Genomic DNA, 115343 nt, shown 5'->3' with positions numbered 1-115343 from the left:
GGCCTCCTGGGCGGCCAGTGCCGCCGCCGACTCGGCCCGTCGCGCGGCCATCGCCAACTCGAAGTCGACCCGGACCTCCTCGCGCACGGCCGCCGCCCGCTCGTCGAGCTCACGCCGGCGCCGCTCGGCCTCCCGCGTCTCGGCCAGGATCCGCTCACCGGCCTCCCGCATCGACCTCCGGTGCTCGGCCTCCGCCTGCCGCCGCTGCGCGTCGAGCTCGGCGACGAGCCGTTCCGACCGCTCGCGCGCCCGCGTCGCGGCCCGTTCCGCGGTGGCCCAGTGGTTCTCGGCGACGGCCCGCGCCCGCGCGGTGATCTCGGCCGCCTCCTCGTGCGCGAGCTCCGCCATGCGCCGCAACCGCTCGGTGAGCGCGTCCGGTTCGATCGGCGTGCGGGAGATCCGGTCGACGTGCTCCCGCAGCACGCGGATCTCCGCGCGGGCGGTCTCGAGTTGGCGGGCGAGGTCGTCGGCCCGGGCCTCGGCCGCGTCGCGATCCACCGCCAGCACGCGGAGTTCGGCTTCGACGCCCTCGACGTAGCGCCGCACGTGGCCGCGGTCGTACCCGCGCCACACGACGTCGAAGTCCGCCCGCAACGGCACCAGGTCTCCGTCCACCGCCACCACCGCTGCACCTCTCCCGTGATCGACGTCATGTTCGCGGCGGTGGGTGTTGCGCACCGCCCACGATCTTTGTTAGCACTCTCGGTCGAAGAGTGCCAACAGTGGTCCGCCTGCCGCCTCGGAGGTCGACTTGAGCAACCTGTCTTCCACCGCAACGCTTTCCCACCAGGCCGTCCGCGACCGGTTGCGCGTCGCGCTCGTCGCCCCACCGTACTTCGACGTGCCGCCCAAGGCCTACGGCGGCGTGGAGGCCGTCGTCGCCGATCTCGCCGACTCGCTCGTCGCCCGCGGTCACTCGGTGACCCTGCTCGGCGCGGGGCGACCCGGCACCAGGGCCCGGTTCGTCCCCGTCTGGGACCGCACGATCCCCGAACGCCTCGGCGAGCCGTTCCCCGAAGTCGTGCACGCGGCGGCGGTCCGCCGCGAGATCGCACGGCTCGCCGCCGCCGAGGGCCTGGACGTCGTGCACGACCACACCCTCGCCGGTCCGCTCAACGCGCCCGCGTTCGCCGCGATGGGCCTGCCGACCGTGGCCACCGTCCACGGCCCCGTCGACGCGGACCTGCGCCGCTACTACCGGGAACTGGGCGAGGACGTCGGTCTCGTCGCGATCAGCGACCGGCAGCGCGTGCTCGCGCCGGAGCTGAACTGGGTCGCCACCGTGCACAACGCGCTGCGCCTGCGCGACTGGCCGTTCCGCTCCCGGAAAGAGGACTACGCGTTGTTCCTCGGGCGCTTCCACCCGGACAAGGCGCCGCACCTGGCGCTGGAGGCCGCCCACGCCGCCGGTGTGCCGCTCGTCCTGGCGGGCAAGTGCGCCGAGCCGATCGAGAAGGAGTACTTCGAGGCCGAGGTCCGCCCCCGGCTGACCGAGCGCGACCACGTCTTCGGCGTCGCCGATGCGACCGAAAAGCGCAACCTCCTCTCCGCCGCGCGGTGTCTTCTGTTCCCGATCCGTTGGGAAGAGCCGTTCGGCATGGTGATGATCGAGGCGATGGCCTGCGGGACGCCGGTGGTGGCGCTGCGGGCGGGCGCGGTGCCGGAGGTGGTGGTGGACGGCGTGACCGGGTTGGTCCGGGACGATCCCGAGGAACTGGTGGCCGCGCTGCGCGACGTGCGCGACCTGGACCCGGCCGCCTGCCGGGCGCACGTCGCCGCGCGCTTCGACGTCGACGGCCTCGGCGCGGGCTACGAGGCCGCCTACCGGGCGGCGCTCGACACCGACGGCTCGCTCACCGCTCTGCGCCGCGACTACGCCGCGCTGGACAACGCGCTTGACCGGGTCTACCAGCGCAACACCGACGGCGGGCCCGCCCTGCACGCCTCGGGGGACCGCGCGTGACGGCCGACCTGCCACCGGAACCGCTCAACGCGGGCGAGCCGGCGTTCACCGGCGACGTCGGCGGCACCACGACGTTGGTCGAGGGCAGCACCTTCTGCCTCTCGACGGGCACCGGCGACATCGAGCCCGGCACGCCGCACGGCCTGTTCTTCCGCGACGCGCGCGTGGTGTCGCGCTGGCAGCTCCGGCTGGACGGCCGCACGCCGCACCCGCTGTCCGTCTCGCACCCGGAGGCGTTCGCCGCGCGGTTCGCGCTGCGCCGCCCACCCGCCGCCGGCCTCGCCGACAGCACCCTGCTGCTGGTGCGCGAACGGCTGGTCGGCGACGGGATGCGCGAGACGATCACGGTCGACAACCTGGGCCGGGAAGCCACCGCCGTGCGGCTGGAGCTGCACGTGGACGCCGACTTCGCCGACCTGTTCGCGGTCAAGGAGGGCCGGGTCGCGCACGGCGGTTCCGACACCACCGCCGCCGGGTCGGAACTCGTGCTGCGCGACCGCAAGGACGGCTCGCGCGGGGTGTCGGTCACCGCCACCGCCGAGCCCGTGGTGGTGCCGGGCGCGTTGAGCTGGCACGTGGTCGTGCCCGCCGGCGGCCGGTGGTCCACGGAGGTGGCCGTGCAGCCGACCGTGTCCGGCCGGCCGGTGCAGCCCCAGTTCCACCGCGGCGAGCGGATCGAGGCCAGCGGGCCCGCGCGCAAGATCCGGGCGTGGCGCGCGGCCAGCACGCTGGTCACCGCGAGCGACCCGGTGTTGACGGGGGTGTTGCGCCGCACGGAGAGCGACCTCGGCGCGCTCCAGATCCACGACCCGACGCGCGACGGCCGACCGTTCGTCGCCGCCGGCGCGCCCTGGTTCATGACCCTGTTCGGCCGCGACAGCCTGCTGACCGCGTGGATGGCGCTGCCGCTGGACGTCGGCCTGGCGCTGGGCACATTGCAGACCCTGGCCGAGACGCAGGGCAAGGTGGTCGACCCGCTGACCGAGGAGGAGCCCGGCCGCATCCTGCACGAGCTGCGGCTGGGTCCGGACAGCACGGCGGTGCTGGGCGGCAACCACTACTACGGCACGGTCGACGCCACGCCGCTGTTCGTGATGCTGCTGGCCGAGGTCTGGCGGTGGGGCGCGGACCCCGACGTGGTGCGCTCCCTGCTGCCCGCCGCCGACGCCGCGCTCGCGTGGGTCGACCGGTACGGCGACCGCGACGGCGACGGGTTCGTGGAGTACCGCCGGGCCACCGACCGGGGCCTGGCCAACCAGGGCTGGAAGGACAGCTTCGACGGCGTCAACGACGCCTCCGGCCGACCCGCCATCCCGGCGATCGCGCTGTGCGAGGTCCAGGGTTACGCGTACGCGGCGTTCCGGGCGCGGGCGGAGCTGGCCGAGGGGTTCGGCGACGAGGTCACCGCCGCCCGCCTGCGCCACCGCGCCGACGAGCTGCGCCACCGGTTCGCCGAGGCGTTCTGGCTGCCGGACCGGGGCTGGTACGCCATCGCGCTCGACGGCCGCAAGCAGCCCGTCGACGCGCTGACCAGCAACGTCGCCCACTGCCTGTGGTCGGGCATCGCGACCGACGAGCACGCGGCCGCGGTGATCCGGCGGCTGGCCGAGCCCGACATGGACACCGGCTACGGCCTGCGCACGCTCGCGTCCTCGATGGGCGCCTACAACCCGATGAGCTACCACAACGGTTCGGTCTGGCCGCACGACACGGCCATCGCGGTGGCCGGGCTGCTGCGCTACGCCCACCTGCCCGGCGCGGTCGACCTCGCCCACCGCCTGGCCGACGGCCTGCTGGACGCCGCCGCCGCGTTCGGCGGACGCCTGCCCGAGCTGTACTGCGGCTTCTCCCGCGACGACTTCAGCCCACCCGTGCCCTACCCGACGTCGTGCTCGCCGCAGGCGTGGGCCAGCGCGTCACCGCTGCTGCTGGTCCGCTCCTGCCTGGGCCTGGAGCCCCACGTGCCGAACAGGACGTTGACCACCGATCCGCACCTGCCACCGCGCTGGGGCGAGCTGACCCTGACCGACCTCAGGCTGGGCGACGAGACCGCGCACATCAGCGCGACCGGCGAGAAGGCCGCCGTCTCCGGCCTGTCAGCCGACTGGACCACCTGACCCGGCGCCGAGCCTGCCCCGCAGGTCGGCGATCTCGGCGCGCGCCGCGGCCAGCGCGTCCTCCAGCTCCAAGATGCGCGTGGTCGCGGCGAGCGAGTGGCCCTGGTCGAACAGCGCCCGCACCCGCTGCGCGAGTTCGAGCTGCCTGCGGCTGTAGCGGCGGTGCCCGGCCGCGGAGCGGTGCGGTCGCACCAGCTCGGCGGTGTCCAGGCTGCGCAGGAACGCCTGCCGCACGCCGAGCAGGTCGGCCGCCTGACCGATCGAGTAGGCCGGGAAGTCGACGTCGTCGAGTTCGTGCAGGGCCACGTCGGCTCCCTCCGCCACCGGGTACTTGACACTACCTACAGCGGTGGCTATAAGAAAGGTATATCGGTCAGTGACCAGGTGAACGCGGCCCGGGAGTGATCGACGTGATCGGCACGAGTGGCGTGTGGACCACCGGCTTCGCCGACGTGGTCCTGGCGGATCGGCAGTGGCTCGACGCCGAGTTCGCCGCGATCATCGCCGCCAACTTCCACGGCTCCACCGAGCACCGCCCCCGGTCCACCGCGCGGCTACCGTCCACCGACCCCGACCGGCCGGGTTCTCCCGCGGTCCATCCGCCCCACCGGGTCGACCCGCGCGAGCGATCCCCACCGCCGCGTCAGCGGTCCCTCCGCCACCCCACCTCTCGACAGTGACTGTTCGAACAGCGATCCGTGATCGATCCGAGGAGGTGATCCGGAGTGGGAGCGGGGGTCTTCACGGTGCTCGCACCACCGGTTTCCCGGGCGCGGTTGCCCGGCCCGCGCCTCGTGGCGCGATTCGCCGGGCGCCACGGGTTTGAGTCCCCCGATGGTGTGTGAATCCCCTGCTGAACGTCGCATCCGTCCGCCCGCTGCGACGCTGGTCGCAGCGGGCGGCGCCCTGCCCGCGCCGTTGTGCCCGCGCCGTTGTGGAGGATCACCGTGACCGAGAAGCCGTGGAACGACGTGCCCGATCAGCTGCGCACCGTCGAGCCCGAGCCCGACACCGGGATCATCGACGAGGAGGCCGCCGTCGGCCGGGCGAACGCCCCCGAGCCGCCGGAGGTGCCCGAGGCCGACCCGGCCGACGTCGCCGACCAGAACCGCGTCGTGCCGCTGCCCGACGACGGGCCGGAGGACGCCTGGTAGCTCACGCGGCCCCGGCTATCGCCTCGACCAACCGCGTGCCGTCCAGCAGCACGCGGTCGTTGTGGTCGGCCCCCGTGACCTCGACGGACCGCCCCCGTGCCGCCGCCGCCACCGCTCGGCTCTGCTCGGGCGGGACGATCGAGTCCGCCGTGCTGTAGACGACGGTGACCGGCGCGTCCACCCGCGCCACGAGCCGTTCGGTCGGGAACTCGTCCAGCAGCAGCCACCGGACCGGCAGGAACGGGTAGTGGCGCGCGCCGACCGAGGCGAGGTCCGTGAACGGCGACCGCAGCACCAACCCGGCCGGCGGGTGCTCGACCGCCAACTCCGCCACCACCGCCGACCCCAGGCTCTCGCCGAAGTAGATCAACCGGTCGGCCGGCACACCGGCGTCGCGGACCAGGTGCTCCCGGGCCGCGCGCACGTCCAGCGCCAGCCCGGCCTCCGTCGGATCGCCGGGGTTGCCGCCGTAACCCCGGTAGTCGATCAACAACACCGACAGCCCGCGCGCCGTCAACGCCCGGGCGAGCGGCAGGCGCAGCCGGCGGTTGCCCGCGTTGCCTGGCGCGACCAACACCGTCGCCCGCGCCGACTCCACGGGGAAGTGCCAAGCCGCCAACCCCAACCCGTCCGCCGTGGTCAACGTGACGTCCCGCCCGCCGTCCAACACCTCACCCGCACTCGGCAACGGCCCACCGGTCGGCAGGTAGATGAGCTTGCGCTGGAACGCGAACGCGCCACCGAACACCACGGTCACGATGATGGCCACCACCGCCACCACCGACAACACCCGCCTGCGCATCACCCCATCATCCGGGCCCGCGCGCCGCACGTTCCGCCGACAGGGCCGGCTATCGCCTACGTGGTCGACGTCGGAGCGGACGTGGTCGACGTGGTCGAGGTGGTGGGATCGGGGCGTTGGGTGAGCGTCGGCGTCGGCACCGGGTTCGCGGTGGACGTGACCAACGGCTGCGGCTCGTCCTGGGTGGTGACGCCGCACCCCGTGACCAGCGCCGACACGACCAGCGCCGACGCCGCCAGCAAGATCGTCACGACCTTCGTCCTCCCGCCCTCCGTCTTCCCGCCCTCCGTCTTCCCGCCCTCCGTCTTCCCGACCTTCATCCTCCGGCCTCCGGCAGCTCCACCACGAACCGGGCTCCGCCACCCGGCCGGTCCTCCACCCGCACCGTGCCACCGTGCCGCTGCACGTGCTGCGCGACCAGCGCCAACCCGAGCCCGCTCCCCGTGTCCGCGCCACGACGCCCGGCCCGCGCGCCCCGGTCGAAGCGGTCGAAGATGCGGTCGCGCAGTTCGGGCGGCACCCCGGGCCCGGCGTCGTCCACCTCGATCCGCGCCTTGCCGTCCCGCGCGAACACCCCGATCCGCACCACACCGCCCGCGTGCCGCTCGGCGTTGTCGAGCAGGTTGTCCACGGCGCGGTCCAGCCGGCGGCGGTCGCCGAGCACCCGCGGCGGCGGCGACCCGGTGTCCACCTCGACCGGACCACCCGGACGTGCCGCGACGACGTTGGCCACCAGCGTCGCCAGGTCGATCGTCTCCGACGTCGGGTCCTCGGCGCCCTGGTCGGCCCGGGAGATCTCCAGCAGGTCCACCACCATCCGCGCGAACCGGTCCACTTCGGACGTCAGCAGGTCGAGCGCCTTGCCCGCCGTGCCCGGCACTTCCACGCGGCGTCGGCGCAGGACCTCGGCGGCGTTGACCATGGTCGTCAACGGCGACCGCAACTCGTGGCTGACATCGCCCGCGAACCGCGCGTCCCGCCGCACCCGCTGCTCGAGCGCCTCGGCCGTCGCGTTGAACGTGGCGGCCAACGACGTCAGGTCGGGGTCGGTCTGGGTGGGCAACCGCGCCCCCAGGTCACCGCACGCGATCCGGGAGGCGGCCTTGGTCAGCTCGGTCAACGGCCGCAGCGCCCGCCGACTGGCCCACGAGCCCAGCGCCACCCCCAGCAAGCCGCTGACCACGGTGACCGCCACGAGCAGGGCGCTGAGGAAGCGGAACGTGCGGTCCAACTGCACCAGCGGCGCCAACTCGACGTAGGCCCCGTCGGTCGACTCGATGGGCAACGTCACCGCCAGCACCGGGATGCCGTCCACCACGAGCCGCTGCGCGGCGGGCGTGCCCTCCCTGCCCAGGTCGACCAGCCTCCGGGGCAACGCCCGCGCGTCCACCTGCCGCCCGCTGGTCAGCACCTGGCCGTCGTGGAACAGCAGCACGGTCGAGTCGGGCCCCGTGGTCAGCCCGGTCAACAACCCGGTCAACCCGTCCGAGCCACTGCTCAACGCCGCGTCGACCAACCTCACGTTCACCTCGGCCTGCCGCACCGCGCTCTGCTCCCGCTGGCGCAACATGTAGCCGGCCGTGAGATTCCAAACCGCCACCGCCACCGCACTGGTCAACAACACCGACCCGAGCCCCATGACCAACGCGACCCGCCACCGCAACGAGAACCGACGCATCAGCCCTCACTCCCGCCCGCCCACAACGCCCCCGCCGCGCACCCACCGGACGCACCACACCCCACCCGCCCACAACGGACCCGCAGCATCCCCACCGAGGCCCGATTTGACATGGGTTCGGGTGCCATAGGCTGGTCGAAGCCGGGCAGGCTTGGCGGACGCTTTTCCCGCCAGGCCTGCCCGGCTTTGGCCTGCCTGGGGTGCCCGTAAGGGCCCCATGTCAAATCGAGCCGGACTGAAATCGTCGATCCGAGCCAGCCTCAACCACCGCACCTGCACCAGATTGCCGGACACCGGACCACCCCGCCGGGGATCGCAAGCTGATCGCAAGGTTCGACGCGGGCGTTTCCGAGCCACCGCCTCCCGCACCACCACAAGAATCCCGGGTTGCCCCACCCCGCCCCACCACCCCGCCCCACCACCCGCACCACCACCCCGCACCACACCCGACGAGGAAGTCGATCCCCGCACTGTGACCGCCATCCCCGGTGACCACCACGTGTCCGCGCTCGTCCTGATCTGCGACCACTGCGGACGTGTGCACAACCGGCCCGATGAGGCCGCCACCAGATGGCCGGCGCTCTGGGCACAGGCCGTCGCCGCGGGCTGGCACGGCCTGGACCGCCCGGTCGGCCCTCACTTCTGCTTCCGCTGCACCGACTGACGGGCCACTCCCTCCCACCTCGCCCGGCCGCTCCCTCGCCACCGCTCCCTCCCCACCGCGGCCTCACCGCACCCCAGGCGACCTCCACCCCATCACCGCCCGCCTACGGCCCTCCTCCGCCCAACCCCGGATACAGTACGGGGGTAGGGTGCGCGCCTGGCCCCTCCGTGGGTGACGCCAGTCACCCCACCTGACGTCCGAGTTGACTCAGGTACCCCCCAGGGGTATGAATATCCCTGACGGGCACGCAACAGGTGACCGAAGGGAGTGGACATGCGGGGTTACACCTCCGGCAAGGACGACGTCCTCAAGCGCTTGCGCCGGGTCGAGGGGCAGGTCCGCGGGCTGCAGCGGATGGTCGAGGACGACGAGTACTGCATCGACGTCCTGACCCAGATCGCCGCGGCGACCAAGGCGCTCCAGGCGGTCTCCCTCGGTCTGCTCGACGAGCACCTGAAGCACTGCGTAGCGGACGCCCTCACCCAGGGTGGCGAGAACGCCGACGCCAAGGTCCGCGAGGCGAGCGACGCGATCGCCCGCCTGGTGCGTTCCTAGCGGCTGCGCACGCCACCCGAGTCACACCGGATCAACGAACCAGGAGCACCCGATGGCCGAGTCCACTTTCACCGTCACCGGCATGACCTGCGGCCACTGCGTCGCCTCCGTGACCGAAGAGGTCACCAAGATCGACGGCGTGACCGGCGTGAACGTCGACCTGCCGACGGGCGCGGTCAAGGTGACCAGCGCCGCCCCGGTCGCCGAGGCGGACGTCCGCGCGGCCGTCGAGGAAGCGGGCTACGCCCTCGCGGGCTGACCCACGACCACCCCGATCAATCCCGACCAGGACCTGATCACGGCACAGCAGCCGAACCCCGGAGCCCGTCGGACGTGACGGGCTCCACCAGTCTCGAGGACTGACCAATGAACACAGCAGCGAAGCTCTCCGCCTACGGTGCGGTACTCGCCCTGGTCGCCGGTGGCGCCTGGGCGGCCGGTAGCGCTGTCGGTCCCTTCGCCGTCGAAGCCGCTCCGAGCGGCCACGACGACACGTCCGGTGCTGAGGGCGCCGGCCACGGGGACGACCACAGCGGCACCGTCGCGGAGACCGCGCGCAACGACCAGCCCGCGGGGCTGGCGTCGTCCAGGGGCGGTTACACCCTCACGCCCACCGACACGACGCTGACCACGGGAACCGACTCCTTCTCCTTCCGCATCCTCGGCCCCGACGGCGCGGCGGTCACCGCCTACGACGTCGAGCACGACAAGCGGATGCACCTCATCGCCGTCCGCCGCGACACCTCCAACTTCCGGCACGTCCACCCCGAGATGGCGCCTGACGGCACGTGGACCGTGCCGCTGGACCTGCCCGACGCCGGCAGCTACCGCGTGTTCGCCGACTTCAAGCCCACCGGTGGCGAAGGGGTCACGCTCGGTGTCGACGTCAACGCGGCGGGTGCGTTCGAACCGCGCGCCCACGAGCCGTCGCGCGTCGCCGAGGTCGACGGCTACCAGGTCCGCCTCGACGGCGACCTCGTGCCCGGCAAGGCCTCGCCGGTGCGGCTGACCGTGAGCAAGGACGGCGTGCCGGTCACCGACCTGCAGCCCTACCTGGCGGCGTACGGTCACCTGGTGGCGTTGCGCGAGGGCGACCTGGCCTACCTCCACGTGCACCCCGAGGGCGCTCCCGGTGACGGCAGGACACCCGCCGGCCCGGAGATCGCATTCGTCGCCGAGGTGCCGTCGGCCGGTGGCTACCGGCTGTTCCTGGACTTCCAGCACGACGGCGTCGTGCGCACGGCCGAGTTCACCGTGGGCACCGACGGCGCCCACGCCGAAGGGGCGGAGGAGGAGCACGGCCATGGCTGACACCCGGATCGAACTGGCGATCACCGGCATGACCTGCGCCTCGTGCGCGGCCCGGATCGAGCGCAAGCTGAACAAGCTCGACGGCGTGACCGCGACGGTGAACTACGCGACCGAGAAGGCGCGCGTCACGTTCCCCGCCGACCTCGACCCCCGGACCCTGGTCGAGCAGGTCGAGGCAGCCGGCTACCAAGCCGCCCTGCCCCCGCCCACCCCCTCGACCGACACCCCGGACACCCCCAACGACCCGACCGCCAACGACCCGACCGCCGTGCTCCGGCAGCGGCTGCTCGTGTCCGCGGTCCTCTCCGTCCCGGTGATCCTGCTCGCCATGGTCCCGGCGCTGCAGTTCACCTACTGGCAGTGGATCTCCCTCACGCTGGCGGCGCCGGTGCTGGTCTGGGGCGCGTGGCCGTTCCACCGCGCCGCGTGGGCGAACCTGCGCCACGGCGCGGCCACCATGGACACGCTGATCTCGATGGGCACGATCGCGGCGTTCGCCTGGTCGTTGTACGCGCTGCTGTTCGGCACCGCGGGCACGCCCGGCATGACACACCCGTTCGAGCTGACGATCTCGCGCACCGACGGCGCCGGCGCGATCTACCTGGAGGTCGCGGCCGGGGTGACGACGTTCATCCTGGCGGGCCGCTACTTCGAGGCCCGGTCGAAGCGCCGTGCCGGCGCCGCCCTCCGCGCGTTGCTCGAACTCGGCGCGAAGGACGTCGCCGTGCTCCGCGACGGGCGCGAGGTCCGCGTCCCGATCGGCGAGCTCGCGGTCGGCGACCGGTTCGTGGTCCGGCCGGGGGAGAAGATCGCCACCGACGGCGTGGTGGCCGAGGGCAGTTCGGCGGTCGACGCGAGCATGCTGACCGGCGAGTCGGTGCCGGTCGAGGTCGGTCCCGGTGACGCGGTGGTCGGCGCGACCGTCAACGCGGGTGGTCGGCTGGTGGTCCGCGCCACGCGGATCGGCAGCGACACCCAGCTGGCGCAGATGGCCAAGCTGGTCGAGGACGCGCAGAACGGCAAGGCGCAGGCGCAACGGCTCGCCGACCGGATCTCGGCGATCTTCGTGCCCGTCGTGATCGCCCTCTCGGTCGGCACCCTGGCGTTCTGGCTCGGCGCGGGCGGTGGCGTGTCGGGCGCGTTCACGGCGGCCGTCGCGGTGCTGATCATCGCGTGCCCGTGCGCCTTGGGCCTGGCCACGCCGACCGCGCTGCTGGTCGGCACCGGGCGCGGCGCGCAGCTGGGCATCCTGATCAAGGGGCCGGAGGTGCTGGAGTCGACCCGGCGCGTCGACACCGTGGTGCTGGACAAGACCGGCACCGTCACCACCGGGCGGATGAGCCTGGTGTCGGTGCACACCGCCCCCGGCGTCGACGAGGACGAGGTGCTGCGGCTGGCCGGTGCGCTGGAGCACGCCTCCGAGCACCCGATCGCCAAGGCCGTCGCGGCCGGTGCCCTCGAGCGGACGGGCGAGCTGCCCGAGGTCGAGGGCTTCCAGAACCTCGAAGGACTGGGCGTGCAGGGCGTGGTCGACGGGCACGCGCTGATCGTGGGGCGTGAGCGCCTGCTGGCCGAGTGGAGCGTCCACCTGGACGGTCCGCTGGCCGAGGCCAAGCGTGCGGCGGAGGAGAAGGGGCGCACCGCGGTCCTGGTGGCGTGGGACGGCGAGGCGCGAGCGGTCCTGGTCGTGTCGGACACCGTGAAGCCCACGTCCGTCGAAGCGGTCCGCCAGTTCCGCGCGCTCGGCCTGACCCCGGTGCTGCTGACCGGTGACAACGAGGCGGCGGCCCGCGCGGTCGCGGCCGAGGTCGGGATCACCGAGGTCATCGCCGAGGTGCTGCCGAAGGACAAGGTGGACGTGGTCGCCCGGCTCCAGGGCGAGGGCAAGGTCGTGGCGATGGTCGGTGACGGCGTGAACGACGCCGCCGCCCTCGCGAAGGCCGACCTCGGCCTGGCCATGGGCACCGGCACCGACGCCGCGATCGAGGCGAGCGACCTGACGCTCGTGCGGGGTGACCTGCGTGCGGCGGCGGACGCGATCCGGCTGTCCCGGCGGACCCTCGCCACGATCAAGGGCAACCTGTTCTGGGCGTTCGCGTACAACGTCGCCGCGCTGCCGCTGGCGGCGGCCGGGCTGCTCAACCCGATGATCGCGGGTGCCGCGATGGCGTTCTCGTCGGTGTTCGTGGTGTCGAACAGCCTGCGGCTGCGCGGGTTCCGCAGCACCGCGACCACCGACTCGCGGCCGAGCCGTTCGGCGGAGTCGGCGCAGGACAAGGTGCCCGCCGCCGTCTGACCGCGCCGCACCGTGGCCCGGAGCCGAACGTGGCTCCGGCCCACTTCACGTGCACCTGAGGGTTGAACTCGAGGGCCTGAGCGTTCGACACGCAGGATCTGAGCGTTCGACACGCGGGGCTTGAACGTTCGACACACGGGTCAGTGCGGGGGTCGCCAGAGCGGGCGCAGGAGCGGGCCGCCCTCGGGGAGGGCGATCGGGGCCCCGGACGGGGTGAAGCCGTGCCGGGCGTAGAGCGCGGCGCTGCGCGCAGTGCTCGCCTCCAGGTACACCGGTTGGCGCTCGGCGTCGGCGCGGCTGAGGCGGTGGCGCAGGATGGCGCTGCCCACGCCGAGCCCCCGGCTCTCCGGCACCACCGCCATCGACGCCAGGTACAGGTGCGGCACGTCGGGGTGGGGGAGCGCGACCGCCGCCGCCATCCGCCGCAACGCCGGGTTCGCCCGGGCCTGTTCCGCCAAGGCGTCCGCCTGCCGCCGCAAGGGTTCGGCCGACTCCACCGCCATCCACGTGGACACGCCGACGACCACCCCGTCACGTTCGGCGACCACCACCTCCTGTTCGGTCAACGCGCGGGCCAGCCACTCGCGGAACAGCTCGGTGAAGTCGTGGCCGGTCATCGCCCACGCGGTCACCGCCTCGTCCGCGCACGCGGCCGCGAACACGGGGGCGATCCGGTCCAGCTCATCGACATCGGCGATTCTTTGTACGCTGTACACAAGAACAGTGTTTCCCAACGCCCAAGCATGTTCGACGGTATACGTCACACAACAGCAGCGTGACGAAAAGGAGGTCGACCGTGCGTTGCGCGCACTGCGGCACCGAACTCGCGCCGCCCACCCGGGGCCGACCGCGGCGGTACTGCGGCCGGGCCTGCCAGGCACGGGCCTACCGCGCGCGCAAGGACGGCGCGCACCCTCGACGGTCCTTTGTGGACAAAGTGCCCGCAGTGCCGCTCGACCGCGACCTGGTGGTCCGCACCGCCATCCAGCTCGCCGACGCCGAAGGGCTCGCCACCGTCTCGATGCGACTCGTCGCCGCCCGGCTCGGCACCTCCACGATGTCCTTGTACCACCACGTGTCCGGCAAGGACGACCTCGTCACGGCCATGGTCGACACCGTCCTCGCCGAGCACCGCCCACCCCCGCCCGACGCGACCGGCTGGCGCGCCCTGCTCGAACACGAGGCCCGCGAGGAGTGGGCGCTCTACCAACGGCACCCGTGGTCGCTGACCGCCCTCGCCACCACCCGCCCGCCACTGGGCCGCTCGCTCCTGGAGACCGTGGACCGCTTCCTCTCCGCCCTCGCCCTCGACCACCGCACCGCGCTCCCGGTGTACCTGCTGGTGAGCGGGTACGTGCAGGGCACAGCCCTGATGGCGGTGGCCGAGTTCGAGGCGGCCCGGGACACCGGCGTCAGCTCGCGCAGCTGGTGGCAGGCCCGGCTCGGCCGCCTCGGGGGCGTGGTCGGCTCGAACCGCTACCCCTGGCTCACCGAACTGGCCGCCGCCGACCCGCCGACCACCGCCGACCTGGACGGCTGGTTCGACTTCGGCCTGCACCGGGTCCTGGACGGCATCGCCGTCTTCCTCGAACCCGACGACCCCAACGCCCTCAACGAACCCGACAACACCCACGAGCCCCACAAACTCGACAACACCCACGAACCCCACAACACCGGACCCAACCCCCACGAACCCGGCTCACGCATGCCCGATCGCCGAGGTTGACTCACGCACGACCAACCGGCACGGCTGCCGGATCACCCCCGACGGCCGCCTCCCGTCCAACGCGTCGAACAGGTACCGCGCCGCCGTCGTGCCCAACCGCTCCAAGTCCAGGTCCACGGTCGTCAACGGCGGCCGGCAGTCGGCGGCGAAGTCCTCCCAGTTGTCGTAGCCGACGATCGCCACGTCCTCCGGTATCCGCTTCCCCAAGCGGGACAACGTGTCCGCGACCCCCGTCGCGATCTGGTCGTTGCCGCAGAACACCGCGTCCACCTCGGGATCGGTGGCCAGCAGCATCCGGGCCGCGTGCCGTCCCCAGCGCTGCGACCACTCGCCGTACAGCGGCGCGCCGCCCGCCAGCCCCAACCCGTGCTCGGCGAGCACCCGGTGCAACGCGGTCACGCGGTCACGGGCCGCGCGATACGTCTGCGGCCCGGTGATGTGGCCGATCCGCTTGCGCTGCAACGACACCAGGTGCTCCACCGCCAGGCGCGCGCCGCCCTCGTCGTCGGCGATCACCGACAGGTCGTCCGGGTCGCTGGACTCGCAGTAGACGTACACGACCGGCACCGGGATGTCGCGGGTCAGCGACGGCCGGATGTCGTTGTCGTCGCCCAGGATGATGAACCCGTCGACCTGCCTGGCCAGCAGCGTGCTGATGTAGTGCCGGCGCCGGATCGCGTCACCGCGCGCGTCGCACAGCAGCACCGACATCTGCTCGTTGGCCAACGCGTTCTCCACCCCCAGCAGGATCGGGATGGCGAACCGGCCGCCGAGCTCGTCGGTGAGCAGGCCGATGGTGCGCGTCCGCCCCGAGATCAACCCGCGCGCCAGGGCGTTGGGCTGGAACGACAACTCGGCGGCGGCCCGCAGCACGCGCTCGCGGGTGGCGGGCGCGACCTCGTCCCTGGCGTTGATGGCCTTGGACGCGGTGGAGATCGAGACGCCGGCCAGCCGCGCCACGTCGCTGAGGGTCACCGCGTCGGACCGCCGTCTGCCCATCGAAAGCCTTTCGAAAAGTTTGTCGAACGCCGAATCGATTGTAGGCGCTCTTCACGACCATGAACCGCCATCGTGGACGACGTTTCCGAGACACCACAAGGACGATTGCCGAAAAGGTTTTCGGCTGCCAGAGTGCTGGACGAGCACACCGGACCGCGGGAGGTTGGGATGCCAGTGACGTCGCCGGACACCACTGCCGTCGGGGGACGTCCCGTCGTGCCGTCGCGGGGGAAGCTGCGCCCGCTCGGCCAGGACGAGGTCCGCATCACCGGCGGTTTCTGGCGGGCCCGCCAGGACGTCAACGCCACCGCCACCATCCCGCACGCCCGGTCGTGGATGGACCGGCTCGGCTGGACCGGCAACTTCGCGGGCCCCGACGCCGGCTCCGCCACCCGCCGCGGCCGGGAGTTCACCGACTCCGAGGTCTACAAGCTGCTGGAGGCGATGTCCTGGGAGGTCGGCCGCACGGGTGCGCCCGGCGCCCTCGACGCGCAGATCACCGAGCTGACCGGCGCGATCGCGGCGGCCCAGGCGGCGGACGGCTACCTGCACACCGCGTTCGGCCGCCCGGGCCAACCCGCCCGGTACAGCGACATGCTGTGGGGCCACGAGCTCTACTGCACCGGGCACCTGCTGCAAGCCGCCGTCGCGCGGGCCCGCACCCGCGGCGGTGACGACGACCCGCTCCTGGCCGTGGCCCGCCGCGCCGCCGACCACGTCTGCGAGGCGTTCGGACCCGACGGCACGCCCGGCGTCTGCGGCCACCCCGAGATCGAGCTGGGCCTCGTGGAGCTGGCCCGCCTCACCGGCGAGCAGCGCTACCTGGACCAAGCCGCCCTCTTCGTCGAACGCCGCGGCCACCGGACGTTGCCGCGCCACCACTTCGGCTGGTCGTACTTCAGCGACGACCGGCCCGTCCGGCAGGCGGAAGTCCTGCACGGCCACGCCGTGCGCGCGCTCTACCTGGCCGCCGGCGCGGTGGACGTCGCGGTCGAGACGGGCGACGACGAGCTGCTCCAGAGCGTCGCCGCCCAGTTCGACCGCACGTTGGCCCGGCGCACGTACCTCACCGGCGGCATGGGCTCGCGGCACGCCGACGAGGCGTTCGGCGACGACTTCGTGCTGCCGTCGGACCGCGCGTACTCCGAGACGTGCGCCGGGGTGGCCGCGATCATGCTGGCCTGGCGGCTGCTGCTGGCCACCGGCGACGGTCGCTACGACGAGGTGATCGAGCGGATCCTCTACAACGTCGTCGCGACCGCGATCGGCGACGACGGCCGGTCCTTCTTCTACGCGCACACCCTGCACCAGCGCACGCCCACCGCCGCGTTGGCGCGGGACGAGGAGCAGTTGGGGTTCGGCGGCGGGCCGCGGGCGCCGTGGTTCGAGGTGTCGTGCTGCCTGCCGAACGCGGCACGCCTGCTGGCCGGGCTCTCGTGCTACCTCGTCACGGCCGACGACACGGGCGTGCGGCTGCACCAGTACGTCGACGCCGAGGTCTCCACCCGGCTCGACGACGGCCGCGAGGTGGGCTTGCAGGTGCGCACCGGTCTCCCCGACGAGGGCGCGGTGGCCGTGCGCGTGACCAAGACCGACGACCAGCCGTGGTCGATCACCCTGCGGGTGCCGCGGTGGGCGGTGGGCGCGGAGCTCGTCACCACCCACGGGCGGCGGCAGGTGCCGGTGGGCGACATCGTGGTGTACCGGTCGTTCGCGGTCGGCGAGGAGATCCGGCTGGAGCTGCCGACCCGGCCCCGCTTCACCGCGCCGGACCCGAGGATCGACGCGACGCGCGGCTGCGTGGCCGTGGAACGCGGGCCGCTGGTGTACTGCGCCGAGTCCGACGGCGACGCCGACCTCGACGCGCTGCGCGTGGACGACACCGTGCCGCCGGTCGACGCGGAGGCGGGCGTCGAGGTCCAGGCCCGGTTCGACGCGCCGCGCCCGGACGCGTGGCCCTACGGACCGCCGGAGCCGACCGACGGCGCCACCGGGCCGACCACCCCGCTGACCCTCGTGCCGTACCACCGCTGGGCGCGCGGCGGCCCTTCGACCATGCGGGTCTGGCTGCCCAGGACCTGACCGACCCGGGACCCGACCGCCGCAGACCCGACCGACGCAGGACCCCGACCGACGCAGGACCCCGACCGACGCAGGACCCCGACCGACCACCACCTGATGACCCACCCGGACCGTGCTCAAAGGAGAGACCGGTGAAAACCAGAGGGCTTCGCATTGCCTCCGCCGTGGCGGCGGGTGTGCTGGTGCTGGCCGCGTGCGGCGACCAGCGGGCCGAGGGCCCGGCGGGCGCGGACGACGGCGCGGTGCTGACGCTGTGGACCCGCGCGGCGACCGAATCAGTCTCCAAGGCCTACGCCGACGCCTACAACGCCACCCACCGCAACAAGGTGGAGGTGACCGCCTACCCGAACGAGGAGTACCCGGCCAAGCTCGCGTCGGCGGCGGGCGCGAAGTCGCTGCCCGACCTGTTCGCGGCCGACGTGGTGTTCGCGCCCCAGTACGCCTCGCAGGGCCTGTGGGCCGACGTCACCGAGCGGCTCGCCGCGCTGCCCGTGAAGGACCGGCTCGCGCCGTCGCACCTGAAGGCCGGCACGTGGGAAGGCGCGAACTTCGCGTTGCCGCACACGATCGACCTGTCCGTGCTGCTGTACAACAAAGACCTCTACGCCAAGGCGGGCCTCGACCCGGAGCAGCCGCCGCGCACCCTGCGCGAGTTCGCCGACCACGCCCGCAAGGTCGACCAGCTCGGCGGTGACGTCAACGGCACGTACTTCGGCGGCAACTGCGGCGGGTGCGTCGAGTTCACGCTGTGGCCGTCGGTCTGGGCGGCGAACGGCGACGTGCTCGACCCCGAGGGTGAGGAGGCGAGGGTCGACTCGCCGGAGATGGCCGACGTGTTCGCCCTCTACCGCGAGCTGTACGAGCAGGGCGTGGCCGCGCCCGCGTCGAAGGACGAGGCCGGTCCCACCTGGCTCGGCGCGTTGCAGAGCGGGAACGTCGGCATCGCGCCGGCGCCGTCGGTCTGGCTGGACGCGCTGGAGCAGAAGGGCCTGAAGCTGGGCGTGGCCCCGATCAGCGGGCTCGCCGGCGGCGAGTCGACCTTCGTCGGCGGTGACGCGCTCGGCATCGGCGCGACCTCGGAGAAGGCCGAGCAGGCGTGGGACTTCCTGTCCTGGACCACGTCCGACGAGGCGCAGGTCGAGGTCGTCGCCAAGAACAAGGGCGTGCCGACCCGCACCGACCTGGCGGAGAACAAGTACTCCTCGGCCGACCCGCGCACCGTGCTGGTCAACGGCCTGGTGGCCAAGGGCCGCACGCCGTACGCGCGCAACTTCAACGTCTCGTTCAACGACCCGCAGAGCCCGTGGCTGCAAACCGTCCGGGGCGCGCTGTTCGGTGACGCGGGCACGGCGCTGGCCGACGGCAACACCGCCATCACCAAGTCGCTCCAGCAGGGCTGAGCAGCCACCGGAGGCTCGGATGTCCACGACGACGACGTCGAACCCGGCAACGACGGCCGCACCGGGCGCGCGCGCACCCCGACCGCGTTCGGAGTCGCGACCGGCGCGGAGGGGCCGTCGGCTGCGCGCGCTCGTCGGGGCCGCGTACGCCGCGCCGACCGCCGTGGTGGTGGGGCTGTTCTTCCTGGTGCCGTTGGCGCTCGTGGTCTGGATGTCCCTGCACCGCTGGCCCTTGCTGGGCAAGGCGAAGTTCAACGCGCCGGCCAACTACAGCGGCATCGGCGAGGACGAGCTGCTCCGCTCCGCGGCCTGGTTCACGGTCAAGTACACGGTGGTCATCACGGTGCTGCTGTTCGTGGTCGCGTTCGGGCTGGCGCTGCTGGTGCAGCACCGGAGGCCGGGCGTCGGCTTCTTCCGCACCGCGTTCTTCCTGCCGACGGCGGTCGGGTTCGCCAGCGCGTCCCTGCTGTTCCTCGGCCTGCTCAGCGACGAGATCGGGCCGGTGACCGACCTGCTGTCGTGGCTCGGGCTGGTCGACGGGTACGTGTCGTGGACCAGCGGCAGCCCGGGCTCGGCGCTCGGGTCCGCGGTGCTGCTGGTGCTCTGGCGGTTCGCCGGGTTCACCATGCTGATCCTGCTGACCGGGCTGCACGCGATCCCGCCGGACGTCTACGAGGCCGCCCGGGTGGACGGCGCGAACCGGTGGCAGACGTTCCGGCGGATCACGGTGCCGCTGATGCGGCCCACGATCGCGCTGGTGCTCACCCTGATGACGACCGGTTCGCTGCTCGCGTTCGACCAGTTCTGGATCCTCACCCGCGGCGGGCCGGACAACAGCACCACCTCGCTGGTGATGGTGATCTACCGGGAGGCGTTCATCCGGCTCGACCTCGGCTCGGCCGCGGGCATCTCGGTGGTGCTGCTGGTCGTGCTCGTGGTGTTCAACGCCATCCAGTTCCGCGTGCTGCGCCGGAGGTCGTCGTGAAGACCACCGCGGGCAACCGCCGGGGCTACTACGTCACCGGCACGGCGCTGGCGATCCTGTTCCTCTTCCCGCTGGTGTGGGCCGGGTTCGCGTCCGTGCGCACGGACACCGGGTTCGGGCTGGAGAACTACGCCCGGCTGTTCACCTCCGCCAACGGCGTGCGGCTGGAGCACGTGCTCAACAGCGTGGTCGTCAGCGCGCTCACGGTGGGCGGCACGCTGTTCACCGCCACCCTCGGCGGCTACGCGTTCGGCCGGTTCCGGTTCCCCGGCCGCGACGCGCTGTTCCTGCTCACGCTGGCGATCCTGATGGTGCCGTACGCGACGATCCTCATCGCCCTGTACGTGCTGCTGGGGTGGCTGGGGCTGGAGGACTCGCTGGTCGGGCTGAGCCTGGTGCTCATCACGTTCCAGCTGCCGTTCTCGGTGTTCCTGATGCGCAACTCGTTCGAGGCCGTGCCGCTGGAGCTGGAGGAGTCGGCCCGGGTCGACGGCTGCACCAGCGCCGGCACCCTCGTGCGGATCATGCTGCCCGCCGTGCGGCCGGGCCTGGTGACCGTCGGCCTGTTCGCGTTCCTGACCTCGTGGAGCGAGTTCTTCGCGCCGCTGATCCTGCTCAACTCCACCGACAAGTTCACCACCACCCTCGCCGTGGTCAACATGCGGACCGCGAGCCACGGGTCGATCGACTACGCCGCCCTCGAAGCGGGGGTGGTGTTCATGGCAGTTCCCTGCCTCGTGCTCTTCGCCGCCATGCAACGCAGCTACGTCCGCGGGTTCACCTCAGGCGCCGTCAAGGGCTGACCCCGCTGTCCGATGCTGCTTCGTCCGGCAATCGGAAGGAAGATGATCGTGTCACGATCATGGATGAGAACGGTGCTCGGCGCGGTGGTCCTCGCGCTGGCGGTGAGCGGCGCGGGCGTCGCGCAGGCCGAGCAGGCGCGTGACGTCACGGCCGCCGCCAACCCGGCGACGTGGAGCCCGCCGTCGAACCTGGTGACCCCGCTGAACCAGGTGTGGTCGCACCAGGAGAGCACGTACGGCAACCTGTACGGGTTCCGCAACTACGGCTGGGACCAGGTCTTCGTCAACGGCGGCTACCTGAACTTCTGCGTGCGGTGGGACTCGTCGGCGCCGGTGAGCGCGTCGCTGCGCGACCGCATCCACGCCAAGCTCGCCGAGCAGTACAAGACGTGGACGGACCTGATGGTGGGGCACAACAACTGGCCCTACGCGCAGGTGCCCGTCAAGGTCGTCGGCTGGGCCGTGCGCGACCGCAGCACGTTGCAGTGGAGCGACAACTCGGTCGACATCTACGTCAACAACATCCGGGAGAACGCGCCGCAGTGCGCCGAGCAGTGCGGCCGGTTCTTCGTCCGCGACGGCCAGTACCGCAACTGCCCCGGCGGGGTGCCCCGGCACTACGACCAGTCGTTGTGGCTGACCGCCGGCATGGGCGGCGGCGCGGGCGGCGACTGGGGCCAGCGGATGGGCAGCGAGTACTTCGTCAACAACCTCGGCAGCACGGACGTGACGATCCTGCTGCACGAGATCGGGCACACGTTCGGTCTGGACGACTTCTACGACTGGACGCCCACCGGCGTGTCGAGCTTCATCATGAAGGCCGGCAGCGCCCGGAACATCACCGAGTTCGACGCGTGGATGTTCCGCGACTGGTGGCGGCACCTGAAGAGCCGCTACGGCCGCTGAGCGACGCCGGCGCCCCCGCGGCCCTGCACCCCGGGGGCGCCGGCCCTCCTCCCCACCGCGAGTCCTGTGCCACCACGTCACGGAAGGTGACGCGCATGTCCATGCCCACTCCATCACGTCGTGCCGTGCTGCGAGCGGGCGCGGTGGTCGCCTCGGCCACCGCCCTGCCCGCCCTGAGCAGCACCGCCGCCGCCGCCGACCCGGTCGCCTCCGCCGCGAGACCGGACACGGGCGCGTCGGCGCACGCGTTCCCGCTCGGCGCGGTGACGCTGCTGGCCGGACCGTTCCAGACCAACACCTCCCGCACCCACGCCTACCTCAAGTTCCTCGACGCCGACCGGCTGCTGCACACCTTCCGCCTCAACGTCGGCCTGCCGTCGTCGGCCGTCCCCTGTGGAGGGTGGGAGTCGCCGACCACCGAGCTGCGCGGCCACTCCACCGGTCACGTGCTGACCGCGCTGGCCCAGGCGTACGCGAGCACCGGCGACACCGCGTTCCGCACCAAGGGCGACTACCTGGTCGCCCAGCTCGCCACCTGCCAGGACCGGGCTCAGGCCGCCGGGTTCAACACCGGCTACCTGTCCGCGTTCCCGGAGAGCTTCATCGACCGCGTGGAAGCACGCCAGCAGGTCTGGGCGCCCTACTACACCCTGCACAAGATCCTGGCGGGCCTGCTGGACATGCACCTGCTGGCGGGCAACGCCCAGGCGCTCACCGTGCTGACCCGCATGGCGGCGTGGGTCGGCCGGCGCAACGGCCGGCTGACCCTGGCGCAGCGGCAGAACATGCTCAAGACCGAGTTCGGCGGCATGAACGAGGTGCTGACCAACCTCTACCAGCTCACCGGCGACCCGGCGCACCTCACCGCCGCGCAGTACTTCGACCACGCCGAGATCTTCGACCCGCTGGCGAACAACGTCGACGCGCTCAACGGCTACCACGCCAACACCCAGATCCCCAAGGCGGTCGGCGCGATCCGCGAGTACCACGCCACCGGCCTGACCCGGTACCGCGACATCGCGACCAACTTCTGGAACATCGTGGTGGGCACGCACACCTACGCCATCGGCGGCAACTCCAACGGCGAGTACTTCAAGGCGCCCGGCCGGATCGCGTCGGAGCTGTCGGACCACACGTGCGAGTGCTGCAACACCTACAACATGCTCAAGCTGACCCGCCAGCTGTTCCGCACCGACCCGAGGGCCCACTACTTCGACTTCCACGAGAAGGCCCTCTACAACCACCTGCTCGGCGGGCAGGACCCGGCGTCCGCGCACGGCCACCACAGCTACTACGTGCCGCTGCGGCCCGGCGGCCGGCGCACGTACAGCAACGACTACCAGGACTTCACCTGCTGCCACGGCACCGGGATGGAGACCAACACCAAGCACTCCGACAGCATCTACTTCCACGCCGGCAACACCCTGTACGTCAACCTGTTCATCGCCTCCACGCTCACCTGGCCGGGCCGGGGGATCACCGTGCGGCAGGACACCTCGTTCCCCGAGTCGCCGTCCACCCGCCTCACCGTCACCGGGTCCGGCCCGATCGACCTGCGCGTGCGCATCCCGTCCTGGGCCGCCGGCGCCCAGCTCAAGCTCAACGGCGCGGTGCAGGACGTGCCGACCGTGCCGGGCACGTACGCCCGCCTGGACCGGACGTGGAGCAGCGGTGACGTGGTGGACCTCAGCCTGCCGATGGCGCTGACCCGGGAGCCGGCGCCGGACAACCCGGCCGTGCAGGCGGTCGAGCACGGACCGATCGTGCTCGCGGGCGGCTACGGCACGACCGACCTGACGTCGATGCCGACGCTCCAGCCCGGGACCCTGCGGGCCACGACCACCCCGCTGCGCTACACGGCGACGGCGAGCACGGGCCAGGTGACGCTGCTGCCGTTCTACCAGGCCCACGGCCAGCGCTACACGGTCTACTGGAACGTCACCGACACGCCCGCGCCGCCGCCGTTCATCGCGCACTACCCGTTCGACGAGGCGGCGGGCTCGGTGGCGGCCGACGCCACCGGCAACGGCCGGACCGCCACCCTCGCCGGCGGCGCGCGGTGGACCACCGGGCGCACCGGCTCGGCGGTCGACCTCGGCGGGGCGGGAGAGCACGTGCTGCTGCCGGCCGGCCTGCTGGCGGGCGCCACGGCGTTCAGCGTGGCCACCTGGGTGTGGCTGGGCGCCGTGACCACGTGGGCGCGGGTGTTCGACTTCGGCGCGGGCACCAGCACCTACCTGTTCCTGACCCCGCGCGGCGGCTCGGCCGGCGGCGCCCGGTTCGCCATCACCACCGGCGGCGCGAGCGCCGAGCAGCGCATCGACGCGCCGTCACCCCTTGCCCGCCGGCGCGTGGACGCACGTCGCCGTGACGCAGGCGGGCAACCTGGGCGTGCTCTACGTCAACGGCGTCGAGGCGGCCCGCAACACGGCGCTGACCGTGCGGCCGTCCGCGCTCGGCAGCACCACGCAGAACTGGATCGGGCGCTCCCAGTACGCGGGCGACCCCTACCTGGACGGCGCCGTGGACGGCTTCCGGGTCCACGGCCGCGCCCTCACCGCCGCCGAAGTGGCCGACCTGCACGCGACCGGCCGCTAGCCACCACCCCCCACCGTTAGGACTCACCCATGCGCACCCGACATCGGGCGGTGAAGCTGGGCGCGGCACTCGCGCTCGTCGCCTCCGCCGCCGTCGCACCGGCCGCGTCCGCGGCCAACCCGATCATCACCAGCGTCTACACCGCCGACCCCGCGCCACTGGTCGTCGGCAACACCTTGTACGTCTACGCGGGCCGCGACGAAGCGCCCACCGGCACCAACAACTTCGTCATGCGCGAGTGGCGGGTGCTCTCCTCGACCGATGCCGCCACCTGGACCGACCACGGGGCGAAGGCGAACATCGGCACCTTCCCGTGGGCGGGCGCGGACGCCTGGGCCAGTGAGGTCGAGGCGAAGAACGGCAAGTACTACTGGTACACCTCCGTCAACGGCAACGGCGCGGGGTGGATGGACATCGGCGTCGCGGTCGGCGACAACCCGCTCGGGCCGTTCCGCGACGCCAAGGGCGGTCCGCTGATCAGCGACGGCACGCCCAACTCGTCCGGGCTGAACATCGACCCGACGGTGTTCACCGACGACGACGGCCAGTCCTACATCTACTGGGGCGGCTACTGGGGCGCGCGGGCGGCGAAGCTCAAGCCCAACATGATCGAGCTGGACGGCGCGGTGGTCACGCCGCAGGGCCTGGCGAACTTCTGGGAAGCGCCCTGGATGTTCAAGCGCAACGGCCTCTACTACCTGATGTACGCGGCCAACGACACCAACGGCTGCGTCACCGACTCCAACTACGCCTGCCAGCGCTACGCCACGGCCACCAGCCCGCTGGGGCCGTGGACGCACCGCGGCGTCGTGCTCGACCGGGTCTCCTCGACCACGAACCACGCGGGCGTGGTGCAGTTCAACGGGCAGTGGTACATCGTCTACCACAACGCCAACGCGCCCGGCGGCGGCAACTTCCGCCGGTCCGTCGCGGTGGACCTGCTGCACTTCAACGCCGACGGCACGATGCGCAAGGTCACCCAGACCACGACCGGTCCGCCGCCGAACCCCGGCGCCGACCCCGGCACGGGCACGAACCTGGCCACCTCGGCGACCGCGTCCACCTCGCACGTCTCGGCGTGGGAGTCACTGGCCGCGCTCAACAACGGCGGCACGCCCGCGAGCTCCGCGGACCGCTCGAACCTCGCCTACGGCAACTGGCCCGAGCGCGGCACGCAGTGGGTCGAGTACCAGTGGCCGACCAGCCGCTCGATCAACAAGGTGGCCACGTACTGGTTCGACGACGACCAGGGCATCGACCTGCCCGCGTCGTGCAAGGTCCAGTACTGGAACGGCAGCGCGTACGTCGACGTGCCCGGCCAGTCCGCGTGCGGCGTGGCGGGCAACGCGTTCAACACCACCACGTTCACCGCCGTGAACACCACGCGGCTGCGGTTGTCGATCACCTCGAAGCCCGACTTCTCGACGGGGGTGTTGGAATGGCAAGCCTTCCAGGCGTGACCCGACGGCTGGCGACCGCGGTGGTGCTCGGCGCGCTCCTCGCGCCGGTCCCCAGCGCCTCCGCCGCCCAGACCATCGGCTACCCGACGTTCAACGGACCTTCGATCCCCGCGCCGCCGGTCGGCTACAGCACCGGCAGCACGATGAAGGCCATCTACGACGCCGAGAGCGGCGGCACGGACTTCTGGATGGACCGCCTGCTCGCCCGCCCGGGCAACGACCCGGCGGGCCCGTGGCTGATGACCCGCGGTCGCGGCGCGTTCATGTACACCCACAACCCGGCCGTGATCGGCTTCGGCGGCAACGCTGCGTACTGGGACAACATCAGCAGCCAGAACGCCTACGCCGTCACCGTGGGCTCGGGGACGCTGACCGAGCAGGTGTCGAGCCGGTGGCAGGCCCCGAGCCACTGGAAGGGCGTCTACACCGGCACGGGCGTGCGGGTCGAGGTGGCGAAGTTCATCACGCACAACAACGTCGCCGTGACCAACCTGACCGTCACGAACACCGGCTCGGCGTCCGCCACCCTGCCGCTGCGCGTCACCTCGCCGTACGCGACCACGGTCAGCGGCGCGGAGCTGACCGGCTCGCGGCAGGTGAAGAACAACCTCACCACCATCCGGCCGCGGTTGTCCGGCGACGGGTTCACCGCCGCGAGCGGCGTGCTGACCAGGTCCGTCACGTTGGGCGCCGGCCAGTCGACCACCACCAAGGTCGTGATGGGCTTCGTCACCGACGAGATCCCCGAGTCGCTGACCGAGTACAACGCCTACCGCGGCCACTCGCCGTCGGTCGCGTTGGCCACCCACGTGCGCGACTACAACCGCTGGTGGGCCGACCACATCCCCTACATCGACGTGCCCGACCCGGCGATCAAGAAGATCGTCTACTACCGCTGGTGGCTGATGCGCTTCAACCACCTCGACGTGGACATCCCTGGCCAGGACTTCCAGTTCCCGGTCTCGATCGAGGGCGTCACCGGCTACAACAACGCGATCGCGCTGACCCAGCCGATGCACATCGACGACCTGAAGTACCTGCGCGACCCGGTCTACTCGTACGGTCCGTGGCTGTCGGTCGGCCAGTCGTCCAAGGGCGGCCGGTTCATGGACAACCCCGGCGACCCGGAGAACTGGTCCAACTCCTACACCCAGTACATCTCCGAGGCGGCGTGGCGCAGCTACCAGATCCACGGCGGCCAGCCCGCCATCGCGGGCAACCTGGCCAAGTACGCCGAAGGTGACGTGAAGGGCCAACTGGCCACGTTCGACACCAACAACAACGGCGTCATCGAGTACGACTGGGGCGCCATGACCGGCAACGACGCCGACGCGGTGTCGTTCGACTGGCGCGCGGGCAACCTCGACCGGGCCGAGACGGCGTACGTGTGGAGCGGCGCGTCGGCCGCGCGGCAGGCGTACGCGCTGATCGGCGACACGGCGAAGGCGAGCGAGATGCAGGCGCTGGCCGACCGGATCCGCAACGGCGTGGTGACCACGCTGTGGAACCCGTCGCGGCAGCTGCTGGAGCACAAGCACGTGGCCACGAACGCCCACGTGCCGTGGAAGGAGATCAACAACTACTACCCGTTCTCGGTCGGCCTGATGCCGAACACCGACCAGTACAAGCAGGCGCTTCGGCTGTTCGCGGACCCGGCCGAGTACCCGGTGTTCCCGTTCTACACGGCCAACCAGCGCGACAAGGCCGAGGCGGCGCAGGCGGGCCACCCCGGTTCGAACAACTTCTCCACCATCAACTCCACGGTCCAGTTCCGGCTGTACTCCTCGGTGCTGCGCAACTACCCGAACCAGTGGATGACCGCCGAGGACTACAAGAAGCTGCTCTACTGGAACACCTGGGCGCAGTACGTCGGCGGCAACACGCAGTGGCCCGACGCCAACGAGTTCTGGGCGAACTGGAACGCGGGCGCCAAGACCATCGACTACCGCTCGTGGATCCACCACAACATCCTGGGCAGCAGCAACTGGACCGTGGTGGAGGACGTGGCCGGGCTGCGCCCGCGCACGGACAGCCGGATCGAGCTGTCGCCGATCAACATCGGCTGGTCGCACTTCGCGGTCAACAACCTGCGCTACCGCAACATGGACCTGAGCGTGGTGTGGGACGACCCGGCCGACGGCGTCACCCGCTACAACGGCGTGCCGCAGGGCTACTCGGTCTACCTCAACGGCACGCGCGCGTTCACCGTCGACCGGCTGACCCGGGTGCTCTACAACCCGGCGAGCGGCGAGGTCACGTTCCCGTCCGGTGCCGGCACGGTGAACCACAGCGTGCCGGTCAGCGGGTTGCAGGCGCCGCAGAGCGTGGCGCACGGCAGCGCGCGGATGGTCGACGTGTTCGCCAAGGCGGGCGTCGACCTGACCTCGACCACGCCGAACCTGGCGCAGGGCGCGGGCGTCACGGCGTCCTACACCGCGTCCGGCACGTCGGTCGGGGCGGCGGTGGACGGGTTCCCGACCAACGAGCCGCTGTGGGGCACGTCGGGATCGCCGAACGGCACCGACCACTACGAGATCGACTTCCGGCAGCAGCGGACGGTCGACGAGGTGCGGCTGCACTTCCGCGACGACCGGGCGGGCAACCGGTACCGCGCGCCGTCGTCGTACGCGGTCCAGTACTGGAACGGCTCGGCGTGGGTCGCCGCGGCGGCGCAGAGCAAGACGCCGACGACGCCGAAGGCCAACTACAACCGGGTCCGGTTCACGCCGGTGTCCACGCAGCGGATCCGGGTCCAGGTGACGCACGCGTCCGGGTTCAAGACCGGGTTGACCGAGGTGAAGGCCTACAACCGGGGTGGCGGCACGGATCCGCAACCCCCGCCGAACCTGGCCGGGTCCGCCACGCCGTCGGCCTCGTACACCTCGCCGTGGGAGTCGGTGGCCGCGATCAACGACGGCGTCGACCCGCCGTCGTCCAACGACACCGTCAACCCGCGGTGGGGCACCTGGCCCAACACCGGCGAGCAGTGGGCCGAGCTGACGTGGACCTCGGCGCAGTCGGTGCGCTCGGCGCGGGTGTACTTCTTCGACGACAACGGGGGAGTGCGCGTGCCGGCGTCGTGGAAGGTGCAGCACTGGAACGGGTCGGCCTACGTCGACGTGGCCGGTGCGAGCGGGTACCCGGTGGCGACGGACGCCTACCAGGAGGTGACGTTCACGCCGGTGAGCACGACGCGGTTGCGGGTCGTGCTCCAGAGCGGGACGGACTCGGTCGGGCTGCTGGAGGTGAAGGCCTTCGGGTGACCGGACGGGTGTGAAGAGGGGGACCGGTCGCGCCGCCGGTCCCCCTTTCCACGCGGCGGTGTCAGCAGCCGCCGCAGTTGTAGTAGGTAACGTCCCAGTGGTTGCTCTCCAGGAAGTAGACGTTCCCGGAGCCGGAGCGCCACTTGTTGCCACCGATGTAGGCGAAGGTGCCGCGGATGTAGTTGCCGAGGCACGTGGAGAGGCTGTAGTCGAGCTTGTAGCCGTTCCAGTGGCTGTAGGTGCCGCTGGCGTGCCCGGTCTCGGTGCCGCCGGTGATGTTCAGCGCGCAGCCGGTGGCCCGCTTGAGGGTCTCGGCGCCCTGCACCGTCGTCAGGTTGATCTGCGAGAACGACGTGCAGGTCGGGTTGTTGCGGTCGCTGCACCCGCCGCTGGAGGACCACGTGATGCCGGCGGCGCGGAAGCGGGCCGCGGCCTCGGCGTGGGTCAGCTTCGTGACCAGGGCGGTGACCGGGGTGTCGGCGGCGGGGGAGAAGACGGTGTCCTGGACGGCCTCGGCGGGCGCGGCCGAGGCCGTCGTCGCGCCGGTGAGGGCGAGCAGTGCCGTGGCGGCGGCCACGACGGCGGCGCGGAAGCGACCGGTACGCATGGGGGACTGTCCTTTCGACGGGCAGCCCTCGCCGAGGCCGGGATGGCGGGGAACGGCGTGAGGGCTGCGGCAGGGGTCGTCGGACAGCCAGCTTAAGTGCCGGCAACTTACCGCACAGCAGCCAAGTGGGAGATTTTCTGACCAAACGAACCGTGGTATGGCGGCCGAGTCGTGCGCACGGGCTTGATTGCCGGAAACCGGCAATAAACGGGGTCTCGGAGCGGCCGGGGTGCGACATTGTTCCCGTACGCCTCGTCGATCACCATTGATGCAGGTCAGGGGAAGTCGGGGGACAAGGGATCCGGGGGGATCGGGGGGAAGGGGATCGGGGGGACAGGGGGAAACGGGGGAACGGTTCCACGCCGGTTGGGGAGCGGGCGGGAACCGGTCGGCACACCGGAGCACGGGCAGACCACGCCCGTGCTCCGGTGTGCTTTCCGCCGGCGGTTCGAACCTCGCGGGGTCGGCGGTAATCGGCCGGCGCGATCGGGGCGTCCGCTCTACGGTGGGCCGCGGCAGGTGATCGAGCCTTGAGGAGGAATGAGATGCGGCGACTCGACGGTGTGCTCCGTCCCGGTGCCCCTTCCCACACCCTCGAGGACCGTCATTCCCACTCGAACCCTCAACCTGGGCGTGCTCGCGCACGTCGACGCCGGTAAGACCAGCCTCACCGAGCGGCTGCTGTTCGACCACGGGACGATCCCGCGGCTGGGCAGCGTCGACGGCGGTGACACGCAGACCGACAGCGGCGAGCTGGAACGCCGCCGCGGCATCACCATCCGCTCCGCCGTCGCGTGGTTCAGGCTGGGCGATCCCGTGCTGGGCGACCTCCAGGTGAACCTGGTCGACACGCCCGGGCACCCCGACTTCATCGCCGAGGTCGAACGCGCCCTGTCCGTGCTCGACGGCGCGGTGCTGGTGATCTCGGCGGTCGAGGGCGTGCAGGCGCAGACCAGGGTGCTGATGCGCTCGCTGCGGCGGCTGCGCCTGCCGACGCTGCTCTTCGTCAACAAGATCGACCGGATGGGCGCGCGGCACGACGACCTGCTCGCCGAGATCCGCCGCAGGCTCACGCCCGCCGTGCTGCCGATGGTGCGGGTCGAGCGGCTCGGCACGCGTGACGCGGCCGTCGTCGCCCGCCCGTCCGTCGACGGCGCGTTCCCGGCGGAGGCGGCCGAACTCCTGGCCGACCACGACCTGCCGCTGCTGGGCCGGGTGCTCGACGGCGACGTGCCCGACGACGTGTCCGGGCCGCTGCGGGACCAGACGTGCCGGGGGCTGGTGCACCCGGTGTACTTCGGCTCGGCGGTGTCCGGCGCCGGCACGGCCGAACTGGCCGACGGCGTGCGGCGGTTCCTCGCGCCACGCCCGGCGCCGTCCGACGACCTGCGCGGCACGGTGTTCGCCGTCGAACGCACCGGCAAGGGCGAGAAGGTCGCCTACCTGCGGCTGTTCTCCGGCACGCTGCACGGCCGGCAGCAGGTGGCGTTCCGGCGGCGGGACGCCTCGGGCGCGGTGGAGGAGTACCGGGGGCGCGTCGCCGGGCTGGAGGTCGTCGGCGGCGGGTCAGGTCCGCTGACCGCGGGCGACATCGGCAGGCTGCGGGGTCTGCCGCGGGTGCGCGTCGGCGACCGGTTGGGCGCGGACGACGACGGGCCGAGGGCGCACTTCTCGCCGCCGATCCTGGAGTCGGTCGTCCGGCCCGAGCACCCCGACCGCGCGGCCGCACTGCACGCCGCGCTCACCAGGCTGGCCGACGAGGACCCGCTCATCCGGACCCGGACGGCCGGGGGCGGCGCGACGTCCGTGCTGCTCTACGGGGCCGTGCAGCGGGAGGTGATCGCGGAGCGGTTGCAGCGCGAGTTCGGCATCGTCGCGGTGTTCGAGCCGGTCCGGCCGGTGTACTTCGAACGGCCGGTGGGCCGGGGCGAGTCCGTGCACGAGTTCTCCCCGCGCGGACCGAACGACTTCTGGCAGACGGTGGGCGTGCGCGTCGAGCCGTTGCCGCCGGGCACCGGCAACACCTTCACCAGGCAGGCGCAGCTCGGCCTGCTGCCCAAGGCCTACCACCGGGCGATCGAGGAGGCGGTGACGTCGACGCTCCAACAGGGCCTGCACGGCTGGGAGGTGACCGACTGCGCGGTGACGATCACCCACGTCGGGTACCGGGCGCCGAGCACGGTCGCCGCCGACTTCCGCCACCTGACGCCCATCGTGGTGCTGCGGGCGTTGCGGCAGGCGGGCAGCGCGGTCCACGAGCCGGGCTACACGGTCGAGGTGGAGGTGCCGGACGACGCGCTCAGCGCCGTGACCGGTCTCCTGCTCTCGCTCGGCGCGGACCTCGGCCCGGCCGCGGAGTCCGGCTCGTCGTGGCTCGTGCCGGGCGACATCCCGGCCCGGTCGCTGCACGACCTCGCCGCCGCCCTGCCGGGCCTGACCCGCGGCGAGGGGAGCATCTGGCACGAGCCGGGGCCCGCCCGCCGCGTCCGCGGCCCGGCGCCGACCAGGGCCAGGACGGACGGCAACCCGCTCGACCACGACGAGTACCTGCGGTTCCTGTCCAACCGGAACCTGGTCGACCGGTGACCCCGTGACTACCCCACCGGGCGAGCCGTCAGCCCGATCCCGGCCGCGGTCGGGTCACCGTCAAGCAGGGCGGCCATGACGGGCCAGCTCCGCCAAACGCACGTCGTCCGCCGGCCGCGTCGCCGTCCACCCGGGTTTTGACAGGTACTTGTCAAACTGCCAGATTGTCCGATGTGACCGCACTGTCCGATCCGGGCCGGGAGTTCACGGACCTCCTGGCCGAGGTGTCCCGGGTGCACGGCCTGCTCCTCGCCGCCGGTGACGGGCTGGCCGGGCCCGCGGGCCTGACCGGCGCCCGGTGGCAGGTGCTCGCCGTGGTGGACCACGGGCCGCGCACGATCGCGGACGTGGCCCGGGCGATGGGGCTGACCAGGCAGGCCGTGCGGCAGACGGCGACCGGCCTGGTCCGCGCGGGCCTGGCCGAGTTCCGGGACAACGTGCGCGACCGCCGGGCCAGGCTGCTGGCGCCCACCCCGCGCGGCCGGACGGCCCTGCGCGAGGTCGAGCTCCGACAGGCGGAGTGGGCGAACGACCTGGCCGCCCGCCTCCCCGCCACCGGACTGCGGGCCGTCACCGGGACGCTGCGCCACCTCGGTGAGGTGTTGCAGGGCCGATGACCGTTGCTCGGCACCGGGATGCGGGCCGGCACGCGGTGAGGGTCGGCTAGGTCAGGAACATCGAGCCCGCGAAGGCCCGCACCATCGCCTCCGGGTCGCGATCGGTCCGCGACAGCGCGCCGGTGTTCCACAACGTCGCGAAGCCGTGCACGAGCGACCACGCCGCGACCGACGCCAGCTCCGGGTCGGGCCGGTCGGCGACGCCGCCCGCCAGTGCCGCCCCGGCCCGGTCGCGCGCCTCGGTCAGCGCCGGGTCGTCGCCGTGGTAGAGGTCGGGCCGGAACATCACCTCGAAGTGCGCCCGGTGCCCGACCGCGAAGCGCACGTAGGTCGCGCCCAGGTCGACGATGTCGCCGCCGGCCGCCACCGTCGCGTCCAGCGCGTCGGCCAGGAGCGTGAAGCCCTCGGCGGCGAGCGCGGTGAGCAGGCCCGCCTTGTCCTTGAAGTGGTGCACCGGCCCCGCGTGCGACACCCCGACCCGCCGGGCCAGGTCGCGCAGGCCGACGCCGCCGGGGCCGTGCTCGGTGATCGCCTCGACGGCCGCGTCCAGGACGGCGCGGCGCAGGTCCCCGTGGTGGTACGGGCGCTCGGTGGTCACCCCCGGCAGCCTACCCGCGATCTAGTCATTGACAAGTTGCCTGGTCGCACGCAATCTTGTCACTGTCAAGTTCGCGTTCACGAAGGAGTGCCAGTGGCACCGCTCGTCATCCTCGTCGTCGTCACCCTCGCCCTGGTCGGCCTGCGGGCCGTCGGTGTCACCCGGGTCCCGACCTGGCCGTTCGCCGTGCGGTGCGGCGTCGCGGCGATGTTCGTCGCGACCGGGCTGGCGCACTTCATCGGCATGAGGGAGGAGCTGATCGCGATGGTGCCGCCCGCGATCCCCGCACCCGGCCTCGTGATCACGGTGACCGGCGTGCTGGAACTCGCCGGCGCGGCGGGCGTCCTGTGGCGCCGGACCGCGCCGTGGGCGGCGGCCGGGCTCACCGCGATGCTCGTGGGCATGTTCCCGGCGAACGTCTACGCCGCCGAGAAGGGCCTCTCACCCTCGTTCGGCGACGCCCTGCTGCCGCGCACGCTCATGCAGCTCGTCTTCCTCGCGGCCACTGTGAGCATCGTCGTGCACTACGCCCGCACCCGCCGGTCCCTCGACTCGCGCGAGGAGGTGCGCGCCTGACCGCGGCCGTGCTGCTCCAGGTCGTCGGCGACGCCCTTGTCGAGAGTGACGCGGACCAGCGCGGCGGCGAACCGGGCCAGGTCGTCGGCGGGCACGAGGCGGGCCAGCGCGCGGCGGTCCTCGGGCAGCCCCACGCGGCCGGCGCCCGCCAGCGCCTTGTCGTCCAGGAACGGGCGCAGCTCCGGCCACACCCCCTGCGCCTCGCGGCAGAAGATGGCCGAGCCGACCGGGCCCAGGCGCGGTGTCCGTTCGAGTGCCGCGCGCAGGCGTGCCACGTCACCGCCCGCGTCCTCGCGCAGCCGGCGCAGGTCGCCCTTGTAGTCGTCCAGCACCAGTTGCGCGCCTTCGCCGAGCGCGGTGGCCGTGCTCTCGTCGTAGCGGACGTAGTGGGCACGGCCCAGCGCGTCGACGCGTTGCTGCCACGTCGTCCCCGCCGTGCCGCGAGGGGTGGTGCAGCCCGCCGCGGCCAGCTCCCGCGCCGCGGCCACGGCGATGTCCGCGCGGATGCGGGTGGACAGCAGCACGCTGAGCACGAGCAGCCGGTACAGCGGCGACGGCGTGTCCGCCAGCCGGATGCCCGCCTGCTCGGCGTACGTCCGCCCGGCCCGGTCCAGCAGGCGTCGGGCGATGTCCTCGTGCTCGCTCATGCCGTCCGGTTACCCCGGCGGGTCCACGGCCACGTCATCAACGCCCACACCGCGAGCACGAAAGCGCCTTCCGGCACCAGGTACCACGGCCAGTCGCCGAGCAGGTCCAGCACGGACGCCGTCGACGGCTTGCGGTTGAGGTAGCCGTAGTTGGAGCCGAGCGCCGCGTTGAGCGCGAACATCGCAGCCGCCCACCCGACCGTGACCAGCACGGCCAGCCGGTAGCCGCGCCAGTCGGGCCGCAGCCCCAGGCCCCACGTCAGGTAGACGGCGGCCCAGACGACGAACAGGTGGGTGGCCCAGAACAGCAGGAAGCCGAGGTCCGGGAAGTCGACCCGCAGCACGGGCGTGATCAGCGCCTGGACGCTCAACGTCAGGCCCCAGTAGTACGTGAGCGCGAACGCCCACCGCCGTTGCGACCACAACGCGTAGGCGGCGATCGGCCCCGCCAGGTCGGACAGCTGCAACGGCAGCGAGTACTGGACGTTCCAGCGCGGCGGCAGCATCAGGTAGGTGTGGATGCCGACCTGGAGCAGCAGCACGATCGCGGCGAACACACGCGAGAAGCGGCGTGACGGGCGCGTGCGGCCCAACACCACCACGGCCGCGGCGCCCACCGCGAACAGCCCGAGCACGACCCAGTGCGAGAGGCCGAACGCGGTGAACTCCCGGGCGATGGGCAACGACGCCACACGTCGGGCTACCCGCGGCACGGCCGGGCGACACCCGGTGGTGTCAGCCGGCGACCACCTGGTCGAGCGTCGGCACCACGGTCAGCACCCGGTCGACCTCGGTGAGCCGCAAGGGGTGGACCACCGACCGCCGGCTCGCCACGACCGCGAACCGGACACCGGCCGCGACCGCGCGGTGGTGGGCGTCCAACAGGGCCGAGATGCCGAGCGAGCCGAGGATGGTCACGTCGGTCAGGTCCACCACCAGCACCGGTGGCCGCAGCTCCAGCTGCACGTCCAGCTCGGCGCGGATCAGGTCGACACCCGCCAGGTCGACCTCGCCGGTGACACGCGTGACCGGGAGGCCGTGCACCTCGGTCGTGTCGATGGCGAGCTCCTCACCCTGCCAAGGCCGATCGGTCATGGACGACGCCCCCTCGCTGGACCTCCGTTGTGACCGTGGCGTCGTCCCCGTCCGGCTCGGCGTTACGCCTGGCGTGGACGCGGCATCGGTTACGCCATCCGCACGCCGGGTACTCCTCCGGTCTCCGGGGACATCGGAGGTGGTGGCATGGCCGACCCGCCCAACGGCGACGGTCGCGGCGCGGTCGTGGTCGGGTTCGACGGTTCGGAGCAGGCGCGGCTGGCGGCGTTCTGGGCGGCTCGGGAGGCCGCGAGCCGCGGGTGCGCGTTGCTCGTGGTGGACGTCCTGCGCGTGCCGATGCCGGACCTGGCGTTGACGTCGATGACCGTGCCGCTGCCCGAGGCGATGACCGAGGAGGCGGTGCGCGGGTACGCCGAGGAAGAGCTGGGCGCCGTGGCCGCCGAGTGCGAGCGGTTGTGCGCGGGCCTGGAGGTGCGGACCCGGCTGGAGCACGGCCACCCGGCCGACGCGTTGAGCGCGCTCGCCCGTGACGCCGAACTGCTCGTCGTCGGCTCGTCCGGGCGTTCCGGGCTGTCCAGGGCGCTGCTCGGCTCGACCACCGCGGACCTGGTGAACGCCCACCGCCGACCGGTCGTCGTGGCCCGCGGCGACGGCGGTGGTGACGGCCGGGTGGTCGTCGGGGTGGACGGGTCGCCGACGAGCGAGCGCGCCCTCGGCTTCGCGTTCGACTTCGCCGGGCGGCACGGGCGCGACCTGCTCGCTGTGCACGCGTGGGCCGACCTGCCGGTGGAGGCCGTGGCCCCGATCTGGGCGGCGCGGTCGGACCTGGGGCAGGTGGAGGCCGAGGCGGAGGCGCTGGTGGAGCGGACCCTGGCCGGACACCGCGAGGCGCGCCCGGAGGTGCGGGTGAGCCGGGCGGTGGCCTTCGACGGTCCGGCGCACGCGTTGCTGGAGCACGCCCGCGACGCCGACCTGCTCGTGGTGGGCAGTCACGGCCGTGGCGCGGTCCGCCGCGCGCTGCTCGGCTCGGTGAGCCACGCCGTGCTCTACCACGCGCCGTGCTCGGTCGCGATCGTCCACCGCGACCACGACACCACGACCCCACGAGGAGGGGACGCGTGAACCCGCAACTCCGCGACCACGGACCGGACCTGTCCGTCCGGTCTGACCAGGCTCTCCGCGACCACCAGCGGACCGCGGCGACCCCACCGCATCGTGACCACGAACCGGACCCGCCCGACCCGCTGACCCCGGATCCGATCCCGCGCCGGCCGCAGCCGTCCGGACCCGAGCCGGTGCCACCGAAGCCGATCCCGCCACCGATCCCACCCACCTCCGACCACCTCGACCGCGACCGTGGCCTTGGACGCGGCCTTGACCTTGACCGCGCCCGCTGATCGTGGCGGACATCGGAGGTCTCACCTGGGCGCTCACCATCGGCCTGGTCCTCGTGCTACTGGCGGTGGACCTGGTGCTGGCGGTCGTGCGCCCGCACCGCGTCAAGATCGGCGAGGCGACCGCCTGGTCGGTGTTCTACGTGCTCTTCGCGCTGCTGTTCGGCGTCTGGTTCACGCTGGCGCACGGTGGGCAGGCCGGCACCGAGTACTTCGTCGGCTACCTGGTGGAGAAGAGCCTGTCGGTCGACAACCTGTTCGTGTTCGTGATCATCATGTCGACGTTCGCCGTGCCGGAGGCGCACCAGCACAAGGTGCTGACGTTCGGCATCGTGCTGGCGCTGGCGCTGCGCGGGGTGTTCATCGCGGTCGGCGCGACGCTGTTGGCGTTGTTCTCGTTCGTGTTCCTGCTGTTCGGCCTGCTGCTGCTCTACACGGCCGTGCAGCTGTTCCGGCACCGGGACGAGGACCCGGACGTCGAGGACAACGTCGTGGTGAGGACCGCGCGCCGGGTGCTGCCGATCACCGACGACTACGAGGGCGGGAAGCTGTTCACCCGCGCCGGGGGCCGGCGGATGGCCACGCCGCTGTTGCTGGTGCTGCTGGCGATCGGCAGCATCGACGTGCTGTTCGCGCTGGACTCGATCCCGGCGGTCTTCGGGATCACGTCCGAGCCGTACGTCGTGTTCGTCGCCAACGCGTTCGCGCTGCTCGGGTTGCGGGCGTTGTTCTTCCTGGTCAAGGGTTTGCTCGACCGGTTGGTGTACCTGTCGACGGGGCTGTCGCTGATCCTGGCGTTCATCGGGGTGAAGCTGATCCTGCACTGGGCGCACCAGGACCTCGACCCGCGCGTGCCGGAGGTGCCGACGCTGCTCAGCCTCGGCGTGATCGTCGTGGTGCTGACGGTGGTGACCGTGGCGAGCCTGGCCAGGACGCGGCGCGACCCGTCGGTGAAGGCGCGTCCCGGCTCGCTGCGCGCCCGGCGTGCCCAGCCCTCCGAACCCCACCGTCCGGAGTGACCCCTCCCCTGATCCCGCGTGCCCCGAAGGCAGGACACGCGGGGTCAGGGGAGGTAGGTGGTGCCGCCCGCGGCGGCGGACAGGCGGCGCACGTACTCGTTGTGCTCGACCATGGCGCGCAGGGCGGAAGGTGAGTCGGCGGTGCGCAGCAGCGCCAGCAGGAACACGGTCGGGCTGTCCGGCAAGCGGAGGCCGGGCGTGCGGAAACGGGCCCGTGGCAAGGGGTAGACGAGCACCACGCCGGTCTCGCCGACGGTGAGCCCGGCCAACGACTCCGCCAGCACGGCCTCGGCCGCGGAGTCCGGCAGCAGCACGTTCAGCCACGGGTGCGGCCACCCCCACGGGCCGAGGTCCCGCAGCACGGCGACGTCGTCGGCCATCCGGTTGGCGAAACGCCGGTACGTGACGGTGTCGACCTCGGCCGCCGCACGCCGGTCCCGCAGCCCGTCCAACGGCTCCGGCGGCGGCATCGGCGGTGTGAAGTACGCCGTGGCGTCGATCCGGAACGTCCACCGGGCGCCGTCCGGCTTGGCCCGCCCTTCCAGGTGGTCGAACCGGCGTTCGGCCATCAGCAGCCGCTGGTCGTGCAGGAAGTCGGCCACCCGGTCGTACCGGAGCCGGAAGCACCGGGCGTGGGTGTGCGCCGGCACCAGCCGCAACGTCGCCCGCAGGACCACGCCACGCCGACCGCGGCCCGCGCGCACGGCGTCGAACACGTCCGGGTGACGGGTCGGCGAGCACGTCACCCGCTCGCCGTCGGGCGTGACGACGTCCAGGTCGAGCACGTTGTCCGTCTGCGCCCCGAAGTGGTGGCCGGCCCCGCCGAGACCGCCGACGGACAACGTGCCGCCGACGGACAGGTCGAGGTAGTCGGTCAGCACGGGCGGCGTCACGCCGAGTGGCAACGTGGCCGCGAGCACGTCACTCCACCGCGCACCGGCGTCCACGACGGCGTGCTCGGGCGTCACCCGGTGCACGGTCCGGAAGCCGGTCAGGTCCAGCACGATCCCGCCCGGCGCCTGCGCCTGTCCGCCGGTCGAGTGGCCTTCGGCCCGAGGCACGACGGTGAGGCCGTGCGCCCGGGCCAGTCGCACCACGGCCGTGACGTCGTCGGCGGACGTCGTGCGCAGCACACCGACCGGCCGCTGCCGCACGACGTGCCCGAAGTCGTCCGCGGCCCAGTCGAGCGCCGCGTCGTCGGTCAGCAGCACGCCGTCGGGGAAGTCGACCACGCCCCGAAGCGTGCCACCGACACCGACATCCCACACGCGGCGCCCGACAACCCGGGCCTAACGCGCGAGCAGGTCGCGCAACGCCTTGACGACCTCACCGGGCGCCTCTTCGGCCATGAAGTGACCGCACGTGACGGTCCGGTGCTCCAAGTCCGCCGCCCACTCCCGCCACCGGCCGGCGGCGTCGAACCCGAGCGCCGAGCCCCAGTCCTGCTGCAGCACGGTCACCGGCATGCGCAGCCGGTTGCCCGCCTCCCGGTCGGCCAGGTCGTGCTCGACGTCCACGGTGGCGGACGCCCGGTAGTCGGCGACGATCGACGGGACCGCCTCCCGGGACGCCTTCAGGTACGCGGCGCGGACGTCGGCCGGGATCGCGGCCGGGTCGTTGGCCCAGACGTCCAGGAAGTGGCCGAAGAACGCGTCCGCCGACGCGCCGATCATGGCCTCGGGCAGACCGGGCGGCTGGGCCATCAGGTACAGGTGGAAGCCGATGGCCGCGGTGGCGCCGTGCATGACGTCCCACATGTCGAGGGTCGGCAGCACGTCCAGCGAGGCCAGGTGCGTGACCGCGTCGGGGTGGTCGAGCCCGGCGCGGATGGCGACCAGCGCGCCCCGGTCGTGGCCCGCCAGCGCGAACCGCTCGTGCCCGAGCGCGCGGGCCAGGGCGACGACGTCGGCGGCCATCGTGCGCTTCGAGTACGCCCGACCGTCGTCGGCCGGCTTGTCGCTGTCGCCGTACCCGCGCAGGTCGGGGCAGATGACCGTGTGGTCGGCGGCCAGGTCGGCGGCGACGTGCCGCCACATCAGGTGGGTCTGCGGGAAGCCGTGCAGCAGCACGACGGGGCTGCCCGAGCCTGCCACGGCGACGTTGAGCGCCACGCCGTCGGCGACGGTGACGCGCTGCCTGCTGAACATCGTGTGAAGCTCCGTTCCGGGGGTGTGGTGCGGTTGCCCGACCCACTCTGGGCGGCCCCGATCAGCGCTCGATCAGCAACCGGTCAGCACCGCGAGGCAGCCGCCGACCAGGTCGGATACGTTGTCGGCGATGGTGCGTTTCCGGGTGCTGGGCCCGCTGGAGGCCGTGGGCGAACGCGGGCCGCTCGACCTCAAGGGGCCGCGGCACCGCGCCGTGCTGGCACGCCTGCTGGTCGCCAGGGGCCGGGTGGTGCCGGTCACGCGGCTGATCGACGACCTCTGGGGCGACGACGCGCCGGACGGTGCGCTCGGCGCCGTGCAGACGTTCGTCGGCGCGCTGCGCAAGGCCCTCGAACCGGACCGCCCGCCCCGGACGCCGGCCCGGCTGCTGGTGACCGTGCCGCCGGGGTACGCGCTGCGGGCGGACGAGGTCGACGCCCGGCGGTTCGAGGAGGCGGTCGGCGAGGCGGCCCGGTTGCTGGCCGACGGCCGGCCCGGGAACGCGAAGGCGCTGCTCGACGACGTGCTCGAACTCTGGCGCGGCCCCGCCTACGCGGAGTTCGCCGACCGGCCGTGGGCGCTGGGCGAGGCCGCGAGGCTCGACGAGGTGCGGCTGCTGGCCGTCGAACGGCGGGCGGAGGCGGCGCTGGCGCTGGGCCTGGCCGCGGAGTCGGTGCCGGACCTGCGGGCGCACGTCGCCGCGCACCCGTTGCGGGAGGACGGCCGACGGCTGCTCGCCCTCGCGCTCTACCGGACCGGGCGCCAGGGCGAGGCGCTGGCCACGCTGCGCCAGTCCCGCGAGGTGCTGCGGGTGGAACTCGGCGTGGACCCCGGCCACGCCCTCCGGCAGCTCGAGACCGACATCCTCACCCAGTCGCCGGCCCTCGCGCCCGAACCGCCGCCCGCCCGCTCCAGCCCGTTCATCGGCCGCGTGGCCGAGCTGGCCGAGCTGGAGCGGGCCGCCCGCGCGGGCCGGCGGCTGGCGTTGATCTCGGGCACGGCCGGGGCGGGCAAGACGGCGTTGGCCGAGGAGCTGACCGCACGGCTCGCCGCCGCCGGCTGGGCGACCGCGTGGGGCGCGTCCACCGAGGACGCGCCCGCCGCCTGGCCGTGGACGCGGATGGCGGAAACGCTTGCGCTGGACGCGGACCCGCCCGCCGGCCGGTTCGAGCGGCACCGCGCGGTCGCCGCGTCCCTGGCCGGGCTCGGGCAGCGGGTCTTGCTGGTGTTCGACGACCTGCACTGGGCCGACGAGGACACCCTCGCCCTGGTGACGTCGCTGGCCGCCGACCCCGACGCCGGACGCGTGCTGATCGTCGCCACCTACCGCTCCACCGACATCTCCGCCGCCCTGACCGAGGCCCTCGGCCGGGCCGCCCGCACCGAGCCGACCCGCGTCTACCTGGGCGGCCTGACCGAGCCCCAGGTGCGCGAACTGGTCGAGGCCACCACCGACCGCGAGCCGACCGACGCCGACGTCCGCGCGATCCACACCCGCAGCGCGGGCAACCCGTTCTTCGTCCGCGAGCTGACCCGCCTCTGGGAGACCGATCCGGCCCTGCGCACCGTCCCCGCCGGCGTCCGCGACGTCCTGCGCCACCGCCTCGCCCAGCTCACCGGGACCGCGCGGACCCATTTGCGCCAGGCGTCGGTCCTCGGCCAGGAGGTCGACCTGGACGTGCTGATCCCGCTCGCCGGTGACGAGGAGGCGGTGCTGGACTCCGTCGAGTCGGCGCTGCTCGCGGGGTTCCTGGTCGAACCGGACGCCGACCGCCTGCGGTTCGCCCACGCGCTCGTGCACGAAACGCTGTACGACGACATCGCGCACGCCCGCCGGGCCCGGTGGCACGCCGCGGCGGCCGACGTGATCGAGCAGGCGCACCCCGACGACGTCGAAGCCATCGCGCAGCACCTCCTGCGCGCCGGCAACCGGGCCACCGCCGAACGCACCGCGCGCTACACCCGGGCCGCGGCCGAACGCGCCGAACGCCGGTCCGCGCCGCACCAAGCGGCCACGTGGTGGCGCGAGACGCTGGCGCGGACCGGACAGGACCGCCTCGGAGCCGTGATGGGCCTGGTGCGGGCACTGGCCGTGACCGGCGACCTGGAGCAGGCCCGCCGGCACCGGGCGGAGGCCGTCGCCGAGGTGGAAGGCGACCCGGTGCTGACCGCCCGCACGATCGGCTCGTTCGACGTGCCCGCGCTCTGGACCACCAACGACGACGAAGCCCTGTCCGCCCGCCTCACCGAGGCCGCCGAACGCGCGCTGGCCGCCCTGCCACCGGGTCACGAGGCCGAACGCGCCCGCCTCCTGATCACCATCGCCGTGGAACGACGCGCCGACGCCGAACGACGCGGCCGGGACGCCGCGCTCGAAGCCGAGGCGATCGCCCGCGACCTGGCCGACCCGTCGTTGCTGGCCCTGGCGCTCAACGGCCGGTTCCTGCAGACGTTCCACCGGGCGGGCCTCGCCCCCGACCGGGCCCGGATCGGCGCCGAGCTGCTCGACCTCTCCGCCCGCCACGGCCTGGTCACGTTCGAGGTGCTCGCCCACCTGATCCTCGTGCAGTCCCACGCCGCGCTCGCCGACCTGGCCGCCGCCGACCGGCACGCCGCCGCGGCCGACGCGCTCGCCGAACGGCACGACCTGCCGCTGGTCGGCGTCTTCACCACCTGGTACGCCGCGCTGCGCCTGGCCGTGACCGGGCGGCGCGACGAGGCCAGGGCCGCCTACCGCGCCGCCGCGTCCCGCCTCTCCGGCGCCGGGATGCCGGGTCTGGAACGCGGCATCCTGCCGCTCGCGCTGCTCGGCCTCGGCGACGTGCCGGACGACGACTGGGGCCCGTACGAGCCGTGGGCACGCCCGGTCGCCCTGCTCGCCCGGGGCAGGCGGGCCGAAGCCCTCGCGGCCGTCGTCCCCGATTCGCCGCACGACCTGCTGTTCGAGGCCCGGACGTGCCTGCACGCCGTGATCGCGGTCGAAGCGGGGGACCGGCCGACCATCGAGCGCCTCTACGACCGGCTCCTCCCGGCGGCCGGTGAACTCGCCGGCGCGGGCAGCGGCCTGGTCTCGTTCGGCCCGACCGCGGACCACCTCGCCACCCTCGCCGCCGCGCTCGGCCGGCACGAGCGGGCCGCCGAACACCGCCGCCAGGCGCGGGAGATCGCCGAGGAACTGAAGAAGTCCACAATGGACTGACGGTGACGTCACCTAGTGGCTGCCTCAGGGTGCCGCTGGGTGATCATCCTGATCCGGCACGCGGACGAGCCGCCCTAAGTTCGCCTGGTGACTGGACAACGATTGCTCGTGCCGGCCCTGCTCGCCGGCGTGGCGCTGGCCACCGCCGTGCCCGCGGCGGCTTCACCGTCGCCGGTGCGGTTCGAACTCCCCGCACCCACCGGCCCTTACGCGGTCGGGACCACCGAACTGCACCTCGTCGACCACGCCCGCCCGGACCCGTGGCTGCCGGACACCACCAGGGAACTGATGGTCACCGTCCGGTATCCGGCCACGCCCGCCGCGCCGAGCGCCGACGACGCGGCGCCGTTCATGCCGCCCGCCGTCGCCGAAGCGGTCGCCGCGAGCGACGCCAGGGCCCTGCGCATCGACCCGGCCGAACTGGACTACGGCTTCGCCACCCACTCGGTCCCCGACGTGCCCGCCGTCCCCGGTCGACGGCCCGTCGTGCTGTACTCGCCGGGCCGCGGCAACCCGCGCGCCCTGGGCACCGGCCTCATGGAGCAGTTGGCCGGCAAGGGATACGTGGTCGTCGCCATCGACCACACCCACGAACCGCTCGCCGTCCAGTTCCCCGACGGCCAGGTCGCGCCGCGCGCCGTGCCACCGCTGACGATCGACGTCAACAAGAAGTTGATGGCCACCCGCGCGCGCGACACGAGCTTCGTGCTCGACCAGCTGGAAGTCCTCGCCGCCGGCGGCAACCCGGACGCCGGCCGACGCCGCCTGCCGCCGAACCTCGCCCGGTCGCTCGACCTGTCCCGGGTCGGCATGCTCGGCCACTCGGCGGGCGGGTTCACCACGGGCGAGACCATGGTGTCCGACCGCCGGATCGACGCGGGCGCGAACCTCGACGGCAGCATGGCCTACGACCAGACCGCGGGGGACTTCGGCCGGGTCGCCGACGAAGGCCTGGACCGGCCGTTCCTGCTGATGAGCGCGGGCGACCACAGCGCGGCCTCCGACCTGTCGTGGCAGGCATTCCTGGCCAACCACCGCGGCTGGGTGCGGCAGCTGCACCTGCCGGCCGGCGAGCACTCGTCGTTCACCGACCACCAGTCGCTGGTGCCGCCGCTGGCTGCCCACCTGGGCCTCGACCCGGCGGTGACGGCGCCGATCGTCGGCACGGTCGACCCCGCCCGCAGCACCGCCGCCCAACGCGCCTACCTGACCGCGTTCTTCAACCAGCACCTGCGCCACCGGCCGCAACGCCTGCTCGACGGACCGTCCGACCGGCACCCGGACGTGCGGTTCCTCGGCTGAGCCGTCAACCCTGCCCGCTGGGCGTGACCAGCCCGGTCTCGTAGGCCACGACGACGGCCTGCACGCGGTCGCGCAGGCCCAGCTTGGCCAGGATGCGCGCCACGTGCGTCTTCACCGTCGCCTCGGACAGGTGCAGGTTCCCGGCCAGCTCGGCGTTGCTCAGCCCGCGCGCCAGCAGGCGCAGCACCTCCAGCTCACGCGGGGTCAACGCGGCCAGGTCGCGGTGCAACGACGCGGTGTCCGCACCCCGGTTCGCGAACCGCTCCACCAGGCGGCGGGTGATGGCGGGCGCCAGCAACGCGTCGCCGGAGCGCACCATCCGCACCGAGGCGACCAGGTGCTCCGGCGTCACGTCCTTGAGCAGGAACCCGCTCGCACCGGCCGACAACGCGGCGTAGACGTAGTGGTCGAGGTCGAACGTGGTCAGGATGATCACCCGCGGCTCGGGCTCCGCGCCGGTCAGGATCCGGCGGGTGGCCTCCAGGCCGTCCAGCTCCGGCATCCGGATGTCCATCAGCACCACGTCCGGCACGGTCCGCCGCACCGCCTCCACGGCCTCCAGGCCGTTGGTGGCCTCACCGACCACGTCGATGCCGTCGGCGGTGAGGATCATCCGGAAACCGGTGCGCACCAGCACCTGGTCGTCGGCGACCACCACCCGCAGCGGGGCGCTCACGGCGCCTCCACCGGGATCGACGCGGTCACGTGGTAGCCGCCGCCGGGCCGCGGGCCGGCGTCCAACGTGCCGCCGTAGACGGCCAACCGCTCCCGCAGGCCGATCAACCCGTGCCCGTTGCCCGCCGCCGCACCCGGACCGGGCTCGCCGCCGGTGTCGACCACCTCCACCCGGAGGTGGTCGACGCCGTAGTCCACGGTCACCTCGGCCGACCCGCCGGAGGCGTGCTTGACCGCGTTCGTCAACGCCTCCTGCACCACCCGGTAGGCGGCCAGCTCCACCCCCGACGGCAGCGGGCGCGGCTGCCCGGTCACCCTCGTCCCGACCGGCACCCCGGTGTCCCGGAGCCGGTCGACCAGGGCCGCCAGCTGGTCGAGCCCCGGCTGCGGCGCGAGGTCGGCCGGGTCCGCGCCGTCCACCGTCAACAGCCCCATCACGTGCCGCAACTCCGTCATCGCCGCCCGTCCGCCCGCCTCGACCGCGAGCAACGCCTCCTGCGCCTGCCCGGGGGAGGAGCCCATCACCTTGCGCGCCGCGCCCGCCTGGATCGTCATCACGCTGACGTGGTGCGTCACCACGTCGTGCAGCTCGCGGGCGATGCGGGCCCGTTCGTGCTCGACCGCCCGGTGCAACGCCTCGGCCTGCTCGCGTTCCAGCGCCGAGACCTGCGCCCGGCCCTCGTCCGTGCGGACCTTCCACGTGCGCAGGCCGTTCGCCGCCACGATCAGCGGCACCAGGATCAGCAGCGGCACGTACTCGTTCGGCACCACCGGCAGCTCGGAGTCCCGGAACACCGCCACCACCAGCACCGTCACCAGCAGGCTCGCCAACGCAGGCGGCCGGTGCGGGCTGTACGCGGCGGCCGAGTAGGCGGCGATGACGCAGGCGTAGAACGTGAGCCGCGGCGTGTCCGACGGCGCCGCCAACGTCGCGTACAGCACCACCCACAGCACGGCCAGCGGATAACGGCGACGCAGCGCCAACGCCACCGCCGCCGCCACCGCGATGACCACCGCGCCGAACAACGTGTCGGGTTGCGGCGGCGGTACGGGCAACGGTTGCGGCAGACCACCGATCAGGACGGGCGCGGGCACGTCCTGCGAGTCGACCGCGAACCGCACCGAGGCGATCCCGACCACCAGCGCCACCACCGCGTCGAACACGTAGTTGCGCACCGCGGGCCGCGGCAGCGGACCCGTCGGCAGCACCACCAGGGCGGCCCAGGCCCGCAGTCGGTCCACCACCGCCGCGTTCGTCACCCGGCCATTCTCACCGACCGCCGGCCACCGGACATCCACCCGGGCGACCACCCCGCCTCCACCGCTCGACTACATCGCAGGGATGACACCGCGCCGCCCTCATCCCGGCGGGGTACCGGAAATGCCCCGGCCGACCGACGCGCCCGGCTCCGCGCCGCTCCTAGCGTCCACCGCGCCACATCGAGGACGAACCAGGGAGCCGACCATGACCACGCCGGTGATCGAACTGCGCGACGTGAGCCGCAGGTACGACGACGGGCCACCGGCGTTGGACGACGTGACGCTGACCGTGCGGGCCGGGGAGGCCGTCGCGGTCCTCGGCCCGTCCGGCAGCGGCAAGTCCACGCTGCTCAACCTGATCGCGGGCCTCGACCGGCCCGACACCGGCATCGTCACCGTGGCCGGCGAGCGGGTCGACGGCCTGGGCGAGGCCGCGTCCGCGCGCTACCGGCGGGCCCGGATCGGCATGGTGTTCCAGTTCTTCAACCTGCTCGACGACCTGACCGTGGCCGACAACGTCGTCCTGCCCGCACAACTGGCGGGCATGGCGCGCGGCGAAGCGGCCAAGCGCGCGGCCGAGCTGCTCGACCAGCTCGGCGTCGCCCGGCACGCCAACGCCTACCCCGGACGCCTGTCCGGCGGCGAACGCCAGCGGGTCGCGGTCGCGCGGGCGTTGATGAACCGGCCCGCGCTGCTGCTCGCCGACGAACCGACCGGCGCGCTCGACACCGCCTCCGGCGAGGACGTCAGCGCGCTGCTCACCGAGCTGAACGCCGACGGCCAGACCCTCGTGGTGGTCACCCACGACCTGGCGCTGGCGCGGTCGTGCACGCGCCGCACGATCCAGCTCGTCGACGGCCGCATCGCCGGCGACGTCGCCGTGGAGCCGACCCGATGAGCGGGCTGGGACGGGTCGTGCGCTCGGGCGTGGCACGGCGCCGCGTGCAGACCGCGGTGATCGGGCTCGCCACCACGATGGCCGTCACCTCGTCCGTGCTCGGCGGGTCGCTGCTGGTGGCGTCCACCGCGCCGTTCGACGACGCGTTCGCCGCGCAGCGCGGCGCGCACCTGTCGGCGCAGTTCGACGCGGGCAAGGTGACACCGGAGCAGCTGTCGGCGCCCGTCACGGGCGTCACCGCGTCGGCCGGGCCGTTCCCGACCACCTCGGTCACGCCGAGCGATGAGGGACCCGGCGACCCCGCGCCGCTGACCGTGGTGGGCCGGGCCGAACCCGGCGACGGACCGGTGGACGCGGTGACGTTGACCGACGGGGAGTGGGCCGACGCGCCGGGCGAGGTCGTGGTGTCCGCCGACAGCCCGCACGCGCACTCGCCGACCGGCTCCGGCGTCGGCCGCCGGATACCCCTCGCCGACGGCTCGACGTTGACCGTGGTCGGCGTGGCCCGCTCGGTCAGCCGCACCGCCGACGGCTGGGTGCCACCGTCCTGGATCACCTCGCCCGGTGGCTACCAGGTGCTGTACCGCTTCGCGTCCGCCGCCACCGCCGAGCAGGTCGACGCGGGCCGTGCGGCGGTGACGGCGGCGTTGCCCGAGGGCGCGATGACCGGCTCGCAGTCGTGGCTGGTGCTCAAGCGGGCGGCCGACCGCAGCATCGCGGTGTTCGTGCCGTTCCTGGTCGCGTTCGGCGTGCTGGGGCTGGTCATGTCGTTGCTCGTGGTCGGCAACGTGGTCGCGGGCGCGGTCGGCGCGGGGACGCGGCGGATCGGCATCCTCAAAGCGCTCGGCTTCACCCCGGCGCAGGTCGTGTGGGCGTACCTGGCGCAGGCCCTGATCCCGGCGGCGGTCGGCACCGCGATCGGTGTCGTGGCGGGCAACCTGCTCGCGATCCCCGTGCTGGCCGAGACCGAGGACGTCTACGGCGCAGTGCGGTTGACCGTGGCCCCGTGGGTGGACGTCGTGGTGGTCGTCGCCGCGTTGGCACTGGTGTCGGTGACGGCGTGGGCGAGCGCGTTGCGCGCCGGTCGGTTGCGCACGGTGGACGCGATCGCCGTCGGCCGCACCCCGCGCCCCGGCCGCGGCCGGTGGGCCGCCAGGCTGACCGCCCGACTGGCCGTGCCGCGACCCGTCGGCCTCGGCCTGGCCCGCCCGTTCGCGCGGCCCGCCCGGGCGCTGGCGATGGTGGCGGCCGTGCTGTTCGGCGCCACCGCGGTCACGTTCGCGGTCGGGTTGGCGTCCTCGCTCAACCAGCTCCAGATCGCCCGCAACCACAACTCGGCCGACGTGACGATCGGCGTGGACGGGCCGGGTGGTTCCGGTCCTGGCCCTGGTCCTGGTGTCCATCCGAGGAAGCCGGAGGCCGACCCGGCCGCGGTCTCGGACGCCATCAGCGCCCAGGCCGGGACGCGCGCGCACTACCGCACCAGCCGGACGCGGGTGACCGTCAGCGGCGTGGCCGGCGCGACCGAGCTCGTGTCGTTCACCGGTGACGCCACCTGGGACGGCTACCAGCTGGTGTCCGGCCGGTGGTTCACGGGGCCGGGCGAAGCCGTCGCGCCGACGCCGTTCCTCACCGCCACCGGCACCCGCGTCGGCGACACCGTGACGCTGAACGACGGCGAGAAGTCGGTCACCGTGCGGATCGTCGGCGACGTCTTCGAGATGGGCAACGACGGCATGGTGGTGCTGACCGACGCGGCCACGTTCACGTCCGGGTCGACGGACACCAGCCACTACATCGCGGTCCGGCCGGGCACCGACGTCACCTCCTACGTCGAAGGGCTGAACACGGCGCTGAAGCCGCTCGGCGCCACCGCGCGGCCCGGTCGGTCCAACCAGGCCAGCGACACCGTCATCCTGATCAACAGCCTGACCACGATCCTCACGCTGATGCTCGTCGCGGTGGCCGCCATGGGCGTGCTGAACGCCGTCGTGCTCGACACCCGGGAACGGATCCGGGACCTGGGCGTCCACAAGGCGCTCGGCATGACGCCCCGGCAGACCATCGCGATGGTGATCGCCTCCGTCGTGCTGATCGGGGTGGTCGGCGGTGTGGTCGGCGTGCCCGCCGGGGTCGCGCTGCACCGGGCCGTGCTGCCGGCGATGGGGGAGAGCGCCGGGATCGGCCTGCCCGCGTCGGTCTTCGCCGTGCACGACCCGCTGACGCTGCTCCTGCTGGCCATCGGCGGCTCGCTGATCGCGGTCGTGGGCGCCGTGCCGCCGGCCACGTGGGCGGCGAAGACGTCTACGGCAAGGGCTTTGCGGACCGAATAGGGCGGAGGACGGGGACCAGGGCGAGCGCCGGTAGCAGCAGCAGCGGCACGACCAGCAGCGCCCGGAGGACGCCGACCTGGTCCCCGAGCAGGCCGACGACCGGCGGCCCGGCCAGGAACGCGGTGTAGCCGATCACCGCGACCACGCTGACCCGTGCGGCCGCCCGGTCCTCCTCGTCGGCGGCGGCGCTCATGCCGACCGGGAAGCCGAGTGACGTGCCCAGGCCCCACAACGCCACCCCGGCCACCGCCACCGCCGGCGAGCCGCCCAGCACCGCCAGGGTCGTCCCCGTGATCGCCAGCAGCATCGTGCCCACCAGCACCGGCACCCGTCCCCACCGGTCGAGCGCCACCGTGCCGACCACCCGGCCGAACGTCATCGTGGTCACGAACACGCCGAACACGATCGCGCCCGCCGCCGGCCCGAACGCGTAGCCGTCCACGAACGCCACCGCTACCCAGTCGTTCGCGGTGCCCTCGGTGAAGGCCAGCACCAGCACCAGCAACCCGATCAGCAACGTGCGCGGTTCACGCCAGGCCGCCAGCACACCGCTCTTCTCGCCGATCGCGTCGCTCGTGCTGTGCCGGAACGACCGCGCGGCCGCGACCGTGCCGGCCAACGTGACGACCGCGACGCCCGTCAGGTGCGCCGTCACCGGCAGGCGCAGCGAGGCCGCCGCCGCGGCCAACCCGGCGGCCACCACCGTGCCCAGGCTCCAGACCGCGTGGAACCGCGGCATGACCGTGCGCCCGACCACCCGCTCCACCGCCGCCGCTTCGACGTTCATCGCCACGTTGCACGTGCCAGATCCGTACCCCAGGAGGAACAACCCGACCGCCGTCGCCGCCGCCGAGGGCCAGATGCCGATGGCCGCACCCGCCACCACCAGCCCGGCGGCGACTCCGACGGTCGACGCGCACACCGTTCGCCGGGCTCCGAGGCGGTGGGTCACTTCGCCGGCGGTGAGCATCGCCAGCGTCGCGCCGGCCGACATGGCCAGCAGGAGGAGCCCGAGCGCGCCCGCGCCGAGGCCCAACGCGTCGCGGGCGGCGGGGACGCGTGCGAACCAGGACGCCACCGCGACCCCGTTGAGCCCGAACGTCACCGCGACCCCTGCAGCGGCCCCTCCGACGCCACCCGACGTCACCTCGACTCTCGACATGCAACTTCCTTCCCCTACCGTCCCGATCCTCGCGCCCTGCCAACCCACCGCCCCGCCCCCAGTCCTGACCCAGCCATGACCCCGAACCCAGCCCTGACCCGGCTTCCGTGACCTCATACGTGGAAGCGCTTCCACCACAAGGGCGGGGCCTGGCAGACTTCCCCCGTGGCCAAGGCCGAGCAGGGACGGGAGCCGATCTCACCGGATGGGCGGGAGCCGACCTGGCCGAACGGGCAGGAGCCGATCTCGCCGAACGGGCGGAATTCGACCTCGCCGAACGGGCAGGAGCCGACCTTGTCGGACGTGGCCCGCCGAGCCGGCGTGTCGCCGGCGACCGCGTCCCGCGCCCTGAGCGTCCGCGGCCCGGCCTCAGCGTCCGCGCGCCACCGAGTCGCCACCGCCGCACGCGAACTGGGCTACACCCCCAACCCCGTTGCCCGCGCCCTGGCCACCCGCAGCGGCACCCGCGTCGCGATAGCCGTCGGCGGCCAAACCTCGCACGTGCTGAACGACCCCTACGTAGCCCGCGTAACCGCCGCCACCGCCGGCGCGGCCGCCGCACGCGGGGTCGGCGTATCCCTCCACTGGCTCCCACTGCACGATCCCGGCGAACTGGGCAGGTTGGCCGACGACCGCGACATCGGCGGCGTGATCGTCGTCAACCCCACCACCCCGGCGCTGGCCACGATCCCCAAGTCCGCCCGGGGCCGGATCGCGTCGATCGGCATCGGCACCCGCCACGTGCCGTCCTTCGACGTGGACAACTCCACCGGCACCACGAAGGTGATCGAACACCTGCTCACCACGGGCCGCCGCCGAATCGCCATGATCACCGGCCCCCGGTGGCTCCCGTGCACCGAACGCGCCCTCACCGCCTACCACCGCGCCCTCGCCGACGCCGGAGCCCCACCCCGCCTGGCCGCGGGCAACTTCACCGCAGCCACGGGCGAATCCGCCACCACCGAAATCCTGACCCGCTGGCCGGACACGGACGCGATCTTCGCCCTCGGCGACCTGTCCGCCCTCGGCGCGCTGACCGCCCTGCGCCGCAAGGGCGTCGACGTGCCGGGCGACATCGCCGTCGCCGGCTTCGACGACCTCCCCTACGCCGCCCTGAGCCACCCCGGCCTCACCACCACCACGCACCCGGTCGAAGCCATCACCACCGCCGCCGCCACCGCCGTCCTCAACCACCAACCCGCACCACCACAAACCTTCTACCCGACCACCCTGATCCTCCGCGCCAGCACCTGACCCGCTGAGCCGCTGACCGCTGCCGGCTGACGTCAGGCGGTCAGGCATCACGCGTCAGGCATCACGCGTCAGGCATCACGCGTCAGGCATCACGCGTCAGGCATCACGCGTCAGGCATCACGCGTCAGGCATCACGCGTCAGGCGTCACATGACAGGCGCGTCAGGCGTCAGGTGTCCGGCCAGCCAGCCAGCCGGCCGGCCCGCCGGCCGGGTGGCGGCTCGGGGGGTGTGGCGGCTTGGGGTGGCTGTCTGTGTTGGTGGCCGGCGGCTACGTTCGGTCGCGGGGTTGGGTAGGTGGTGGTGCCCGCTGCGGGTTCGGCGGGGCGGGGGTTGGTTGCCGGCCTCGTTGTTCCAACCGACGTTCCAGGGCTTCGATAACGGCGTTTCGATTGTTGGTCGAGTTCAGATTCACTCGATAGTGGACGGGGGGTCGATGCGTTACCGCTGGTCAGAGGCAGTCTAGCGGGAAAGTGGATGTTTGGCGACTGAGCTGTGCCTGCGGTCGACGGCGACGGCCGCCATCAGCACGCAGCCGGCCATCGGGAGCAGGAGTGGCGGCAGTTGCCACGTCACGATCAGCATCACGGCCAGTGACATCACCAAGAGCAACGAGCCGCCGAAGTCCGACGCCGCACGACGCCCCGCCTCACGCATCACGGACGGCCACCGGGCACCCACCGCCCACAACGCCGCGGCACGCAGCACGACCACCGCCAGACCGACCGCCACCACCCCGCACACCACGGCCACGACACCGCCACCGGCGACCCGCGTCCGCAAGAACACCACGTCCACCACCAGCACGGCGAAGCCGCCGACCACCCCGACCGACACCACCCACCCACCGGGCAACGCCGACCGCACCCGCTCGAAGAACGACCGGACCGACGTGGTCTCCCCGTCGACGTGAGCCTTGATGTGCGCGCACCCGGCCGCGAGCGCCGGCACCAGCGTCACCACCGGCAGGGCGGCCAGCAGCACGAGCAACCCCGCCATCAGGCACTCGCCGAACAACGAGAACCGCCTCACCGGCTCACCCCTTCAACCCCGACGTCGACACACCCTCCACCAGGAACCGCTGGAAGAACAAGAAGAACAGGATCACCGGCACCAGCGCCAGCATCGACATCGCCATCAAGGCCCCGAAGTCCGAACCCGTCGACTCGTCGATGAACAGCTGCAACGCCAGCGGCAGGGGGTACTTGTCCGGCGTGCTCAGGTAGATCAACGGCCCGAAGAAGTCGTTCCAGCTCCAGATGAACGTGAAGATCGCCGTGGTGATCAGCGCCGGCCTGCACAGCGGCAGGATGATGTGCCAGAATACGATCCAGTGCCCCGCACCGTCGATCTTCGCCGACTCGTCCAGCTCACGCGGCAGCTGCCGGATGAACTGCACGATCAAGAACACGAAGAACGCCTCCGACGCGAGGAACTTGCCCGCCAGCAGCGGCACGTACGTGTCCACCAGGTCGAGGTTCTGGAACACCACGTACTGCGGGATGATCAACACGTGGAACGGCAGCAGCAGCGTCGCGATCATGATCCCGAACAGCACCGTCCGACCGCGGAACCGCAACCGGGCGAACGCGTACGCCGCCAACGCCGACGACGCGACCGTGCCCACCACCGACAGCACCGCCAGCACGGCGGAGTTCCAGAAGAACCGGCCCACGCCGATCCCGACCACGCCCTCGAACACCCGCTCGTAGTTCGCGAACGTCGGATCCGTCGGCAACAGCTGCAGGCTGCCGACGATCGCCTCGGACGGCTTGAACGTCGCCGCCGCCACCCACGCGATCGGGTACAGCACGACGGCCAGCAGGGCCAGCGCGCCGACGTGCCACGCCACCCTGGTCAACGACTGCCTCATCGCTTGTCCCCCGAGTCCCCGGAGTAGAAGACCCAACCCCGTGCGGTGCGGAACAGGAACACGGTGACCAGGCCGACCCCGAGCAGCAGCATCCACGCCATCGCCGACGCGTAACCCATGCGGTAGTCGCCGAAACCGCGGTCGAACAGGTAGATCGTGTAGAACAGCGTGCTGCCGGCCGGCTGCCCGTTCGGCCCGCCGACCACGTACGCCGACGTGAACACCTGGAAGGCGTTGATCGTCTCCAGCAGCAGGTTGAAGAACAGCACCGGCGAGATCATCGGCAGCGTGATCGACCAGAACCGCCGCGCGCGGCCGGCCCCGTCGACCTCCGCCGCCTCGTACAGCTCCCGCGGCACCTGCTTGAGCCCCGCCAGGAAGATCACCATCGGCGCGCCGAGCTGCCACGTCGCCAGCAGCACCAGCATCATCAGCGAGAAGTCGGGGTTGCCCGCCCAGCCGCCGGTGTCGATGCCGAACCGCAGCAGCAGCTGGTCGACCACCGAGTCGTCGCTGAACATCATCTTCCACACGATCGCGACGCCGACGCTGCCGCCGATGAGCGACGGCCCGTAGAACGCCGCCCGGTAGAAGCCCTGACCCGCGCGCTTGCCGTTGAGCAGCACGGCGACGCCCAGCGCGGCGGCCAGCTTGATCGGCACGGCCAGCGCCACGTAGATCGCGGTGACCTCGACCGACCGCAGCCACCGCGCGTCGGAGAACATCCGCTGGTAGTTCTCCAACCCGATCCAGGTCGGGGTGTTGAACAGGTCGTAGTCGGTGAACGAGAGGTACAGCGAGGTCACCATCGGCCCGAGGGTCAGCAGGACGATCCCGATGATCCACGGCGACAGGAACAGGTAACCCGCCAGGCCGTCGCCCGGCAGGCGGGTCCGCTTGCGCGCACCCGCCTGCCGCGACGTGGCGACCTCGGCGCCGCGTTCCGGCGCGATCGTCGCCCGGCTCACGACCCGAGGGTCTCTTCCGCCTCGGTGAAGAACTGGTCGACCGCCTGGTCCACGGAGATGCGGCCGTACTGGAGCTCTTCGGTGATCCGGATGAACGCCTGCTCCAACGTCCCGGCGCCCTTGGGCGGCGCGGGAGGCGTCTTGCCGAACTTGTCCTTCAACCCGTCCTCGTACGCCGCCACGGCGGCCAGCGGGCCTTCGAGCTGCGCCGCCGCGCGCTGCGCGTTCGTCGGCGGCAGGCCGCGGTTCGCGCCGAAGATCTTGCCGACCTCCGGGTCGTTGACCATGAACGACACCAGCTTGGCCGCCGCCGCCGGGTGCTCGCTCTTCTGCGACACGCTCAGCAGCATCGACGGCTTCAGGTACTGCCCCCCGGCGTCCGGCTTGTCGGACGGCACCGGCCCCAGCTTCAACTCCGCCTTGGCGCCCTTGTCGTAGCGGGCCATGAAGTTGTCCCAGCCGAGGTCACCGGCGATCAGGTCCATCTCCAGCGCGTGCGAGGGCTTGATCTGCACGCCCTTCTCGATCGGCAGGGTGACCTTGGCCTCGGCCAGCGCCTTGCCCTCCTCGAGGAACTCGGCCAACCGCGGCTTGTCGAAGCCGAGCTTGCCGTCCTCGGTGTAGAGCTGCTTGCCCTCCTGGCGCAGCTGCAGCTCCAGGTTGTAGTAGCTGCCGATGTAGTTGCCGCCGCCGGGCACGCCGGTCTTCTCCGCGATCGTCTTCACGGCGGCCCGGTAGTCGTCCCAGGTCCAGCCTTCCTTCGGCTCCTCGACGCCCGCCTGGGCGTACAGCGCGGGGTTGTAGATGTAGCCCCACGTGTTGCCGCCCGTCGGCACGCCGTACAGCTTGCCGTCGATCTCGCCCGCGCCCTTGAGCCCTTCGAGCAGGTCACCGAGCTCGAGGTTCTTGCCGTCCTGCTTCTTCAGGTCGTAGAGCGCGTTGCGGTCGGAGTACTCGCGGATGTAGGCGAAGTCCATCTGCATCACGTCGGGCGCGTTGCCGCCCGCGGTCTCGGTGGCCATCTTCTGCCAGTACGCCTCGAACTCCTGGAAGCTCGGCGTGACCTTGATCTCCGGGTTCTTGCTCTGGAAGAGGTCGATCGCCTTCTGCATCAACTCGGCGCGCTCGGCGTTCCCCCACCACGAGAACCGCAGCGTGGCGGGACCGGCCTTGGTCTCGTCGTCGCCGCCGCCGTCGCCGCTGCCGCCGCAGGCGACTGCCAACAACGCGACCATCGACGTCGCCAGGACTCGGCCTCTGAAACGTTTCAGTGCACCCATTCGGATAACCCTCCGGTCTCGACCGCTTCCCGACGTGACGCGCGGCGCAGCAGGGAAAGCGCTTTCCGGGAGGCTACGAGCAGGTTGCGCGAACGTCAATGCCCACTTTGGAAGCCGTGCGGCCGCCGAACGGGCGTCGCGGACCGCGGCCGTCGCCACCGCCCACCGCGAGCCGCGGCGGACGGTGGCGGACGGCCGGTCGGCGATCATCGGACGTACGGCCACCCTGCGGAATCGAAGGCCAGCAGGTTGATGCCCAGTCGGGACGCGCCGTCGTCACCGTAGTAGTGGTAGACGAGGATGTCGCTGTCCACGTCCGAGAACACGTCCTGGTGCCCGGTGCCGTGGACGCTGCCCTGGCCGGCGAGGATCTCCGTGCCGCCGCCGGAGGTCATGGCCGTGCCGTTGCGGGCGACGTAGGGGCCGGTGACGCTGGTCGACCGGCCGACCATGATCCGGTAGGTGCTCTGCGCGCCGCGGCAGCAGTAGTCGAACGACACGAACAGGTAGTAGTAGCTGCCGCGCTTGACGATGTTCGGCGCCTCGATCGCGCCGCCGTTGCGCCCGGCGATGGCGCGGATCGTGGAGTCGGAGCGCAGGCCCGTGGACGGGTTCAGCGCGATCATCTTCAGGCCCGACCAGAACGAGCCGAAGCTCAGCCACCAGCGACCCTGGTCGTCCACGACGAGGTCGGGGTCGATGGCGTTGAAGTTGTCGCTGGTGCGCGTCTCGATGACCAGGCCGCGGTGGGTCCACGTGCCCGCGTTGCCGCTGGGGCTGGTGGCCAGGAAGATCGCCGACCGGTTCGAGCCGAACGACGAGGCCGAGTAGTACAGGTAGTACTGCCCGTTGCGGTAGGAGATGTCCGGCGCCCAGAGGTTGCGGCTGCCGTTGGTGTAGGTGGTGGTCCAGGAGGCGCCGTTGGGGAAGGCGGCGCCCGCGTTGCGGAAGGCGGTGCGGTCGGTCGAGGTCTTCAGGCCGATGCCGTCCGCGGTGTGCGCGACGAGGTAGCTGCCGTCGGGCCTCTTGACGACGCTGGGGTCGTGCACCCGGATGTCGCCGGTGACCACGCCTGGTCCGGGGTAGGCCGACGCGGGCGGCGCGGCCACGACGGTCACGCCGGTGACGGCGAGCGCGGTGACGAAGGTGGCGAAAACGCGTTTTCTCAGTGCAGCCACGGGTTTCCTCGATGCTCTCGGGGTGGACTGGACGCGGCGGCGTTGGTGTCCTGAATGGACTACAGCGGTGCTGGGAGCGGGGAGGCTCGGCGTCTCGACCCGGCAGCGAACGGCCTGCGCGGACTCATGCTTCGCCTCCTTGCGAGCAGAATCGTGACGCGCCTCCGGTCGCCTGCCGGGTCGGCCGGACTCCGGAGCGCTTCCTGGGCACCGTAGCGCAGGCCGGTTGAGGCGGGCAAGCCTGCCTGTTAGCGATAACAGGCAGGCTGTGCACCTGGGACGGCTGTCGCTGTTAGCGCTCACAGACCGCCTGATCAGCCCAGGACCCGCCCGAGGAAGCCGCGGACGTACCCGGCGATGGTGTCCAACTGGTCCTCCAACGCGAAGTGGCCGGTGTCGAGCAGGTGGATCTCGGCCTCGGGCAGGTCGCGCCGGAAGGCCAGCGCGCCGTCCGGGCCGAAGATCTCGTCGTGGCGCCCCCACACCGCGAGCAGCGGGACCTGCGTCTCGCGGAAGTACCGCTGGAACGCCGGGTACGCGTCGAGGTTGTTGCGGTAGTCCCGGAACAGGGCCAGTTGCACCTCGGCGTTGCCGGGCCGGTCGAGCAGGGCCTGGTCGTGCGCCCAGGTGTCGGGGTCGATCCGGCTCGGGTCCTTGACGCCGTGGGTGTACTGCCAGCGGGTGGCGTCGAGCGTGAGCAGGGCCCGCACCGCCGGTTCGGTGTCGGGGCCGGGGTTCGTGGCGTAGGCGAACAGCGGCTCCCAGAACGGGGTGAAGCCCTCGGTGTAGGCGTTGCCGGACTGCGTGATGACGGCGGTGACGCGGTCGGGGTGGCGTGAGGCGATCTTGAGGCCGATGGGTGCGCCGTAGTCCTGGACGTACAGCGCGAACCGCCGCACGCCGAGGTGCTCCAGCAGGCCGAGGGTGATGTCGGTGAGCGCGTCGAACGTGTAGTCGAACTCGTCGACCGACGGCGCGGCGCTGTGGCCGAAGCCGACGTGGTCCGGCGCGATCACGCGGTAGCGGTCGGCGAGTTCCCCGATCAGCCCGCGGAACATGTGCGAGCTGGTGGGGAAACCGTGCAGCAGCACCAGGACGGGGGCGTCGGCGTGGCCCGCCTCCCGGTAGAACACGCGCTGCCCGCTGATGTCGGCGTACCGGTACGAGGTCATCGGCTGCTCCTGACTCGAGGGATCTAACCGTTCTAAGTCATTTGAACGGTTAGGTACGGCGCTCAGGCAACCAGGTCCGTGTTAACCTGTCAAGCGACTCAGAACGGTTAGACCAGGGAAGGGGAGCCGGTGCTCGGTGCCGATGACGCCGTGACCGGCGCGTTGCTGGCCAAGGGCTGGCCCGCGCGCCCGCTGGCGGACCAACCCCTGGGCATCGACCTGCTGAACACCCGGTGGGTGGTCGGCGGTGTCGCCTACGACCTGCTCGACCACGACGACCTCACGGTCGCTTGGCTCGCGGACCGGGAGCTCCCCTCCGCCCGGCCCGTGTCGCGGCGACCGCTGCGCGAGGCCCGTGCCGCGGTGGCCGCCGTGATCGCGGACCCGGCCGACCACGCCGCCCTCAACGCCCTGCTGGACCACGGCCGGGTGCGGTTGGCGGTCGACGAGCGCGGCCGGGTCGAGCGGGACGACGTGCCCGACCCGCGGTGGCGTGCGGCCTGGGCGTGCCTGCGCGACTTCGTCGTGGTGCGCGAGGCGGCGCCGGACCGCGTCCGCAAGTGCGCGAACCCGGAGTGCGTGCTGCACTTCCAGGACGTCTCACGCACCGGCAGGCGGCTGTGGTGCTCGATGACGGGCTGCGGCAACCGGCTCAAGGCCCGCCGCCACCACAGCCGGGTGCGCGCCACGCCGTGACCGCTGCCGGGTCGGCGGTGCCGTGACCGCCACGCCTGACGCCCGTGCGTCAACCGGCGGCCGTTGGGGTATGGCAAGGCCATGACGGACCAGGAACCGCTGGACCTCGGCGCGACGGAACTCCCGGAGGCCGAGGAGGCGCGCGTCAGGCGTGCGCACGACCTCGACCGGCCGGAGGTGTTCGACCGGCGCAACGACGTCGACCGCAGGTCCCGGACCAGGGCGAACCTGCTGCCCGAGGAGGAGCGGACCGGCAGCGCCGACCCGGAGGCCCAGGCCCGCGAGGTGCTGCGCGACTCCGACGTGCGCACCGAGATCCCCGAGTCCGCGCCCGACACGATGGCGGAACGGCGCGAGTCCGATGCCTGAAAGTGCTCACTCGGTGAGCACTTTCACCCCGCACGATGGGTCCATGAACGCGCTCACCGACACCCGGGCCCTCGACTTCGCCGACGCCGCCGAGTGGGAGTCGTGGCTGGCCCGGCACCACGGCACGAGTGACGGTGTCTGGCTCAAGATCGCCAAGAAGGGGTCGGGCCGGACGTCGGTCACCATCGCCGAGGCGCTCGACGTCGCCCTGTGCTTCGGGTGGATCGACAGCCACCGCAAGGGCCTCGACGCCGAGCACTACCTCCAGCGCTACTCGCCGCGCCGACCGGGCAGCTCCTGGTCGCGGGTCAACGTCGAGAAGGCCGAGGCGCTCATCGCCGCCGGGCGGGTGCGCGAGCCCGGCTTCGCCGCGATCGAGGCGGCCAAGGCCGACGGCCGGTGGGACGCGGCCTACGAGCGGCAGCGCGACGCCACCGTGCCGCCCGACCTGGCCGAGGCGCTGGCCGGCGACGAACGCGCGCGCGAGGGGTTCGAGCGGCTCGACCGGACGCGGCAGTACGCGTTGTTCCTGCGGCTGATGAAGGCCAGGACGCCGGCCGCGCGCGCCGTCCAACTGCGGCGGATCGTGGCCGAGCTGGCGGCGTGACCGGCGAGTCCACAGTGGATCTTCAAGTGGGGGCCGGGGGGGGGGGGGGGGGGGGGGGGGGGGGCCCCCCCCCCCCCCCCCCCCCCCCAAGTCGGTGCTCGCGTTGTCGGCGAAGGTAGCGCAATGTTATCGCTAACACCAGCCCTGGCGGCAGAACACGTCGGTAACCAGCCGCTTTGGCGCGCGAAGGTGGAGCGGACGCGGCTCGCCGGTTCCGGGACCTCAATCGTCTCGTAAAGAGGTATTGAGGCGCGAGGACCTGCGCTGTTAGCGTTAACAGCGCCGCATTCGCATCCCGACGCGCCACGATGGAGTGGAACCGATGAACAGTGCCGTTCTCCGGTGGAGGGCCCGCAGGCTGGCGGTGGTCGCGGTGGTGGCCGTGACCGCTCTGGCGGGGCTGGTCGTCACGCCCGCCGCGCACGCCTCGCCGGCCGTGCAGTACACGAACCCGCTGGCGAACCAACGGGCCGACCCGCACATCTTCAAGCACACCGACGGCTACTACTACTTCACCGCGACCGCGCCGGAGTACGACCGGATCGTCCTGCGCCGCGCGACCACGATCCAGGGCCTGGCCAGTGCCCCGGAGTCGGTGATCTGGCGCAAGCACTCGTCGGGTGAGATGGGCGCGCACATCTGGGCGCCGGAGATCCACTTCATCAACGGCAAGTGGTACGTCTACTTCGCCGCCGGCCGGACCGACGACGTCTGGCGGATCCGCCCGTACGTGCTGGAGAACTCCAGCGCCAACCCCCTGACCGGCACCTGGACCGAGCGCGGCAAGGTCAACGTCCCGTGGGACACCTTTTCTCTGGATATGTCGACCTTCGTGGTCAACGGCGTGCGGTATTTGACCTGGGCGCAGGCCGAGCCGGGCATCTCCACGAACTCCAACCTCTACCTCGCCCGCATGGGCTCCACCCCGTGGTCCATCACGGGGTCGGTGGCCAGGCTGACCGTGCCGACGCTGGCTTGGGAGACCCGCGGCGGGGTGAAGGTCGCCGAGGGGCCGTCGGTGATCCAGCGCGGCGGCCGGGTCTTCCTGACCTACTCCGCCAGCGCCACGGACGCGAACTACTGCCTCGGCATGCTGACCGCGTCGGCGTCCGCCGACCTGCTCAACCCGTCGTCGTGGACCAAGGGCGCGAACCCGGTCTTCGCGTCCAACGCGTCGACCAGCCAGTACGGTCCGGGGCACAACTCGTTCACCGTCTCCGAGGACGGGCAGAGCGACATCCTCGTCTACCACGACCGCAGCTACCGCGACATCTCCGGCGACCCGCTGCGCGACCCGAACCGCCGCACCCGCGTGCAGAAGGTCTACTGGAACTCCGACGGCACGCCGAACTTCGGCATCCCGGTCGCCGACGGCGTCACGCCCGTGCGGCTCAAGTCCTACAACTACCCGGACCGCTTCGTCCGGCACTGGGAGTACCGGGCGCGGGTCGAGGCGGACGTCAACCCGCTGGCCGACTCGCAGTTCCGCGTCGTGACGGGCCTGAACGGCTCCGGCACGGTGTCGCTGGAGTCGACCAACTTCCCCGGCTACTACCTGCGGCACCGCAACCACGAGATGTGGGTCGAGCGCAACGACGGCAGCGCCGTCTTCCGCGCCGACGCCTCCTTCCACCGCCGCGCGGGCCTGGCCTCGGGCTCCGCGGTGTCCTTCGAGTCGACCAACTTCCCCGGCCAGTACATCCGCCACAACGGCACGACCGTCAACCTGACCACCGCACCCGACGCCGTCGCACGCGCCGACGCCACGTTCATCCTGGAGTGACCGAAAAGTGCTGCGCTTCCCGTTGATCCACCCGCCGCTGCTGCACGCCCTGGCCACGGCGGGCCACGGGTCCAAGGTCCTGCTCGCGGACGCCAACTACGCGCACCGGACCAACGTCCACCACCGGGCCGAGGTGATCCACCTCAACCTGCGCCCCGGCCTCGTCACGGTCGACGAGGTGCTGGAGCCGGTGCTGTCGGCGATCCCGGTGGAGGCCGTGCACACCATGCGGCCCGACGACCTGGGCACGCCGGAGGCGTGGACCGACTACCAGCGGGTGCTCGGCCCCGACCTGCCGCTGCAACCGTTGGCGCGGCAGGACTTCTACGCGGCCTGCCGCGCGCCGGAGCTGGCGGTGTGCGTGGCGACCGGTGACGGCCGGCACTACGCGAACGTGCTGCTGACGGTCGGCGCCATCTCCTGATCCCCGGTCCCCCGACCCGCGTGCGCCGGCGTGCGCGCGGGTCGGGGGACCGGACCTACCGGCCGGGGTCCGGTGTGGACAGCCACCCGTCGACCAGGTCGGTGACGATCGCGCCGCCGCGGTCGCCCAGGTGGACGTGGTCCACCAGCAGGCGCAGGCCGTTGCCCCGCGCCACCTCGTCCCACTCCCGCCCGAGCAGGTAGTGCTCGGCCGCGGCCAGGTAGGCCACCCCGAAGTCGAACCCGAACGGCGTCGGCTCGTCGGTCCGCTCCCGCAGCGCCTCCACCACCCGCTCGTGCACGGGCAGGTAGGACACCCCGGCCTCGGCGGCGACCTCCTCGATCGCCGCGTTGTAGCCGCGCAGCTCCACGTTGAGCTCGCTGTCCAGGTCCTCGCCCAGCGGCGGCAACGACAGCAGCGCGATCCGCGCGGTCGTCCCGGCCTGCACGCGCGCCACGATCGCGCGCAGGTTGGCCCGGTACTCGTCGAGCGGGACGTCCCCGCGCACGTCGTTGGTGCCGATCAGCAGCGTGACCGCGTCCGGTCGGCACGCCACCACGTCCGCGTCGACTCTCGCCAGCAGGTCGGCAGTGGTGTTGCCGTTGACGCCCGCGTTGACCAGCCGGTGGCCGCGCTCCCGCAGGGCGCCCACCCAGTCCGCGCCGAGCGTCCCCCTGGTCATGCTCGCGCCGGCCGCGACGACGACCGGCCCGGACCCCGGCACGCCGTCCCCGCCGCACGCCTCGGCCGGCGGGTTCACCGGCGACCGCACGAACGTCAGGTACCCCACGGCGCCCGCCACGCCGAGCACTCCCACCAGCACCGCGCACAGGGCGATGACCGCCCGCTTCCTGCTCCACATGCCGTCCCCCAGAGAGGTTAGTGAACACTAGCCCCTATCGTGAGCTAGTATTCACTAACCTGTCAAACGGCGAGGTGGGACGGCATGGGCACACGGGAGCGGATCCTCGACGCGGCGGCGGAGATCCTGCGCACGCGCGGCGTCGCGCAGGCCACCACCAAAGAGATCGCGCACGCCTCGGAGGTCTCCGAACCCACGCTCTACAAGTACTTCGGCGACAAGGAACGGCTGCTCCTCGCCGTGCTGGAGGAACGGCTGCCCGGCCCGTCCCGCGTGTCGGTCCGGCCGGGGGAGGGCGACGTCGAGGACAACCTCGCCGAGCTCGCGCACGCGGTGCTCGACTTCTACCAGCGGTCGATCCCGATGCTCGCCGCGCTGCTCTCGGACCCGCAGCGGATGGCCGCCCACCGGGTGGCGATGAGCAGGCACGGCGGCGGTCCGGAGCAGGCCGCCACGCCGTTCGCCGAGTACCTGCGGGCCGAACGGGCGCTCGGCCGGATCGCGTCGGACGCCGATCCGGACGCGGCGGCGTCACTGCTCGTCGGCGCGTGCTTCCAGGAGGCGTTCCTGCGCTACTACGCCGGAGGTCCGGATGCCGCCGCCGCACCACGTGCGCACGCCGAAGCCCTGGCCCGCGCGGTCGTCAGGCCGCTGCGCTGAGGCGACGGGAGAGTTCAGCCCAACGGGCTGTGCAGGATCGCCGCGTACCCGTCGGGGCCCACGGCCACGCAACGCCGCTCGTGCGGGCCGGTGGTGATCTCGCCGACCTGGAACCCGAGGGCCTGCGCGCGGGTCCGTGCCTCGTCCAGGTCGGGCACCTTCACCAGCATCGCCGGGCCGTCGTGGACGCGGTCCGCGCCGGACAGGGCGAACCGCCCGCCCGCCACGTCGAACTGCGCCCAGCGGTCGCCGTCCACGAACGTCGGCGCGACGCCGAGCAAGGCCGACCACCGCTCGACCGCGCCGGCGAGGTCGTCGGTCGGGACAACGGGGGCGATGCGTTCAGCGGTCACGTGATCGACGTTAATGACGCCGCACAACGCGGTCAACGCCCCGGCGGCGGATCGAGCAACAATGAACAAGGCACTTCGGACGGTCCGTGCCGGAACCGTCCGAAGTGGAGGATCGGCTACCGCGGTTCGTCGATGCCGGGCACGGTCACGTCGTCGTCCGCGGGCGGCTCGGGATCGCGCCACTCCTCGGCCCGGCTCGGGCGGTTGCCGCGCAACGTGCCCTCCAGCTCGTGCTTGAGCTCGTCGTCCTTGACCGGGCCGTGCTTGCTGCTCTCGCGGTGCATGGGCGCGTCCTCCTCCATGCTCCTGGGGATGGGTGCTTGCCCGGGTGGAATACCCCGGCGCGTTCGGCCGAACCGCGCTCACCCGTCGGCCTCACCACGGACGGTGTCGATTCACCCGATCGACTCAGCATGGGCGGTGCCCGACCGGGGTACTTCCCACTGAGACGACCAGGTAAACGGGAGGTGGCGTCGTGGTCGAGCGGCTGACAGTCCGACGCCGAGACCCCGGCACGGGCCCCTGCTGCGGGCCGGATCCGGTGGTGGAGATGGACGTGTGGTGGGATCGGATCGGCCGCAACCTCGGCCGGGACTGGGACCTGGCCACGGCCGACGAGCGGCCCCTCCTCGTCGACGTCGCGGTGACCGAGCAGGCCTACTTCTTCGCCACCCTGCTGCACGACGTGCGACCGCGCGACGTCCGGGTCGAGATCCGCGACCAGGACCTGCGGTCCGACGGCACGCCGATCCGGCGTGATCGGGTGGGCATCACGGTGCGCCCGGCCGATTCCCCGCGCAGCTACTACTACTGCGCGACCGTGCCGGCCGAGGTGGACGTGGAGCGGATCGACGCGTGGCTGCTCGACGGGATGGTCGTCGTGCGGGTGCCGACCAGGTAGGCGTTTCGCGGACGGGGTCGGGGGTATCGCACCGGCAGGCGCGAAAGAGCTGGAGGAGTCATGGCCGGGACGCTGACCCGCGACCACCTGAAGGACTGCCTGACCGACGTCGACTTCCCGGCGAGCAAGGACGACCTGCTCGACGCGGCGATCCGCAAGGGCGACCCGACCGCGGTCCAGGCGCTGCGGGCGATACCGGAGGCCGACTACGCGAGCCTGCACGAGGTGTTCGGGGCGGTCGAGCTCGGCGGTGGCGACAAGCCGCGGTGAGGGCCGTCAGCCGGACCAGGCCGCGAGGCCCGAACGGGACGGCGTGGCGCCGGGGAAGGCGGCCGACAGCGTCTGCGCGTACCGGCGTGCCTCGGGCGTCGTCAGGTCCGGCGGCGCCAGCCACGGCGCGAGGTGGTGCCGCGTGCCCGGTGGCGGTGTGCCGCCGAGCACCAGGACTTCCGAAGAGCCTGGCGTGATGGCGTAGCCCAGGCGTGCGGCCTCTTCGCGCACGACGGCCTCCGCCTCGGCCGCGCGCCGCGAGTCGTCCGCCACGACGGAGAACGGCCCGCCGATCGACGCGACCTCCGCGCGCAACGCCACCGAGTCGGCGCCGGTCAGCCCGGGCCACGGCAGGTCGCCGCGCTTGCCGGTCAGCTTCGCCGCCAACACCGCCGACGCGTACTCCGGGCCCTCCGCGCCGCGGATGTCCGGGCCGGTCCACGCCACGCGGCCGGTGTCCACCGGGACGGTGGTCCGGGTGCCCTCCCGGTCCAGCCAGAGGTCGCTGCGCCCCTCCGGCAGCCACACCAACGCCCACCGGCCCGTGGTTCCGTCCCGCGTCTGCGCGGGCACCAAGGCGTTCGGCGCGTTGCCGACCGAGAGCGGTGCGTCGGTGGTGTGCACGATGTTCCAGCCGGGCATGTGCGGCACGACGAGCACGTCCACCGGGCTCTCGCCGAGGGCCACCCGGGTCAGCAGCGGGTCGCCGGCGGCCGGGGTGGCGAGCTGCCCGGCGATCGTGACCTGGCCGAGGCCCGCCAGCAGGGTCACGCCCACGGCCGCGCCGACGACGCGCACCACCGCGGTCGGCGGGCACAGCGCGAGCCAGGACACCGCGACGAACGCGGCCATCAACGTGATGTAGGCGAACGACGACGGCGGTCCGGCGAACCACGTGCCGGCGGCCACCGTCGCGAGGACGGCGGCCACCACCACGAGCCGGCCGATCACCGGCCGCTCGACGCGCAACGCGGGAGGCACGGCGAGCAGGCCGATCAACGCCACCGCGGCCAACGGCGGCATCCACGACGCTTCCGCGATGAGCAGCACCACGACGCCGCCGATGCCCGCGAACCCGGTGACCGCGCGTCGGGTCGACAACCCCGACGCGGCGGGCACGAACGGTCGGGCCAGGGCCCAACCGGCGACCACGGTCACCGCGCCGAGCAGGATCAGCCGCAGGAGGGTGAAGCCGAGCGGCAGGCCGACGGCGCCGTGGTTGTGCATGCGATCAGGCCGCTGCGCCGACCGCGCAGGTGCACTGCATCTCCGCGCGCTCCTCGCGCGTCGGCCGCATGTGCAGCACCATCGCGATGACCATCGGGATGAACACCACGGTGTTGTAGAACAGGTGCAGCTCCACCCGCGGGATGATCAGCTGGATGATGCTCGTCGGCGCCGGCTTGCCGAGCAGGTTCGTCGACGCGGACGCCTGGATGATCAGCAGCAGGTGCTCGATGTGGTGCCAGAACTGCAGGCCGAGCGCGACCGTCCACCACGTCTTCGAGCGGCCGACGAACCCCTTTCGCAGCGCGAAGAGGAACACGAGCATGACCAGCGCATAGCCGTAGTGCATGACCTCGGACGTGACCAGCCACGGGAACCACAGGCCCAGCGCGCCCTTGGCCTGTGGCACGGGCCAGCCTAAAGCGTAGATCTGCACGGCCTGGGTGATGTGCTCCACCCAGTGCGCGACCACGATCAGCGTGAAGGCGTAGAGCGCGGGCTTGTGCCGGAGCGTGTTGAGCGGACCACCCGTGGAATGGGTATGGGCTTGAGTGTCGACCATGGATTTCCTCCTGCTGCGCCGGCCTCGGTCGGGCCGATTGCCCTGACCAGCGACGATACCGGGTTCGGGACGCGCCAAGAACGCCGTTGTGCGGAGTGCGCAATCGTGGAGAAGGTCATTGGTCCACGCGCCGGTACGGTGGTCGTCCCCGATGACCGCGCGGCAACCGCACGTCGACTGTATAGCGTTCCTATGCGCTGCTCCTCTTCTGGTTTGCGGTTGTGGTATCAGCTCTCACGGCCCTCGCCGGTGGCAGGAATGCACACTTTCGCCGGACGCGGGATTGCGCGGCGCGTGCTATGGCCGGCGGGGTGTGGCGAGCGTCCGACCCGGTTCTAGTAGGAACTTCATACCAGCAAGTTGCTTTTTAGGACCAAGATCGGTAGCGTGTGGTTCACGACGTCGACTGCGGACCGAAGCTTCGGGGGTGCCGGTGGCCGCGACCTTTCAGGTCGTGTTGCCGGGCACCGCGATGGCCGGATTCCGTGCCGATGCCGTGCTCCGACTCCGCGACGGGACCCCCAGCTCGTCCGAGCGGAGCGCACGGGCGGTCCGCTGAGTGACCGCCGCTGGCGCGGATGGGCTGGTACCGGCCCATCCGCGCGGCCGCACGCGCGTACCCCGCGGGCCCCAACCCGCCGGGTGCGCCGTGCTGTGCTGTCCCGGGTTCGCCCTGTCGCGCAACGGGATCGGTGTGGTCGGGCCTTGGTCGCCGGGTCGACGGAGGGTCGCGTTGGGCGGCCGTCGTCCGCGTGAATGGCCGGTGATGGCCGGAATGGTCGTTGTGCGGCGATCGGGCGTTGTGCGGGCGTTCATCCGGGTGGTGGTCGGCGCATCTTCGGGATTGCGGCATTCAGGCTGAAGCGCGCGGCGGCTGATCGCCGATATATCCATGGGGACGACCTCCGGCGGCCGATCGGGTGGTCCGGGGTCCGACCGGGCGACTGGGGCCGCGGTCGCCGGCGTCACCCGAAAGGCGCAGTATCCGAGTCCAGTTGATGACGGAATGTGAGTCCGGGGTCGGCGGTAAATGGAGGCGAGCGGCGTTCACGATTCCATCGGATGGGGCAAGGGCTCATCACCGGACGTGCTCGTCAACCGCATCCTTGCTGCTTGTGCGCGCTGTCGCGCCCCTGGTAGCTTGCCGGAAATCGTCAGCACGGGGGGCACTGGGGTTTCACTGGGGATTTACTGGCGGTTCACTGGGGGACCGCGACAGGCTGGTACGCCGATTCATCGCCGTTCGATGAGTCGGCCGGCCGGTCGGGGTGATGCATTCACCGGTCATTGACTACGAATTGGGGGTCGTAGTGGAAGGTGTAATTGAACGTGCCGTGGGTCGGGTCATCGACTTCATGCACGAGAACCTGGGTGAGCAGTTCACGATAGACGACATGGCCCGCACCGCCATGTACAGCAAGTTCCACTTCTCACGAACGTTCCAACGCGTTACCGGCGTCTCGCCCGGCCGATTTTTGGCCGCGATCCGGGTGCAAGAGGCCAAACGGCTGCTCGTGTGCACCTCGTTGACCGTGACCGACATCAGCCATCGGGTGGGTTACACGAGCGTCGGGACGTTCAGCTCGAAGTTCCGCGCCAGTGTCGGCGTTCCGCCGACGACGTACCGCCAGCTGGGCGGGCTGACCGAGCCGACGCCGCTGCCCAGGCGCAGTCCCGACAACCGCACGTCCACCCTGCAGGGTGAGGTGCGCGCGCCTCTGGGTTGTCCGCCCGCGATCATCTTCCTGAACCTGTTCCCCGAACGGGTGCCGCGCGGAAAGCCGGTCCACTGCTCGATGCTGCAACGGCCGGGACCGTTCGTGCTCACCAACGTGCCGCCGGGGACTTGGCACTTACAGGCCCATTCCGTGGCTTTGGGCCGGGGTGGCGCCGTGCCGGACCGGGGGTCGTTGGGCCGGAACCGCGTGCTGAACGTGGGGTCGTGCGGTCCGGTGGTGGTCAGGCCGGGTGCGCGGGTCGAGAACGTCGACCTGAACCTGCGCCCGATCGACGCGCTCGACCCGTCGGTGCTGCTCGCGCTGCAGTACATCCGCACGGTGGCGGTGGACGCGGCCGCCGCGAGCTGACGGCGCTTCCCGGATTACCCGCCGCCCCAACCGGGACGGCGGGTAATCGTCGCGCGCCGAGTCGGGGCAGCGGGTCCTCGGTCGTGGATCTGGTCGGGGCAGCGGGTCGGGTCCTCGGTCGTGCGCCGAGCCGGGACTGCGGGGCCGGCGCCGCGCGTCGAGCCGTCGCCCGGGCCCTCGTCGTGCGCTGCGTCGGACTATGGGGCGTCGCTGCGCGCTGAGTCGGGTCACTTCCCCGGAGCCGAGCGCGGACTCCGCGGCACACCCGGGGCAGGCGAATGGCCCAGTGATTCGCGAATGGCCCAATGCCCCTTCGGAGCGCCGTAGCCATCGGCCGCCGCGTGGAATGTCCCAGGACCAGCCGGGGGAAGCAGGAATCACTCCGGACCGTGAGGGCCCGAACCCACCACGGCGTTCACCCGATTGCGAGTCGCGCCAACGCGCGACACAACGCGTGACCCCGCCAACCCCCGCCAACCCCGCCACACGCGGTCCAGGAGCGCCCGATCCGCTACCAGGACCGCTACCAGGACCGGGCCTGGCGCGGATGCAAGACGACCTCCCGCGCCGCACCGCGCAGGTAACTTTCGCATCGTTGCAAATCAATATGAATCCGCCCGCCACCATCCGCATCCCGTCGTGTCCGAAGTGGACGATGCACGACCTCGTGACGCACCCGGGTTGGTCGACGCCTGGCGGACGTTGGAGCTGGGCCTGGGCTCGGATGTCGACGCGCGGATCGACGGCGGTGGAAACAGCCCCGCAGTACCGGTGATGGGCGGCCCGGTCGCTGCCGGCGTTCGTGCGAGGCCGGTTCGCCTGATCTGCCGGGGCCAGGCCGTCGGGTGCACGCGTTCGCGAGGGGGCGGTTGCCCGGTCCGTTCGGGCCGGGTGCCGGGTGGTTCGCAGGTCTGTTCGCCGGGTCCGCCGTCACCTGCCCGTGGAGGCGGGCGGTGCGGTCCGCTGACCCGTGGAGGCGGGTGGTGCGGTCCGCTGGGCCGTGGAGGCGGTCAGCGGCGGGTGCCGGTGACGGCTCCCGCGGGCTCCGAGTCGGCCCCCGCCTCGCGTCGCCGGCGCTTGGTCGACGCCGCCATCGAGGCGGCCACCAGGGCGGGATCGTCGCCGACGCCGATGAGCAGGCCGTTGAGGATCGAGTCGTAGCAGCGGTCGGCGTCGACCGGGTCGATCAGGTAGCCGCCGAGCTCCAGGTTGACCAGGCCGTGCGTCGCGATCCACATCTGGTGGGCGATCAGCAGCGGGTCGTTCTGGCTGAACCGGCCCGACTCGATGCACCTCGTGGCGCAGTCGACGACCGTGACCAGCGTGTACCGGCCGTACTGGCGGTCGTCCTCGGTGAGGGAGAAGCCGGCCAGCGACTGCCCGCCGAACATCACCGCGTACAGGTGGGAGTTCGCCTTGGCGTTCTGCCGGTAGGCGTACCCCAGCAGGATCATGTCGGCCACCGGGTCGTCGGTCCGCCGCACCTGGGCGAACTGGCGCTCCAGGCGCGTGAAGCCCTCGTGCACCATCTCCCGCACGAGGCCGCTCATGCTGCCGAAGTGCGTGTAGACGGCCATGGTCGACGTGCTGGCCTCGGCGGCGATCTTCCTGGTGGACAGCGCCTCGGCGCCGTGCTCGGCGAGGAGCCTCGCCGCGATGTCGACGAGAGCGGCACGGGTTCCGGGATCCAGCTTGCGTGGACTCACCTTGACAGTGTTGCACAACGCCGTTATTCTTTGTGTAACGTTGTTATGCTAACTTGCGGCATCCGTGTGACTTTTCCACGCCCCGAACGAGGGTGGACGGCACCCGGACGAGCCCGGCACCGCGGTCGGACACCCCCAGGTCCGCCCCGGAACGGTCGGATCGTCGCGGCGCGTGGTCAAAGGTCTCGGAGCGTGTTCGCGCTGATCGGTCGCGCGACCGGGCGCTCGCACGGGTCGCGCCGGGTGTGTCGCGGCGGCGAGGCCGCGCCGACGCCCGGCACGGCGGTGACGCGGCGTGGTGGCCGTGCGTCGACACCGGACTCGTCCCTCGCCGGACCGTTCGGCAAGCCGAACCGACATCCGTCGCGCTCTTGCGGAGCGCGGCTTCGTCACGGCGCAAACCCAAGCGCGGGAAGGAGAACGGCCGACAGCCGTCTACAGTGGAGCGTTCCACCGCCGCGCCGTCGGCGGCGGGGTGGGGCGAGGCGGCGGGGTGGGGCGAGGCAGCGGTCGGGGGATTGCCGCTGCCCCGCCCGTGGTGGAGCGGGCGACTCGGTGCGCCGACCTCTCCTCCACCACCGCGGGCGCCACCGCGGAGCCGGCCTGGGGTGCCGAGTCCGCGATGGGCTTGAGGAAGCTGGTCGCCCTGGCGACCACGGCGATCGACGACGGGTGCGGGGGATCGGCGGAGCCGCCGGTGGCCCGCGGGCCACCTGTCCGCGGTTCTGCGCTCATTCCCACTTCCCGTTTCCGGCCCCGGTGATCGGCGTCGGGGCGCCCGGCTGTCGGACGTTCGCCCGTGGCTTCGGTCGACGGTTCAGTTCATGTAAGGGAACCATCCCTAGCATCTGGTCCGGGCAACGCTAACGCAGGTCGCATCGGTCAAGCAAGTGGTGTTCTTGCGGGCGTTCGCGGGTTCGCGGGGGAATGGGAGGAATCGGTCGCGAAGCTGTCGGGCATAACGCCGGGCAGTCGGCTTTCGAGCGTGATCGACGGCCTGGTTCCCCGGCCGGGCCGGCGGTGCGGACGGCTGTGTGGACGGCTGTGCCGGCCTGCGGGATCCCGATGTGGGTCCACGATCCGGGAGCTTCGGGGGAGTGCGCCGACTTTCGCTCGTGGAGCCGCGACAGGGTCCGGAGCGCTGGTAGGCTAATGGAGGGAATCGTCGGGTGGAATTTCCCGGCGGCGATCACTGCCCGTGATGCCGGCCGACGTGGCATCGTTCATCAGGGGCAGGGGAGCGGTGGCCGTCGGGGCCGACCGGGTGGCCGCCGGGTGACGGCCCGACGCCGTGCGGCGACCGTTTCGACGCCTGTCAGGCGATCGGTCCCGCCGCCGGCGGGCACGGGTGGACGTCGACGGGCGTGGTTCCCGTCGGGATCGGGCGGGGCCTTCGCGGTGGCCGCTCGAGTGGTCACTCTTCGTGACCGAAGACGGGGCGCTTCGGTGCTCGGATGCGTCCGCGTACCCCCGTGCGGCCCTGTCGGTTGGGCACAACGGCCCACAGTCGTCTCGCAGATTGCGGTTCTGGTTCCGGGGTAATTACCAGCGGCACCCGGCCCTGCTAGCGTCCTTCACGGTGCGGAGTTATGGGGGCTTCGCACAAAGGCCATCTGGGGTGGTGAAGATCGGGCCAGCGAGAAGTGCCGCCGTATTCACGAAAATGGGTGGGTACGGATAGGTTCGCGCCGCACCGTCGCGGCTTTCCCAACGGCTCCCATCAGCCGGTTCGTGTTGATCCGGCTTGTCGGCGCCGTGCCGCGAATGATCCGATCGCAATTCAGGCCGAAAGGTAAATACCGTGCACGATGCCGTCCGTCGCGCCATCAAACTGATGCGCTCGAACTACTACGAACCACTTACGCTGCGCGATGTCGCAGCAGCCGCGCTGGTCAGTCCGTTCCACTTCTCGCGTTTGTTCCACGCGACCGTGGGCATGCCGCCGGGCCGGTACCTCGCGGCCGTCCGATTATTCGAAGGCAAACGGCTGTTGTTGACCACGTGGATGACGGTCGCCGACATCGTCTCCACGATCGGGTACAGCAGCGTCGGCACGTTCACCACCAGGTTCACCCGTGCGGTCGGCCTCTCGCCGACGCAGTACCGCAACCCCGAGGTCAGCGGTCTGCTGGCGGCTGTCGCGCTGCCGGACTTCGACAACCCGCTGGAGACCGGCTCCCGCGTGTTCAGCGCGATGCCGACGCCCCGGTACGGCGGCAGCGGTTCGGTGGTCGGCACGCTGGAGGTGCCCGCGCAGGCCGACGCGTCGGAGGTGACCGTGGGGATCATCGACGACCTGATCCCGGCCTTCGGGCCGGCGCCGAGCACGCTGGTCGAAGGTCCGCTCGACCGCGAGCTCGTGGTCGGCGCCGCGGCCACCCGCTGCATCGCGGTCGCGTTGCGCGGCGCGAACCCCCGTCCCGGGGTGGGGCTCGCCGGTGGGATGGGGCACACGATCGCCGTCGGCGCGGGGGAGCACCTGCGGGTCAACGTCCGGTTGCGCGATCGGGCCCAGGAGCCCGCGGCGGTCGGCGCGGGGTGGCGGTAGGCGTCATCGCCGGCGCCCCGCACCGCAAGGGTGAAGTAGACCGGTCCGGACCCGGGGAGCATCCTCGAGCGGACCGCCGGCCGCGGCGGCCGGACAGCGACGGGAGGACACGTTGGCCAACCTGCACCGGTCGCCGCGGCGTCGTGTCCTGGCGCCGTTCGGGTCGGGAACGGGTTCCCCGGTGCGCGGCCGCACCGGGTGGGCACGGGTCGAGGGGGACGGCGTCGGGCGGCGCCGGCCGGACCTGGTGGGGGATCACGCGGATCCGGCCGCGGCGTGCGGTCGGTCGGCGGGGGTCCGACTTGGGCTGACGGCGGGCCACCGCGAGCGGGAGACCGCTGCCGTTCGGGGCGCTCGCCGGTACCGCGTGAGCGAGGGGGATGGAGGAGTGTTGTGCAGAGTGCGGTAGAGCGCGCGATCGACACGATGTGGAACCGTTACCACGAGCCGCTTTCACTGGACGACATGGCGGACACCGCGATCTTGAGCAAGTTCTACTTCTCCAGGGTCTTCCGGACGCTGACCGGCACGTCGCCGGGCCGGTTCCTCACCGCGGTCCGCCTCACGAAGGCCAAGCAGCTGCTGCTGGAGACGTCGTTGAGCGTCACCGAGATCTCGTACATGGTGGGGTACAACAGCCTCGGCACGTTCACCAGCCGCTTCACCCGCAGCGTCGGCGTGCCGCCCGCCCGCTACCGCGCGCTGTCCTTCGGCGGCATGCTCTCGCTGTCGTCGTTCTCCGGACCCGCGAGCGGGACCCGGGCCGGCGCGGTGGCGGGGTGGGTCGGCGTGCCGGAGACCGGGACGCCGGTGCGGGTGTACGTGGGGGCGTTCAAGGACCCGATCGCTCAGGGCATCCCGGTCGCGTGCGACATCCGGGACGGCGCGGGGCCGTACCGGCTGGAGGCGATGCCCGAGGGCAAGTTCCACCTCCGGGCCGCCGTGGTCGCGGTCGACGACCTCGACCCGAACCCGTCGAAGAGACGGCCGCTGTTCGTCGGCGGCACCGACGCCGTCACCGTGTCGACGGGTCGGACCGCGGAAGCGGACATCGAGACCAGGGCGGCGTGCCCGCTGGACCTGCCGATCCTGCTCGCGCTGCCCGAGCTCGACACCCGCAACGCGCCCGACGCCGAACTGGCCGTGCCGTCACCGGGCTAGCACGCCGATGCCCGACGCCCTCCGCCGCCACCCCGGTCACCCGCCGCGCCGAACGTCCGGTGTGGACGGTGCGGCGCGGGCCGTCCGGGCGAGGACGTCGGCACGGCCGCAAGACCGTGCCGACATCGCGCGGCGCCGATCAGGCTCCGAGCGCCTCCGCGGCCAGCCTCGTGCCCTCGACGCGCGCCGAGATCTTGGCGAACGCCGTGTCACGCGAGGTGGAGGTGTCGTCGGCGAACGGGGCGAACCCGCAGTCGTCGCACGTGCCGAGCCGCTCCACGGGGATGAACTCGGCCGCCTCCAGCACCCGGTCCCGCACCTCCTCGGCCGTCTCCACCCGGGGGTCGATGGAGTCGGTCACGCCGATGAAGATCCGCGCGTCGGCGGGCAGGTGCTCCTTGATCACCGCGAGCACCCGCCGGCGGTCGGGTTCGCTCGCCAGCTGCACGTAGAACCGGCCGGCCTTGATCCGGAACAGCTCCGGCAGCAGCTCGGCGTAGTCGACGTCCGCGCTGTGGGTGGAGTCCCAGTCGCCGCCGGGGCACGTGTGCACGCCGATCCTGGCCCGGTCCGCCTCGGAGAACCGCTCCAGCACCGCGTTGTTGAGCGCTACGAAGTCCCGCAGCAACCCGCCCGACGGGTCGAGCTTGAGCGACAGCCGTCCCTCGGTGAAGTCCAGCTGCACCACGGACGCACCCGCCTCCAGGCACGCGCGGATGTCGGCCTCGGTCTCGTTGACGAGGTCGGCGGTGAACTCCTCGCGCGAGTAGCCGTCGATCCCGTCGGCCGGGTAGAGCAGGCTCAGCGCGGACGGCGCGATCACCGGCTGCTTCACCGGCAGCGACGTGAGCCGTTGCGCGTTGCGCAGCTGGTCCACGGCGTGCGCGGCGTAGCGGAACGGCCCGCTCGTGAGCACGGGCAGCTGCCGGGTGTGCCCGTCGGCGAACGGCACGACCGGCCCGCCCGCCGCCAGGTCGGCGATGCCCGCCACCGGGTAGGTCAGGAAGCTCGGCTTGTCCTGCTCGCCGTCGGTGACCACCGGCGAACCGGTGGCCTCGAACCGGCTGACGGTGTCGGCCAGCGCCTTGTCGGTCAGCGCGCGCAGCTCGGCGGCGTCGATGCGGCCTTCCGCGTGGTCGCGGAAGCCCTGCACGAGCTCCGCGGGACGCGGAACGCTGCCGATCGGCTCGGTCGGAATGCCCATGTTCGTCCTTGTTCCCCTCGAAGTGGTCAGGCCCACGGAGCCGTCGGGTACCACGGGATGATCTCCCGCCGGGCCAGCAGCCTGATGTCCCAGTACATGAAGGTGAAGACGCCGGCGACGATCAGGGCGACGGCGGTCACAGTGGCGATCCTGCTCGGTTTGGCGGTGAGCCACCGCTGCAAACGGCCGCCCGTGAAGTAGGCCAGCGCGAGGAACAGTAGGGCCATGATGATGATGTTGCCAACCGACTGGAGGGTGAATGCGGCGGCGCCGTACAAGGGGTTGCCGCTCTCCGCCGCGTCGCGGAACATCTTCCGGAACAGGCCGAACGGGCGACCGATCAGGAATCCGCCGATCAGCACGCCCATGAACACCATCGGCGCGTTGGGGAACCGCTGGGAGATCTTGCGGAACGGGTCGCGCACCAGGCCCAGCGCGGCGAGCCCCAGGTAGAACATCACCAGGCCGATGACGCCGAACACGATCAGCGACTGGATGCTGCGGCTGCTCAGCGTGCCCGGCGCGTTGGCCGCGGTGGAGAACTGCGGCATGCGCGTGCCGATGATGCCGACCAGCACGCCGTACAGCGCGGACACCGGGATCATGCCGACGGCCAACCACCCGATCGGCTTCAGCGTGGCGGCGAGCTTCGCCCACCGCGACCCGGCGGAGCCGAGCATCGGGGCGACGGCGCCGAACGCGGCGATGTTGCACGCGGTGAACGTGCCCGCGATGCCGCTGACGAAGGCGAACGCGATGCCCGCCGCGATGCCCTGGATCGGGGTTTCCTTGGCGTCGTGGCCTAAGAGCGAGTTGGCGACGTTGTCACCGATCACCGAGTCGACGAAGTGGGCCGACCACACGACGGTCAGCAGGAAGCCCGCGATGGAGGCGAGCAGGACGATGAGACCGCGCCTGCGCGGGAAGTTGCCGGTGACGAACGTCGACGTGCCGACGGTCGGTGTCAGCTCCAGTTGGTCCTTCTGGTTGGTGCCGGTGCGCGCCATGTGATCCCTCTCCGGAGCGGGTGGTGCGGGGGACAGGAGCCCCTGGTGGTGAGCGGCGCTCGTGGGGCCCGGGAAGCATCTCAGTGTGATGCAACGTGGATTTCTTCATTCGTGCGCACTTGCTGAGCCGAACGGATCGACCTCGCCGGGTCGGGCTCCGGCGACCGGGGGAGTCGACGGGTCCACCGGTCCCCGACGCGGCGGGCGGGGGAGCGGACGCTGCGGCCGCGTGACCGGGTCGTTGCGCGGAGAAATCGAATCACGCTGTTATGGAAAAGCGCAGGTCACAGGGCAAAATAGGAGAAGCAAGTCGTCGGTTGGTCGTGCAGTATTAAGTCGAGCACATATTCCGAAGTGCCGTGAGCCTTTGTCGCGTATGCGCACGGCCGTTTAACGGATTATCCCGAATCCCCGATGTCCACAAAGACGGTGAAAGCATGAGCAGTGAGCGGATCGCAATCGTCGGCATCGGCCTGCGCTACCCCGATGCCGGTTCCACAGGGGAACTGTGGGAAAACGTACTGGCCGGTCGTCGGGCCTTCCGCAGGCTGCCCGACGAGCGGATGAACCAGGCGGACTACTACTCCCCCGACCCCGAGGCGCCCGACCGCTTCTACAGCACGAAGGCCGCGGTGCTGCGCGACTTCGAGTTCGACCGCGTCCACTACCGAGTGGCGGGCAGCACGTTCCGCTCCACCGACCTGACGCACTGGCTCGCGCTCGACGTGACCGCCCAGGCGCTGGCCGACGCGGGATTCCCCGACGGCGAGGGCCTGCCGAAGCGGTCCACCGGCGTGGTGCTGGGAAACAGCCTCACCGGTGAGTTCTCCCGCGCGAACATCATGCGGCTGCGCTGGCCTTACGTGCGCCGCACGGTCGCCGCGGCGCTGGCGGGCAAGGGCTGGCCCGAGGACGAGATCGCGGGCTTCCTGAGCGAGCTGGAAGTGGACTACAAGGCCCCGTTCCCGGAGATCAACGAGGACACCCTGGCGGGCGGCCTCGCGAACACGATCGCGGGCCGCATCTGCAACTACTTCGACCTGCGCGGCGGCGGCTACACCGTCGACGGCGCGTGCTCCTCGTCGTTGCTGTCGGTCGCCACGGCCGCCAAGTCGCTCGTCGAGGGCGACATGGACGTGGCCATCGCGGGCGGTGTCGACCTGTCGATCGACCCGTTCGAGGTCATCGGGTTCGCCAAGACCGGCGCGCTGGCCAAGCGCGTGATGAAGGTCTACGACAAGGACTCCAACGGCTTCTGGCCGGGCGAGGGCGCCGGTTCGCTCGTGCTGATGCGCGAAGAGGACGCCCTGGCCAAGGGCGCGCGCATCTACGCGACCATCGCCGGCTGGGGTGTTTCGTCGGACGGCAAGGGCGGCATCACCCGCCCCGAGGCCGACGGCCACCGCCTGGCCCTGCACCGCGCCTACGGCCGCGCGGGCTACGGCCTGGAGTCGGTGTCCTACTTCGAGGGCCACGGCACCGGCACGGCGCTGGGCGACGAGACGGAGATCGAGGCGCTGTCCTCGGCCCGCCGCAACGCCGACCCGAACGCCCGGCCCGCCGCGCTGAGCACCGTCAAGGGCAACTTCGGGCACACCAAGGCCGCGGCGGGGGTCGCCGGACTGATCAAGGCGGCCCTCGCCGTGCACCACCAGGTCATCCCGCCGGGCACGGGCCACTACGACCCGCACCCGAAGCTGACCGCCGACGACGCGGTGATGTACGTGCCGCTCGAGGCCGAGCTGTGGCCGGAGGACCAGCCGGTGCGCGCCGGCGTGTCGGCCATGGGCTTCGGCGGCATCAACACCCACATCGCCCTGGAGGCCGCGCCCGACGCGCCCCGCCGCGAGCAGCTCGACGTGCGCACGAAGGCGTTGGTCGCCGGTCGCCAGGACGCCGAGGTGCTGCTGTTCGACGCGCCCGACCGCACGACGCTGAAGGACCGCGTCGCCGAGGTCGCCGCCCTGCTGCCGAAGCTGGCCTTCGCCGAGCTCGGCGACCTGGCGTCGGCGCTGGCCGCGCGGCTCACCGGCTCGTCGCTGCGCGGCGCCGTCGTGGCCCGCACGCCCGAGGAGGCCGAGCGCAAGGTCGAGAAGCTGATCGTCGCGGTGAGCGAGGGCACCACGCTCTTCGACGCCGCCGACGGCGTGTTCCTGGACGACCGGGCCGCGGAGCCGCGCCTGGCGTTCCTGTTCCCGGGCCAGGGCTCGGGCCGGGGCGCGGTCGGCGCCATCCGCCGCCGCTTCCCCGTCGCCGAGGAGGTCTTCCAGGCCGCGGGCCTGCCGACCGACGGCGACCAGGTCGCCACGGAGGTGGCGCAGCCGCGCATCGTCGCCGGCTCCCTCGCCGCGCTGAACGTGCTGCGGGAACTGGGCATCCAGGCGCACACGGCCGTCGGGCACAGCCTCGGCGAGCTGACCGCGGTGCACTGGGGCGGCGCGCTGAGCGCCAACCGGGTGCTGTCGCTGGCCGCCGAACGCGGTCGCGTCATGGCGAGCGCCAGCAAGGGCGGCGGCGCGATGGCGGGCCTCGGCACGACGGCCGAGCGCGCGCTCGAGCTGGCGGCGGGCGAGGACGTCGTGATCGCCGGCTACAACGGCCCCGCGCAGACCGTGCTGTCCGGTCCGGCCGAGGCCGTCGACCGGGTGTGCGCGGTGGCCCGGGCCGCGGGCGTGCAGGCGACCCGCATCAACGTCTCCCACGCGTTCCACTCGCCGCTGGTGTCCCCGGCGTCGGAGGCCATGGCGGAGCGGCTGGTCGACTTCGACTTCGGCCGGCTGATCCGCCCGGTGCACTCCACCGTCACCGGCGACGTGCTGGAGGCGGGCGCCGACCTGCGCGAGCTGCTGCGCGACCAGATCACCCTCCCGGTCCGGTTCCACGAGGCCGCCGCCAAGGCCGCCGCGACGACCGACCTGGTCGTCGAGGTCGGCCCTGGCCGCGTCCTCACCGGCCTGCTGGAGGAGATCGCCCCCGACAAGCCGGCGCTCTCCGTCGACACCGACAGCGGGTCGCTCACCTCGCTGCTGACCGTCGTCGCCGCCGCGCACGTGCTCGGCGCGCCGGTCCGCACGGACGTCCTGTTCAGCGACCGGGTCATCCGCGACCTGCCGCTGGACGGCTCGATGACGTTCCTGGCGAGCCCCTGCGAGACGGCTCCCGCCCTCGACTCCGCCGTGCGCACGGCCGAGCAGGCCGCCTCCGCCGCGGCCAAGGCGGCGAAGTCCGAGACCGCCACGGGTTCCGACGGCGAGTCCACGCTGGAGCTGCTGCGCCGCTTGGCCGCGGAGCGCGTGGAGCTGCCGCTGGAGGCCATCACCGCGAACACGCACCCGCTGGACGACCTGCACCTGAGCTCCATCACGGTCGGCCAGCTGGTCAACGAGGTCACCCGCAGCCTCGGCCGCCCGGCCCTGGAGGGCACGACCAACTTCGCCACCGTGCGGATGGGCGAGCTCGCCGAGCTGATCGACAACCTGGCCGACACGGCGCACACCGACGAGCGCGACAACGGCGAGGTGCCCGGCGTCGCGCCGTGGGTGCGGCCGTTCCTGGTCGAGCACGTCGAGCGCGAGCTCGTGGCGGCGGCGCCCGGACCGGTGGGCGAGTGGACCGTCTACGCGCCCGAGGGCCACCCGCTGGCCGAGCCGCTGAAGGCCGGCCTGCCCGGCGACGGCGTGCTCCTGCTGCTGCCGCCGGAGGGCGGTGACGCGCACGTCGGCCTGTTCCTGGAGGCCGCGCGCGACGTGCTGGCGTCCGGTCGCAGGCTCGCGGTCGTGCAGCACAAGCTCGGCGCGTCGGGCCTGGCCCGCACGCTGCACCTGGAGGCGCCGCACATCCCGGTGACGCTGGTCGACCTCGCCCCCGAACAGTCCGGCCCGGACACCGACGCGGTGCGCCGGGTGGCGGCCGAGGTCGCGGCCACGACGGAGTTCTCGCAGGCCCGGTACGACGCCGACGGCGTGCGGACGGTGCCGGTGCTGCGGGCGGTGTCCGGTCAGGTGGCGCCCGACTCGCCGGGGGGCACCCCGCTCGACTCGGACGACGTGCTGCTGGTCACCGGTGGCGGCAAGGGCATCACGGCCGAGTGCGCCATCGCGATGGCCACCGACTCGGGCGCGTCCCTGGCGCTGATCGGCCGGGCCGACCCGGCCGCCGACCCCGAGCTGGCGGCCAACCTCGCCCGGATGACCGCGGCCGGGATCAAGCACCGCTACGAGCGGGCCGACGTGACCTCCGCCGAGCAGATCGCCGTCGCGGTGGCGAAGTTCCGCGCCGAGCTGGGCGAGGTGACCGCCGTGCTGCACGGCGCGGGCCGCAACGAGCCCAAGGCGTTGACGGGACTGTCCGAACAGGACTTCCACGCCACGCTGGCGCCGAAGATCGCCGGCCTCAACGCGGTGCTCGACGCCGTCGACCCGGAGCAGATCAAGCTCCTGGTCACGTTCGGCAGCATCATCGGCCGGGCGGGCCTGCGCGGCGAGGCGCACTACTCCACCGCCAACGACTGGATGAGCGAGCTGACCGTCGACTTCGGCGTGAAGCACCCGCACGCCAGGGTGCTGGCCCTGGAGTGGTCGGTCTGGTCCGGCGCGGGCATGGGCGAGCGGCTGGGCGTGGTCGAGGCGCTGATGCGCGACGGCATCACGCCGATCTCCACCGACGCGGGCATCGCGGTGCTGCGCGAGGTGCTGGCCGACCCGACCGTGGGCCCCGTGCTGGTGGTCTCCGGCCGCGCCGCGGGCCTGCCGACGTTGGAGATGGCGAGCACCGAGCTGCCGCTGGCCCGGTTCGTGGACCGCGTGCTGGTCCACTACCCGGCGGTCGAACTGGTCACCGAGGCCGACCTGTCCGACGGCAGCGACCCGTACCTGGGCGACCACCTGCTCGAAGGCGACCTGCTGTTCCCGGCGGTCATCGGCATGGAGGCCATGACCCAGGTGGCCAGCGCCCTCACCGGGCACGAAGCGCCGCCGATGCTGGAGGACGTGGAGTTCCTGCGGCCGGTGGTCGTGCGGCCGGGAGGCTCGCTGACGGTGCGCATCGCCGCCCTCGCCCGCGACGCCGAGACGGTGGACGTCGCGATCAGGGCCGAGGACACCGGGTTCTCCGCCGACCACTTCCGGGCCCGACTGCGGTTCCCGCGGCCGGCGATCCCCGGTGACGTGGTGGACGGCGCCCCCGTGCTGCCGCTGGTGCCGGTCGACCCGGTCACCGAGCTGTACGGCAGCGTCCTGTTCCAGGGCAAGCGGTTCCAGCGGTTGCAGGGCTACCGGCGGGCGAGCGCCCGGCACGCGGTGGCCGAGGTCGCCACGACCTCCGTGGCCACCTGGTTCGCGCCGTTCCTGCCGCAGGACCGGATGCTGGCCGACCCGGGCACGCGGGACGTGATGATGCACGCGATCCAGTGCTGCGTCCCCGACGCCACGCTGCTGCCGCAGAGCGTGGAGCGGCTCTACCTGGCCGCGCCGGTGGACCAGCTGGCCCAGTACGTGGTGCTGGACGCCCGCGAGCGGTCGCAGGACGGCGACAGCTACACCTACGACCTCGACGTGCGCGACCCCGAGGGCCGGCTCGTCGAGCGGTGGGAGGGCCTGGTGCTGCGGGCCGTGCGCAAGCGCGACGGCGCGGGACCGTGGACGCCGACCATGCTCGGCTCGTACCTGGAGCGCTCGCTGGAGCGGGTCCTGGGCGGCAGCCGCGCGGTCGTGGTCGAGCCCGACCCGACCGACGCCTCGCCGGAGCGGCGCGCGCAGACCGCGCTCGCGCTCAGCCGGGCGCTGGACCGCCCCGTCGAGGTGCGCTACCGGCCCGACGGCAAGCCGGAGGTCGACGGCGCGGAGGTGTCCGCCTCGCACAGCGCGGGCGTCACGTTCGCCGTGGCGGCCGCGGGCGGCACGCTCGGCGTGGACGTCGAGGAAGCCGTCGCCCGGTCGGAGGAGGACTGGACCGGTCTGCTCGGCGACGACCTGATCGCCGTGCGCGACCTGCTCGCCTCCGAGGTCGGCGAGACGGCGGCCATCTCCGGCACCCGCGTGTGGAGTGCCCTGGAGTGCCTGCGCAAGACCGGTTCCACCACGCAGGCGCTGACCGTCGACCGGGTCCACCCGGACGGCTGGGCCGTGCTGTCGACCGGCGACGCCAAGGTCGCCACCTGGGTGACCACCGTCATCGACCGGGCCGAGCCGGTGGTGTTCGCGGTGCTCGTGGGCAAGGAGAGCTGACATGACCGACTACTACGAGATCCGGCACACCGTCGGGTTCGAGGAGACCAACCTCGTCGGCAACGTGTACTACGTGAACTACCTGCGGTGGCAGGGGCGGTGCCGGGAGATGTTCCTGAAGGAGAAGGCGCCGAGCGTGCTGCGGGACCTCCAGGACGACCTCAAGCTGTTCACCCTCAAGGTGGAGTGCGAGTTCTTCTCCGAGATCACCCTCTTCGACGACCTGTCGGTGCGGATGCGGCTGGAGGAGCTGACCCAGACGCAGGTCCAGTTCAGCTTCGACTACGTCAAGGTCACCGGCGGCCAGGAGGTCCTGGTCGCCAAGGGCAGGCAGCGGATCGCGTGCATGCGCGGCCCGAACACCAACACGGTGCCTTCCCGGGTGCCCGAAGACCTGCGGAAGGCGCTCGCGCCCTACGCCGAGGCCCCGGCACTCGCCCGTGCCGGGCTGGGGGGATGACGGACATGTACGAGGCGGCGCCCACGATGGAGGAGACCTCGCTGCGGGAGGCCATGTCCCTGTTCGCGACCGGGGTCACGGTGCTGACGGTCGGCGGCGAGCGCGCGCACGGCATGACGGCGAACTCGTTCACCTCGGTGTCCCTCGACCCGCCGCTGGTGCTCTGCTGCATCTCGCACTCGGCGGTGATGCACGACGCGATCGCCAACGCCAAGCGGTTCGGCGTGTCGATCATGGGCGCGGACCAGCGGGACACCGCGAAGTACTTCGCCGACAAGCGCCGGCCGCTCGGGCCGGAGCAGTTCGACGCGGTGGACTGGATCGAGGGACCGCACACCGGCGCACCGCTGCTCAACGGTTCGCTGGCCTGGCTGGAGTGCGAGCTGGTGCAGTTCTACGAGGGCGGGGACCATACGATCTTCGTGGGGCAGGTCCTCGGCTCCAGTCGCGGCGCGAGCGCGTCGGCGCTGCTGTTCTACAGCAGCTCGTTCCACCAGGTCTGACCCGCGGGTCCGCCCGCTTCGGGAGGGAGTGCACATGCTGGTGACCGTCACCGGGGGTACCGGTTTCGTCGGCTCGCACACGGTGGCGGAGCTCGTGCGCGCCGGACACCGGGTCCGACTGCTGGTCCGGGACGCGGACGCGGTGGACGCCGCCACGCGACCGCTGGAGGTGCCGCCCGACGCCGTCGACGTCTTCGTCGGCGACGTGACCGACGAGCGGTCGGTCGACGCGGCGGTGCGCGGCGTGGACGCGGTGGTCCACGCGGCGTCGGTGTACTCGTTCGACCGGCGCAGGCGGGCGGAGATGCTGCGGACCAACGCACACGGCACGGAGGTGGTGCTCTCCGCCGCCCGCCGTGCCGGTGCGGGCCGCATCGTCCACGTGTCGAGCATCGCGGCCCTGTTCGGGCCCGGTGTGCGGGTGATCCGAGAGCAGTCGCCCGTCGGCGCGACCCGGGAGCCGTACGCGGCGACCAAGGCCGCGTCGGAAGCCATCGCGCGGCGGCACCAGGAGGAAGGGGCGCCGGTGGTCGTCAGCTACCCGCCGCCCCTCCTCGGGCCGCACGACCCGAAGCTCGGCGACCAGGTCGAGCGGCTGCGCAACACGTTGCGCGGGATCATGCCGATGTGGCCCTCGGGCGGGCTGCAGATCGGCGACGTGCGGGACACGGCGGCGCTGCACGCGGCGCTGCTGTCCCCGGACGTCACGGGCCGGCACTTCGGGCCCGGGCACTACCTGACGATCAGGGAGTACCTCGACGGCATCAGGAAGGCCACCGGTCGCGCGTTGCCGGCGGTCTTCCTGCCCGCCGCGATGATGACGCCCGTCGGGCGGCTCGTCGACCTGGTGCAACCCTTCTGGCCGTGGCACATCCCCGCCGAGTACGGCGCGATCGCCACGGTCGGCGCGGCGGTCCGGGTCGACCCGGCCGCGAGCACGCTCGACCTCAAACCCCGTCCGTTCGCCGACACGGTCACCGACACGGTGCGGTGGCTCGCCGACACCGGTGCGGTGACCGATCGCCAGGCAGGCCGACGATGACCACTTCAGGGATCGACCACGTCAACGGGCACTCGGACTTCCGACCCGAACTGCCCATCCGCACGATGGACCTGTTGCGGGAGCGCAACGACGACCTGCGCGACCGCGCGGTGTCCAACGCCGAAGCGGTGCGCCGGCAGCGCTCGCTCGGCAAGCACACGGCGCGTGAACGCCTGGACATGCTGCTGGACAAGGGTTCGTTCACCGAGATCGAGCTCTACCGGCGGCACCAGGCGCACGGCTTGAAGGTGTCCGAGCACCGCCCGCACACCGACGGCGTGGTGGCGGGCTCGGGCACCATCGAAGGGCGGCGCGTGTTCGTCTACGCGCAGGACTTCACCATCTTCGGCGGTTCGCTCGGCCAGGCGCACGCGGCGAAGATCCACAAGGTGATGGACATGGCCATCGACACCGGCTCGCCCATCATCGCGCTGAACGACAGCGGCGGCGCGCGCATCCAGGAAGGCGTGATGGCGCTCGACGGCTACGGCGGCATCTTCCGCCGCCAGGTCGAGGCGTCCGGCGTCATACCGCAGATCGCGGTGGTGCTCGGCCCGTCCGCGGGCGGCGCGGCGTACTCGCCCGCGCTGGCCGACTTCACGTTCATGGTGCGCGGCACGGCGCAGATGTACCTGACCGGTCCCGACGTGGTGCAGGCCGTGTCGGGGGAGAAGGTCACGCACGACGAGCTGGGCGGCGCGTCGGTGCACGGCGAGCTGTCGGGCGTGGCGTCGTTCGTGCACGACGACGAGGAGTCGTGCCTGGAGGACGTCCGCTACCTGGTGTCGATGCTGCCGTCGAACAACCTGGAGCCACCGCCCGCCCGCGAGCCGGTCGGCGCGGTGGACGACGTGCGGCCGGAGTTCGCCTCGATCGTGCCGGTCGAGCCGAACAAGCCCTACGACATGCGCACGCTCATCGAGGAGCTGGTGGACGACGGGGAGTTCCTCGAAGTCCACGAGGGGTGGGCGCGCAACGTGGTGGTGGCGTTCGGCCGGATCGACGGTGCGGTCGTGGGGCTGGTCGGCAACCAGCCGCTGGTGTTCGCGGGCGTGCTGGACATCGAGGCGTCCCAGAAGGCGGCGCGGTTCGTGCGGTTCTGCGACGCGTTCGGCATCCCGCTGGTGTCCCTTGTGGACGTCCCGGGGTTCCTGCCCGGCACGTCGCAGGAGCACGCCGGCGTGATCCGGCACGGCGCGAAGCTGCTCTACGCCTACTGCGAGGCGTCCGTGCCGCGCATCCAGGTGATCGTGCGCAAGGCGTACGGCGGCGCGTACATCGTGATGGACTCCCGGTCCATCGGGACGGACCTGGCGCTGGCCTGGCCGACCAACGAGATCGCGGTGATGGGCGCGGAGGGCGCGGTGAACGTGATCTTCCGCAAGGAGCTCGCCGCGGCGGCCGACCCGGACGCGCTGCGGGCCGAGCTGCTGGCGGAGTACTCCGAACAGCTCGTGCACCCGTACTACGCGGCCGAGAGGGGCCTGGTCGACGACGTGATCGACCCGGCGCACACCCGGTCCGCGGTCGCGCGGGGTTTGGCGATGCTGCGCGACAAGCGTCGCCCGACGCCGGCGCGCAAGCACGGCAACGTGCCGCTGTAGCCCGCGGCACCTCCCAACGGCACCTCGTCCCACAGCGAGGTGCCGTTGCCGTGTCCGGGCTCGGTTCAGCCGGACGACGTGCGCCGGCCAACGCCGCAGGGGGCGTAGCCGTCCCATAGACATGATCGACGAACGCGGACACATCGACGCGACACGGCTGCCTGAGGACGTCGTCGCGCTCCTCGACGCGCTCAGCCCCGGTGAGAGCCTGGTCGTCACGAGGGACGGTGTCCCGATCGCGACGGTCACCGCCACCGCCGAACCGCGCGGGGACGCCGGGCCGGACCCGGCGGTGCACGACGTGACCGTGGTCGCCACCGCGATGAAGCTGTCCAGGTCGGCGCGGGCGTCGCTGTCGGCCGCCCTCGGCGAGGACTACATCGTGCTCGACCTGCACGCGGCGCCGAAGACGGCCGACGTGCTGCTGGCGCCGCCCGGCAGCCCGCAGCTGATCGGGCTGCTCCGGTCGATGTTCCCGAAGGCCCGCGTCATCGTCACCGAGGTCGAGGACGACGGCCTCGCGGTCAGCTACCACGGTCCCGTCCGGCGCATGCTCGACGCCGGCGCCGACGGCTACCTGACCTCGACCACCATCGGGCGCCTGGCGCGGCAGCTCGACCACGACGTCACCCGGCACCGGAGCCTCGCCGCGGGCGGCGCCACGACGATCGCGATCGAGTCCGCCACAAGCGCGCCGGACCCCTCGAGGTGACCAGTTGTGACCACCGGGTGGGCCACCACGTCCTGTCCGCGAGACGTGAGGTTGGCGCAATAGGCCGTACGGGTACACGTGCCGCCAGGGGCCGGATCGGCTTGACGAGGTTCCATAACGCCGCTATAAATGGTAGTAAGACAGTGTTATGGAATGTGAGGACGGGGTGGTTGGCGTGGTCGCGTCGGTGCGGGAGGTCGCGGAAGCGCTGGTGGTGCGTGGTGCGCTGCCCGCCGGGCTGGACGGTGCGCTCGTCTGGTCCGGCAAGTACGGCGTGTCGGGCGTCCGGCTCGGGCCGGACGGCGCGCGGTGGTACCGCGGCCCGAGGCCGGCCGCCCTCGTGCCGGCCGACCTGCCCTCCGGCGCCACGATGGCCCGCCCGGTCTTCGACGGCGGGGTGTGGCACACGGCCATGTCGCACCCGGACCTCGGTTACGCCGAGCACGTCACGCTCGGCGACGACGGCGAGGTGCTGCGCGCCGAGCCGTTCCCGCTGGAGGGCGCGCCCCGGATGCGCGCGGTCGGCGTGACGGACCGCTTCGTGGTCGTCTTCGACTCGGCGCCGTACTATAGCCGCGCCGCCGACCTCGTCGGCCTGCGCGACCCGTACTCCGGCCCGGCCACCGGCCCGACGCGCATCGGCCTGCTCGCCTACGGCCGGCCGCTGTGGTTCGAGGTGGCCGAGGGCGAGGTGCTGTCCCTGGTCAACGCCTACGAGGACCTCGGTCGCGTGGTCGTGGACGCGGTCTGGGCGCCGGGCGTGCTGCGTCGCCACACGCTCGACCTCGCCACCGGCGGCGTGCGCCACATCGAGCTGCCCGCGATGGACGTCGGCGTCGTCGACGACCGCCTGGCGGGCCGCCGCCACCGCTTCGTGTTCGGCACGGCGGGCGCCGCGATCATCCGCCACGACGTGGCGCTGGGCTGCACGTGGCGCCGCGAGCTCGCCACCACGCCGAGCCAGCCGGTGTTCGTGCCGAACGGCAAGGACGAGGGGCAAGGCTGGGTGGTGACCGTCGCGGGCGACGAGGTGCTGGTGCTGGACGCGGCCGACCTCGCGGGTCCGCCGGTCGCGGTGGTGCGCCTGCCGTTCGAGGTCGAGGCCTCGCGTCGGGCCACGTGGGTCGCCGGCGGCGCGGAGGGGTGAGCCGGCGCGCGCTCGGCCACGGCAAGCGGGTGCAGCGGGGAATAGTGGGGCCATTGGTGCGGGAGTAGACTTTAGGGAACCGTCCCTAGCATGGCGATGGCGAGGGGAACCCGTGCATCGAACCGCTGCTGAGACCCGGTCCCACGTACTGCGAGTGGCCGGGGACCTGTTCTACCTGAGGGGGATCCGCGCCACGGGCGTGGACCTCGTCGCGGCCGAGGCCGGTGTCGCACCGACCACCCTCTACCGCCTGTTCGCGTCCAAGGACGACCTCGTCGGCGCCTACGTCGAGCGCGCCGACCTCGAGTTCCGCGCCCAGTTCACCGCCGCCGTCGAGGGCGCGGGCCCGGACCCGCGCGACCAGATCCTGGCGGTGTTCGACATCGTGCTCCGCGAGCTCTCCTCCGAGGCGTTCCGCGGCTGCAAGTTCCTCATCTCGATGGCCGAGTTCCCGGAGCCCGACCTGCCCGCGCACCACAACGCCCTCGTGGCGAAGTCGTGGACCAGGGCGCGGATGCGCGAGCTGACCGACGAGCTCGGGGTCGAGGACCCGGACGCGCTGGCCGACCAGCTGATGCTGGTCTTCGAGGGCCTGCACGCGTCGGGCCAGTCGTTCGGCCCGGACGGTCCCGCCAAGCGGGGACGGGGGCTGGCCGAAGCCCTCCTGGCGTCCGCCGCGCCGCGGCCGAACGGTTCCTGACCCCCTGCCCTGCCGCTCGTGAGAGGTCGTCGACGCGTCGCCGTCGGCGGCCTCCGCTGTTTTGTCCGCATTTTTGCGGACCCGGTGACCGCCAGTCGTGCGGCGAATTGTCAAGCACCTGTGCGGTAATGGCTTCGGGAATGCATCGATATCCCTCGTGATCGGCCCCGGATCCGGCCTGGCCCCGGGCACCGCGGTGATCATCACGTCGAACCCGTCGAACGTCCGGCCGGCTTCGGGCGAAATTCCGAGGAACGATTGGGTCACGCGGCCTTCGCGGCATGTCCACCTCGCATGATCGACGGTATTCTACTGGCCGATCACCCAATGCGCGGTCCGGAACGGCGTGGCTTCGGCTCGCCGTCCGCGACTTCGGCGGGTAGCTCCAGAGGGAAACAGAGGTGGCATCGTGAAAAGCGTGGACCGGTTCCGCCGGGTTGTCGTCGTCGGAGCGGGTCTGGCCGGCACCGCGACCACCATCCGCTTTCTCAGGTTCGCCCGCGAGCCATTGGAGGTGGTGCTGGTGGAACGCCGTCCGGACTACCGGAACTCCGGCGTGGCCTACCAGCGCGAGAGCAACCACTGGCACCACGTGTTCAACATCCAGGCGGGCCGCATGTCGGCATTCCGCGAGGACGTCGACGACTTCATCCGCTGGGCCAACCACGAGGCCGACCGGTCGGACTGGCCGGGGGACTGGCGCGACTTCGAGTTCACCGAGTCCGGTCCCGCGCCGCGCCGGATCTACCAGGACTACTTGGAGAGCCGCCTCACCGAGGCCGTCCGCGAGGCGGCGGCGGGCGTGAGGCTGGTCGAGGTCGACGGGGAAGCGGTCGACGTGGAGGTCTTCGAGGACCACGCGCACGTCGTGGTGGAGGGCTTCGTCGACCTGCCCGACGGCGCCGGGAGCGAGCCGGTGGTCCTCGAGGCCGACCACGTCGTGCTCGCCACCGGGCTGGAGACGAAGTACCCGGCGTTCGCGGCCGAGGTGCTGGAGCACCCGGCGTTCGTGCGCAGCCCGTATTCCAAGAGCGGTATCGAGCGGTTGCTCCACGTGCGCAAGGACGGCGTCGTCGCGATCGTCGGCACGTTGCTCAGCGCCTACGACTCCGCGACGCTGTTGTTACGCCAGGGGCACGAAGGTCGGATCCACATGATCTCGGGTTCCGGGCTGACGCCTCGCACCTATCCGTCGAACCATCGGCACCAGGTTCTCGAGTTACCGGCGCCGCAACTGCTCGGCGACCGCTGGGAAGGGCGGGAGGAATTCGTCCGCCGCTTCCGGGAAGAATGGGACCGCGCGTGCGCGATCCTCACCCGTGAACATCCCGAAGTATCTCCGGTCGTGGTGACGGAACGGGTCGCCAAATCGTGGGAGCCTTATCTGCCCGCGATCCTGGAGCGCATTCCCACGGACGAGCTCCGCGCGTTGCTCGACAGCTACGGGAGCCTGTTGGCCGTGCTTCGGGTGAGCGCAATGGCTTATACCACGAATATCGTCGACGCGGCCATGGGCGAAGGCGGTCAGATCGTGCTCACCACCGGCCGCGTGCACGAGATCCGGGCCACCGGAGCGGGCACGCTCGTCCTGTCCGTCACGGGGCAGGGCGCGACGCGGACGATCGAGGCGGATCTCGTCGTCTCGAATTTCGGGCGCGAGACGAACTACGAGCGCGCGGACTCCGCGCTGTGGACGAACCTGCTGCGGAAGGAAATCGCCGTCGCGCACCGGCGCACCGGGCGCGGTGTCGAAGTCGACCCGTGCGGCCGACTCCTCGGTCCCGACGGCACGCCGTCCGGTCCCGTTTCCGTCGTGGGCAGCCCGCGTGAGGGCGACGAGATCATCCGGAACGGTCGGACCGGCGCGTTCACGTTCAACCTCGCCGCGATCAAGAACCACTCGGTGGAAGTCGCGGCCACCACGCTGCACCGCATCGAATCGTGTTACGACGAGCAGGCGGAGGGGCTCGTCGGCGCGTTGACCGAAACGGCCGATCCCGAATTGCGCGAGGCCGTCTCGCATTCGGTCATGCTCGACGTCCGCCGAATGGCGACCCGTCGCCGTGACGACCGCCAAGCGCTGGCCGCCCTGCTGGAGGAGGCCATTCACCGGGTCCGGGACCTCGCCCCGCGCGACGGCGACGGCCCGCCGACGGACCGGGCCTTGCGGTTCGCGGTGAACTCGGCCGCCACCACGAAGCTGACGGACCTCTCCGTGACGCCGCGCGAACTCCGTTTCCTGCTCGGGCTCGAAGAGGCGGTGGAGCCGGTCGCCTGAACCGGGCTCCGCTCGGACCCGCGCCACCAATTCTGCGCGACTCCGCACCCGCCGACTACTCCGTGGTTGCCCGTGAACCCGGGGCCGACACGGCACGAATGGACCACTACCTCGCACGAGAGAAGATGCCGGGCCGGCCCGCCGACTGCGAGGCTCGGGTCATGGTTCGTCGTGTTCGACGCAAACCCGGGGCCGACGTCGTGCGCCACGACGTCGGCCCCGGAGGTCGGCAGCCAGGCCGACTCGCCCGCCAGGTCCGCAAACCGACCGGAATCGGTAGGAGGGTGCTGTGAGCCCGCGCGAGATCCCAGGGGTTCTGCTCGTCGGTTCGCCGTCGACGAGTGTTCGCGGCATCGCCAATCACACGGGAAGACCCCAGCCCGGTTCCGTGCTCGTGGTCGACGTGCTCGGCCCCGAGTTGTACGACACGATCGTCAGGTCCGCCGCCGTGGTGTGTTCCGGTGGCGGTCGGACCGGTCACATGGAATCCCTGTGCCGATCGCGGGGAATTCCGGTGCTCCGGATTCCGCACGCCGAACTCGCCGGGCTGGTCGGCGAAGTGACCGTGCGGACCGACCGCGAGTCGGTCACCCTCGGCGAGACCGACGTCACGGCACAATCCGTGGAATACCCCACCGTCACCCCGGAAGACCTGCGTTCGGTCTGCGTCGTCATTGCCGACGCGACCGACATCCAGTCCACGAATGCGATCCAACCCCGGGTCGACCAGGTGACCTCGTTCTTCATCCGCGAGGAGTTCGTCTGCTTGTCCTCGGGGCTGAGCCCGCTCGACGCGCTCCGCGCGGGCATTCCCGAGGCCGAGCGCTACGGCGCGGCGATCGGGGCGGAGCTGTGCGCCATCGTCAAGGAGCTCCTGCCGGGCCAACGCCTGGTGATGAGGCTGCTGGACCTCCGGTCCGACGACGCCGCGCAGATCACCAACGTGGTCGACGTCGACCACGAGTCCAACCCGGAACTCGGCCTGCACGGCGCGCGGTGGCTGCTGCACGAGCCGCACTACCCGCACGCGTTCCGGGCCTTGCGCGCGTACGTGCGGGAACGGCTCGGGCCGGAGGTGGACCGGTTGAGCTTCGCCGTGCCGTTCATCAACGACGAGGACGAGTTCCTGCGCCTGCGGGAGCGGCTCGACCTGTCCGACGACGTGCCGCTGTCGGTGTTCGTGGAGACCCCCGCCGCGGTGCACTCGGTGACCGGGTTCTGCGAGGCGGGCGCGAGCGAGATCTTCATGGGCACCAAGGACCTCACCCAGTTCTACCTCGCCGCGGACCGCGGCAACCACCGGGTCGCCTCCTCGTACCAGACGCGGCACCCGGCCGTCATGTCCGGGCTGCGCCAGTCCGTGGAGGCGGGCAGGCGGGCCGGGGTCCCGGTCCACGTGTTCGCGCTGGGGGCGGACGTGGGCTACTACTTCAAGCACCTGCCGACCGACCGGTTCATGATGTGCACGGCCGAACTGCGGCAACTCGCCGTGGACGCCCACGAATCACGGTGACGCGACGCCGGCCGGAGTGATCTCCGAGGTCGGCCTCCGGGTCGGAGGTCACTCCTTCGGCGTGTTCGACCCAACAGGCCGTCCACAGTGGTCTGTGCGCAGCTCGCGGAAGTCGTGCGCCAGGAACGACGACGGCACGGTGTTCATCCGGGGAGGGGGCGACCAGTCGGTAACCACATGCCCGGGCGCGGCCGTCGGCGCCCCGCTCTATCATCCCGCAGGTGACCGCCTACGACGATCTTGACGCCTTCGGGCACCTGGACACCTCGACCCTCCCGCCACGCCAGCAGCGGATCCTCGCCGCGATCCGCGACTGGGTGGTCGAGCACGGGTACTCGCCGAGCACGCGGGAGATCGGCGACGCGGTCGGCCTGCGCTCGTCGTCCTCGGTCTCCAAGCACCTGTCGGCCTTGGAGGAGAAGGGTTTCCTCAAGCGCGGCGCCGCCGTGTCCCGGCCGATGGACGTGCGCCTGTTCCTGCGCGAGCCGTCGACGCGGGAGGCCGCCGACTCGGTGCCCGTGCCGCTGGTCGGTCACATCGCGGCCGGCACGCCCATCGCGGCCGAGGAGCACGTGGACGACGTGCTGACCCTGCCGCGCGAGCTGACCGGTCGCGGCACCGTGTTCGGCCTGCGGGTGCGCGGCGACTCGATGGTCGACGCGGCGATCTGCGACGGCGACATCGTCGTGGTCAAGCAGCAGCACGAGGCGCACTCCGGCCAGATCGTGGCCGCGATGATCGACGACGAGGCGACCGTGAAGGTCTACCGGCGTCGCAACGGCCACGTGTTCCTGGAGCCGCGCAACCCGGCCCACGACGTCATCGACGGCGACCGGGCAGTGGTCCTCGGCGTCGTCGTCTCGGTGCTGCGCAGCGTATGAAACCCCGCGCTACGGCGATCGGCGGACACTCCACGTCACCGCTTCTCATCCGAATGGCCTAATGCCCTCGGTCGTCGAGTGGATGCAGACTGGGCCCAATTGAGATGGCGCACCTGCCCTGGCGGTGCCCGTCGCGGGTGGAGGTCGTCGATGGTCGGGATCGAGGCGGACGGCCCGGAGGACCGGGGCCTGCGGCAGTACCTGCGGCTGATCGCCCGGAGGCTGGGCGTGGACCTGGAGTCGTGCTGGTACGAGTGCGCGCCGGACGCCACGGCGTACATCGCCCTCGACCAGCGGGTGCCGCGGCACCCGGACAAGGACCTGGCGCTGGTGTGGGACGAGCACACCGGGTGGTGCGCCGGGATCGAGGTCGGCCGGGGAGCGGACCTGCTCCCGTTGACCTACCTCGGCCCGCCGGTGCTGCCGCCGCCGGAGGCGGTCACGGTGTTCGTCTCGGACCTGGTCGCCGGCCGCCGCCCCGACCGCCCCGTGCCGCCCGCCATGCCGATCGAGGACCACCTGGCCGACCTGCTGGTCGAGTACGCCGACCGCGCGCCCGCCAAGACGCTCTGACCTCGGCGTTCAGTCGGCGGGACCGCGCAGCGTCAGCACGACCCGGAGCACGTGCTCGACCGCGGACGGGAACGCCGCGCCCCGCAGCTCGCCGCGCGTGGCCAGGTTCCGCGAGGCGAACTCCAGCATGCGGTCGTGACCGACCCGGCGGACCACGAGCGCGGCGATCTCCTCCAGGTCGAGCCCGGGGTTGTCCAGTCGGGTCAGGGCGAACTCGACCACGAGCTCCTCGTCCGTCATGACCGGCTCCCTCCGACCCCTCGAGCGTAGTTGAGCAGGGGCCCGGCGGGCTTCTTCCTGCCGGCGGTGCCGGAGACCACTGAGGACTTCGGTCGACCTTCGGTCCGGTGGGCGGCAAGTTCGGCAAGTGGCGTTGCCGGCGCGGCGTCTCGATTAGCCTCTGCCGGCGTGGACAAGGTCGGCAACCGCTACACCCCGGTGGAACGTCTCGGCAGCGGCGCGATGGGCGTGGTCTGGCGGGCGCACGACGAGCTGCTGCACCGGGACGTCGCGATCAAGCAGCTCCTGCTGCCCGGCCTGGACGCGGCCGAGGTGGACGAGGCGTGCCGGCGGGCCATGCGCGAGGCCCGCATCGCCGCCCGGCTCCAGCACCCGAACGCGATCGGCGTGTTCGACGTGGTCGTCGAGGACGGCAAGCCGTGCCTGGTGATGGAGTACCTGCCCTCGCGCAGCCTGTCGGCGGTCCTCGCCGAACGCGGCGCGCTGCCGCCCACCGAGGCGGCGCGGATCGGCGGTCACGTCGCCTCCGCGCTGGCCGCCGCGCACCGGGCCGGCGTGGTGCACCGCGACATCAAGCCGGGCAACGTCCTGATCGGCGCCGACGGCACGGTCAAGATCACCGACTTCGGCATCTCCCGCGCGGTCGGCGACGTCACCGTCACCCGGACCGGGATGCTCGCGGGCACGTTGGCCTACCTCGCGCCGGAACTGGCCCGCGGCGCGGACCCGACGCCGGCGGCCGACGTGTTCTCCCTCGGGGCGACCCTCTACGCCCTAATGGAGGGCCGGCCGCCGTTCGACGGCGGTGACAACGACCTCGGGATGCTGCACCGGATCGCCGGCGGGCGGGTCGTGCCGCCGAGGCGGTCGGGTCCGCTGACCGCGGTGCTGACGAGGTTGCTGGCCAACGACCCGGCCGCCCGGCCGACCGCCGGGCGGGCGAGCCGCGAGCTGGCCGCCCTGACCGGCGCCGCGTCGCCGACTCCGACCCCGCCGACTCCGACACGGCCTGCTCCGGCCCCGCCTGCTCCGACACCGCCCGGTGCCGTGCCGGCGGTGTCCGCGCCACCCACCAGGGCGATGCCACCGGCGTACGCACCGACCGCGATCGGCGCACCTTCGACGACCGCGCAGCCGATGACCGCGCAGCCCATGATCGCGCAGCCCATGATCGGGCCGCCCGCGACGGCACGTCCGATGACCGCACCGCCCGCGTCGGACCCCGGCCGCCGCAGGTGGGTCGTGCCGGCGCTCGCGGCCGCCGTGGTGGTCGCCGTCGCGGCCACCGTGCTGATCACGTCGCTGCTCGACAGCACGGGGCAGTCGGCCACGCCGGCCACGTCCGACCCGGCCACCACCCGGGCGGAGCCCTCCGACACCGACGCACCGGGCACCGACGCACCGGCCGACGTGCCCACCGCCGACGCGCCCGTCACCTCGGAGCCCTACACCACGTCGGAGGAGGCCGCCGAGCCGACCGAGACCACGCCGGACGCCGCGACGGTCGCCCGGTTCGTGCACGCCCACTTCGCCAACCTCCCGCACGACGCCGCCACGGCCCGGGAGAACTGGGCCCCGGAGAACCGGCCGTCGGAGTGGGAGGACGACCAGTTCTGGAGCGCCTACCGCGCGGTCGCCGTGAGCGGCGAGCCGGAGGTCACGGCCAACGGGTCCACCTCCACCGTCCTCGTCACCCTCGAGCTCACGCCCCGGGACGACGCCGACCCGGTCACCGAGGACTACCTCCTGACCGTCGTCGAGCGGGACGACCGTCTGCTGGTCATCGGCTTCGACGAGGCGTGAACCGGGACGGCGCGAGCCGAGGTCACGACGACCACCACGAGAACCCGGTGTCCGCCTCGTGCCCGGTCCGGGCGCGCACCGAGGCCAGCGCCTCGTCCTGGGTGCGGTGCAGCCGCAGCAGGTCCTCGGTGTCGGTCATGCGGATCGGCCGCGCCACCGTGCGCCTGCCCGCCACCACGGCGAACCCGGCGCCCACCACGTCGGCGCGCTGCCGTGCCTCCACCAGCACCGCGATGCCCATCGACCCGAAGAACCCCACGTCGCCCAGGTCGACCACCAACGCGGACGCCCGGCCGTTCAGGCAGGTGAACAACGCCTCGCGCACGTCGCGGAAGCTGTCGACGTCGAAGTCGCCGTGCACGGCGGCGACCACCACGCCGTCCTCACCCACGTCCTCGACCGTCACCGGCTGATCGACATCCCCGTGCACGACCGCTCCTCCACCCCGATCCGGCTGCGACGCCGTCACCCACCATTACCCGCTCGACGCCCGACCGACACCGCCACTGGGACTCACGGCGTCCCGAGCTCCCGCCACCCCAGCACCCCGTACCAGACCACGACGGGCAGGTGGAGCGCGTAACCGACCTGCTCCAACGCCGCGGACGGGCCGGCCAGCCCGGTCGTCCAGGGCAGCAGCACGGACCCGAGACCGGACAGCGCGGCGACCAGCCCGGCACGGCGCAGACCAGCCGTCACGGGCAGGCACAGCGCGGCGGCCGCGGTGGCCGCCGCCCACAGCAGACCGGCCAGGTTGACGGTCCACTTGGCCACGAGCAGCACCGCCCTGGCCACCTCGACGGCCGCGGGCTCGGCGGCCAGCTGGGTCACCGCCAGGTTGCCCGCGTCGTGCAGCAGGCCCGCCAGCCCCGCGCACGCGAGCAGCCCGGCCGGCAGCGGCGCGACCCGGCGGGCGGCCATCGTGAGCGCGGCGGCGACGAGGGCCGTCCAGCCGATCACGTCGAGCCCCAGTTCGAGCAGGTGCAACGCGGTCCGGTCGCGGATCGCGGCCAGCGCGGCGGCGGGTTCGGCCGGGTTCAGGGTCAACCCCGATGGCACGACGACGGCCGCACCGGCGACCATGGCCGTGAGGGCGGTCAGCAGCAGGACACCGGTGAGCCGGTGAGTTGTGGTCATGGCCGGCGACCGTAGGAACCTGACGCAGGGGCAAGGTCAAGTCATGTGGCGCATCGGGCAGTTGGCGCGGATGGTCGGCGTCTCCGACCGCACGCTGCGCCACTACGACAGGATCGGGCTGCTGCGCCCGGCCGCCGTGGACCGCGCCACCGGCTACCGCTGGTACGGCGTGGCGGAGCTGACCCGGCTGGAACGCGTCCGCGGCCTGCGCCGCCTCGGGCTGCCGCTGCGGCAGATCGCCGACCTGGTCGACGCGCCCGACACCGACCTGCGCCGAGCGCTGACCGAGCGGGTGGACGCACTGCGCCGCGACATCGCCGCCCTGTCCGCCGCCGTCGCCGCGGCCGAGGACCGCCTCGCCGTGCCGACCGCCGTCCTGCCGCAGCTGACCACGGTGGCCGCACGTCGCCTGCGGGTCGAGCGCATCGAGGTCGGCCACCCGTCCGAGCTGGGCGCCGCCTGGTGCTCGACCACGGTGCTGACCTGGCTCGACCGCGAGCCGACGAGCGGCTTCCCGGCGGCCGTGGCGACGGAACGCGGCGGCGAGCCCCTGGTGCTGCCCGAGCGGACCGTGGTGCGCGCGGTGGCCCCACCGGCGTCGGGCGTCGTCCGCGCCGGGCGGGAGCTGTTCGACTGGCTGCGCCGCCACGACCTGGCCGTGGGCGGCCCGACGGTGGAGGAGCACCTGGTCGACGCGGACGGCGAGACCGCCACGGTGCTGGAGATCCCGGTGCGCCCCGCGCCGGCCCGGTCGGCGTGAGTCGCCTCGTGCATCGGTGGTCCACAAGGGGTGTGGTCGGGAGGTAGGTGACCCTCCATAGTGGACGTGATGCGCGGGATCAGCTCTTGCAGTCGTTGAAGAACGTGATCACGTCGGTCTTCTTCTCCGCCTTCGCGCACGTGAAGAGAATTCCCTCGATGCCTTCGAGCTTCAACGAGTACTCGACCTGTGCCGCGCGACCCGTCACGGTGCAATAGGCGCCGACCGGACCCTTCGCCTCAGTCGGGTTGAGACCGGCGGCGATCAACGCGGCCTTGACATCGGGGTTGTACGCACTGGCGAATCCGCCGCATTCGGCCGCGTCGAGCCTCGGTGCGGGTGCGTGCGTGTCGGCCACGGCCGCCCCGCCCCCGATCGCCAGGCCGAACGCGCACAGCGTGACGAGTGCCCTGTGTCCCAAGCGTGTCATCAACCCACTCCTGCTCGTGAGGTGCCGATTCCCACGAGGCGAATACCCGGGGCCGGGACGCGAATGCCAAGGCCGACCACAATCCCACGATAGAGCCACAGCGCTGGGAGTACGGCACCCGAAAGGACTTCATCGAGCGCCTTCGTGGACGCTCGGTAGCGGCGTCCCCGACACGCGTCGGCTGTTGGGCTGTGCCGTCCGTCCACAGAGGACTGTACCCGCCGGTCGGCGCGTGAGGTCGGGGCGCAGCGCCGCGCCCAGGGCGTCGGCGAACATCACGGGACGGGGGAAGAACACGGCGTCCGGCGCGGCCAGGCCACCGGCGGGTGGTCCTGGAGGTTGGCACCGACCTCGTCGTCGGCGTGCACGACCGCCGCGACGCCCCGGTCTCGTCGACAGCCCGGCAGCGGGTTCAGCCGCTGCCGAGGCAGACGAACGGCCGCCGCAACGGGTCGACCGCGATCGCGTCCGCCAGCGCCACGGCCGGTCGGGCGCCGGCGGCCAGGCTGCGGTGGTAGTCGTCCATCGCGGCGGCGCACGCCTGGTCGCCGACCCGGCTCAGCGGGGCGACCACCATCTGCGAGCCGCTGGCGAGCAGGGCGCTTGCGAAGCCCAGGGGCTCGTCACCAGGGCGGATCCGGTTGAGCGCGAGCTCGCACGCGGCCAGCACGACCTGCCGGGGCGGGTGGGCGAGTCCGGCCATCTCGTGCGCGTAGAGCGGGCCGTCGCTCAGCTCCAGCCGGGAGAACAGGGCGTTCTCCGGCTCGTGGACGCCGTGCGCGGCCAGGTGCGCGATCCCCGCGCCGTCCAACGCCTCCAGCACCGTGGCGACCGACGCCTGCCGGCCCGACATCAACGCGGCGGTGGCGTAGTGCGCGCCCAGCTTGTCGATCTCACCGACGGCGGCGGGCAGCTCGGGGCCGCGCACCAGCACCGTCCGCCCGACGGGCCCGCTCTCGGCGCGCTCCGCGGCCAGCCACGCGGTGGCCGACGGCGCCACGACGGTCGGCCGCCCGTGCAGCGTCGGCAGCACGCCCCACGGCACCGCGTACAGCGCGCCGGTCGGCACGACCACCAGCTCGCGCTCGCCGATCAGCTCCGCCAGCGGCTGGATCAGCTGCGCGTCGAGCCGGTCGGCCTGCTTGCGCGCCGACACCGACATCACCCGCAGCAACGGTTCCGGCAGGTGGTCGGGCGCCAGCGCGTTGAGGTCCGCGTTGAGCATCCGGGCGCTCTCGGCCGCCCGCTCGGCCGACCCGAGCCGGGCCAGCCGCACGTCGGAGCCGACCACGACCACCGCGACCAGGTCGTCCTCGGACGCCGCGAAGCTGACCAGCGCCCGGTCGCCGAGCCGCGCCACCACGTCGGCCACCCCGGCGACGGGACGCGGCTTGCCCCACCCGCCGGTGTGCCAGCCGAGCCGGTTGGCCTCGCGGAGGCGTTCGGCCCGGCGGGCGCGCAGCGCGGCGGTCGCGTGGCCGTCGTGCTCGGCCTGGTGGATCGACTGGGTGAGGCTGCGCACCTCGGCGATCCGCTCGGCCAGCTCGGGGTTGTCGACGCGGGTCAGCGCCTCGTAGCGGTAGGTCTGGGCGCGCGTGCGCTCCAACCAGGAGAACAGCCGGCGGGCGTTGCCGCCGTCGAGCACGAGCTGGACGGCCAGCTCGGCCAGCTCCCGGCCGTGCAGCGCGGTCCCGGACAGCAGGTCGAGGCCGCCCATCCGGTCGCGCACGTGGTCGAGGTCCGTCAGGCCGGCCCGGATCTCGGCGAGCGCGGCGGCCCGCCGACCGCGGGCGAGGGCCAGCTCGGCCCGGCACAGCCGGCGCAGCATGCGGTAGTCGATCGGGGCGAGCTTCCCGGGCCGGGGCACCCGGTCGAGGATGCGCTCCGCCGCGCCCACGTCACCGCGGCGGATCTCCAGCCGCACGGCCAGCATCCGCGCGGGAGCGGCTTGCTCGGCCAGCCGCGGCACGGGCAAGGAGTCGGCGAACGCCACCGCCCGCCCGGGCAGCGACCGGGACACGCGGCCGGACCGCAACGCCAGCCGGGTGTCCACGCGCAGCCCGATCAGCGTCGCGTTCGCGACGCAGGTCTCGCAGCCCCAGCGCCGCATCCGCTGCCGCGCGGACGAGGCCATGGCGCGCGCCAGGTCGAGGTCGTCGGTCATGTACGCGGCCACGGCCCGGTACAGCTCGACGTCGGCCAGGTCGCGCGTGACGCTCTGCTCGGCGCGCATCACCGGCAGCAGGGCGTCGAGCTGGTCGCCCGCCTCGTCGGCCAGGCCCGCGGACATCAGCGCCTGCGCCCGGTTCAGGCCGAGCAGCACCGGCACGTCCAGCTCCTGCTGCCGGTAGGACCGCTCGATGATCTCGTAGCGCCGCAGCGCCGCGGGCACGTCGCCGACCCGCAGGTCGAGCAGCCCGAGCGCGTGGTTCGCGTCGGCGGCGCGGTCCAGCAGCCCGTGGCGGGTGGCCAGCGCGACGGCCCGGGTGAGGTCGAGCCGCGCCTGGCGCACGGATCCGAGCCGGGTGTGCGCGGTGCCCCGGCTGCGCAGCGTCTTGACGACCAGGTCGACCAGCGACGACACCGGTCCGCCCGCGGCGAGGCGGCGTTCCTTGTGCTCGAGCGCGGAGTCGAAGGCGGTGATCGCGTCCTCGATCAACCCCGCGTTCAGCAGCAGCAGGCCGTGGTTGTGCTCCACCCGGCCGCGCAGTTCCGCCTTCACGACCGGATCGGCCACGTCCTCGATCAGCCGCCGTGCCTCGGCGAGCCCGGTCAGCCCCGCGGCCGGGCCCGAGGTCTCGGCCATCACGGTCGCGAAGGTCGAGGCCAACCGGATCCGCGTCGCGAGCCAGTCGGAGCGGACCACCGGGTCGACCGGGTCGATCGTGTCCGCCAGGCTCTGCCCGCGTCGCAGCAACCGCGCCGCCTCGTGGTGCCGTCCGGCGCAGTTCGCGTCCACGCCGCTGAGGTGCAGTTCGCGCGCTTCGCGGATGACGGCGGCTTCATCGGGAGAAGCGGTCACAGGCACACTTCTATGACATCACACAACACGGCGTGATAAAGCCCGCCGACCGGGATGCCCGATCGGCGGGCGTCATCACGCTTGACGGGTCACTACGCCGGCGGCGCGTCCGCGCACCCGCCACCCGAGCACTCGTCGGTCTCGTGAGTGTGGTGGTGGTGCGTGTGGTCGGGCTGCTGTTCTGGCTGGTCCGGCGTGGTTCCCGGCTCGACCGGAGTCGTGGTCCCGCCCTGCTGGACGTCCTCCACGGTCTCGACGTTCTCGTCCACGAACTCGGTCTTGGTCTCGATGGGCGTCGACAAAACGATCTCCCTCCCCTGAGGATCTGTCTTGGTCGTGCCTGGCGACTCATGATTGCTCTGAGTCAAGTTCGGCGGACCCCTCGTACCGCACGAACAGGGTAATGGTGGCACAACGGCCTAACGACCGAGAGGGAATTTCGCACATTGGGTAGGCAACCCACCGTTATCGTGCGTAAACGGCCGCAACTGTCACCCATTCAGGTAGCGCACCGCGGCCGTAGTTCGATCACTGCGCCGACGTTTTGCAGCTCGCGCGTCAGGCCTCACCGACGGGCAGGTCGGCGCGGACCTCTTGGAGCAGGTGGCCGTCGCCGAGGTAGACCCGGAACACGAGCTCGACCGTGCCCTGCTCGACGGGCACCACGCGGAACCGCACCGTTCTGCCGTCGAAGTCGTCGGGCACCCGGAACACCCTGGTCAGCGGTTCGACGGTGGCGCCCTCGGCGTGCAGCAGCACGCGCACCTCCCCGGGAACGGGCGGTGCGTCGGGCCCGGAGGTCGTCATGGCGTCCCGGACCACCGGGTAGCCGAACTCCACCTCGGCCGGCGCTCCGGCGACCACCGGCGCGTCCGAGCGCAACCGCACCCGCGGGTCACCGGGCGGGTGCGGCGGCTGTGCAGGGGAGGGCAGACCGGGCCACCCGGGCTCGGCGTCGAGGTGCGCGCGCAGCACGTCCAGGCACCGGCTCCCGGTCGGGCCGGCGCTCCCGCGCCGCGGGGACAGCGCCCCGGCGACCGCCCCGTACTCCGCCCGGCCGGCGAGCGCGGTGAGCCGCAGGAGTTCCTGGCACCTCCGGGACAGGCGGCCGAACGCCCGCCACAGCCGGCGGTCCCGGTCGTCGAGCAGCGCGGCGTCCTCGGGCAGGCCGTGCTCGCTCACCAGCTCCGCGGAGTCGTCGCTCGCCGCCGCTTCGCGGCGTGCCGGTGTCCAGGTCCGTTGGGCCTCACGGCGCGTCGTGACGACGAGCCACCCGGCCAGCGCACGCGGGTCGGCCGGCCGGCCGAGGTCGCGCAGCAGCGTGAGCCAGACCGTCTGCACGACGTCCTCCGCCGTGGCGCGGTCCAGCCCGTTGCCCCGGGCCACGTGCCACACCAACGGCGTCAGGTCCGCGATCAACGCGTCCAGCGCCCGGCGGTCGCCTTCGCGCGCGGCGGCCAAGCAGGCGGCGTGCCGCTCCTCGCCCGCCAGCGCCGGCCAGTGGGGTTCGGGGTCGAATCCGGTCCGCTGTGTTCCGGGCAGTGCCACCACTCCCTTTTCCGGGGTGAACAACGCACGTTCGACCGCTACACCACCACGAGCGCGCGACAAGTTGGCCGCAGTAGTGCGGTCGACAACTCGCGAGTTCGCCGGAAAGCCTTGTGCCGGATGCGAAAGCCCCGCCCTCCGCGGGCTTGAGTTCTAGGGATCGTCGCAACACCCCGAGTGTTCGGGGACGCGATGGACTTCCAGATCCGGGCCGACAGGACGGCGCAGGGGCGCAGGGAGCTCACCCGTGAACGTGAGGCCTACTTTGCGCTCATGGATCAAGGGCTGGGCAACGGCGAGGCATGTCGCCGTGTCGGAGTGCATCCGAGAACCGGCCGTGAGTGGCGCAACGGGCGGCCGGAACTCGGCGGGAAGAACCGCCGTCCCCGTCCGCCCGCGCTGGTTGTCCAGCACCGGGCGGACGGGGGTCGCGGTCGGTTCCTGTCCCAGGACGAACGCCTGCGGATCGCGGACCTGGTGCGCGGCGGGGCGGGCGTCCGGACCATCGCGCGCGAGTTGGACAGGGCGCCGTCCACGGTCAGCCGCGAGCTGCGCCGCAACAGCCACTCCGCCGGCGGTCACCACGGCCCGCACGTGGCGCAGGACCGCGCCGACAAACGCCGCGGACGCCCGAAACCCGGCAAGCTCGCGACAGCCCCCGAGCTGCGCCGGGTCGTCCAGGCCGGACTGGATCGGAGATGGAGCCCGGAGCAGATCGTGCGACGGTTGCGGCGGGACTTCCCCGACCGGCCGGAGATGCACGTGACCCACGAGACGATCTACCAGGCCCTCTACGTCCAGGGCCGCGGCGAACTGCGCCGCGAGCTGACCAGGGCGCTGCGCACCGGGCGCGCGATGCGCCGTCCCCACCGACAGTCCGCCGCACGACAACCCCGCATGTCGTCCAACATGGTGATGATCAGCGAGCGGCCCGCCGAGGTCGCCGACCGGGCCGTTCCCGGCCACTGGGAGGGCGACCTGATCATCGGCGGGGAGAGCAAGTCCGCGATCGGCACCCTGGTCGAACGCGCCACCCGCTACACACTGCTGGTCCACCTGCCCCACGGCCGCACGCCGGACAAGGTCCGCGACGCCCTGGTCGAGACCATGCGCGGCCTGCCCGTCCACCTGCGTGGGTCGCTGACCTGGGACCAGGGCTCGGAGATGCACCTGCACCACGAGTTCACCCTGGCCACCGACGTCCCGGTGTTCTTCCGCGACCCGCGTTCCCCCTGGCAGCGAGGCAGCAACGAGAACACGAACGGTCTGCTGCGCCAGTACTTCCCCAAGGGGACCGAACTCTCACCGCACGACCGCGAGCACCTGACCGCCGTCGCGGCGGAGCTCAACGGCCGCCCACGCAAAACGCTCGGCTGGGACACCCCAGCCGAGCGCTTCGCTACCCTTCTCGCCACCACCTAGCAGCGGTGTTGCGATCACCCCTGGAATTCGCCCGGGAGAGGACGGGGCCGTCGACCCGGCGTGCCGCGGGCTAGGGCTGGTCGGGGCGGTAGCAGTCCTCGAAGCCGTCGGGCTTGGGCTGGTTGCCCGCGAACGCGGTCACGACGTCCTGCTGCTTGAGGTTCTCGGGGTAGCCGGGCCAGTCCGGCTCCTGCCCGTTGACGTGCAGCTCGTCCAGCCAGTAGCCGGACTGCCCGGACACCTTCGCGAACTCCAGGTCGCAGCCCTTGACGCGCACCGTGACCTCGATGGTCTTCTGCGACGACTTGACCGTCCGCTTGCCGATCTTCTTGGACTTCTTCTCGGACTCGCTGCGCGGCTCGCCGACCGAGGTGAAGCCGGCGGCCTTCAGCTCGTCGACGAACTTGTCCTCGTTGCTGGAGCAGCCGACCAGGGAGGCGCTCAAACCCAGCGCCAGCAGCAGGGACGCGACCTTCGTGTTCATGGCGCACAGCAAACCCGGCGCACCGAAACCTCCGCGTCCGCCCCACCCAACCGTTACCGCGCTGTGACGTGGAGGTGGATCACACCAGGAACCGGCCCGAGCGTCCGGTGGACTGCGCGAAACGCACCGTGGTCGCGTCGGGTCGACCGCAACCGCCGGCCTCCTCGGCACGTCCCAGTGACCGTGACAACGCTGCCGCCTGCCGGCCGATCGAACGCCAGAACCCACGACGTGCCGGGCGCGAACCGGGCCACGCGGTCGGGGGTGGTCCTCGTCGCGCTCCTCGCGCTGGTCACGGGGTGCTCGACCAGCGTGACCGGCGCCGGCGCCGGGGCGGTGACCACGACGGTCGGGGCGGGCTCGACCACCGCGTCGACACCGGAGCCGACCACCGAACCGACCGCCGAGCCCAGTCCCGCGTCGCTGCCGACGATCGACGAGGGCGCGCCCGCCCAGTACTGCGACGACCCGTTCCCCGGCGCGCTGGGCAAGCCCATGCTGGCCGTCGTCGTGGAGACACCGTCGGGCCGGCTGACGTGCGACCAGGCCGCCGCGGTGCTGTTCGACTACTACGCCCAGCGCCGCGACCCGACGCCGGGACTCGCGCCGCTGGTGATCGGCTCGATGACGTGCAACCAGGTCCCGGAGCCTGCGCTGCCGCAGGTCGTGTGCGCGGGCGAGGACGACCTCGTCTACTCGATGTGGCCGCAGACGTGACGCCGGGGCCTCAGAACCGCCCGAACAGCCACTGACCGGGCTTGTCCGGCGCCGGGTCCAGGCAGAACTCCCGGGTGGCGCGGATGATCTCGGCCGTCTCGATGGTGCCGCGGTGGTCGGCGTCGAGGCGGTCGAACAGGGACCCGGCGGCGGGGTCGGGCAGGCCGCACCGGGTCATCAGGGTCAGGAACTCGTCGCGCTCCACCACGCCCGAGCCGTTCGCGTCGACCAGCGCCAGCACGGCCGCCGCGAGCGGGCGGAGGGTCCGGTCGAACGCGGTGTGCGCGGCGCGGCCCGCCCAGGCGAGGAACTCGGCCTTGCTCACCCGGCCGTCGTCGTCGGTGTCGGACTCGGCGGCCAGCGCGCGCCACAGGCCCCGGTAGCCGAACCGGACGGCCATCGCGGCGGCCGAGCGGGGCGGGTGGCCGAACGACTGGACCAGGCGCAGCGCGAAGACCTCGTAGTCGTCGCGGCGCAGGTAGCCGTCGCCGGTCGCGTCCAGCAGGTCGAAGCGGACGGGCGGCGCGACCGGGGCCCTGCTGTGGCCGGTGACCGCGGCCGCCCAGTCCGTCGCGTCGGGGTGGGCGGCGGTGAGGATCGCGCCGTGGTCGGCCTCCGCGTACGTGGCCAGGTGGACAGTGCTGCCGGCGGTGGTGATGTCCTCGGCGAAGTCGTGGACCACGGCGGGCGGCACGATCTCGTCGAGCCCGGCCGCGGCGAGGAAGACCGGGCGGTCCAGCCGGGTCACCGGGACGCGGCACTCGTCGAGCACCCTGGCCACGTCGACGTGGCGGGTCAGGTCGGTCATGCCGGTCTCGTGGTTGGTGATCGCCCTGGTGGCGCGGAGCATCTCGACCAGGGACACGCGTTCGGCCAGGTCGACCAGCGTGATGCCGCGGTCGGTGAGGAAGTCGTCGGCGAAGCCGGGGTGGCGGGCGCGCAGGCCGGCCAGCACGATCGGCACGAACGCGCACACGGGCCCGGCCGCGTCGCTGGTGCGGGTGGCGATGACGCGGACCAGGTGCACGGGTGGCGCGAGCGCGACCGTGCCGAGGAAGTCCAGCTCCGGCGCGTACCGCGTCGCGACCAGGGCGGTGAACAGCGCGGCGTGCCCGCCCTGCGAGAAGCCCGCGACGAGCCAGCGGCGGGCGAGCGGGTGGTCGAGCCGCCGGGCGGCGCGGACGATGTCGATCACGTCGTCGGCCACCGCCTCGCCGTTGAGGTACGGGTGCGGGCCGGGTGTGGCGAGGCCTTCGTAGTCGGTCGCGGTGACCGCGTAGCCGGCCGCGAGCCAGGCGGCGATGTGCGCGCGTTCCAGCCGGAGCAGGCCGGTGCGCGACGGCGCGGTGCGGTCGGACAGGCCGGTGGTGCCGTGCGCGTAGCTGACCACGGGCCAGCCGCCGGGGGGAGGCGCGCCCTCGGGGACGAACACCGACCCGGTGAGGAGGCGGCCCCGGCCGTCGTGCCCGACGCCTTGGTAGAACACGCGGTACGCGGCCTCGGCGTGCTCCGGGCGGAACCGGCGCGGGAGCGGGTCGGCGCGGATCAGCGCGCCGGGTCGTCTGCCGGGCGCGGTGCCGGTGGGTGCGTTCATGTCATCCGGACGGTAGCGCCTGCCGGCGCACCGATCGGGTGAACTCCTGCTCTGTCGAGCTGTGGGCTGCCCAGTGGTCGGCCGTGGGCCGGCGTCAGGTGGACGTGGTCGCGATTCCCGGCCGGGCGCCGGTGGGCAGTCGGGTGTCGGCCGGTGACCTGATCCGGTGACCGGCACGGGCCGCGCCCGCACCAGCCCGAACGGGGACTACCGGTGCGCCGCCGGTCTCGCCGTCGGCACGTCGGCCCGCAGCGCCGCGAGCGCGTCGGCCAGGGTGGGGTGGATGTCGACCGTCTGGCTCACGAGGGTGATCTCCAACGGGCGCAGTACGGTGCGCCGGTCGGTCGCCAGCACGAGCGGCACGCGCAGGCGTTGGGCGCGCACGACCGCGTCCACGACCAGTTGGATGCCCGCGGAGCCGAAGAAGTCGACCTCGGCGAGGTCGAGGACGAGGCCGGTGGGCCGGCTGTTCAGCTCGTCGGTGATGGCCGCGCGAACCGGCTGTTCGCAGGCCATGTCGATCTCACCGACGATCGCGACCACGGCGATGCCGTCGTGATCGGCTCTGCGGGTGGTCGTCACCGGGATGATCTCGGCGCGGGTATCGGTCACGGGGCACTCCTCGGTTGGTACCAGAACCAACAACCGAGCTTCTGCTCAACCCGAATCGTCGCTCCGCGTTACGCGTGGTGGCGGCTGGACTCCACCCACGATACGACCCCACCCGGACAACCACAACCGCTCACCTGCGCCGACGTGCGCCGCGGTCGGCGCAGGCCCAGGTCACGCGGACCGCCCGGCACGCGAAGGTCATCGCTCGAACCGCGCGGCCGGGGTCAGGTGCGGGTCGAGATCATGGCGTCGATCCGGTACTGGGCCAGGCGGTGCAGCATCTCGGCGAGCGCCTCCGGCTGGATCCGGCCCTCCAGGTCGAGCCGCGCGTCGGTGACGGTCCGGGCCACGACCTCGCGGGACACCCGGCCGCCGAAGTGCGCGGCCAGCGTGACGGTGGTGACGCGGCAGAGCTGGTCCGGCTGGTGGGGGTCGTCGACCACGGGCTGCTCCTGTTCCGTCTCGGGGTTCGTCGCCCATCCTGCGGGAACCGGCTGGTGGATGACCTGACGAGTAGCTGACGAATGGTCACCTCGGGTGTCGGGGCCGAGGCGGTAGCCGGCGCCGCGGACGGTGAGGACGAGGGCGGGGTCGGTCTCCACCCTGCGGCGCGGTCGGCGGACGTGGACGTCGAGCAGCCGGGTGTCGCCGAAGTAGTAGTGGCCCCGGACGCGGTGCAGGAGCTGCTCGCTGGTGACGATCCTGCCGCACGTCGTGGGCGCGTGCGCCGGATCGCAAGTCGAACGCGAGGTCCACCCGTGCCGTCCCCAGGTCGACCGCGGTTGTCAGACTCCTCCGCATGGCACGAACCAGGCGGGCGGCACCCACGCCCGAGCACGGGGGCGACCCGTTGGCCGGGGTGGCGGAGAGGGCCAGCCGTGACGCGCACGGCGTGCCCGCCGACCTCCTCAAGGGGTACCTGGAGGAACTGGACGAGGTCAGCGCGACCAGGCGGCAGCTGCGGCCCGACCAGCTCCAGGTCCGCCGCGACGTCGGCGCCCGGGCGGCGGAGCGCGGCGTGACCCTGCACGGGGTGATCGACCTGCACCTGAGCGCCACCTGGCTGGCGTGGCGGTCGTTGTCCGGTGTGCGGCGGGCGACCGACGCCGACGCCGTCCGCGCGGCGGGCGAGGCGGTGTTCAAGGCCGCCGACGCGGCCGCCACGGCGATCGCGGAGGGCTACGAGGAAGCGCAGCGCTGGTCGGTGCGCCAGGAGGAGTCGTTCCGCCGGGAGTTCGTCGACGACCTGCTCGACGGGCGCAACCTCGGGCAGCTCGCGGAACGGGCGGAGCGGTTCGGGCTCCGGCTGGCCGGCAGCAACGTCGTGGCGGCGGTCCGCTCGGCGCGCCCGGTGGTCGACGGCGGCGAGGTGGCCCGCGCCGTGGAGACGTCGCTCGGACTGCGGCTGGATTCCCGCGGCGTGCTGGTCACCACCAAGGAGGGCCTGCTGGTCTGCGTCGCGCCCGGCACGATGCCCGACGTGCCGGGCGAGTTCGTGCGCCAGGTGGGCGAGGTCCTGGGACCGGACGCCGCCTGGCGGGTCGGCCTCGGCCGCGCCCACTCCGGTCCCGGCGGCGTGCTCCGCTCGTTCGAGCAGGCGACCCACGCCCTGGACATCGCCGAACGGCTGGACCTGCCCGGACACGTGCACAAGGCCGCCGACCTGCTGGTCTACCAGGTGCTGCTGCGCGACAGCGCCGCGTTGGCCGACCTCGTGTCGGTCGTCCTGCAACCCCTGCGCGGCGCGCGGGGCGGGGCCGGGCCGCTGCTGGACACGCTGTCGTCCTACTTCGCCAACGGCCAGGTGACGGCTGCCTGCGCGCGCGAGCTGCACCTCGGCGTCCGCACGGTGACGTACCGCCTCCAGCGCGTCGCGGAGCTCACCGGGTACACCGTGGACGACCCGACCCAGGCGCTGTCGCTCCAGGTCGCGGTGCTCGGCGCGAAGCTGCTCGACTGGCCGACTTCCGACGACCGGGCCCGGTGACGGCCGGGGAGCGGTAGGTCGGCGCGGACGCCGCCGATCGGCGGCGGACGACGCGGCCGGGTGGCGGAAGGTCGGGCCGCCGTCTGCCACATGGGGTGCACGGGGTCCGGAGTGGGACGCCCGGTCGCCGTTCAGCGGGCCGAAAGCCCTTACCTGGGTGTCCGATTCGGACCCGGGTGCCGGTAACGTCGCCCCGGCACGAGTACCGGGGGCGAGTGCGAGGCGAGGTGCGGGGCATGGCAGGGCAGGCCGAACTCCTGCTGCGCCGGTTCGGTCGTCGGCACGCGGCGGTGGTGCGGCTGGCGACGGTGCTGCCCATCGGCGCGATCGCGATGCTCCGGGTGACACCGGAACACCTGCCGGCCACCGCGTCGGCCGTAGGCGTCGCCGTGGTGTGGACCTGCGGGTACGCCTGGTGGCTACAAAGGACCGACGGTGGCCTGCCGGTCGCGGTGGACGTGGTGGTGCTGCTCGGCGTGTGCCTGAGCATCTTCGCGACCGACGCCGTCGAGCGCACCAACGTCGGGTGGATCAGGCTCCTCGTCGCGTTCGCCTGCGTGACCTACCAGTGGCACACGTCGCCGCGCGCGGGAGCCGTCGCGGCGCTGGCGACCGGCGGAGGGCTGGCGGTCGCGGTCACCGCGGCCGGGTCGGCGGACAACGACCTGCTGATCTCGCAGGTGTGGACGCTGGTGGCGGCCGGGCTGTCCCGGGCCGCGTGGCAACTGGTCCGCCGCGCCGCCGAACAAGCCGACCGGGTGGCCGCCGACGCCGCCCGCGCGCGGCGCGACTCGTCGGTGGCGGCGGCCGTGCGAGCGGAAGAACGGGAGTTCGCGGCGGCGCTGCACGACACCGCCGCCGCGACGCTGCTGATGGTCGGCAGCGGGCAGGTGCGCCGGGACAGCGCCTGGCTGGCGCCGCAGGCCCGCCGCGACCTGGACCGGCTGCGCTCCGGCCGCGCCGACACCTCCCGGCACACCGACCTGGTGCGGTTGCTGGCCGTCGAGGTCGAGGCCGTGCACCTGGACGTCGACTTCGACGCGCCCGCCCGGCTGCCGCTGCCCGCCGACGTGGCGACGGTGTTCGCCGACGCGACCCGTGAGGCGCTCAACAACGTCCGCCGGCACTCGGGCACCTCGCAGGCCTCCATCCGGCTCGGCGGCGACCGACGGCGGTTGCGCCTCGACATCGCCGACGGCGGCAGGGGTTTCGCGCCCGACGCGGTCCCGGTGACCCGGCGCGGGTTGCGGGAGTCCGTGCACGGCAGGCTGAACCGCATCGGCGGCACGGCCACCGTCCTGTCCACGGTCGGCGCGGGTACCGTCGTCCGGTTGGAGTGGCGTGATAGTGGTGAGTGACCCCGTCGGCGGGCGCACGCGGGCCCGGCTCCTGTTCGGCTTGCGGGTCGCGACCCTGCTCGTGACCGCCGTCGTGGTCGGCGTGCTCGGCCTGGCGAATCTGTTGCGCCGCTGGGAATCCCACGACCTGCCGCTCGTGCAGCTGGCCGCGTTCGCCGCACTGGCCGCGGTGCTCGCGGGCGAAGCGGTGCTGCTCGCCCGGCGACGGCCGTGGGGCAGGCTGCGCCCGCTCGCCGTCGCCGTGGTGCTGGCCGCGTCCGCGCTGGCCGCCGTGACGCTGCCCGAGGAGCGCACCGCGAGCGCCGTCGACTGGGCGTTCGGCGCGGCCAACTGGGTCGGCCTGGTCGTGCTGCTGGACCGTCCGCTCCGGACGGTCGTGGCGTTCCTGGCGGCCCACGAGCTGATCGCCCTGTCGAACATGCTCCTGTTCTCCGACGTGGACAAGGGCGACCTGGCGCGGCTCGCCACGGGCTCGGTCACCGTGATCGGTTTCCCGCTGTGCCTGGCGGTGGTGGCCGCCGTGCTGCACCGGATCGCCGCGGACGCCGAGACCGCCGCCGCCGAGGTCGAACGGGTGCGCACCGCGGAGGCCGTCGCGGCGGAGTCCCACCGGCGCAGGCAGCAGCGGTTCGCCGAGCTGTCCGCCGGCGCGATCCCGCTGCTGGAGGGCCTCGCCGACGGCTCGCTGGACCCCGAGGACCCCGCGGTCCAGCGGCGCGGGGCGATCGAGGCCGCCCGGATGCGGCGGCTCGGCGCGGAGTCGGACGTGGTGACGAACCCGTTGCTGCACGAGCTGCGGCACTGCGCGGACGTGGCCGACCGCAAGGGCGTCGTGGTGGAGCTGGAAGCGCGCGGCCACTGGCCGACACCGCCCGTCGCGGTCCGGCGCGACCTGACCGACGCCGCGCTCACCGCGCTCGCCACGGCCGGCTCGTGGGCCCGCGTCACGGTGGTCGGCGACCAGGGGTTGGTGTCGGTAAACGTGGTCGCGGACAGCGGCGAGGTCGCGCCGGCGAGCCCGGCGACGTCCGACGTGCGGGTCGAGGTGCTCGGCAACGGTGCGACGGTGTGGGTGGAGGCGACGTGGCAGCCGACGGCGTGATCACGGCGGTGATCGTGGACGACCACGCGGCCATCACCGCGGGCGTGCGGTACTGGTGCGAGCAGGCCGTCCCGCCGATCCGCCTGGTCGACGCGGGCACCCGGCTCGCCGAGGTGTGGACCGGTCCGGGCGCCGACGCCGACGTGGTGATCTTCGACCTGGAGCTGGTGCCGGGCCGGCCGGACTTCGCCGAGCTGCGCAGGCTGGTGGACAACGGCCGCCGGGTCGTCGTCTACTCGCAGCACGCGGACACCGCCACCGCGCTCAAGTGCGTCGACCTCGGCGCGTTGGCGTACTTGACCAAGCGGGAAGGGCTGGACCACCTGATCCCGGCGATCAGGGCCACCGCGAACGGCCTCCCGTACACCGCGCCGTCGTTGTCGGGCGCGCTCGTCGCCGACGACGCCCCGGACCGGCCACGCCTGTCACCGCGCGAGGTCGAGGTGCTGCGGGCGTGGTTCACCTCGTCGTCCAAGGACCTCGTCGCCGCCAAGCTCAACATCACCGTGAAGACGGTCGACACGCACATCGCGCGCGTGCGGGTGAAGTACGCGAACGTCGGGCGGGCGGCCCGCACCAAGAGCGAACTGGTGAGCCGGGCGCTCGACGACGGGCTGGTGACGCTTGCGGAGCTCAACCGAACCGTTAACCCGTTGTAGGGCGTTCACCCGACACCGCGGGGTCCGGCGCCCGCGTACGGTCGTGACCCGGAGGTCGCCGGCGGATCTTCGCCTGCGCACCGCGCCTTCTGTGGGGTAGGCGCGGTCCGCGGTCGGGCCGCTGCGCTACCGGGAACATTTCGCCGGGAAAACGCGGGTGGTATTGCAGATGGGATACACGACGGCCTCGGTCGGGGAGGTCGGATGACGCACCCCGGTGCGCCACGGCAATTCCCTCCGGCCGGCCACCACCCGCAGGCGCCGCAGCAGGGGCAGTTCCCGCAACCCGGACCGCCTCCGCCGCAGTGGGGACCGGGGATGCCGGGGGGACCCGGGATGCCGGGCGGGCAGTGGGGGCCCGGGGGACCTGGCGGGCCGGGGATGCCTGGCGGGCCGGGAATGCCGGGGGGACCGGGCGGGCCGGGGATGCCTGGTTGGCCGGGGGGACCGGGCGGGCCGGGGATGCCGGGCGGACCGCCGGCGCGGCGCGGCGGGAAGGGGCCGCTGATCGCGGTGCTGGTCATCCTCCTCGTGCTGGGCCTGGGCGTCGGCGGGTACTTCGTGTACGTCCGGCTCGACGGCGACACCGAGGCGAAGCCGGTCGTGGACACGTCCGAGGACCTGGAGAAGGCCCCGATCGGCTGCGCGATGCTCGACGAGGCGGAGGTGGCCCCGCACATCCCCGGCCGCATGGACTACAGCGCGGGCGGCGTCAACCCGGGCGCGGGGCCGGAGCACGACCAGGGTCAGTGCGGCTGGAACAACCAGGGCAGGCTCGCCAAGGACAACGTCCGCGGCGCCTTCGTGATCGTGACCAGCTACGTCTACCACGCCAACCACCAGCTGTCCGGCGTGGACAAGGCGAAGGAGCACATGGAGGACCGGGTCCGCAACGGCGTCGCGGTGCACGTGGAAGGCGCCGACGAGGCCGAGCTCGTGGCCCAGGAGAAGGTCAAGTGGTCGGCGGAGATCGTCGTCCGCTACCGCAACGTCGTCTACTCCGTCGCGTACTCCAACCAGACCGAAGGGGCGAACGTGGAGGCCGGCGCGACCACCCTGGCCGCCACCGCGATCGGCAAGGTGGTGAAGGCCGAGGAGGACTGACCGGGCCTCAGTCGGACGCGGCCAGGTGGTGCCGCAGGCGGGCGTGCCGGAACTGGTAGACGGCGCCGGTCTGCCGCAGCACGCCACGTCGGTGCGTGTCGTCGAGGAACCGCATCAACCGCCACGGCAACCGCCCGCGCAACGCCCACCAGGCCAGCGAGGCCGCGTACAGCACCGAGGCGTTGTTGACCACGCAGCCGAGCCCGGTGCCGAGGCCGAAGCTCAACGCCACGGCCACCACCGGGGCGCCGACGGACTTGCCCAGCACGACGACGGCGAACACCAGGGGCAGCTGGAACGCCACGGCCCAGGCGAGCAGCCACACGGCGGTCGACGCGACGTCACCCCGCAGGGACCTGCCCGGTCGGGGCACGCTGAACCGGTCCGGCGGGGCGGTCAGCCAGGCGCCGAGGCCCAGGGCCACGGCCGTCATCACGCCGAGCGCGAGGGGCCCCGTCCACAGGTCGCGGACGTCGCGGACCCCGTACACGGCCGCCGCCGGGAGCATGGCGGCGGTCGTGACCACCAGGCCGAGCGCCATCCTGGACGCGACGGCCTTGCCACGCCCGTGCAGGCGCAGGCCCGTCCGGTGCGGTGGGCGGTCCACCGACAGGGCGACGGCGACCAGGAGCGCGAGCCCCACCCCGGCCGTCGCGGTCGTGCCGGGGGAGCTGGGGTGCTTGTAGTTGATGAAGAAGACCGCCGCGCCGAGCACCACGGGTGCGAGGAGCAGGTGACG

General features: G+C 72.4%; 102 protein-coding genes and 3 pseudogenes (2 of these 105 running past the window's edge). 61 read left to right on the top strand and 44 right to left on the bottom strand.

The genetic code is table 11. The features are described from left to right. Positions 1 to 621, bottom strand: partial view of a hypothetical protein gene (locus tag ACZ7GX_RS11960; RefSeq protein ID WP_498775628.1) — the 5' portion only. The gene continues 246 nt to the left of window position 1, outside the view; the window shows 621 of its 867 coding nt (coding positions 1–621); it begins with the start codon at positions 619 to 621; its stop codon lies beyond the left edge, outside the window. Between the two features lie 130 nt (positions 622 to 751). Between ACZ7GX_RS11960 and ACZ7GX_RS11955 the strand changes: the two genes are divergently transcribed. Both ACZ7GX_RS11955 and ACZ7GX_RS11950 read left to right on the top strand, forming a co-directional pair. After that, entirely contained in the window at positions 752 to 1963 is a 1212-nt protein-coding gene (locus ACZ7GX_RS11955; RefSeq protein ID WP_498775626.1) for a glycosyltransferase family 4 protein, read from the top strand. An 8-nt stretch (positions 1964 to 1971) separates the two neighbouring features. Beyond that, complete coding sequence (locus tag ACZ7GX_RS11950) at positions 1972 to 4080, top strand: amylo-alpha-1,6-glucosidase (RefSeq protein ID WP_498775695.1); 2109 nt, start codon at positions 1972 to 1974, stop codon at positions 4078 to 4080. On the opposite strand, the gene ACZ7GX_RS11945 is transcribed toward ACZ7GX_RS11950, so the two are convergent. Continuing rightward, positions 4060 to 4386, bottom strand: coding sequence for a helix-turn-helix domain-containing protein (locus ACZ7GX_RS11945; RefSeq protein ID WP_498775624.1), 327 nt, complete (start codon positions 4384 to 4386; stop codon positions 4060 to 4062). The two genes, ACZ7GX_RS11950 and ACZ7GX_RS11945, sit on opposite strands and share 21 nt — an antisense overlap. A 104-nt stretch (positions 4387 to 4490) precedes the next feature. Between ACZ7GX_RS11945 and ACZ7GX_RS11940 the strand changes: the two genes are divergently transcribed. Continuing rightward, a complete protein-coding gene (locus tag ACZ7GX_RS11940; protein ID WP_498775622.1) occupies positions 4491 to 4760 on the top strand; it encodes a hypothetical protein in 270 nt (89 codons plus the stop codon). 267 nt (positions 4761 to 5027) lie between these two features. Continuing rightward, entirely contained in the window at positions 5028 to 5234 is a 207-nt protein-coding gene (locus tag ACZ7GX_RS11935) for a hypothetical protein (RefSeq protein ID WP_498775620.1), read from the top strand. A 1-nt stretch (position 5235) separates the two neighbouring features. Here the strand turns inward: ACZ7GX_RS11935 and ACZ7GX_RS11930 are convergent, their stop codons facing one another. The 3 genes from ACZ7GX_RS11930 to ACZ7GX_RS11920 form a co-directional block, all read right to left on the bottom strand. Then, positions 5236 to 6036: an alpha/beta hydrolase gene (locus ACZ7GX_RS11930; protein WP_498775618.1), complete on the bottom strand. Its 801-nt coding sequence runs from the start codon at positions 6034 to 6036 to the stop codon at positions 5236 to 5238. Between the two features lie 56 nt (positions 6037 to 6092). After that, positions 6093 to 6287 carry a hypothetical protein gene (locus ACZ7GX_RS11925; RefSeq protein WP_498775616.1) on the bottom strand — a complete coding sequence of 65 codons (195 nt, stop codon included), beginning with the start codon at positions 6285 to 6287 and terminating at the stop codon, positions 6093 to 6095. 65 nt (positions 6288 to 6352) lie between these two features. Next, on the bottom strand, positions 6353 to 7714 hold the full coding sequence (locus ACZ7GX_RS11920; protein WP_498775614.1) for a HAMP domain-containing sensor histidine kinase: 1362 nt from the start codon (positions 7712 to 7714) through the stop codon (positions 6353 to 6355). 472 nt (positions 7715 to 8186) lie between these two features. On the opposite strand from ACZ7GX_RS11920, the gene ACZ7GX_RS11915 reads away from it, so the two are divergent. From ACZ7GX_RS11915 to ACZ7GX_RS11895, 5 genes are all read left to right on the top strand, one after another. Beyond that, complete coding sequence (locus tag ACZ7GX_RS11915) at positions 8187 to 8378, top strand: hypothetical protein (RefSeq protein ID WP_498775612.1); 192 nt, start codon at positions 8187 to 8189, stop codon at positions 8376 to 8378. Between the two features lie 273 nt (positions 8379 to 8651). Beyond that, complete coding sequence (locus ACZ7GX_RS11910) at positions 8652 to 8933, top strand: metal-sensitive transcriptional regulator (protein WP_498775610.1); 282 nt, start codon at positions 8652 to 8654, stop codon at positions 8931 to 8933. A gap of 52 nt (positions 8934 to 8985) precedes the next feature. Next, positions 8986 to 9192, top strand: a complete 207-nt coding sequence (locus ACZ7GX_RS11905) for a heavy-metal-associated domain-containing protein (protein WP_498775608.1) — start codon at positions 8986 to 8988, stop codon at positions 9190 to 9192. A 107-nt stretch (positions 9193 to 9299) separates the two neighbouring features. Continuing rightward, the gene (locus ACZ7GX_RS11900) at positions 9300 to 10244 is read left to right on the top strand and encodes a DUF8832 domain-containing protein (protein WP_498775606.1); all 945 of its coding nucleotides are present in this window, start codon (positions 9300 to 9302) and stop codon (positions 10242 to 10244) included. Continuing rightward, the gene (locus tag ACZ7GX_RS11895; RefSeq protein WP_498775604.1) at positions 10237 to 12540 is read left to right on the top strand and encodes a heavy metal translocating P-type ATPase; all 2304 of its coding nucleotides are present in this window, start codon (positions 10237 to 10239) and stop codon (positions 12538 to 12540) included. Before ACZ7GX_RS11900 ends, ACZ7GX_RS11895 begins: the two co-directional genes overlap by 8 nt. Positions 12541 to 12680: 140 nt before the next feature. On the opposite strand, the gene ACZ7GX_RS11890 is transcribed toward ACZ7GX_RS11895, so the two are convergent. After that, on the bottom strand, positions 12681 to 13256 hold the full coding sequence (locus tag ACZ7GX_RS11890) for a GNAT family N-acetyltransferase (protein ID WP_498775602.1): 576 nt from the start codon (positions 13254 to 13256) through the stop codon (positions 12681 to 12683). Positions 13257 to 13486: 230 nt separating this feature from the next. Between ACZ7GX_RS11890 and ACZ7GX_RS11885 the strand changes: the two genes are divergently transcribed. Then, entirely contained in the window at positions 13487 to 14266 is a 780-nt protein-coding gene (locus ACZ7GX_RS11885; RefSeq protein WP_498775600.1) for a TetR/AcrR family transcriptional regulator, read from the top strand. Here the strand turns inward: ACZ7GX_RS11885 and ACZ7GX_RS11880 are convergent. After that, positions 14240 to 15265 carry a LacI family DNA-binding transcriptional regulator gene (locus tag ACZ7GX_RS11880; RefSeq protein ID WP_498775598.1) on the bottom strand — a complete coding sequence of 342 codons (1026 nt, stop codon included), beginning with the start codon at positions 15263 to 15265 and terminating at the stop codon, positions 14240 to 14242. The genes ACZ7GX_RS11885 and ACZ7GX_RS11880 overlap by 27 nt on opposite strands. A gap of 168 nt (positions 15266 to 15433) precedes the next feature. Between ACZ7GX_RS11880 and ACZ7GX_RS11875 the strand changes: the two genes are divergently transcribed. The 8 genes from ACZ7GX_RS11875 (at position 15434) to ACZ7GX_RS11840 (ending at position 28762) form a co-directional block, all read left to right on the top strand. Further along, positions 15434 to 17347, top strand: a complete 1914-nt coding sequence (locus tag ACZ7GX_RS11875; protein WP_498775596.1) for a glycoside hydrolase family 127 protein — start codon at positions 15434 to 15436, stop codon at positions 17345 to 17347. Between the two features lie 131 nt (positions 17348 to 17478). Continuing rightward, a complete protein-coding gene (locus tag ACZ7GX_RS11870) occupies positions 17479 to 18747 on the top strand; it encodes an ABC transporter substrate-binding protein (protein WP_498775594.1) in 1269 nt (422 codons plus the stop codon). Positions 18748 to 18766: 19 nt separating this feature from the next. Continuing rightward, positions 18767 to 19732, top strand: coding sequence for a carbohydrate ABC transporter permease (locus ACZ7GX_RS11865; protein WP_498775592.1), 966 nt, complete (start codon positions 18767 to 18769; stop codon positions 19730 to 19732). Next, positions 19729 to 20535: a carbohydrate ABC transporter permease gene (locus ACZ7GX_RS11860; RefSeq protein WP_498775590.1), complete on the top strand. Its 807-nt coding sequence runs from the start codon at positions 19729 to 19731 to the stop codon at positions 20533 to 20535. Before ACZ7GX_RS11865 ends, ACZ7GX_RS11860 begins: the two co-directional genes overlap by 4 nt. A gap of 63 nt (positions 20536 to 20598) precedes the next feature. After that, positions 20599 to 21441, top strand: coding sequence for a hypothetical protein (locus ACZ7GX_RS11855; protein WP_498775588.1), 843 nt, complete (start codon positions 20599 to 20601; stop codon positions 21439 to 21441). Positions 21442 to 21536: 95 nt separating this feature from the next. After that, complete coding sequence (locus tag ACZ7GX_RS11850; protein WP_498775586.1) at positions 21537 to 24059, top strand: beta-L-arabinofuranosidase domain-containing protein; 2523 nt, start codon at positions 21537 to 21539, stop codon at positions 24057 to 24059. Between the two features lie 9 nt (positions 24060 to 24068). Then, positions 24069 to 25499, top strand: coding sequence for a glycoside hydrolase family 43 protein (locus tag ACZ7GX_RS11845; protein ID WP_498775584.1), 1431 nt, complete (start codon positions 24069 to 24071; stop codon positions 25497 to 25499). Further along, positions 25496 to 28762 carry a galactose-binding domain-containing protein gene (locus tag ACZ7GX_RS11840; RefSeq protein WP_498775580.1) on the top strand — a complete coding sequence of 1089 codons (3267 nt, stop codon included), beginning with the start codon at positions 25496 to 25498 and terminating at the stop codon, positions 28760 to 28762. The genes ACZ7GX_RS11845 and ACZ7GX_RS11840 overlap by 4 nt, the downstream gene beginning before the upstream one ends. Positions 28763 to 28823: 61 nt before the next feature. Here the strand turns inward: ACZ7GX_RS11840 and ACZ7GX_RS11835 are convergent, their stop codons facing one another. Continuing rightward, the gene (locus ACZ7GX_RS11835; protein ID WP_498775578.1) at positions 28824 to 29369 is read right to left on the bottom strand and encodes a hypothetical protein; all 546 of its coding nucleotides are present in this window, start codon (positions 29367 to 29369) and stop codon (positions 28824 to 28826) included. A 633-nt stretch (positions 29370 to 30002) separates the two neighbouring features. Here ACZ7GX_RS11835 and ACZ7GX_RS11830 point away from each other — a divergent pair. Continuing rightward, positions 30003 to 31955 carry a GTP-binding protein gene (locus tag ACZ7GX_RS11830; RefSeq protein ID WP_498775576.1) on the top strand — a complete coding sequence of 651 codons (1953 nt, stop codon included), beginning with the start codon at positions 30003 to 30005 and terminating at the stop codon, positions 31953 to 31955. Between the two features lie 173 nt (positions 31956 to 32128). Continuing rightward, positions 32129 to 32572, top strand: a complete 444-nt coding sequence (locus tag ACZ7GX_RS11825; RefSeq protein ID WP_498775574.1) for a MarR family winged helix-turn-helix transcriptional regulator — start codon at positions 32129 to 32131, stop codon at positions 32570 to 32572. 46 nt (positions 32573 to 32618) lie between these two features. Here ACZ7GX_RS11825 and ACZ7GX_RS11820 read toward each other — a convergent pair whose 3' ends face one another. After that, the gene (locus ACZ7GX_RS11820) at positions 32619 to 33170 is read right to left on the bottom strand and encodes a TetR/AcrR family transcriptional regulator (protein ID WP_498775572.1); all 552 of its coding nucleotides are present in this window, start codon (positions 33168 to 33170) and stop codon (positions 32619 to 32621) included. A gap of 93 nt (positions 33171 to 33263) precedes the next feature. Here ACZ7GX_RS11820 and ACZ7GX_RS11815 point away from each other — a divergent pair, with 93 nt between their 5' ends. Beyond that, a complete protein-coding gene (locus tag ACZ7GX_RS11815; protein WP_498775570.1) occupies positions 33264 to 33746 on the top strand; it encodes a DoxX family protein in 483 nt (160 codons plus the stop codon). Here the strand turns inward: ACZ7GX_RS11815 and ACZ7GX_RS11810 are convergent. From ACZ7GX_RS11810 to ACZ7GX_RS11800, 3 genes are read right to left on the bottom strand one after another with little or no spacing between them, the layout of a single operon-like run. Next, on the bottom strand, positions 33695 to 34393 hold the full coding sequence (locus tag ACZ7GX_RS11810) for an endonuclease (RefSeq protein WP_498775568.1): 699 nt from the start codon (positions 34391 to 34393) through the stop codon (positions 33695 to 33697). The two genes, ACZ7GX_RS11815 and ACZ7GX_RS11810, sit on opposite strands and share 52 nt — an antisense overlap. Beyond that, positions 34390 to 35085: a YwaF family protein gene (locus ACZ7GX_RS11805; RefSeq protein WP_498775566.1), complete on the bottom strand. Its 696-nt coding sequence runs from the start codon at positions 35083 to 35085 to the stop codon at positions 34390 to 34392. Before ACZ7GX_RS11805 ends, ACZ7GX_RS11810 begins: the two co-directional genes overlap by 4 nt. Positions 35086 to 35128: 43 nt before the next feature. Next, positions 35129 to 35488, bottom strand: coding sequence for an STAS domain-containing protein (locus ACZ7GX_RS11800; protein ID WP_498775564.1), 360 nt, complete (start codon positions 35486 to 35488; stop codon positions 35129 to 35131). A 147-nt stretch (positions 35489 to 35635) separates the two neighbouring features. Here ACZ7GX_RS11800 and ACZ7GX_RS11795 point away from each other — a divergent pair, with 147 nt between their 5' ends. Together ACZ7GX_RS11795 and ACZ7GX_RS11790 are read left to right on the top strand one after the other, a co-directional pair. After that, positions 35636 to 36571, top strand: coding sequence for a universal stress protein (locus tag ACZ7GX_RS11795; RefSeq protein ID WP_498775562.1), 936 nt, complete (start codon positions 35636 to 35638; stop codon positions 36569 to 36571). A gap of 277 nt (positions 36572 to 36848) precedes the next feature. Then, entirely contained in the window at positions 36849 to 37862 is a 1014-nt protein-coding gene (locus ACZ7GX_RS11790) for a TerC/Alx family metal homeostasis membrane protein (protein WP_498775560.1), read from the top strand. Between the two features lie 44 nt (positions 37863 to 37906). Here ACZ7GX_RS11790 and ACZ7GX_RS11785 read toward each other — a convergent pair whose 3' ends face one another. Then, positions 37907 to 39094 (bottom strand): FAD-binding protein, encoded by a 1188-nt coding sequence (locus ACZ7GX_RS11785; protein WP_498775558.1) that lies wholly within the window; start codon positions 39092 to 39094, stop codon positions 37907 to 37909. Between the two features lie 57 nt (positions 39095 to 39151). Next, positions 39152 to 40009, bottom strand: coding sequence for an alpha/beta fold hydrolase (locus ACZ7GX_RS11780; RefSeq protein WP_498775556.1), 858 nt, complete (start codon positions 40007 to 40009; stop codon positions 39152 to 39154). A 130-nt stretch (positions 40010 to 40139) separates the two neighbouring features. Between ACZ7GX_RS11780 and ACZ7GX_RS11775 the strand changes: the two genes are divergently transcribed. Beyond that, the gene (locus tag ACZ7GX_RS11775) at positions 40140 to 43208 is read left to right on the top strand and encodes an ATP-binding protein (protein ID WP_498775554.1); all 3069 of its coding nucleotides are present in this window, start codon (positions 40140 to 40142) and stop codon (positions 43206 to 43208) included. Positions 43209 to 43295: 87 nt separating this feature from the next. Next, positions 43296 to 44510, top strand: coding sequence for an alpha/beta hydrolase family protein (locus ACZ7GX_RS11770; protein WP_498775552.1), 1215 nt, complete (start codon positions 43296 to 43298; stop codon positions 44508 to 44510). Positions 44511 to 44514: 4 nt separating this feature from the next. Here ACZ7GX_RS11770 and ACZ7GX_RS11765 read toward each other — a convergent pair whose 3' ends face one another. Both ACZ7GX_RS11765 and ACZ7GX_RS11760 read right to left on the bottom strand, forming a co-directional pair. Beyond that, positions 44515 to 45186 carry a response regulator gene (locus tag ACZ7GX_RS11765; protein ID WP_498775550.1) on the bottom strand — a complete coding sequence of 224 codons (672 nt, stop codon included), beginning with the start codon at positions 45184 to 45186 and terminating at the stop codon, positions 44515 to 44517. Further along, on the bottom strand, positions 45183 to 46445 hold the full coding sequence (locus ACZ7GX_RS11760; RefSeq protein ID WP_498775548.1) for a sensor histidine kinase: 1263 nt from the start codon (positions 46443 to 46445) through the stop codon (positions 45183 to 45185). The genes ACZ7GX_RS11765 and ACZ7GX_RS11760 overlap by 4 nt, the downstream gene beginning before the upstream one ends. A 205-nt stretch (positions 46446 to 46650) precedes the next feature. Between ACZ7GX_RS11760 and ACZ7GX_RS11755 the strand changes: the two genes are divergently transcribed. Then, entirely contained in the window at positions 46651 to 47343 is a 693-nt protein-coding gene (locus ACZ7GX_RS11755; RefSeq protein ID WP_498775547.1) for an ABC transporter ATP-binding protein, read from the top strand. Beyond that, positions 47340 to 49676 (top strand): ABC transporter permease, encoded by a 2337-nt coding sequence (locus ACZ7GX_RS11750; RefSeq protein ID WP_498775545.1) that lies wholly within the window; start codon positions 47340 to 47342, stop codon positions 49674 to 49676. The genes ACZ7GX_RS11755 and ACZ7GX_RS11750 overlap by 4 nt, the downstream gene beginning before the upstream one ends. Here the strand turns inward: ACZ7GX_RS11750 and ACZ7GX_RS11745 are convergent. Further along, positions 49648 to 50838, bottom strand: coding sequence for an MFS transporter (locus ACZ7GX_RS11745; RefSeq protein WP_498775543.1), 1191 nt, complete (start codon positions 50836 to 50838; stop codon positions 49648 to 49650). The genes ACZ7GX_RS11750 and ACZ7GX_RS11745 overlap by 29 nt on opposite strands. A gap of 165 nt (positions 50839 to 51003) precedes the next feature. Here ACZ7GX_RS11745 and ACZ7GX_RS11740 point away from each other — a divergent pair, with 165 nt between their 5' ends. Then, positions 51004 to 52092, top strand: coding sequence for a LacI family DNA-binding transcriptional regulator (locus ACZ7GX_RS11740; protein WP_498775541.1), 1089 nt, complete (start codon positions 51004 to 51006; stop codon positions 52090 to 52092). Positions 52093 to 52552: 460 nt separating this feature from the next. On the opposite strand, the gene ACZ7GX_RS11735 is transcribed toward ACZ7GX_RS11740, so the two are convergent. From ACZ7GX_RS11735 to ACZ7GX_RS11710, 6 genes are all read right to left on the bottom strand, one after another. Further along, on the bottom strand, positions 52553 to 53122 hold the full coding sequence (locus ACZ7GX_RS11735) for a hypothetical protein (protein WP_498775539.1): 570 nt from the start codon (positions 53120 to 53122) through the stop codon (positions 52553 to 52555). Positions 53123 to 53126: 4 nt separating this feature from the next. Then, positions 53127 to 53963, bottom strand: a complete 837-nt coding sequence (locus ACZ7GX_RS11730; RefSeq protein ID WP_498775537.1) for a carbohydrate ABC transporter permease — start codon at positions 53961 to 53963, stop codon at positions 53127 to 53129. Further along, on the bottom strand, positions 53960 to 54931 hold the full coding sequence (locus ACZ7GX_RS11725) for a carbohydrate ABC transporter permease (RefSeq protein WP_498775534.1): 972 nt from the start codon (positions 54929 to 54931) through the stop codon (positions 53960 to 53962). The genes ACZ7GX_RS11730 and ACZ7GX_RS11725 overlap by 4 nt, the downstream gene beginning before the upstream one ends. Then, positions 54928 to 56154 carry an ABC transporter substrate-binding protein gene (locus ACZ7GX_RS11720; protein WP_498775532.1) on the bottom strand — a complete coding sequence of 409 codons (1227 nt, stop codon included), beginning with the start codon at positions 56152 to 56154 and terminating at the stop codon, positions 54928 to 54930. The genes ACZ7GX_RS11725 and ACZ7GX_RS11720 overlap by 4 nt, the downstream gene beginning before the upstream one ends. Before the next feature lie 263 nt (positions 56155 to 56417). Next, positions 56418 to 57389, bottom strand: coding sequence for an arabinan endo-1,5-alpha-L-arabinosidase (locus ACZ7GX_RS11715; RefSeq protein ID WP_498775530.1), 972 nt, complete (start codon positions 57387 to 57389; stop codon positions 56418 to 56420). Between the two features lie 314 nt (positions 57390 to 57703). After that, the gene (locus ACZ7GX_RS11710) at positions 57704 to 58561 is read right to left on the bottom strand and encodes an alpha/beta fold hydrolase (protein ID WP_498775528.1); all 858 of its coding nucleotides are present in this window, start codon (positions 58559 to 58561) and stop codon (positions 57704 to 57706) included. A gap of 129 nt (positions 58562 to 58690) precedes the next feature. Here ACZ7GX_RS11710 and ACZ7GX_RS11705 point away from each other — a divergent pair, with 129 nt between their 5' ends. The 5 genes from ACZ7GX_RS11705 (at position 58691) to ACZ7GX_RS11685 (ending at position 62440) form a co-directional block, all read left to right on the top strand. Continuing rightward, complete coding sequence (locus ACZ7GX_RS11705; protein ID WP_498775526.1) at positions 58691 to 59257, top strand: CGNR zinc finger domain-containing protein; 567 nt, start codon at positions 58691 to 58693, stop codon at positions 59255 to 59257. 81 nt (positions 59258 to 59338) lie between these two features. Beyond that, entirely contained in the window at positions 59339 to 59626 is a 288-nt protein-coding gene (locus ACZ7GX_RS11700; RefSeq protein ID WP_498775524.1) for a hypothetical protein, read from the top strand. Positions 59627 to 59669: 43 nt separating this feature from the next. Further along, the gene (locus tag ACZ7GX_RS11695; protein WP_498775522.1) at positions 59670 to 60233 is read left to right on the top strand and encodes a YdeI/OmpD-associated family protein; all 564 of its coding nucleotides are present in this window, start codon (positions 59670 to 59672) and stop codon (positions 60231 to 60233) included. Between the two features lie 322 nt (positions 60234 to 60555). Beyond that, positions 60556 to 62016 (top strand): family 43 glycosylhydrolase, encoded by a 1461-nt coding sequence (locus ACZ7GX_RS11690; RefSeq protein WP_498775520.1) that lies wholly within the window; start codon positions 60556 to 60558, stop codon positions 62014 to 62016. Between the two features lie 7 nt (positions 62017 to 62023). After that, positions 62024 to 62440, top strand: coding sequence for an RbsD/FucU family protein (locus tag ACZ7GX_RS11685; protein WP_498775518.1), 417 nt, complete (start codon positions 62024 to 62026; stop codon positions 62438 to 62440). Positions 62441 to 62495: 55 nt separating this feature from the next. On the opposite strand, the gene ACZ7GX_RS11680 is transcribed toward ACZ7GX_RS11685, so the two are convergent. After that, positions 62496 to 63302 carry an SGNH/GDSL hydrolase family protein gene (locus tag ACZ7GX_RS11680; RefSeq protein ID WP_498775516.1) on the bottom strand — a complete coding sequence of 269 codons (807 nt, stop codon included), beginning with the start codon at positions 63300 to 63302 and terminating at the stop codon, positions 62496 to 62498. 84 nt (positions 63303 to 63386) lie between these two features. Between ACZ7GX_RS11680 and ACZ7GX_RS11675 the strand changes: the two genes are divergently transcribed. Then, positions 63387 to 63962: a TetR/AcrR family transcriptional regulator gene (locus tag ACZ7GX_RS11675; RefSeq protein ID WP_498775514.1), complete on the top strand. Its 576-nt coding sequence runs from the start codon at positions 63387 to 63389 to the stop codon at positions 63960 to 63962. A 14-nt stretch (positions 63963 to 63976) separates the two neighbouring features. Here ACZ7GX_RS11675 and ACZ7GX_RS11670 read toward each other — a convergent pair whose 3' ends face one another. Beyond that, positions 63977 to 64315 carry a VOC family protein gene (locus tag ACZ7GX_RS11670; protein ID WP_498775512.1) on the bottom strand — a complete coding sequence of 113 codons (339 nt, stop codon included), beginning with the start codon at positions 64313 to 64315 and terminating at the stop codon, positions 63977 to 63979. A 116-nt stretch (positions 64316 to 64431) separates the two neighbouring features. Beyond that, a complete protein-coding gene (locus tag ACZ7GX_RS11665) occupies positions 64432 to 64617 on the bottom strand; it encodes a hypothetical protein (protein ID WP_498775699.1) in 186 nt (61 codons plus the stop codon). A gap of 173 nt (positions 64618 to 64790) precedes the next feature. Between ACZ7GX_RS11665 and ACZ7GX_RS11660 the strand changes: the two genes are divergently transcribed. Both ACZ7GX_RS11660 and ACZ7GX_RS11655 read left to right on the top strand, forming a co-directional pair. Further along, positions 64791 to 65216, top strand: coding sequence for an Hsp20/alpha crystallin family protein (locus ACZ7GX_RS11660; RefSeq protein WP_498775510.1), 426 nt, complete (start codon positions 64791 to 64793; stop codon positions 65214 to 65216). Positions 65217 to 65276: 60 nt separating this feature from the next. Further along, the gene (locus ACZ7GX_RS11655; RefSeq protein WP_498775508.1) at positions 65277 to 65486 is read left to right on the top strand and encodes a DUF2795 domain-containing protein; all 210 of its coding nucleotides are present in this window, start codon (positions 65277 to 65279) and stop codon (positions 65484 to 65486) included. A 6-nt stretch (positions 65487 to 65492) separates the two neighbouring features. Here ACZ7GX_RS11655 and ACZ7GX_RS11650 read toward each other — a convergent pair whose 3' ends face one another. Continuing rightward, entirely contained in the window at positions 65493 to 66713 is a 1221-nt protein-coding gene (locus tag ACZ7GX_RS11650) for a DUF6239 family natural product biosynthesis protein (RefSeq protein ID WP_498775506.1), read from the bottom strand. 4 nt (positions 66714 to 66717) lie between these two features. Beyond that, positions 66718 to 67275: a hypothetical protein gene (locus ACZ7GX_RS11645; protein WP_498775504.1), complete on the bottom strand. Its 558-nt coding sequence runs from the start codon at positions 67273 to 67275 to the stop codon at positions 66718 to 66720. A gap of 1271 nt (positions 67276 to 68546) precedes the next feature. Between ACZ7GX_RS11645 and ACZ7GX_RS11640 the strand changes: the two genes are divergently transcribed. After that, positions 68547 to 69362, top strand: coding sequence for a helix-turn-helix domain-containing protein (locus ACZ7GX_RS11640; protein WP_498775502.1), 816 nt, complete (start codon positions 68547 to 68549; stop codon positions 69360 to 69362). A 1010-nt stretch (positions 69363 to 70372) separates the two neighbouring features. Here ACZ7GX_RS11640 and ACZ7GX_RS11635 read toward each other — a convergent pair. Next, complete coding sequence (locus ACZ7GX_RS11635) at positions 70373 to 71068, bottom strand: TetR/AcrR family transcriptional regulator (protein WP_498775500.1); 696 nt, start codon at positions 71066 to 71068, stop codon at positions 70373 to 70375. A 1801-nt stretch (positions 71069 to 72869) separates the two neighbouring features. Between ACZ7GX_RS11635 and ACZ7GX_RS11630 the strand changes: the two genes are divergently transcribed. Next, entirely contained in the window at positions 72870 to 73616 is a 747-nt protein-coding gene (locus ACZ7GX_RS11630; RefSeq protein WP_498775498.1) for a helix-turn-helix domain-containing protein, read from the top strand. A 393-nt stretch (positions 73617 to 74009) separates the two neighbouring features. Beyond that, the gene (locus tag ACZ7GX_RS11625) at positions 74010 to 74777 is read left to right on the top strand and encodes a helix-turn-helix domain-containing protein (RefSeq protein WP_498775496.1); all 768 of its coding nucleotides are present in this window, start codon (positions 74010 to 74012) and stop codon (positions 74775 to 74777) included. A gap of 139 nt (positions 74778 to 74916) precedes the next feature. Here the strand turns inward: ACZ7GX_RS11625 and ACZ7GX_RS11620 are convergent, their stop codons facing one another. Both ACZ7GX_RS11620 and ACZ7GX_RS11615 read right to left on the bottom strand, forming a co-directional pair. Then, positions 74917 to 75981 (bottom strand): cobalamin-independent methionine synthase II family protein, encoded by a 1065-nt coding sequence (locus ACZ7GX_RS11620; protein WP_498775494.1) that lies wholly within the window; start codon positions 75979 to 75981, stop codon positions 74917 to 74919. A gap of 26 nt (positions 75982 to 76007) precedes the next feature. Continuing rightward, positions 76008 to 76988: a hypothetical protein gene (locus ACZ7GX_RS11615; protein ID WP_498775492.1), complete on the bottom strand. Its 981-nt coding sequence runs from the start codon at positions 76986 to 76988 to the stop codon at positions 76008 to 76010. A gap of 437 nt (positions 76989 to 77425) precedes the next feature. On the opposite strand from ACZ7GX_RS11615, the gene ACZ7GX_RS11610 reads away from it, so the two are divergent. From ACZ7GX_RS11610 to ACZ7GX_RS11550, 13 genes and pseudogenes are all read left to right on the top strand, one after another. After that, a complete protein-coding gene (locus ACZ7GX_RS11610) occupies positions 77426 to 83212 on the top strand; it encodes an SDR family NAD(P)-dependent oxidoreductase (RefSeq protein ID WP_498775490.1) in 5787 nt (1928 codons plus the stop codon). A 1-nt stretch (position 83213) separates the two neighbouring features. Beyond that, a complete protein-coding gene (locus ACZ7GX_RS11605) occupies positions 83214 to 83672 on the top strand; it encodes an acyl-CoA thioesterase (RefSeq protein ID WP_498775488.1) in 459 nt (152 codons plus the stop codon). After that, positions 83669 to 84175: a flavin reductase family protein gene (locus ACZ7GX_RS11600; protein ID WP_498775486.1), complete on the top strand. Its 507-nt coding sequence runs from the start codon at positions 83669 to 83671 to the stop codon at positions 84173 to 84175. Before ACZ7GX_RS11605 ends, ACZ7GX_RS11600 begins: the two co-directional genes overlap by 4 nt. 34 nt (positions 84176 to 84209) lie before the next feature. Further along, positions 84210 to 85217: an SDR family NAD(P)-dependent oxidoreductase gene (locus ACZ7GX_RS11595; RefSeq protein WP_498775484.1), complete on the top strand. Its 1008-nt coding sequence runs from the start codon at positions 84210 to 84212 to the stop codon at positions 85215 to 85217. 65 nt (positions 85218 to 85282) lie between these two features. Continuing rightward, a complete protein-coding gene (locus ACZ7GX_RS11590) occupies positions 85283 to 86821 on the top strand; it encodes an acyl-CoA carboxylase subunit beta (RefSeq protein ID WP_498775693.1) in 1539 nt (512 codons plus the stop codon). 121 nt (positions 86822 to 86942) lie between these two features. After that, positions 86943 to 87533 (top strand): hypothetical protein, encoded by a 591-nt coding sequence (locus tag ACZ7GX_RS11585; protein WP_498775482.1) that lies wholly within the window; start codon positions 86943 to 86945, stop codon positions 87531 to 87533. A 175-nt stretch (positions 87534 to 87708) separates the two neighbouring features. After that, entirely contained in the window at positions 87709 to 88680 is a 972-nt protein-coding gene (locus ACZ7GX_RS11580; RefSeq protein WP_498775480.1) for a carotenoid oxygenase family protein, read from the top strand. A 154-nt stretch (positions 88681 to 88834) separates the two neighbouring features. Next, a complete protein-coding gene (locus tag ACZ7GX_RS11575; RefSeq protein WP_498775478.1) occupies positions 88835 to 89380 on the top strand; it encodes a TetR/AcrR family transcriptional regulator in 546 nt (181 codons plus the stop codon). Positions 89381 to 89789: 409 nt separating this feature from the next. Beyond that, positions 89790 to 91658: an FAD/NAD(P)-binding protein gene (locus ACZ7GX_RS11570; RefSeq protein ID WP_498775476.1), complete on the top strand. Its 1869-nt coding sequence runs from the start codon at positions 89790 to 89792 to the stop codon at positions 91656 to 91658. 289 nt (positions 91659 to 91947) lie between these two features. Further along, positions 91948 to 92166 (top strand): annotated as a pseudogene (locus ACZ7GX_RS11565) (PEP-utilizing enzyme); the annotation flags it as partial. Positions 92167 to 92172: 6 nt separating this feature from the next. Then, entirely contained in the window at positions 92173 to 93171 is a 999-nt protein-coding gene (locus tag ACZ7GX_RS11560; protein WP_498775691.1) for a putative PEP-binding protein, read from the top strand. 221 nt (positions 93172 to 93392) lie between these two features. After that, positions 93393 to 94052: a transcriptional repressor LexA gene (lexA, locus tag ACZ7GX_RS11555; protein WP_498775475.1), complete on the top strand. Its 660-nt coding sequence runs from the start codon at positions 93393 to 93395 to the stop codon at positions 94050 to 94052. 150 nt (positions 94053 to 94202) lie between these two features. Further along, positions 94203 to 94625, top strand: a complete 423-nt coding sequence (locus ACZ7GX_RS11550) for a DUF6292 family protein (RefSeq protein ID WP_498775474.1) — start codon at positions 94203 to 94205, stop codon at positions 94623 to 94625. A gap of 9 nt (positions 94626 to 94634) precedes the next feature. Here ACZ7GX_RS11550 and ACZ7GX_RS11545 read toward each other — a convergent pair whose 3' ends face one another. Further along, positions 94635 to 94865 (bottom strand): hypothetical protein, encoded by a 231-nt coding sequence (locus ACZ7GX_RS11545; RefSeq protein ID WP_230568999.1) that lies wholly within the window; start codon positions 94863 to 94865, stop codon positions 94635 to 94637. Between the two features lie 168 nt (positions 94866 to 95033). On the opposite strand from ACZ7GX_RS11545, the gene ACZ7GX_RS11540 reads away from it, so the two are divergent. Then, the gene (locus ACZ7GX_RS11540) at positions 95034 to 96668 is read left to right on the top strand and encodes a serine/threonine-protein kinase (protein WP_498775472.1); all 1635 of its coding nucleotides are present in this window, start codon (positions 95034 to 95036) and stop codon (positions 96666 to 96668) included. Between the two features lie 22 nt (positions 96669 to 96690). Here the strand turns inward: ACZ7GX_RS11540 and ACZ7GX_RS11535 are convergent, their stop codons facing one another. Beyond that, positions 96691 to 97098: an STAS domain-containing protein gene (locus tag ACZ7GX_RS11535; protein ID WP_498775470.1), complete on the bottom strand. Its 408-nt coding sequence runs from the start codon at positions 97096 to 97098 to the stop codon at positions 96691 to 96693. An 83-nt stretch (positions 97099 to 97181) separates the two neighbouring features. Beyond that, positions 97182 to 97805 carry a hypothetical protein gene (locus ACZ7GX_RS11530; RefSeq protein ID WP_498775468.1) on the bottom strand — a complete coding sequence of 208 codons (624 nt, stop codon included), beginning with the start codon at positions 97803 to 97805 and terminating at the stop codon, positions 97182 to 97184. Between the two features lie 43 nt (positions 97806 to 97848). Here ACZ7GX_RS11530 and ACZ7GX_RS11525 point away from each other — a divergent pair, with 43 nt between their 5' ends. After that, positions 97849 to 98565 carry a MerR family transcriptional regulator gene (locus ACZ7GX_RS11525; RefSeq protein ID WP_498775466.1) on the top strand — a complete coding sequence of 239 codons (717 nt, stop codon included), beginning with the start codon at positions 97849 to 97851 and terminating at the stop codon, positions 98563 to 98565. A gap of 79 nt (positions 98566 to 98644) precedes the next feature. On the opposite strand, the gene ACZ7GX_RS11520 is transcribed toward ACZ7GX_RS11525, so the two are convergent. From ACZ7GX_RS11520 to ACZ7GX_RS11505, 4 genes and pseudogenes are all read right to left on the bottom strand, one after another. Continuing rightward, positions 98645 to 98995, bottom strand: a complete 351-nt coding sequence (locus tag ACZ7GX_RS11520; protein ID WP_498775464.1) for a hypothetical protein — start codon at positions 98993 to 98995, stop codon at positions 98645 to 98647. A 412-nt stretch (positions 98996 to 99407) separates the two neighbouring features. Continuing rightward, positions 99408 to 102017: a CHAT domain-containing protein gene (locus tag ACZ7GX_RS11515; RefSeq protein ID WP_498775462.1), complete on the bottom strand. Its 2610-nt coding sequence runs from the start codon at positions 102015 to 102017 to the stop codon at positions 99408 to 99410. 92 nt (positions 102018 to 102109) lie between these two features. Next, a complete protein-coding gene (locus tag ACZ7GX_RS11510) occupies positions 102110 to 102319 on the bottom strand; it encodes a hypothetical protein (RefSeq protein ID WP_498775460.1) in 210 nt (69 codons plus the stop codon). A 640-nt stretch (positions 102320 to 102959) separates the two neighbouring features. After that, positions 102960 to 103559, bottom strand: a pseudogene (locus ACZ7GX_RS11505) (RNA polymerase sigma factor); the annotation flags it as partial. Between the two features lie 198 nt (positions 103560 to 103757). Between ACZ7GX_RS11505 and ACZ7GX_RS11500 the strand changes: the two are divergent. Beyond that, a complete protein-coding gene (locus ACZ7GX_RS11500; protein ID WP_498775458.1) occupies positions 103758 to 104987 on the top strand; it encodes an IS30 family transposase in 1230 nt (409 codons plus the stop codon). Positions 104988 to 105057: 70 nt separating this feature from the next. Here the strand turns inward: ACZ7GX_RS11500 and ACZ7GX_RS11495 are convergent, their stop codons facing one another. Next, positions 105058 to 105471 (bottom strand): hypothetical protein, encoded by a 414-nt coding sequence (locus tag ACZ7GX_RS11495; RefSeq protein ID WP_498775456.1) that lies wholly within the window; start codon positions 105469 to 105471, stop codon positions 105058 to 105060. A 231-nt stretch (positions 105472 to 105702) separates the two neighbouring features. Between ACZ7GX_RS11495 and ACZ7GX_RS11490 the strand changes: the two genes are divergently transcribed. Continuing rightward, a complete protein-coding gene (locus ACZ7GX_RS11490; protein ID WP_498775454.1) occupies positions 105703 to 106188 on the top strand; it encodes a hypothetical protein in 486 nt (161 codons plus the stop codon). Positions 106189 to 106198: 10 nt separating this feature from the next. On the opposite strand, the gene ACZ7GX_RS11485 is transcribed toward ACZ7GX_RS11490, so the two are convergent. The 4 genes and pseudogenes from ACZ7GX_RS11485 to ACZ7GX_RS11470 all read right to left on the bottom strand — a co-directional run. After that, the gene (locus tag ACZ7GX_RS11485; protein ID WP_498775452.1) at positions 106199 to 107782 is read right to left on the bottom strand and encodes a lipase family protein; all 1584 of its coding nucleotides are present in this window, start codon (positions 107780 to 107782) and stop codon (positions 106199 to 106201) included. A gap of 207 nt (positions 107783 to 107989) precedes the next feature. Continuing rightward, positions 107990 to 108394, bottom strand: a complete 405-nt coding sequence (locus ACZ7GX_RS11480) for an STAS domain-containing protein (protein WP_498775450.1) — start codon at positions 108392 to 108394, stop codon at positions 107990 to 107992. A 224-nt stretch (positions 108395 to 108618) separates the two neighbouring features. Continuing rightward, positions 108619 to 108837: a hypothetical protein gene (locus ACZ7GX_RS11475; protein WP_498775448.1), complete on the bottom strand. Its 219-nt coding sequence runs from the start codon at positions 108835 to 108837 to the stop codon at positions 108619 to 108621. Positions 108838 to 108933: 96 nt separating this feature from the next. After that, a pseudogene (locus ACZ7GX_RS11470) lies at positions 108934 to 109101 on the bottom strand (winged helix-turn-helix domain-containing protein); the annotation flags it as partial. A gap of 92 nt (positions 109102 to 109193) precedes the next feature. Between ACZ7GX_RS11470 and ACZ7GX_RS11465 the strand changes: the two are divergent. The 5 genes from ACZ7GX_RS11465 to ACZ7GX_RS11445 all read left to right on the top strand — a co-directional run bounded on the left by ACZ7GX_RS11465 (position 109194) and on the right by ACZ7GX_RS11445 (position 114604). Next, on the top strand, positions 109194 to 110381 hold the full coding sequence (locus tag ACZ7GX_RS11465; protein ID WP_498775446.1) for a PucR family transcriptional regulator: 1188 nt from the start codon (positions 109194 to 109196) through the stop codon (positions 110379 to 110381). Between the two features lie 236 nt (positions 110382 to 110617). Then, positions 110618 to 111739 carry a sensor histidine kinase gene (locus ACZ7GX_RS11460; protein ID WP_498775444.1) on the top strand — a complete coding sequence of 374 codons (1122 nt, stop codon included), beginning with the start codon at positions 110618 to 110620 and terminating at the stop codon, positions 111737 to 111739. Next, positions 111732 to 112841 carry a hypothetical protein gene (locus ACZ7GX_RS11455; RefSeq protein ID WP_498775442.1) on the top strand — a complete coding sequence of 370 codons (1110 nt, stop codon included), beginning with the start codon at positions 111732 to 111734 and terminating at the stop codon, positions 112839 to 112841. The genes ACZ7GX_RS11460 and ACZ7GX_RS11455 overlap by 8 nt, the downstream gene beginning before the upstream one ends. Next, positions 112823 to 113500: a response regulator gene (locus tag ACZ7GX_RS11450; protein ID WP_498775440.1), complete on the top strand. Its 678-nt coding sequence runs from the start codon at positions 112823 to 112825 to the stop codon at positions 113498 to 113500. The genes ACZ7GX_RS11455 and ACZ7GX_RS11450 overlap by 19 nt, the downstream gene beginning before the upstream one ends. A gap of 462 nt (positions 113501 to 113962) precedes the next feature. Then, a complete protein-coding gene (locus ACZ7GX_RS11445) occupies positions 113963 to 114604 on the top strand; it encodes a hypothetical protein (protein WP_498775438.1) in 642 nt (213 codons plus the stop codon). 7 nt (positions 114605 to 114611) lie between these two features. On the opposite strand, the gene ACZ7GX_RS11440 is transcribed toward ACZ7GX_RS11445, so the two are convergent. Beyond that, on the bottom strand, positions 114612 to 115343 hold the 3' portion of the coding sequence (locus tag ACZ7GX_RS11440; protein WP_498775436.1) for an NACHT domain-containing protein. The gene runs 1290 nt beyond the window's last position; 732 of the gene's 2022 nt are visible here — the last part of the coding sequence; its start codon lies beyond the right edge, outside the window; the stop codon is at positions 114612 to 114614.

The organism is Actinosynnema sp. NPDC037264 (genome assembly GCF_055603705.1).
Note: the sequence above shows the minus strand (reverse complement) of the source record. Positions and strands in the feature narration are given on the sequence as shown.

Excerpts from the sequence above, each read along its gene's own strand:
- ACZ7GX_RS11930 (WP_498775618.1), bottom strand. The coding sequence starts at position 6,036 with ATGCGCAGGCGGGTGTTGTCGGTGGTGGCGGTGGTGGCCATCATCGTG.
- ACZ7GX_RS11920 (WP_498775614.1), bottom strand. The coding sequence starts at position 7,714 with ATGCGTCGGTTCTCGTTGCGGTGGCGGGTCGCGTTGGTCATGGGGCTC.
- ACZ7GX_RS11910 (WP_498775610.1), top strand. The coding sequence starts at position 8,652 with ATGCGGGGTTACACCTCCGGCAAGGACGACGTCCTCAAGCGCTTGCGC.
- ACZ7GX_RS11905 (WP_498775608.1), top strand. The coding sequence starts at position 8,986 with ATGGCCGAGTCCACTTTCACCGTCACCGGCATGACCTGCGGCCACTGC.
- ACZ7GX_RS11900 (WP_498775606.1), top strand. The coding sequence starts at position 9,300 with ATGAACACAGCAGCGAAGCTCTCCGCCTACGGTGCGGTACTCGCCCTG.
- ACZ7GX_RS11895 (WP_498775604.1), top strand. The coding sequence starts at position 10,237 with ATGGCTGACACCCGGATCGAACTGGCGATCACCGGCATGACCTGCGCC.
- ACZ7GX_RS11880 (WP_498775598.1), bottom strand. The coding sequence starts at position 15,265 with ATGGGCAGACGGCGGTCCGACGCGGTGACCCTCAGCGACGTGGCGCGG.
- ACZ7GX_RS11875 (WP_498775596.1), top strand. The coding sequence starts at position 15,434 with ATGCCAGTGACGTCGCCGGACACCACTGCCGTCGGGGGACGTCCCGTC.
- ACZ7GX_RS11865 (WP_498775592.1), top strand. The coding sequence starts at position 18,767 with ATGTCCACGACGACGACGTCGAACCCGGCAACGACGGCCGCACCGGGC.
- ACZ7GX_RS11855 (WP_498775588.1), top strand. The coding sequence starts at position 20,599 with ATGAGAACGGTGCTCGGCGCGGTGGTCCTCGCGCTGGCGGTGAGCGGC.
- ACZ7GX_RS11850 (WP_498775586.1), top strand. The coding sequence starts at position 21,537 with ATGTCCATGCCCACTCCATCACGTCGTGCCGTGCTGCGAGCGGGCGCG.
- ACZ7GX_RS11845 (WP_498775584.1), top strand. The coding sequence starts at position 24,069 with ATGCGCACCCGACATCGGGCGGTGAAGCTGGGCGCGGCACTCGCGCTC.
- ACZ7GX_RS11835 (WP_498775578.1), bottom strand. The coding sequence starts at position 29,369 with ATGCGTACCGGTCGCTTCCGCGCCGCCGTCGTGGCCGCCGCCACGGCA.
- ACZ7GX_RS11810 (WP_498775568.1), bottom strand. The coding sequence starts at position 34,393 with ATGAGCGAGCACGAGGACATCGCCCGACGCCTGCTGGACCGGGCCGGG.
- ACZ7GX_RS11800 (WP_498775564.1), bottom strand. The coding sequence starts at position 35,488 with ATGACCGATCGGCCTTGGCAGGGTGAGGAGCTCGCCATCGACACGACC.
- ACZ7GX_RS11795 (WP_498775562.1), top strand. The coding sequence starts at position 35,636 with ATGGCCGACCCGCCCAACGGCGACGGTCGCGGCGCGGTCGTGGTCGGG.
- ACZ7GX_RS11780 (WP_498775556.1), bottom strand. The coding sequence starts at position 40,009 with ATGTTCAGCAGGCAGCGCGTCACCGTCGCCGACGGCGTGGCGCTCAAC.
- ACZ7GX_RS11775 (WP_498775554.1), top strand. The coding sequence starts at position 40,140 with ATGGTGCGTTTCCGGGTGCTGGGCCCGCTGGAGGCCGTGGGCGAACGC.
- ACZ7GX_RS11755 (WP_498775547.1), top strand. The coding sequence starts at position 46,651 with ATGACCACGCCGGTGATCGAACTGCGCGACGTGAGCCGCAGGTACGAC.
- ACZ7GX_RS11750 (WP_498775545.1), top strand. The coding sequence starts at position 47,340 with ATGAGCGGGCTGGGACGGGTCGTGCGCTCGGGCGTGGCACGGCGCCGC.
- ACZ7GX_RS11745 (WP_498775543.1), bottom strand. The coding sequence starts at position 50,838 with ATGTCGAGAGTCGAGGTGACGTCGGGTGGCGTCGGAGGGGCCGCTGCA.
- ACZ7GX_RS11730 (WP_498775537.1), bottom strand. The coding sequence starts at position 53,963 with ATGAGGCAGTCGTTGACCAGGGTGGCGTGGCACGTCGGCGCGCTGGCC.
- ACZ7GX_RS11710 (WP_498775528.1), bottom strand. The coding sequence starts at position 58,561 with ATGACCTCGTACCGGTACGCCGACATCAGCGGGCAGCGCGTGTTCTAC.
- ACZ7GX_RS11700 (WP_498775524.1), top strand. The coding sequence starts at position 59,339 with ATGACGGACCAGGAACCGCTGGACCTCGGCGCGACGGAACTCCCGGAG.
- ACZ7GX_RS11695 (WP_498775522.1), top strand. The coding sequence starts at position 59,670 with ATGAACGCGCTCACCGACACCCGGGCCCTCGACTTCGCCGACGCCGCC.
- ACZ7GX_RS11690 (WP_498775520.1), top strand. The coding sequence starts at position 60,556 with ATGAACAGTGCCGTTCTCCGGTGGAGGGCCCGCAGGCTGGCGGTGGTC.
- ACZ7GX_RS11680 (WP_498775516.1), bottom strand. The coding sequence starts at position 63,302 with ATGTGGAGCAGGAAGCGGGCGGTCATCGCCCTGTGCGCGGTGCTGGTG.
- ACZ7GX_RS11675 (WP_498775514.1), top strand. The coding sequence starts at position 63,387 with ATGGGCACACGGGAGCGGATCCTCGACGCGGCGGCGGAGATCCTGCGC.
- ACZ7GX_RS11665 (WP_498775699.1), bottom strand. The coding sequence starts at position 64,617 with ATGGAGGAGGACGCGCCCATGCACCGCGAGAGCAGCAAGCACGGCCCG.
- ACZ7GX_RS11655 (WP_498775508.1), top strand. The coding sequence starts at position 65,277 with ATGGCCGGGACGCTGACCCGCGACCACCTGAAGGACTGCCTGACCGAC.
- ACZ7GX_RS11650 (WP_498775506.1), bottom strand. The coding sequence starts at position 66,713 with ATGCACAACCACGGCGCCGTCGGCCTGCCGCTCGGCTTCACCCTCCTG.
- ACZ7GX_RS11645 (WP_498775504.1), bottom strand. The coding sequence starts at position 67,275 with ATGGTCGACACTCAAGCCCATACCCATTCCACGGGTGGTCCGCTCAAC.
- ACZ7GX_RS11640 (WP_498775502.1), top strand. The coding sequence starts at position 68,547 with ATGCATTCACCGGTCATTGACTACGAATTGGGGGTCGTAGTGGAAGGT.
- ACZ7GX_RS11620 (WP_498775494.1), bottom strand. The coding sequence starts at position 75,981 with ATGGGCATTCCGACCGAGCCGATCGGCAGCGTTCCGCGTCCCGCGGAG.
- ACZ7GX_RS11615 (WP_498775492.1), bottom strand. The coding sequence starts at position 76,988 with ATGGCGCGCACCGGCACCAACCAGAAGGACCAACTGGAGCTGACACCG.
- ACZ7GX_RS11610 (WP_498775490.1), top strand. The coding sequence starts at position 77,426 with ATGAGCAGTGAGCGGATCGCAATCGTCGGCATCGGCCTGCGCTACCCC.
- ACZ7GX_RS11605 (WP_498775488.1), top strand. The coding sequence starts at position 83,214 with ATGACCGACTACTACGAGATCCGGCACACCGTCGGGTTCGAGGAGACC.
- ACZ7GX_RS11600 (WP_498775486.1), top strand. The coding sequence starts at position 83,669 with ATGACGGACATGTACGAGGCGGCGCCCACGATGGAGGAGACCTCGCTG.
- ACZ7GX_RS11595 (WP_498775484.1), top strand. The coding sequence starts at position 84,210 with ATGCTGGTGACCGTCACCGGGGGTACCGGTTTCGTCGGCTCGCACACG.
- ACZ7GX_RS11590 (WP_498775693.1), top strand. The coding sequence starts at position 85,283 with ATGGACCTGTTGCGGGAGCGCAACGACGACCTGCGCGACCGCGCGGTG.
- ACZ7GX_RS11585 (WP_498775482.1), top strand. The coding sequence starts at position 86,943 with ATGATCGACGAACGCGGACACATCGACGCGACACGGCTGCCTGAGGAC.
- ACZ7GX_RS11550 (WP_498775474.1), top strand. The coding sequence starts at position 94,203 with ATGGTCGGGATCGAGGCGGACGGCCCGGAGGACCGGGGCCTGCGGCAG.
- ACZ7GX_RS11545 (WP_230568999.1), bottom strand. The coding sequence starts at position 94,865 with ATGACGGACGAGGAGCTCGTGGTCGAGTTCGCCCTGACCCGACTGGAC.
- ACZ7GX_RS11530 (WP_498775468.1), bottom strand. The coding sequence starts at position 97,805 with ATGACCACAACTCACCGGCTCACCGGTGTCCTGCTGCTGACCGCCCTC.
- ACZ7GX_RS11525 (WP_498775466.1), top strand. The coding sequence starts at position 97,849 with ATGTGGCGCATCGGGCAGTTGGCGCGGATGGTCGGCGTCTCCGACCGC.
- ACZ7GX_RS11520 (WP_498775464.1), bottom strand. The coding sequence starts at position 98,995 with ATGACACGCTTGGGACACAGGGCACTCGTCACGCTGTGCGCGTTCGGC.
- ACZ7GX_RS11500 (WP_498775458.1), top strand. The coding sequence starts at position 103,758 with ATGGACTTCCAGATCCGGGCCGACAGGACGGCGCAGGGGCGCAGGGAG.
- ACZ7GX_RS11495 (WP_498775456.1), bottom strand. The coding sequence starts at position 105,471 with ATGAACACGAAGGTCGCGTCCCTGCTGCTGGCGCTGGGTTTGAGCGCC.
- ACZ7GX_RS11485 (WP_498775452.1), bottom strand. The coding sequence starts at position 107,782 with ATGAACGCACCCACCGGCACCGCGCCCGGCAGACGACCCGGCGCGCTG.
- ACZ7GX_RS11465 (WP_498775446.1), top strand. The coding sequence starts at position 109,194 with ATGGCACGAACCAGGCGGGCGGCACCCACGCCCGAGCACGGGGGCGAC.
- ACZ7GX_RS11460 (WP_498775444.1), top strand. The coding sequence starts at position 110,618 with ATGGCAGGGCAGGCCGAACTCCTGCTGCGCCGGTTCGGTCGTCGGCAC.
- ACZ7GX_RS11445 (WP_498775438.1), top strand. The coding sequence starts at position 113,963 with ATGCCGGGCGGACCGCCGGCGCGGCGCGGCGGGAAGGGGCCGCTGATC.